The sequence below is a fragment of the Candidatus Kapaibacterium sp. genome (assembly GCA_023957315.1).
Classification (GTDB): Bacteria; Bacteroidota; Ignavibacteria; order Kapaibacteriales; family UBA2268; genus PGYU01.
The window spans coordinates 57,672-173,014 of sequence record JAMLHE010000001.1; the positions used below are offsets into that span (position 1 = coordinate 57,672).

83 protein-coding genes, 2 tRNA genes and 1 pseudogene (2 of these 86 cut by a window edge) are annotated in these 115,343 nt (G+C 38.4%); 47 read left to right on the forward strand and 39 right to left on the reverse strand.

All coding sequences use genetic code 11. From position 1 onward, the window contains the following. Positions 1 to 280, reverse strand: partial view of a hypothetical protein gene (locus M9949_00250; protein ID MCO5249836.1) — the 5' portion only. The gene continues 14 nt to the left of window position 1, outside the view; the window shows 280 of its 294 coding nt (coding positions 1–280); the start codon lies at positions 278 to 280; its stop codon lies beyond the left edge, outside the window. A gap of 121 nt (positions 281 to 401) precedes the next feature. Further along, the gene (locus M9949_00255) at positions 402 to 1,535 is read right to left on the reverse strand and encodes a glycoside hydrolase family 3 (protein MCO5249837.1); all 1,134 of its coding nucleotides are present in this window, start codon (positions 1,533 to 1,535) and stop codon (positions 402 to 404) included. Between the two features lie 76 nt (positions 1,536 to 1,611). Here M9949_00255 and M9949_00260 point away from each other — a divergent pair, with 76 nt between their 5' ends. Beyond that, entirely contained in the window at positions 1,612 to 4,485 is a 2,874-nt protein-coding gene (locus M9949_00260) for a S8 family serine peptidase (protein ID MCO5249838.1), read from the forward strand. Here M9949_00260 and M9949_00265 read toward each other — a convergent pair whose 3' ends face one another. Both M9949_00265 and topA read right to left on the reverse strand, forming a co-directional pair. Further along, positions 4,486 to 5,208 (reverse strand): class I SAM-dependent methyltransferase, encoded by a 723-nt coding sequence (locus M9949_00265; GenBank protein ID MCO5249839.1) that lies wholly within the window; start codon positions 5,206 to 5,208, stop codon positions 4,486 to 4,488. Between the two features lie 6 nt (positions 5,209 to 5,214). After that, complete coding sequence (topA, locus tag M9949_00270) at positions 5,215 to 7,554, reverse strand: type I DNA topoisomerase (protein MCO5249840.1); 2,340 nt, start codon at positions 7,552 to 7,554, stop codon at positions 5,215 to 5,217. Positions 7,555 to 7,725: 171 nt separating this feature from the next. Here topA and M9949_00275 point away from each other — a divergent pair, with 171 nt between their 5' ends. Next, positions 7,726 to 8,277, forward strand: a complete 552-nt coding sequence (locus M9949_00275; protein ID MCO5249841.1) for a peroxiredoxin — start codon at positions 7,726 to 7,728, stop codon at positions 8,275 to 8,277. Positions 8,278 to 8,305: 28 nt separating this feature from the next. Further along, positions 8,306 to 8,935, forward strand: coding sequence for a DUF3365 domain-containing protein (locus tag M9949_00280; protein ID MCO5249842.1), 630 nt, complete (start codon positions 8,306 to 8,308; stop codon positions 8,933 to 8,935). A gap of 8 nt (positions 8,936 to 8,943) precedes the next feature. On the opposite strand, the gene uvrC is transcribed toward M9949_00280, so the two are convergent. After that, positions 8,944 to 10,818 carry an excinuclease ABC subunit UvrC gene (gene uvrC / locus M9949_00285; GenBank protein ID MCO5249843.1) on the reverse strand — a complete coding sequence of 625 codons (1,875 nt, stop codon included), beginning with the start codon at positions 10,816 to 10,818 and terminating at the stop codon, positions 8,944 to 8,946. 73 nt (positions 10,819 to 10,891) lie between these two features. Here uvrC and M9949_00290 point away from each other — a divergent pair, with 73 nt between their 5' ends. Then, complete coding sequence (locus M9949_00290; GenBank protein MCO5249844.1) at positions 10,892 to 11,602, forward strand: hypothetical protein; 711 nt, start codon at positions 10,892 to 10,894, stop codon at positions 11,600 to 11,602. Positions 11,603 to 11,868: 266 nt separating this feature from the next. On the opposite strand, the pseudogene M9949_00295 reads toward M9949_00290, so the two are convergent. Together M9949_00295 and M9949_00300 are read right to left on the reverse strand one after the other, a co-directional pair. Then, a pseudogene (locus M9949_00295) lies at positions 11,869 to 13,388 on the reverse strand (IS1182 family transposase). 1,192 nt (positions 13,389 to 14,580) lie between these two features. Beyond that, positions 14,581 to 15,294 (reverse strand): LysE family transporter, encoded by a 714-nt coding sequence (locus tag M9949_00300; GenBank protein MCO5249845.1) that lies wholly within the window; start codon positions 15,292 to 15,294, stop codon positions 14,581 to 14,583. Between the two features lie 238 nt (positions 15,295 to 15,532). Here M9949_00300 and M9949_00305 point away from each other — a divergent pair, with 238 nt between their 5' ends. From M9949_00305 to M9949_00330, 6 genes are all read left to right on the forward strand, one after another. After that, positions 15,533 to 16,963: an amino acid permease gene (locus tag M9949_00305; protein MCO5249846.1), complete on the forward strand. Its 1,431-nt coding sequence runs from the start codon at positions 15,533 to 15,535 to the stop codon at positions 16,961 to 16,963. Then, positions 16,960 to 17,952 (forward strand): 4-hydroxythreonine-4-phosphate dehydrogenase PdxA, encoded by a 993-nt coding sequence (gene pdxA, locus M9949_00310; protein MCO5249847.1) that lies wholly within the window; start codon positions 16,960 to 16,962, stop codon positions 17,950 to 17,952. Before M9949_00305 ends, pdxA begins: the two co-directional genes overlap by 4 nt. A gap of 96 nt (positions 17,953 to 18,048) precedes the next feature. After that, a complete protein-coding gene (gene eno / locus M9949_00315; GenBank protein MCO5249848.1) occupies positions 18,049 to 19,329 on the forward strand; it encodes a phosphopyruvate hydratase in 1,281 nt (426 codons plus the stop codon). Positions 19,330 to 19,366: 37 nt separating this feature from the next. Next, positions 19,367 to 20,773: a phosphoglucomutase/phosphomannomutase family protein gene (locus M9949_00320; protein MCO5249849.1), complete on the forward strand. Its 1,407-nt coding sequence runs from the start codon at positions 19,367 to 19,369 to the stop codon at positions 20,771 to 20,773. A 215-nt stretch (positions 20,774 to 20,988) separates the two neighbouring features. Beyond that, positions 20,989 to 21,195, forward strand: coding sequence for a type II toxin-antitoxin system HicB family antitoxin (locus M9949_00325; protein ID MCO5249850.1), 207 nt, complete (start codon positions 20,989 to 20,991; stop codon positions 21,193 to 21,195). Continuing rightward, entirely contained in the window at positions 21,195 to 21,419 is a 225-nt protein-coding gene (locus M9949_00330; GenBank protein ID MCO5249851.1) for a type II toxin-antitoxin system HicA family toxin, read from the forward strand. Before M9949_00325 ends, M9949_00330 begins: the two co-directional genes overlap by 1 nt. Before the next feature lie 202 nt (positions 21,420 to 21,621). Here M9949_00330 and M9949_00335 read toward each other — a convergent pair whose 3' ends face one another. Both M9949_00335 and M9949_00340 read right to left on the reverse strand, forming a co-directional pair. Further along, positions 21,622 to 25,035, reverse strand: a complete 3,414-nt coding sequence (locus M9949_00335; protein ID MCO5249852.1) for a right-handed parallel beta-helix repeat-containing protein — start codon at positions 25,033 to 25,035, stop codon at positions 21,622 to 21,624. Between the two features lie 229 nt (positions 25,036 to 25,264). Continuing rightward, a complete protein-coding gene (locus M9949_00340) occupies positions 25,265 to 27,529 on the reverse strand; it encodes an aconitate hydratase (GenBank protein ID MCO5249853.1) in 2,265 nt (754 codons plus the stop codon). Between the two features lie 152 nt (positions 27,530 to 27,681). On the opposite strand from M9949_00340, the gene M9949_00345 reads away from it, so the two are divergent. The 5 genes from M9949_00345 to M9949_00365 all read left to right on the forward strand — a co-directional run bounded on the left by M9949_00345 (position 27,682) and on the right by M9949_00365 (position 31,738). Continuing rightward, a complete protein-coding gene (locus M9949_00345; GenBank protein ID MCO5249854.1) occupies positions 27,682 to 29,007 on the forward strand; it encodes a UDP-glucose/GDP-mannose dehydrogenase family protein in 1,326 nt (441 codons plus the stop codon). A 234-nt stretch (positions 29,008 to 29,241) separates the two neighbouring features. Next, complete coding sequence (locus M9949_00350) at positions 29,242 to 29,847, forward strand: hypothetical protein (GenBank protein MCO5249855.1); 606 nt, start codon at positions 29,242 to 29,244, stop codon at positions 29,845 to 29,847. A gap of 6 nt (positions 29,848 to 29,853) precedes the next feature. After that, positions 29,854 to 30,891: a flagellar motor switch protein FliM gene (fliM, locus tag M9949_00355; GenBank protein ID MCO5249856.1), complete on the forward strand. Its 1,038-nt coding sequence runs from the start codon at positions 29,854 to 29,856 to the stop codon at positions 30,889 to 30,891. A 4-nt stretch (positions 30,892 to 30,895) separates the two neighbouring features. Further along, positions 30,896 to 31,327, forward strand: coding sequence for a flagellar motor switch protein FliN (gene fliN, locus M9949_00360; protein ID MCO5249857.1), 432 nt, complete (start codon positions 30,896 to 30,898; stop codon positions 31,325 to 31,327). A gap of 21 nt (positions 31,328 to 31,348) precedes the next feature. Beyond that, the gene (locus tag M9949_00365; GenBank protein MCO5249858.1) at positions 31,349 to 31,738 is read left to right on the forward strand and encodes a flagellar biosynthetic protein FliO; all 390 of its coding nucleotides are present in this window, start codon (positions 31,349 to 31,351) and stop codon (positions 31,736 to 31,738) included. On the opposite strand, the gene M9949_00370 is transcribed toward M9949_00365, so the two are convergent. Next, positions 31,735 to 32,493, reverse strand: coding sequence for a hypothetical protein (locus tag M9949_00370; GenBank protein MCO5249859.1), 759 nt, complete (start codon positions 32,491 to 32,493; stop codon positions 31,735 to 31,737). The genes M9949_00365 and M9949_00370 overlap by 4 nt on opposite strands. Before the next feature lie 155 nt (positions 32,494 to 32,648). Between M9949_00370 and M9949_00375 the strand changes: the two genes are divergently transcribed. Beyond that, entirely contained in the window at positions 32,649 to 33,089 is a 441-nt protein-coding gene (locus M9949_00375) for a CBS domain-containing protein (GenBank protein MCO5249860.1), read from the forward strand. Between the two features lie 338 nt (positions 33,090 to 33,427). After that, positions 33,428 to 34,909, forward strand: a complete 1,482-nt coding sequence (locus M9949_00380) for a UDP-N-acetylmuramoyl-L-alanyl-D-glutamate--2,6-diaminopimelate ligase (GenBank protein MCO5249861.1) — start codon at positions 33,428 to 33,430, stop codon at positions 34,907 to 34,909. On the opposite strand, the gene M9949_00385 is transcribed toward M9949_00380, so the two are convergent. Continuing rightward, on the reverse strand, positions 34,904 to 35,329 hold the full coding sequence (locus tag M9949_00385) for a hypothetical protein (GenBank protein MCO5249862.1): 426 nt from the start codon (positions 35,327 to 35,329) through the stop codon (positions 34,904 to 34,906). The two genes, M9949_00380 and M9949_00385, sit on opposite strands and share 6 nt — an antisense overlap. Positions 35,330 to 35,498: 169 nt before the next feature. On the opposite strand from M9949_00385, the gene speA reads away from it, so the two are divergent. Continuing rightward, entirely contained in the window at positions 35,499 to 37,385 is a 1,887-nt protein-coding gene (gene speA, locus M9949_00390; GenBank protein ID MCO5249863.1) for a biosynthetic arginine decarboxylase, read from the forward strand. Between the two features lie 68 nt (positions 37,386 to 37,453). Here speA and M9949_00395 read toward each other — a convergent pair whose 3' ends face one another. Further along, positions 37,454 to 39,448: a cation acetate symporter gene (locus M9949_00395; protein ID MCO5249864.1), complete on the reverse strand. Its 1,995-nt coding sequence runs from the start codon at positions 39,446 to 39,448 to the stop codon at positions 37,454 to 37,456. Position 39,449: 1 nt separating this feature from the next. Next, the gene (locus M9949_00400; GenBank protein MCO5249865.1) at positions 39,450 to 39,734 is read right to left on the reverse strand and encodes a DUF485 domain-containing protein; all 285 of its coding nucleotides are present in this window, start codon (positions 39,732 to 39,734) and stop codon (positions 39,450 to 39,452) included. 293 nt (positions 39,735 to 40,027) lie between these two features. Between M9949_00400 and M9949_00405 the strand changes: the two genes are divergently transcribed. Together M9949_00405 and M9949_00410 are read left to right on the forward strand one after the other, a co-directional pair. Then, the gene (locus M9949_00405) at positions 40,028 to 41,242 is read left to right on the forward strand and encodes an adenylate kinase (GenBank protein MCO5249866.1); all 1,215 of its coding nucleotides are present in this window, start codon (positions 40,028 to 40,030) and stop codon (positions 41,240 to 41,242) included. Between the two features lie 97 nt (positions 41,243 to 41,339). Further along, a complete protein-coding gene (locus M9949_00410; GenBank protein ID MCO5249867.1) occupies positions 41,340 to 42,761 on the forward strand; it encodes a T9SS type A sorting domain-containing protein in 1,422 nt (473 codons plus the stop codon). Between the two features lie 4 nt (positions 42,762 to 42,765). On the opposite strand, the gene M9949_00415 is transcribed toward M9949_00410, so the two are convergent. The 6 genes from M9949_00415 to hflX are packed head-to-tail and all read right to left on the reverse strand — an operon-like array spanning position 42,766 to position 51,145. Further along, positions 42,766 to 43,476 carry an MgtC/SapB family protein gene (locus M9949_00415; GenBank protein ID MCO5249868.1) on the reverse strand — a complete coding sequence of 237 codons (711 nt, stop codon included), beginning with the start codon at positions 43,474 to 43,476 and terminating at the stop codon, positions 42,766 to 42,768. Positions 43,477 to 43,504: 28 nt separating this feature from the next. Beyond that, complete coding sequence (locus M9949_00420) at positions 43,505 to 44,536, reverse strand: zinc-binding dehydrogenase (protein ID MCO5249869.1); 1,032 nt, start codon at positions 44,534 to 44,536, stop codon at positions 43,505 to 43,507. A gap of 14 nt (positions 44,537 to 44,550) precedes the next feature. Next, positions 44,551 to 45,843, reverse strand: a complete 1,293-nt coding sequence (purB, locus tag M9949_00425; GenBank protein MCO5249870.1) for an adenylosuccinate lyase — start codon at positions 45,841 to 45,843, stop codon at positions 44,551 to 44,553. Between the two features lie 54 nt (positions 45,844 to 45,897). Further along, complete coding sequence (gene tsaB, locus M9949_00430) at positions 45,898 to 46,569, reverse strand: tRNA (adenosine(37)-N6)-threonylcarbamoyltransferase complex dimerization subunit type 1 TsaB (GenBank protein ID MCO5249871.1); 672 nt, start codon at positions 46,567 to 46,569, stop codon at positions 45,898 to 45,900. 5 nt (positions 46,570 to 46,574) lie between these two features. Further along, positions 46,575 to 49,868, reverse strand: a complete 3,294-nt coding sequence (mfd, locus tag M9949_00435; GenBank protein ID MCO5249872.1) for a transcription-repair coupling factor — start codon at positions 49,866 to 49,868, stop codon at positions 46,575 to 46,577. After that, complete coding sequence (hflX, locus tag M9949_00440; protein MCO5249873.1) at positions 49,865 to 51,145, reverse strand: GTPase HflX; 1,281 nt, start codon at positions 51,143 to 51,145, stop codon at positions 49,865 to 49,867. The genes mfd and hflX overlap by 4 nt, the downstream gene beginning before the upstream one ends. A gap of 68 nt (positions 51,146 to 51,213) precedes the next feature. Here hflX and M9949_00445 point away from each other — a divergent pair, with 68 nt between their 5' ends. From M9949_00445 to M9949_00455, 3 genes are all read left to right on the forward strand, one after another. Beyond that, entirely contained in the window at positions 51,214 to 51,900 is a 687-nt protein-coding gene (locus M9949_00445; GenBank protein ID MCO5249874.1) for a M48 family metallopeptidase, read from the forward strand. A 91-nt stretch (positions 51,901 to 51,991) separates the two neighbouring features. Beyond that, positions 51,992 to 52,558 (forward strand): RNA polymerase sigma factor, encoded by a 567-nt coding sequence (locus M9949_00450; protein ID MCO5249875.1) that lies wholly within the window; start codon positions 51,992 to 51,994, stop codon positions 52,556 to 52,558. A 27-nt stretch (positions 52,559 to 52,585) separates the two neighbouring features. Then, entirely contained in the window at positions 52,586 to 53,812 is a 1,227-nt protein-coding gene (locus tag M9949_00455) for a hypothetical protein (GenBank protein MCO5249876.1), read from the forward strand. A gap of 107 nt (positions 53,813 to 53,919) precedes the next feature. Here M9949_00455 and M9949_00460 read toward each other — a convergent pair whose 3' ends face one another. Then, on the reverse strand, positions 53,920 to 54,837 hold the full coding sequence (locus M9949_00460) for a leucine-rich repeat domain-containing protein (GenBank protein MCO5249877.1): 918 nt from the start codon (positions 54,835 to 54,837) through the stop codon (positions 53,920 to 53,922). 188 nt (positions 54,838 to 55,025) lie between these two features. Between M9949_00460 and M9949_00465 the strand changes: the two genes are divergently transcribed. The 5 genes from M9949_00465 to M9949_00485 all read left to right on the forward strand — a co-directional run bounded on the left by M9949_00465 (position 55,026) and on the right by M9949_00485 (position 61,306). Continuing rightward, positions 55,026 to 56,984, forward strand: a complete 1,959-nt coding sequence (locus tag M9949_00465; protein MCO5249878.1) for a hypothetical protein — start codon at positions 55,026 to 55,028, stop codon at positions 56,982 to 56,984. Positions 56,985 to 56,996: 12 nt separating this feature from the next. After that, positions 56,997 to 57,710 (forward strand): YggS family pyridoxal phosphate-dependent enzyme, encoded by a 714-nt coding sequence (locus M9949_00470; protein ID MCO5249879.1) that lies wholly within the window; start codon positions 56,997 to 56,999, stop codon positions 57,708 to 57,710. 17 nt (positions 57,711 to 57,727) lie between these two features. Then, the gene (locus M9949_00475) at positions 57,728 to 58,540 is read left to right on the forward strand and encodes a purine-nucleoside phosphorylase (protein ID MCO5249880.1); all 813 of its coding nucleotides are present in this window, start codon (positions 57,728 to 57,730) and stop codon (positions 58,538 to 58,540) included. A 61-nt stretch (positions 58,541 to 58,601) separates the two neighbouring features. Further along, complete coding sequence (locus M9949_00480) at positions 58,602 to 59,636, forward strand: hypothetical protein (protein ID MCO5249881.1); 1,035 nt, start codon at positions 58,602 to 58,604, stop codon at positions 59,634 to 59,636. Continuing rightward, on the forward strand, positions 59,636 to 61,306 hold the full coding sequence (locus M9949_00485; GenBank protein MCO5249882.1) for a SpoIIE family protein phosphatase: 1,671 nt from the start codon (positions 59,636 to 59,638) through the stop codon (positions 61,304 to 61,306). The genes M9949_00480 and M9949_00485 overlap by 1 nt, the downstream gene beginning before the upstream one ends. A gap of 6 nt (positions 61,307 to 61,312) precedes the next feature. On the opposite strand, the gene M9949_00490 is transcribed toward M9949_00485, so the two are convergent. After that, positions 61,313 to 62,326 (reverse strand): hypothetical protein, encoded by a 1,014-nt coding sequence (locus M9949_00490; GenBank protein ID MCO5249883.1) that lies wholly within the window; start codon positions 62,324 to 62,326, stop codon positions 61,313 to 61,315. 91 nt (positions 62,327 to 62,417) lie between these two features. Continuing rightward, complete coding sequence (locus tag M9949_00495; GenBank protein MCO5249884.1) at positions 62,418 to 64,322, reverse strand: alpha-amylase family glycosyl hydrolase; 1,905 nt, start codon at positions 64,320 to 64,322, stop codon at positions 62,418 to 62,420. Positions 64,323 to 64,406: 84 nt separating this feature from the next. Here M9949_00495 and M9949_00500 point away from each other — a divergent pair, with 84 nt between their 5' ends. The 3 genes from M9949_00500 to M9949_00510 all read left to right on the forward strand — a co-directional run bounded on the left by M9949_00500 (position 64,407) and on the right by M9949_00510 (position 67,768). After that, the gene (locus tag M9949_00500) at positions 64,407 to 65,255 is read left to right on the forward strand and encodes a hypothetical protein (protein MCO5249885.1); all 849 of its coding nucleotides are present in this window, start codon (positions 64,407 to 64,409) and stop codon (positions 65,253 to 65,255) included. 41 nt (positions 65,256 to 65,296) lie between these two features. Continuing rightward, entirely contained in the window at positions 65,297 to 65,911 is a 615-nt protein-coding gene (locus tag M9949_00505) for a thioredoxin family protein (protein ID MCO5249886.1), read from the forward strand. A 561-nt stretch (positions 65,912 to 66,472) separates the two neighbouring features. Continuing rightward, the gene (locus tag M9949_00510) at positions 66,473 to 67,768 is read left to right on the forward strand and encodes a T9SS type A sorting domain-containing protein (GenBank protein MCO5249887.1); all 1,296 of its coding nucleotides are present in this window, start codon (positions 66,473 to 66,475) and stop codon (positions 67,766 to 67,768) included. Between the two features lie 233 nt (positions 67,769 to 68,001). Here the strand turns inward: M9949_00510 and M9949_00515 are convergent, their stop codons facing one another. Both M9949_00515 and M9949_00520 read right to left on the reverse strand, forming a co-directional pair. After that, positions 68,002 to 68,274, reverse strand: a complete 273-nt coding sequence (locus M9949_00515) for a Txe/YoeB family addiction module toxin (protein MCO5249888.1) — start codon at positions 68,272 to 68,274, stop codon at positions 68,002 to 68,004. Next, a complete protein-coding gene (locus M9949_00520; protein ID MCO5249889.1) occupies positions 68,271 to 68,522 on the reverse strand; it encodes a prevent-host-death protein in 252 nt (83 codons plus the stop codon). Before M9949_00520 ends, M9949_00515 begins: the two co-directional genes overlap by 4 nt. Positions 68,523 to 68,718: 196 nt before the next feature. Here M9949_00520 and M9949_00525 point away from each other — a divergent pair, with 196 nt between their 5' ends. The 7 genes from M9949_00525 to M9949_00555 all read left to right on the forward strand — a co-directional run bounded on the left by M9949_00525 (position 68,719) and on the right by M9949_00555 (position 82,228). Further along, positions 68,719 to 73,752 (forward strand): choice-of-anchor D domain-containing protein, encoded by a 5,034-nt coding sequence (locus tag M9949_00525; protein ID MCO5249890.1) that lies wholly within the window; start codon positions 68,719 to 68,721, stop codon positions 73,750 to 73,752. A gap of 71 nt (positions 73,753 to 73,823) precedes the next feature. Next, entirely contained in the window at positions 73,824 to 77,081 is a 3,258-nt protein-coding gene (locus M9949_00530) for a glycosyl hydrolase (protein ID MCO5249891.1), read from the forward strand. Positions 77,082 to 77,140: 59 nt separating this feature from the next. Further along, a complete protein-coding gene (gene menA / locus M9949_00535) occupies positions 77,141 to 78,070 on the forward strand; it encodes a 1,4-dihydroxy-2-naphthoate octaprenyltransferase (GenBank protein ID MCO5249892.1) in 930 nt (309 codons plus the stop codon). Positions 78,071 to 78,248: 178 nt separating this feature from the next. Continuing rightward, positions 78,249 to 78,836 carry an RNA polymerase sigma factor gene (locus M9949_00540; protein ID MCO5249893.1) on the forward strand — a complete coding sequence of 196 codons (588 nt, stop codon included), beginning with the start codon at positions 78,249 to 78,251 and terminating at the stop codon, positions 78,834 to 78,836. Positions 78,837 to 78,850: 14 nt separating this feature from the next. Further along, positions 78,851 to 80,029, forward strand: coding sequence for a hypothetical protein (locus tag M9949_00545; protein ID MCO5249894.1), 1,179 nt, complete (start codon positions 78,851 to 78,853; stop codon positions 80,027 to 80,029). Positions 80,030 to 80,042: 13 nt separating this feature from the next. After that, positions 80,043 to 80,501, forward strand: a complete 459-nt coding sequence (locus M9949_00550) for a hypothetical protein (GenBank protein MCO5249895.1) — start codon at positions 80,043 to 80,045, stop codon at positions 80,499 to 80,501. A 44-nt stretch (positions 80,502 to 80,545) separates the two neighbouring features. Then, positions 80,546 to 82,228: a T9SS type A sorting domain-containing protein gene (locus M9949_00555; GenBank protein ID MCO5249896.1), complete on the forward strand. Its 1,683-nt coding sequence runs from the start codon at positions 80,546 to 80,548 to the stop codon at positions 82,226 to 82,228. A gap of 71 nt (positions 82,229 to 82,299) precedes the next feature. On the opposite strand, the gene M9949_00560 is transcribed toward M9949_00555, so the two are convergent. Further along, complete coding sequence (locus tag M9949_00560; GenBank protein ID MCO5249897.1) at positions 82,300 to 82,656, reverse strand: rhodanese-like domain-containing protein; 357 nt, start codon at positions 82,654 to 82,656, stop codon at positions 82,300 to 82,302. A gap of 163 nt (positions 82,657 to 82,819) precedes the next feature. On the opposite strand from M9949_00560, the gene M9949_00565 reads away from it, so the two are divergent. Then, on the forward strand, positions 82,820 to 83,896 hold the full coding sequence (locus M9949_00565) for an MBL fold metallo-hydrolase (GenBank protein ID MCO5249898.1): 1,077 nt from the start codon (positions 82,820 to 82,822) through the stop codon (positions 83,894 to 83,896). Between the two features lie 48 nt (positions 83,897 to 83,944). On the opposite strand, the gene M9949_00570 is transcribed toward M9949_00565, so the two are convergent. From M9949_00570 to M9949_00585, 4 genes are all read right to left on the reverse strand, one after another. Continuing rightward, the gene (locus tag M9949_00570) at positions 83,945 to 84,289 is read right to left on the reverse strand and encodes a histidine triad nucleotide-binding protein (GenBank protein ID MCO5249899.1); all 345 of its coding nucleotides are present in this window, start codon (positions 84,287 to 84,289) and stop codon (positions 83,945 to 83,947) included. A 75-nt stretch (positions 84,290 to 84,364) separates the two neighbouring features. Continuing rightward, positions 84,365 to 89,263: a T9SS type A sorting domain-containing protein gene (locus M9949_00575; protein MCO5249900.1), complete on the reverse strand. Its 4,899-nt coding sequence runs from the start codon at positions 89,261 to 89,263 to the stop codon at positions 84,365 to 84,367. A gap of 77 nt (positions 89,264 to 89,340) precedes the next feature. Beyond that, on the reverse strand, positions 89,341 to 91,032 hold the full coding sequence (locus M9949_00580) for a short-chain dehydrogenase (GenBank protein ID MCO5249901.1): 1,692 nt from the start codon (positions 91,030 to 91,032) through the stop codon (positions 89,341 to 89,343). Positions 91,033 to 91,326: 294 nt separating this feature from the next. Then, positions 91,327 to 92,676 carry an MATE family efflux transporter gene (locus M9949_00585; GenBank protein ID MCO5249902.1) on the reverse strand — a complete coding sequence of 450 codons (1,350 nt, stop codon included), beginning with the start codon at positions 92,674 to 92,676 and terminating at the stop codon, positions 91,327 to 91,329. A gap of 81 nt (positions 92,677 to 92,757) precedes the next feature. On the opposite strand from M9949_00585, the gene M9949_00590 reads away from it, so the two are divergent. Continuing rightward, positions 92,758 to 93,873: a glycosyltransferase gene (locus M9949_00590; GenBank protein MCO5249903.1), complete on the forward strand. Its 1,116-nt coding sequence runs from the start codon at positions 92,758 to 92,760 to the stop codon at positions 93,871 to 93,873. Positions 93,874 to 93,943: 70 nt separating this feature from the next. On the opposite strand, the gene M9949_00595 is transcribed toward M9949_00590, so the two are convergent. The 6 genes from M9949_00595 to M9949_00620 all read right to left on the reverse strand — a co-directional run bounded on the left by M9949_00595 (position 93,944) and on the right by M9949_00620 (position 99,787). Further along, a complete protein-coding gene (locus tag M9949_00595) occupies positions 93,944 to 94,744 on the reverse strand; it encodes a cytochrome b/b6 domain-containing protein (protein MCO5249904.1) in 801 nt (266 codons plus the stop codon). Further along, positions 94,741 to 96,201, reverse strand: coding sequence for a hypothetical protein (locus M9949_00600; GenBank protein ID MCO5249905.1), 1,461 nt, complete (start codon positions 96,199 to 96,201; stop codon positions 94,741 to 94,743). Before M9949_00600 ends, M9949_00595 begins: the two co-directional genes overlap by 4 nt. Positions 96,202 to 96,365: 164 nt before the next feature. Beyond that, positions 96,366 to 96,728 carry a cytochrome c gene (locus M9949_00605; protein MCO5249906.1) on the reverse strand — a complete coding sequence of 121 codons (363 nt, stop codon included), beginning with the start codon at positions 96,726 to 96,728 and terminating at the stop codon, positions 96,366 to 96,368. Between the two features lie 80 nt (positions 96,729 to 96,808). Next, a complete protein-coding gene (locus tag M9949_00610; protein MCO5249907.1) occupies positions 96,809 to 97,291 on the reverse strand; it encodes a Rieske 2Fe-2S domain-containing protein in 483 nt (160 codons plus the stop codon). 23 nt (positions 97,292 to 97,314) lie between these two features. Continuing rightward, the gene (locus tag M9949_00615) at positions 97,315 to 98,562 is read right to left on the reverse strand and encodes a hypothetical protein (protein ID MCO5249908.1); all 1,248 of its coding nucleotides are present in this window, start codon (positions 98,560 to 98,562) and stop codon (positions 97,315 to 97,317) included. A gap of 142 nt (positions 98,563 to 98,704) precedes the next feature. Continuing rightward, on the reverse strand, positions 98,705 to 99,787 hold the full coding sequence (locus M9949_00620; protein ID MCO5249909.1) for a hypothetical protein: 1,083 nt from the start codon (positions 99,785 to 99,787) through the stop codon (positions 98,705 to 98,707). Positions 99,788 to 100,197: 410 nt separating this feature from the next. Between M9949_00620 and M9949_00625 the strand changes: the two genes are divergently transcribed. The 6 genes from M9949_00625 (at position 100,198) to M9949_00650 (ending at position 105,595) form a co-directional block, all read left to right on the forward strand. After that, on the forward strand, positions 100,198 to 101,073 hold the full coding sequence (locus tag M9949_00625; protein ID MCO5249910.1) for a glycosyltransferase family 2 protein: 876 nt from the start codon (positions 100,198 to 100,200) through the stop codon (positions 101,071 to 101,073). After that, complete coding sequence (locus tag M9949_00630; protein MCO5249911.1) at positions 101,070 to 101,861, forward strand: class I SAM-dependent methyltransferase; 792 nt, start codon at positions 101,070 to 101,072, stop codon at positions 101,859 to 101,861. Before M9949_00625 ends, M9949_00630 begins: the two co-directional genes overlap by 4 nt. A gap of 68 nt (positions 101,862 to 101,929) precedes the next feature. Next, complete coding sequence (locus M9949_00635) at positions 101,930 to 102,388, forward strand: VOC family protein (protein ID MCO5249912.1); 459 nt, start codon at positions 101,930 to 101,932, stop codon at positions 102,386 to 102,388. A 61-nt stretch (positions 102,389 to 102,449) separates the two neighbouring features. Continuing rightward, positions 102,450 to 102,534, forward strand: a tRNA-Leu gene (locus M9949_00640). A 401-nt stretch (positions 102,535 to 102,935) separates the two neighbouring features. Further along, positions 102,936 to 104,204, forward strand: a complete 1,269-nt coding sequence (locus M9949_00645; protein MCO5249913.1) for a T9SS type A sorting domain-containing protein — start codon at positions 102,936 to 102,938, stop codon at positions 104,202 to 104,204. Positions 104,205 to 105,274: 1,070 nt separating this feature from the next. Beyond that, positions 105,275 to 105,595 (forward strand): transposase, encoded by a 321-nt coding sequence (locus tag M9949_00650; protein ID MCO5249914.1) that lies wholly within the window; start codon positions 105,275 to 105,277, stop codon positions 105,593 to 105,595. Positions 105,596 to 106,434: 839 nt separating this feature from the next. Here the strand turns inward: M9949_00650 and M9949_00655 are convergent. From M9949_00655 to M9949_00670, 4 genes are all read right to left on the reverse strand, one after another. Then, positions 106,435 to 106,509: transfer RNA gene (locus tag M9949_00655), tRNA-Val, on the reverse strand. Between the two features lie 49 nt (positions 106,510 to 106,558). Continuing rightward, positions 106,559 to 106,798, reverse strand: a complete 240-nt coding sequence (locus M9949_00660) for a NifU family protein (GenBank protein ID MCO5249915.1) — start codon at positions 106,796 to 106,798, stop codon at positions 106,559 to 106,561. Then, positions 106,798 to 107,883, reverse strand: a complete 1,086-nt coding sequence (locus M9949_00665; protein MCO5249916.1) for an Mrp/NBP35 family ATP-binding protein — start codon at positions 107,881 to 107,883, stop codon at positions 106,798 to 106,800. The genes M9949_00660 and M9949_00665 overlap by 1 nt, the downstream gene beginning before the upstream one ends. Before the next feature lie 68 nt (positions 107,884 to 107,951). After that, positions 107,952 to 114,467, reverse strand: coding sequence for a hypothetical protein (locus tag M9949_00670; protein ID MCO5249917.1), 6,516 nt, complete (start codon positions 114,465 to 114,467; stop codon positions 107,952 to 107,954). Positions 114,468 to 114,554: 87 nt separating this feature from the next. Here M9949_00670 and murI point away from each other — a divergent pair, with 87 nt between their 5' ends. Beyond that, positions 114,555 to 115,343: the 5' portion of a glutamate racemase gene (gene murI / locus M9949_00675; protein MCO5249918.1), read on the forward strand. It continues 42 nt past the right edge of the window; 789 of the gene's 831 nt are visible here — the first part of the coding sequence; its start codon is at positions 114,555 to 114,557; its stop codon lies off the right edge, out of view.

The following is a 115,343-nucleotide window of genomic DNA, read 5'->3' on the forward strand; positions in this document are numbered from 1 at the left end:
AATCCTTACCCATATAATCTAATGTATATGAAATTGTATTCATGCCAAATGGGTTGTGAGTTATAACCTTTTTTATAAAGTCTTTTTTCTCGAGCCATGATAAATTAAGACTGATTTCTTGGTCGCTATATTTAGCGAGTTTTTCATGAATCGAAATCACTTCACGCATTTCGTCTTTTAGGTAGTTAAGAATATCAACATCACATTGATTTAGTTTTACGGGCTTAATGGGTTGTTTTACAGGTTTTCCTGCATACCCTTTCTTTTTGGTAGCGAACATTATTTGTCTTTTTATTAGCTGAAAATAAACAAAGTATTAACTATTTTTGATTTGTACTAAGCGAAATTAATCAAAAACATCAATATTTCAAAATTATTTTGAAAAATATATTCGATTTATGTCAATTAATCAAATATTGAGACTTAAGTTTCATGACTCTATCATAGGAAATCTTGATACGTCCACGTGAAATCTTGCCGGATTTGACCAAATCAACTATTATTTTATGAGCTTTTTCGGCGATAAGTTCATCATAAACTAAATTATTTGCAAAAATGATAATATCCGAGCCGGCTAAGATTGTGAGCTCGATAGCATTTTCCAATCCATAATGGTCGGTGATAGACTTCATATTCATATCGTCAGTAATTACCACACCGTCAAAATTTAGTTGCTCTCGCAAAACTCCTGTTATGATTTTTTTCGAGAGTGTTGCCGGATATTGAGCATCAAGATTGGAATTAAAAACGTGTGCAGTCATGACCACATCCGCTTTGTTCATATTTATTAGCTGACGATATGGCTCGAGTTCGATGTTTTGCCAAGTGGTTGTAACATCTGTAAAGCCAAAATGAGAGTCAGTTTTGGCACTGCCGTGACCCGGAAAATGCTTCAAAGTTGTGATGAGATTTTTCTTACGGTGCTCATCAATAATAATTGCCGAATTACGAACTACTACATCGGGAGATGCCGAGAAACTTCGCTCAATTGCTCCAATTGCTGGACTTTCGGGATTGATATTCAAATCAACTACCGGAGCAAGATTTTGGTTGAATCCGGCTTCGCTAAGTGTTCTCGCCGTTAATTGCCCGGAAAGTGTTGTCATGAATTCATTATCTGCATCACCAAGGTATTGTTGCGAAACTGTTTCGGGGAAACCGAAAACATCATTGAGCCTTGCAACGTATCCGCCCTCTTGGTCAACTGCGATGAGCAAAGGTATTTTGGCATGTGATTGTAATTGCGAATTGAGCAATTTTACTTGCCAAGGTGATTGAATGTTTCTGATACCACTGCCAAGAGCCACATCACGACTAAAAAGCACAACACCGCCAATTCGCCCGAGTCTGATTTGTGTGGCAATTTGCGAATCATGTTCAATTTCCAATCCCCTGAAACCGACCATTAGCATCTGCCCAACCCATTCGTTAAGCACTTCGTCCGATGAATTGATTGAGTTGTCTTCGCTACAGCTTATGGCAAAGATTACCAGAAATATCAGCAGAAGTATTTTCTTGAGAATAAAATATTTCACAATATAAACCGAATTGTAACTTTTCTATGATTTATGTGTTTTATGTTTGATTTTGCAAAACCAACAATTTAAAAATATGAAAAAATTTACAATTTGCTTATTATTTCTCTTATATATGCCATCTTTAGCTGAAGAACAAATTTCTGAGTATTATGCCAACAAAATCGTAGTCAAAATCAAAAGCAATAGCGTCGAATCTTTGAGCAATGACACAAAGCAAGTGTTGAATTCACTTTTGGGGGAATATGAGCACCGAACTTTTGTCCATCCCGCTCTCATTGCACAACACAATATACGCAATAATAATAATAATTTGATGAGTTTTGGTGGAGGAAACAGAGCTGTCTCGTCTATTGAAAGAATACTAATCTTAGAATATACATCGCCTATAGACCCGATGATTGCAGCGAGAAAGATTTCAAACTTAGCTGAAATCGAATACGCCGAACCAATGTTCATCAGGAAAATTGTCGATTTGCCGAATGATTCCTTACTTTTCCAACAATATATGCTGCCATTGATTGGGGCAATACCGGCTTGGGAAATCATGGATTCGATAGATTCGGACACAATCATCGTGGCAGTCGTTGATACTGGTGTTGATTATCTGCACGAAGATTTGCTGGGTACATTGTACATTAATCCGGGAGAAGACGGCTTGGACGCTAATGGAAACGACAAGCGAACCAATGGAATTGACGACGACATGAACGGATTTATAGATGATTATATGGGTTGGGATTTTGCGAGCAATTCAGACTCTACTGGATTTGACAATGACGCAATGCCCGGACACCCACACGGCACTCACGTTGCCGGTATTATAGCTGCTACCCGCAATAATGAAATAGGTATAGCCGGAATCACGAACAAAGTGAAAATCATGCCCGTAAAGATAGGACATGACTCGCAATTCAGCCGAACAATAGTAAATGGTTATGATGGAGTTTTATATGCTGCAATGAACGGTGCGCAAGTCATCAATTGCAGTTGGGGCGGCGGTGGCTTATCCGAAGCCGAGCAAGAAATAATTGACATAGCAAACACCTACGGATGCGTAATTGTAGCCGCTGCGGGCAATAATGCCGTAGAATCAGCTTTTTACCCCGCTGCATATGATGGAATCATATCTGTTGCTTCTTCAACCGAATTAGACCAAAGGTCAGGATTCTCGAATTTCCATTCATCTGTGGACATTACGGCTCCCGGAACGCAAATCATGTCCACAATCCCGATTGATTTATATACAGCATGGGACGGCACTTCTATGGCATCGCCGGTAGTTGCAGCTTGTGCAGCCGTGATAATGAGCATGTTCCCCGAATATTCAAACAAAGAAGTCGGTGAAGTGCTGAAAGCGACATCTGATAATTTTTATAACAGAAATACATCATACATCGGCAAACTTGGTGCAGGCAGAGTAAATTTGCTAAAAGCCATCACAATAAAAGACCCAAAATGGGTTTCACTACATTCGATTGAAGTAATTGACGAAGATGGTGATGACATTGTATCTCCCGGAAATTATATTTCGGTCGAACTGACACTTAGCAATTACCTTGCAGATGTTGATTCGGTCTATATCAAAGCATATGCAGAAAGTTTTAATGCCGAGTTGCTTGTTGATAGCATTTGGGTGGGAACAATACTCAAAAATACTGTCGTAGATGCAGGTCAATCGCTACGATTGCGAATTCCTGATGATATTCCAATCGACCACAGATTCAATGTCCAAATCCATATTATTCGCGACGGCTATTTTACAAATGTAAATTCAATCGAACTTATGGCTCGTCCGTCATGGCGAACACTCACATCAAATACTTTGAAAGCATCAGTTGCAAGTCGGGGTAATATTGCATTTAATGATTTCCCGTATAATATGATGGGAGAAGGCTTTTCGTGGAATCAATCATCGGGCTTATTATTTGAAGGAGCTTTGATGATAGCTGCCGACAGTACTATTGTAGCAAACGTTGCCCGAGCTGCAAACGGAAATAATGCAAATCGCCACTTCGAAATTGTAAAATCAATCGAATTTGTTGAGCGAAATGAGCAAATTAATCATACATATAATGAATTCACGGAAAAATGGGATTCGCTGATGGTTGGCGTTTCGGTGCTCAACAATGCATATATTTTCAATTCGGACGGACTTCGAGATGCTCTCGTACTGAATTATGACGTTATCAATCAATCGGGGCTATATCGCGATTCATTGTTTGTAGCTATGTATTTCGATTGGGATATTGGTCCCGGCGGCTCGAATAATGTTGCGAAATGGGATTTCGAGCATGAATTCGGATATGTTCAAAATGTTGTGAATGAAAGCTATCCCCTTGCAGCAGTAAAAATGATGAACCAAGGCAATCACAACTTTTTTGCAATTGATAATGACGGCACAAGCGAGGAAAATCCGGGTGTTTATGACGGATTTACAATGAAAGAAAAATGGCTAATGATGAGCAATGGAATCGCACGTGCAGAATCGGGCGTAAAAGATGTAAGTATGGTGATGGGTTCAGGTCCGCTCAGAGTGCGACCTGATGACACAGTAAGGGTTACATTTGTTGTATTTGCAAATGCTGATTATGACGCACTCGTCAATACTTCAAAAAATATAAACACTTTGTTGCCGATTAGAATTAATCCTGACGGAGTATATAATTCACGTCCAAAAAATGCTTTCATTCATAGAATTTACCCTAATCCGACAAGCGGCGACCAAGTCAATATCGAATTCGCGGTGACTGAATCAGACATGATTAAAATTGACGTAATTGATATAAACGGCAAACAAGTCAAAGAGATAATCACAATTTCGGGGAATAAATTTTCGGAGTATTATCAATACAGCTTCAACGCAAACGAATTGGCTATCGGGAAATATTTCGTCAGATTGACGAGCGGTTCCACAAGCGACACATACCCATTTGTAATCGAAAGATGATTATTTGACTATAAAAGCTACTTGGAAATAATTGTTGACAGCTGCGATTATTTGGGTTTCAATGCGAAATGCTTTTGTAAATTCCATATATGCCTTGAATTCATGCATCGGTACGCCAAATTCGTCAAAAATGATAATGTCATCTTTGCGTAAAAGGTGCGCCATCGAAGTGAGAACAAATAAAGTCGAGGTGTATAAATCGGCATCAATATGAATCACTTTTCGTTTATCATTTTTGAATGTACGGAGAAAACCTGGCAAAGTGTCCTGGAATAATCCGACTAAAAATTCAGCCCTATTGTCGTTCATGTCGGGCAATTTTCCACCTGCGGACATATCGCCTTTTTTGAATAAATTCCAATCTTCAGGAAGCCCTTCGAAAGTATCGAAGCCGTAAAATTTCGATTCGGCATTAGAATTATTTTCTGCCCACCATTTGAAAGTTCGTCCGTAAGCTACGCCAAATTCGAGATAATCAATCGGACAATTCAATCCGTACTTATTTTTGATAAACTCGAAAAGTTCAAATCTTCTGCCTGTCCCAAAATTCGGGTTAAAAAAATCATCTAATTCGGGCTTAGTTATCGAAGCTCGCCACCGCGAGAATTCATTCAAATAAGACAAATTGAACATAAAACCATTCATTAAGCCGAATAATTTGTGCAATTTCAGCTTCAAATAGATTGCTTTCGTTTTACGAATGAAAAATAATTTTACTTTCATATTGTTCTATTTCTTTTTTCCACCACGACCTTTGGGTTTGGCAACAGCTTTATCAAGCAATTCTTGACATTCTTCGAGAGTCAAATCAGCCGGAATTTTATCTTTCGGGACACGTGCGTTTTTCTTGCCGTCAGTGATATAAGGACCAAATCTTCCGTTGAGCACTTTGATAGATTCGTTGGACGGAAATAATTTCAGAGTATTCGCTTTATTTGCGTCGGATTTAGCTTGGATTCTTATGATTGCTTCTTCAAGCGCAATTTCGTGAATCTCTTCCTCTTTGATAGATACAAAAGTTTTGTCGTGCTTCAGATAAGGTCCGAAACGCCCGATTTGAGCCGAAATCTCAACGCCGTTGGCATCAGTTCCAATAATACGCGGCAAATCAAATGCTTTCAAAGCCTCTTCGAGAGTTATTTGGTCAAGTCGAGAATTTTTAGGCATTTTTGCGAATTTCGGTTTCTCCTCATCATCAGATTCGCCAATTTGCAACATCGGTCCGTATCTGCCGATTCGGGCAATAATTGGCTTTCCTGTTTTCGGGTCATTCCCTAAGACACGATTCTCGACAGCATCAGTACGTTTAATATCTTGGGAAGCTTCGATTGTTTTGTGGAATTTGCCATAAAAGCCCTGAATCATCTTTTGCCAAGTTTTTTTCCCTTTGGCAATATCGTCAAATTCGCTTTCGACTTTTGCAGTAAAATTGAAATCTACAATATCGGTAAAAAATTTCATCAAAAAATCAGTTACAACCATTCCAACATCAGTCGGAAACAGCTTCGATTTTTCAGCACCTGTGATTTCAGTTTTTTGTTCGGATTTCAAAGCATCGCGAGTCAATTTGAAGAATGAATAAGCACGCTGTTTACCCTCTAAATCTTTCTTTTCTACGTATCCTCTGTCCTGAATTGTCGAAATAGTCGGTGCATAAGTCGAAGGGCGACCGATTCCGAGTTCCTCCAATTTTTTCACCAAACTCGCTTCTGTATATCGAGGTGGAGGATTTTTGAAAGTTTCGCGGGAGGTAATTGATGAATAATCTACTATTTGCCCTTTAGTGAGAGGTGGCAAAATTTTTGAATCGTCATCAACACCGTTTTCATCATCAGTGGATTCAAAATACAGCCTCAAAAAACCATCAAATTTGATGACTTCTCCCGTCGCAACAAAAACATTATTGTCGTTGGAAATTTCGATATTCGCAACAGTGCGTTCAAGCACAGCATCAGCCATTTGAGATGCTAAAGTACGTTTGTAAATCAAATCATACAGCCTCATCATATTTGAATCGCCTTTGATTTCCGATTTTGACAAATCTGTCGGGCGGATTGCTTCGTGAGCCTCTTGAGCCGAAGAAGATTTTGTCTTGTAATGACGAAGATGCGAGTATTTACTGCCATATTCGGCACTAATTACACTTTTTGCTTGTTCGAGAGCAGAGTCTGCCAAGTTGAGCGAATCAGTTCTCATATATGTAATGAATCCGTTTTCGTATAATTTCTGTGCAACCACCATAGTCTGCTTTACAGAAAAACTCAATTTTCGTGATGCTTCCTGTTGCAAAGTTGAAGTTGTGAAAGGTGCCGAAGGAGTTCGTTTTGAAGGTTTAACTACTACATCAGTTATTTTGAAACCGGAATTGCGAATTTTCTCTAAAAATGCTTTCGTTTTATCAAAATTTTCGAATCTTTGTTTGAGTTCAGCCCTGAAGTTTTTGCCTTCAGCAGAGATGAAATCTCCAACAACACGATAATTTGGTTCTGATTCGAATGCATCAATTTCGCGCTCACGCTCCACGATTACTCTAACAGTTACCGATTGGACACGCCCTGCTGAAAGCCCTTTTTGGACTTTTCGCCACAACACAGGCGAAAGTTCATACCCCACAAGTCGGTCGAGCACTCGACGCGCTTGCTGAGCATCAATCAAATTTTTGTCTAATGAACGGGGATTTTCGATTGAATTGAGGATGGCAGTTTTTGTGATTTCATGAAAAACGATTCGTTTCGTTTTTTTGTCGCTGAGCTTCAAAGTCTCGAAAAGATGCCATGCAATAGCCTCACCTTCACGGTCCTCGTCCGTCGCTAACCATACTGTTTCGGCATTTTTTGCCAATTTTTTCAATTCAGTAACAACTTTTTGTTTATCCTGACTTACTTCATAAGTAGGTTTGAAGCCGTTTTCGATGTCAATACCCATATCTTTCTTGGGCAAATCTCGGATATGCCCCACACTTGAAGTAACTAAGAAATCGGAACCAAGAATTTTTTCAATTGTCTTTGCTTTCGATGGTGATTCTACAATCACCAAGGATTTAACTTTATTTTCAGCTGTTTTTGCCATGTTTGAATTTTCGTTAATAAAAATACTAATTGTCAAAGTAAGAAATAAGTTTCACGTATTACTCACATTAGAATTGCAAATCGGAATAATAAGTAACACTAAAGGATTCGACATTACGTTCAAAATGCTATTACAAATTGGAAAAACATTTATAACATTTTAGGAGAATTTATGAGTTTACTTGTTGGTAAAAAAGCACCTGATTTCAGAGGTAAAGCAGTAATTGGCGGTAACGCAGATGCGCTTACACCTGACAATGCTTTTGTTGACATATCAATCGAAGATTATAAGGGCAAGTGGGTAGTATTTTTTTTCTACCCGGAAGATTTCACCTTTGTTTGTCCGACTGAAATAGAGGATTTTGGAATTCATTATGAAAAATTCAAAGAATTGAATTGCGAAGTAATAGCATGTTCGACTGACAGCCACCATTCGCACTTAGCTTGGCGTTCATCACATCCGAGCTTGAAGAATCTACCCTATCCGATGCTGGCTGATTTTACTCACAAAACTGCAACTAATTACGAAGTTTTGAAAGAAGAAACAGGCTATGCATTACGTGGCTTGTATATAATTTCCCCTGATGGCATGTTAGCTTATTCGGTCATCCAAACTGAGGATGTCGGACGTAACACGCTCGAAGTACTCAGAGTATTAGAAGCATTGCAAAGCGGTAAAAAGACACCTTGCAATTGGAATCCCGGCGAAAAAACATTAAACTAATCATCCGATAATTTTTCAGGAGCCTCATATGCGATTGTCAATTTTAAATATAGCCTTACTATCATTGATAGTTCTAACATCTTGTTCAAAAAAGGAGGAAGAACCAATCCCCGAACCTGTAATCAAGGCAGAACAGCGAACATATTCTGAATCTGAACAACGCTATCTGGCAATTGGCGACAGCATAACAAATTTAGTAGCGGAAAAATTGAAAGCCGAACTGATGAATGCTATCAGCGAAGGCGGATATGAGAATGCGATTCAATTTTGCAATATCAATGCTCTGCCGTTCACATCTAATGTTGTGGACGGCACGGGCATGACGATTAAACGTGTCTCGGCAGATTACCGAAACCCACTGAACAAGCCTGATGATTTGGAAGATGGCGTACTTTTCGATTATACTTACGACGTGCATGTCGGCGAAGCACCTCAGCCAATGCTAATAAAAGCAGAAGGTAAATTGCATTATTTCAAGCCGATAATAGTGCAGAGTTTTTGCTTGAGTTGCCACGGCACTCCCGGCAAAGAATTAAGTGCTGATTTGTATGCAAAGATTAAAGGCTTATATCCCGAAGACTTAGCCACCCGATATAAAGCAGGGCATTTGCGTGGTGCCTTTCATTTAGTTTTTGGGGATGAAGGGAAGAAGGAGTAAATTTAACCCTACTCCTCTCCCTTCCCTGCTTCCTGCTTAAAATGTTCCATAACTTTGAGTGCGATTTTTGAATTGACAATTCGTTCCAAATCTCGAATTCCGGCAATTTTGATAGCAGTTACGGAGCCGAAATGTTTGAGCAATTTTTCTGCAGTTGATTTGCCTATCCCCTTGATGTCTTGTAGCTCAGTATGTAGAGTGCGTTTTTTGCGTAATGAACGGTGATAAGTTATGGCAAATCTATGGGCTTCGTCGCGAAGTTGTTGGATTAGTCGTAGGCTGCTCGAAGTTCGGGGCAATATCATTGATTCACTTTTGCCGGGCATGAAAACCTCTTCGAGCCTTTTTGCCAAACCGATAATTTGAATTTTTTCGGTGAGTCCAAGTTCATACAAAATGCCATATGCTGATGAAAGCTGCCCTTTGCCACCATCAACGATTATCAAATCGGGCAGTTCGCTCTCTTCGCCGATTGCCCGTGTGTATCGCCTTCTTATGACTTCACGCATAGCTTCAAAGTCGTCATTTCGCAAAACAGTTACATTCTTATATTTGCGATATTCGGATTTTTTGGGCTTGCCGTCCACGAAAACAACCATCGAAGAGACTAAATCCGTTCCTTGAAGGTGTGAATTATCGAAGCATTCAATTCGGCGTGGTGCTACTTTGAGCCTTAAATCACGTTGTAAAGAAAGTACCGGGCGCGGCACAACTTGCTCGCGTTTTTCTTGAGCCATGATATATTCTTTCAGCATGAAATGTGCATTGGTATTCGCCATTTCGACATATTTTCGCCTGTCGCCGATTTTCGGCAGCAAAATGTCGAGAGATTTCCCTCGCAATTCTGTAAGCCAATCAGTCATATACTCAATATCATCAACATCGCAGGGCAAATACAATTCCCGCGGAATGAAATCGGATTCCATGTACCATTTTTCAATCGTGCGTTGCATGATTTGCTCGTCAGTTTGTTCGATTGCGTTTTTGATTATATAATGGCGTTTGCCGATTAATTTGCCGTCGCGAACCTTCAAAACTAATGTGCATGCCAAATCATCAGTCCGAGTCAGACCGAAAATGTCACGGTCCATCAAATCGGCTGAAACAATTTTTTGATTATTTGTGTAATCTTTCAAAATAGCCAATTTATTTCGCATCACAGCAGCTTGCTCGAATTTCATTTCTTCGGCAAATTTTTGCATTTCCGATACGAGAATTTTTTCAAGTTCGTTAGTTTTTCCTTGCAAAATTTTGGTCGCATTTCGGACATTATTGCGATATTCATCTACACTCACGAGCCCTTCGCAGGGTCCTTGGCATTTTTGGATATGAAAATCAAGGCAAATTCGGTGGCGTTTTTTTTCGATGCTTATTTCGTTGATATTCAAATCGCAACTACGAATGTAAAATAAAGTCCGGATGATTTTCATGAGTTGTTTGATGTTTCGGACTTCAGTGAATGGTCCGAAATATTTTGAGCCGTCTTTTTCGACTCTTCGCGTAGGGATTAGCCGCGGATATAGCTCATTTGTAACTTTTATATAAGGATAAGTTTTGTCATCACGCAAAAGCACATTGTATCTGGGTTTGTGCTTTTTGATGAGAGTGTCTTCCAGTATCAGAGCCTCAACTTCCGAGTCAACCAAAATTACCTCAACGTTGCGAATTTTACCCAACATTGCATTAGTTTTGGCATCGCCAATTTTGCCGAGATGGAAATATGAACGCACTCGACTCCGTAAATTTTTGGCTTTGCCGATATATATCAATTTCTCGTTTTCGTCAAAATATTGGTAAATACCCGGAGCAGTAGGTAGATTTGACACCTTGCTTTTGAATTCTTCACTCGGATATTTTTCAGTAATTTTCTTTTCGTCAGACATTTTTATTTTATTGTAACTAAAATTAAGAATTATTCGTAATACGATTTTAAACATTCTATAATAAGGAAAAGACGTGAAAAAAATAATATTAATACTATTTGCATTGACATTGGCTTTTGCAGGATGTCGGACTAATAATCTCGAAAATTATGATTTGAACCGCAAGAAAATCTACTTTGAAGAAGTTGTTTCGGCAAATGCTCGACAAGTAGATATTATGTATGATGAAGGACCACCGACAAAAGAGAAAAAGTCAACCGGCGAAACCATAGCCAATATTGCTGTATCTGTATCAAGCATATTTGTCGGCTCTGAATTGGAAAACAAATTAATGCGTGCCGTGAATCCAGATTCAATAGCTTATGCGGTATCTGACGGAGTCGGCTCTACTTTACGCAAATATCTGATGGTAGAGCCTGTATGGGATTTGGAGGATGATGCTGAATTTGTAGCCGTTACTACCATCGAGGAAATTCAACTACATTCTACGTCCGGTTCAATTTATATTAAAGTGCAAGCAAGAACGCAAATAACTTCTCGTAATGATGGTGGCGTGGTATGGGAAAACACTGAATCCGAATCCTACCCCTTGAGGAATTATTACGGTGCCGAAGAAACTGCGATGGGACGAACTTTAAAGAATGTGCTCCAAACTACTGAATTGGCTTCATTGAGCGAAGACCAGCTTCGTAATGCGATTAATGATGCTGCAACAAGAGTAGGAATAAATATGGCTGAAACATTGCGTAAGGATATTGCAAAGTCGAAAAAAGCGAAGACTTAAAATCGGTGCGGGGTGGGGATTAGAAACTGAAGAAGCTGTCCAATTGGGCAGCTTTTTTTTTTGGTGGTTCGGTGGTTACCAAGATGAGGCTGTCTCACAAGAGCAGCCTCTTCGACTTCAATAAAAAGAAAAAATGAGATTAATTGTTATAATTAACATTCTAAATTTGAAAAATCAATTAGAAATAGAGCATTATTCCATTTTTTGGTATGTTTTGATGCTAATTTGAGGCAATTTTGGATGGGAAAGTGAGATATTTTGCTATTTTAAGCTACAAATTTGCTCAGATTGTGGGCTAGAGCCAATAGTCCAACTTCGATTTCTACTTTTTCTTTGCCTCTCAGTAAAAATCTTCTAAATTGTTTGTTGTGTTTGATATTGCCAAAAACCGCTTCCGGTTCAATTGGTCGTCGTTTTCGTTTTTTCACACCTTCAGGACTCATCAGTCGGGATTTTGCTTGCTCTCTTAGTCGTTTTGCTTCTTTGTTTATTTCTATCGTTCGATTGTCAGCGCCTTCGTGGCAAGTGGCTCGCAGCTGGCAACCGACGCAGTTTTTGGCTCTATATCGGCTGACTATTTGTTTGTATCCGTTCAAAGTTATTTTTTCTTTCTCTCCGATATTTTCCATCGCTTGACCCATTGGGCAATAGTAACAGTCTTGTTCTTCGTTGTAATATAAATTGTCGGACTTGCTGATGTCTTTCTGCCACTTGCTTTTCTGCTCTTTATGAAAATAGTTGTATTTGATATAGGCTTCGATTTTATTGTCTTCTGCATATTTGTAATTCTCATGACCCCCATAACCTGCATCAGCTGTGATTGATTCAGGGTATTCACGATATTGGCGTTTATATGATTCTATATGTTCAATAAATGTGGAAGTGTCACCGGCTGTTTGATGAATACTGTAATTGACCACTATTTGATTGTTTGTACTTATTTGCCAGTTGTAAGCGGCTTTTAGTTGTCCGTTCTGCATACGGTCTTCTTTCATTCGCATAAATACTGCATCAGGGTCGGTTTTTGAACAACTGTTGCGACCGTTCATTTGCTTTTCGTATGCTTCATATTTCCTTAATTGTTCAGACCAAGTTTTTCTTCACTTTTGTAAGTTTGGCACGTACATTTTTATCAATCTTTTTTTACCAATACTTTATTTATTTCTTCTATTGTTTCAGTTATACTCTCGGGATTTATCTCTTCATAGCTCTGTGGTCGGACGTCTCGCATTTCTTCTGCGCTTACCTGAAGTGCGTATTTCCACAACTCATTGACTTGTTGTAATATTTTTTCTTTACGTGTTCGGATATTTTTACTCCAGACAAAGCTGTATTTATTTGCGTTTGCTTCTATTTTTGTGCCGTCTGTATATAGATCTTTAATATCCAAAATTCCGGCTTTATGAAATAGCATTACTACCTTAGTGAATACTTCTTTCAAGCCGCTTGCCAAGCGTTTACTGCGGAAGCGATTGATTGTATTGTGATCCGGCTTTTGCATACCGCTTAGCCACATATAATGAATATTTTCTTGCACTAAATTTTCTATTCGTCGGCTTGAATAGACATTATTCATATAAGCATATACGAGTATTTTCAAAAGCATTCTCGGGCTGTAGCTGGTCGCGCCACCACCGATGTAATTGCTTTCGATATCGCTTATATCAATTTCATCAATAATTTTATTTATTGTCCTAACAGGATGAGTTTCTTTAATCATTTCATCAAGAGATGGAGGTAGTAGAAACGCTTGTGATTGATTATAGTATTTAAACTTTGGTCTCATTGCATCGCTAACTTATTGTTGATTACAACCGTTATGACGCCGATTTGTACCTAGTATTTTCTCTTTTTTTTCCACAAAAATATAAAAAATGGCTGCCCTTATGAGACAGCCTCATCTGAAATGTAGGGACAGAGCAGCGTTCTGTCCAAAACATAGCCCACGAATTTATTCTAGGGTGCGAGGAAACGTTTATCCGTGTTAATCTCGAAGAGATTGAATGTAAATAGCCCCGTATGAAATGCGGGGAAAGAAATCGCGACATATTCAACAATCCTGAAGGGATTGAATAGCTATAACAAAAGTATACCGGAGATACTCGTCCCGTCAGTTGTTCCATAGTTAGTGTATCATCTTTGTTACAACTAACGACTATATTACAGATTTATCCCTATCCGTAAATTATAACAAAGACGGGACATGAAACTCCGAACTATGATTTTTTTGATTTGAATGATTTTTATGATTTTTTTTTTCCGTCAGGTGAAACAACTGATGGGATAAAAACATCTGTACTACTTGTGTTATAGATATGTAACCGCTTCGCGGTAAAATAATTAAAAAGAAACATTGTATTATAGATATGTAACCGCTTCGCGGTAAAAATACAACTTGATGTCTTTACCCCGAAGGGGTTGTATATCTATAACTATGCTACAAACGAGTTTGATTTTTACCCCGAAGGGGTTATATTCAACTTTTTATTCCATTTTTCATAATCATCTTAATCACAAAAATCACATAAATCATAGTTCAGACAATTTGCTTACTGTACCGTCAGTTGTTCCAAAGTTAGTGTATCATCTTTGTTACAACTAACGACTATATTACAGATTTATCCCTATCCGTAAATTATAACAAAGACGGGACATGAAATGTTTGTGAAAGTCTGACAGATGAAGACTTCGGAAGTCTAATTTTTGAAGTTTTCTGAGTTTTGTGTCCTAAGCGCTGGTCATTCTGAAGCCGAAGGCGAAGAATCAAGTATTCGATAAAGACATGGATTCTTCACATTCGTTCAGAATGACAAACAAAACTCTTTGGCGTTCTTTGCGGTTAAAATGTATTGGTTAATCCTAAAATTTTTCTTAACACCCCCTAACCGCCTCTTAATTGAGGGGGAAAGGCGTTTGGGGGATTTTTAAATTTCGCCCAAGCTTAAAACGTGGGTTATGTTTGTTTTTAAAGAGCTTGATTAGAAAGTGAAGGCTATCTTAAAAATTTGGGCCCAGTTTGTAAATGCGACTAATCTCCATCCCAAAAATCCGCCGAATCCAATAAAAGTTAGTCCGGCAAATTGCTTGATACGCACCATTGAAGTTTCGGAAAGTTTGTGTTTGTTTCGCATTACAAAATAAGCGAGAAGAAATAACCATGAAAAATTCCCGATTCCAAATCCAATCGAAAACAACATATTAGTCCCAAAAGAGGATACGAACAAGTCCAATTTGTTTACCCATGCTGTCATTACCATAAGTGTTGACATAAAGGTTGGGTTAGCGATATTAGTCAATGCCATTGCAACGCCCAACAAAAATGGTCCACGGCTTTTGAGTGTAGATATAAATGAAGGTGCTTTATTCAAGGTGGCTTCGTCAGTTTCGATTTTTTTCTTTTTGAATTGAGACAAGCCAAAATATACTAACAAGGCTACGATTACGATTTGGATAGTGAGGTATATCAGAGGATTTGAATCTAAAAAATTGCTTAAAGAGTCTAAAACGGCTGTGGCGGCAAATATGGCAATCACACAATATACTGTATCCATAAGTGCTGTGCCGATGGAGAGCTCAAAACATTCCCTACGTCCGTTTTGAAGTCCAACCTTGACACAAGCCATAGCTACAGGTCCCGGCGGCATTGCCAAGATAAATCCAATTACTGCACCTATGATTATTGCTGTTAGCATTTTATTCCCATATTTAATTCCAGCACTATAACAATTAAACGAAAGAAAATCAAAAAGTGTGTAGAAAACATGACACAAAGTATTAATTTTTTTCAAACTCACCAAATAAAAATATTTACATTAAGAAATTTTAACCATTTCTTCATTCATAAAAAATAGAAATTAACATTTTGTATAATTAAACTTTTTTGTAATATTTGAAAGTAGAGTTTTGATTTTTTCAATAATCTTATTTTGAATGAGCGACAAGAAAGAATTATTAAAAGCACTTGGTTTATATACAACGATTGCAATAGTTGTGGGAGCCGTAATTGGCTCGGGTATTTTCAAAAAGCCGTCAGTAATGGCAATGTACTTGGGCTCTCCGGAGCTTGTGATGCTAATATGGATTGTCGCAGGCTTGATTACCTTAGCAGGTGCATTGACTAATGCCGAAATCGCAGGAATGATTACCGAAACAGGCGGACAATATGTTTACTTTCGGAAAATGTACGGTGATTTGACTGCCTACTTGTACGGATGGGCGCTTTTGGCAGTCATTCAAACGGCTTCGATTGCATCTATCGCGTACGTTTTTGCTGAATATAGCGAATACTTTTTCCGACTTCCGCGATTTGCGGCTGATATTGAGAATAATTTCAAATTATATATGCCTTTCGTTGGTGCAATTTATCCACTGAAAAATGTTGGCGTGAAGATGCTGACTTCCGGGGTAATCATCTTTCTCACGATTGCGAATTATTTCGGCATCAAAAACGGCGGACGGATAGCCGTCACATTCACTGCAACTAAAGTGCTGGCAATTTTGTTGCTGATTTTTGCCGGTTTTGCTTTTGGGAACGGCTCAACAGACAATTTGACAAACGACATTCCGAATTTTTCATTTGCGGGGCTTGGGATACTGGGAGGCGTTGTAGCAGCATTGTCGGCAGCATTTTGGGCTTATGACGGTTGGAACAATGTCACCTACATTGCCGGTGAAGTGAAAAATCCGGCTCGAAACATTCCGTTGGCACTGACGATTGGGACTGTGATTGTAATCGTAGTGTATGTATTGACAAATCTATCGGTATTTTATGTATTGCCGATTGAAATCGCTGCCCAATCACATCTTGTTGCGGCTGATGCTGCGGAACGAGCTTTAGGGCCCATCGCCGCAGGAGTAGTTACGGCGCTTGTGATGATTTCGACATTTGGCACAGCCAACGGCACAATCATGGTAAGTGCACGAGTATATTTTGCAATGGCACGACGCAAAGTCTTCTTTTCGGGGCTTGGGCAAGTACACGAAAAGTACAGAACTCCGGCAAACGCTTTGATTTTGCAATGTATTTGGTCTTGCGCTTTTGTTTTTAGCGGTTCCTTTGATGATTTGACTGATATGCTCATTTTTGTCTCTTGGATATTCTATGGTATTGGTGCGTATGGAGTTATCGTACTTCGCAAGAAGATGCCCGATGTCCACCGACCATATAAAGTACCTTTTTATCCCATATTACCGATACTATTTGTCATTTTTTCCCTTATTTTTGTAATATTGACTTTATTTAATGATGTTAGTAATTACATTAATGGCGAAAGTGAAATGATAAATTCAGTTTGGGGCTTATTAATGGTTTTAATTGGGATTCCGATATTTTATTATTATAGAAAAAGAAACAAAGAATGAAAATTGTGGTAACTTGCGGAGATGTTAATGGCATTGGTTTGGAAACTTTACTGAAATCCGCCGATGTTATGTCATCAAATTTATTTTTTAGAGATACAGAGTTTTACCTTTCTTGCAATACTCAATCATTGCTGGAATATGCTCAAAAAATTGGTTATGATATTGAAATTTTGAACGAGCGCGTTATCGTGTCAGACCATTACATGAAGATACTCGAGTGTGATAACTACTCTCCTGTTCAATTTGGGAAAGTGACTCGGAATGCGGGCTCGCTTTCTGTCGAATCGCTCGAAAAAGCAATTGTACACACGCTCAATCACAAATTTGACGCATTGGTCACATTGCCAATCAGCAAAGAATCTGCTTATCTTGCAGGTTTCAAATATCCCGGGCAAACCGAGATGTTGGCTGAAAAATCGAAAGTAACGTCGCCTTTGATGATATTATTCAAAGATGATTTGAGAGTAGCATTGGCTACAATTCACGAACCATTGCGTACTGTACCCGATTTGATAACGAAAGAAAAGCTAACTGCACTGATTACTCAGTTCAATAATTCGTTGAGGATTGACTTTGGGATTGACAAACCAAAAATTGCAGTGCTTGGGCTGAATCCTCACGCCGGCGAAAATGGCAAAATTGGGATGGAAGAAAACACTATCATCAGCGTAGCTTTAGAGCAATTAAAAACGGGAGGGGTTCTGGTTCGTGGACCATATCCTGCAGACGGATTTTTCGCACATGGTGATTACAGAAATTTTGATGGTATTGTGGCGATGTATCATGACCAGGGCTTAGTGCCGTTGAAGTTGTTAGCACATGGCACAGGAGTTAATTTTACTGCAGGTTTGCCGGTCGTTCGGACTTCACCCGACCACGGCACAGCCTATGGAATTTCGGGCAAAGGTATTGCATCACCGAATTCATTGATTGCAGCACTTATATCAGCCGTCAAAATTGTTAAAGCTCGAAAAAATCACAAAAATTAATCTTTTTTTTTAGAAAATTAACAGAAAATCGCATTTTTTTTGATAACTTAGTAATCTATACTAATCAATTTTGAATATTTAATTTTGGAGTTTAAAATGAGTTCCCTGATACATGAAATTTACGGAAGACAAATCCTTGATTCTCGTGGCAATCCTACTATCGAATGTGAAGTAGTTCTCGAAGACGGTTCGTTTGGAACTGCTGCTGTTCCTTCAGGAGCAAGCACCGGAGAACACGAAGCACACGAATTACGCGACGGCGACGATAGCAATTACATGGGTTTAAGCGTTGGCAAAGCTGTCGAAAACATTAACGATACAATCGCAGAATCGCTCGAAGGAATGGACGCCACTGAGCAAAGACAAATTGACGACATGCTTTTAGAATTAGACGATACGGATAACAAGTCCAAACTTGGCGCCAATGCTATTCTTGCGGTTTCCTTAGCAACAGCAAAAGCTGCGGCAGAATATTACGGTATGCCACTATACAGATATTTGGGCGGTATCAGAGCTGAAATGTTGCCTGTGCCTATGATGAACATACTAAACGGCGGCAAACACGCTGATAACAACGTTGACATTCAGGAATTTATGATTATGCCCGTCGGTGCAGATAATTTTTCCGATGCACTCAGAATGGGTACTGAAATTTACCATCATCTGAAATCTGTTCTCAAATCGAAAGGTTACAGCACAACAGTCGGTGATGAAGGTGGATTTGCGCCATCACTCAAATCGAATGAAGAAGCCCTTGATGTCATTCTTGCGGCAATTGTAGCTGCAGGTTACAGACCAAATGATGACATTTTACTGGCTTTGGACGTTGCTGCAAGCGAAATGTACGTTGACGGCAAATACAAAATGTTCAAATCCTCAGGCAATATGCTTACATCGCAAGAAATGATTAAATGGTATGTTGATTTGTGCAACAATTACCCGATTATTTCGATTGAAGACGGGCTTGGCGAAAACGATTGGGAAGGCTGGGGAATGATGACTGAAGAATTAGGCGAAAAGATTCAAATCGTAGGCGATGATATTTTCGTTACTAATCCTGCATTCCTTTCACGCGGAATCGAAGAAGGCGTAGCAAATTCGATTTTGATTAAATTGAACCAAATCGGAACATTGACTGAAACGATTGATACAATTCATTTGGCTCAAAAATACGGCTATTCCACAATCATATCGCATCGTTCGGGCGAAACTGAAGATTCGACAATTGCCGATTTGGCAGTAGCTATGAATGCCGGACAAATCAAAACCGGTGCACCTTGCCGTAGCGATAGAGTCGCAAAATATAACCAACTGCTGAGAATCGAAGACGCTCTCGGAGCAGCAGGTATTTATGCAGGGCGCAGCATTATAAGCTAAGAAACATAATTTGTACAAAAAATAGACAGAATATATTATGATGATAAAATTCGGAACTGATGGCTGGCGCGGTCTGATAGCCAGAGATTTTACTTTTGAAAATGTCCAAAAAGTAGCATTGGCTACTGCACGACTGATTATAAAATCTAACCCGAACTCTAAAAATTATTCGGCAGTGATTGGCTATGACACGCGATTTTTGTCTAAGCAATTCGCTATCGAAACGGCTTGTGTGTTGGCATGGCAGGGCATTACGGTTTATTTGACCGATGATATTGCTTCGACGCCGCAAGTATCGTATCATACAAAGCAAAAAAATGTAGATTTGGGCATTGTGATTACGGCGAGCCATAATCCTCCGCTTTATAATGGGTATAAAATCAAAGCGAATTTTGGAGGTCCTGCCAAACCTGAGGACATTGCGAAATTGGAACTTGAATTGAAAAAGATTTGGAATAAGCCACCACTGATGAAATTCAGAACTTTGGAGGAATATACCAAACTGAAATTGATTCGCTTGTTTTCATCAGCAGATTCATATTTGAGGCTTTTGAAGCGAAAAATTGACCTTGAAGCAATCAATAAATCGAAGTTCAAAGTTTTGTTCGACCCTATGTATGGCGCCGGAATCAACACGATGAAGCACCTTTTGCCGAATGCAGATGAGATTCACAGTACATACAACCCTTCTTTCGGTGAAATTGACCATCCGGAGCCAATCGGCGAATGTCTGGGGATTTTGATGAGCAAAGTAGTCGAAGGCAAATACGACATAGGGATTGCAACTGATGGTGATGCCGACAGACTTGGGCTCGTTGACCATGAAGGCAGCTTCGTTGATTCGCACCGTATTTTTATGATTATGTTGAAATATCTGTACGAGCACAAAAAGAAACGCGGTGCAGTTGCCAAAACGGTCTCGCTGACCACAATGGTAAATATGTATTGCGAGAAGAATAACATTAAATTGCACGAAACTCCCGTCGGATTCAAACATATTGCAAAATTGATGAATGAGGAAAAAATCCTCATCGGTGGCGAAGAATCCGGTGGTTTGAGCTCAATTCTCCATATTCCGGAGCGTGATGGCTTGTTCAACGCGCTTTTGGTTCTGGAAATTATGGCAAAGCGAAAAATGTCCTTGAAAGCATTATGCGATGAACTTGACCAAGAATTTGGCATTCACAGATTTTCTCGCAGAGATGTTTACGTTACCGAAGAAGTGAAAACTGCCATTTTGAATGCGGCGAACAAAAAGCCCAAGAAATTGGGAAGATTCGAGGTTTTGAATATTCATGATACAGACGGTTACAAATTTTTTGTGGATGGTGGATGGCTTTTAATCCGTGCATCAGGCACTGAACCTTTGATTCGATTTTACGCAGAAGCAAATACTGTGACCAAGGTCAACCAACTCTTGGATGCAGGATTGAAGTTGAAGTGAGTGGATAGCTATTGTCCTGAAGAAAACAAAGAAACCTCACCCCGACCCTCTCCGAAGGAGATAAAGAAAGAAAATAATGCCTTGTCCTGAAATACGTTTACAAACATTGCCCATGAATTTATTCGTGGGAGATAGAGGTCAATGCAGATATGATTGTCTCGTATAATATCATACTATTCTAAACGTATTGAATTTAAAATATATGGAGATTGCAAATGAAAAATGAGTTTAACGTTATAATAGAACGAGACGCAGAAGGTTATTATGTTGCTGATGTTCCTGCTTTGCGGGGATGCCATACTCAAGCAAAATCTTTAGACGAATTGATGGTTAGAATTAAAGAGGTTATCGAATTATGCCTCGAAGCTGAACAAGACTTTGTGCAAAACGAATTTATCGGGTTTCAAAAAGTGTTTGTTTAATGAGTAATTTGAAAAGCTACACAGGTAAGGAGCTATTGACCATACATGAGAGTTTAGGGTTTAAGCTTGACCGCACCAAAGGAAGTCATCATTTTCTAAAGCATCCCGATGGACGGGTTACTGTTATACCAATTCATAGCGGTGAAACAATTGGCATTGGATTATTTATGAAAATCCTAAAAGATATTGAAATTTCAAAAGAAGAGTTTATGAAATTGAAGTAGAAAGGGACCTCAAACATAGCCCATGAATTTATTCGTGGGTGAATGACTTTTTCATTTTGACTCCGGATTGATTTATTTTTCACATCAATTAAATCAACGAGTACAGTAATTCGAAAAAAAACTATGATTTCCAAGAAAAAAAAACAGGGCAACGATACAATCATTGTGTATCATTGCCCTGAGAGACTATGTATAGGAACTGTTAATTATCAGGATAGCTCAAAGTTGTGTTTTGGTTCAAATATAATTGATAGCCCTGACCTGGCATCAAATTGCCAATCGTATTTATGCCAAATATTGGAAAGTAAACTTGCCCAAAATTGTCTTTAGCAATAATCAAATTGTCATTGATATTAAGTGTAGAAAAGGCTGCTTCAATATCCATTGAGCTATCACGTAGATATGAAATCATATTCCAGCCCGCAACTAAATTTATCGGACTACTTTGTGGCAAGATTTTGAATCCTGAAATCTCCAAAGTTTTTGCTTCGGACATGTATATTTGATAGCCTTCTAAGGCATTCCAAAATCCAATATCATTTATACCAAATGATGGGAAAAATATTTGTCCGAGATTATTCTTCAAAATAACAACAAAATTTTCTATTATTGCAAAGATATCTTCTAATTCGGCTTCTGTCGGTTCGACATATGAAGAAATCATATTCCAACCTTGATTTAATGATAAATTGTGTTTTACAGGATTGACATTGAAAGTTATTGTATCCGAATTATTCAGAGTGTCAGGTTCATTTTGCTCTGCGAAAGCTGATACGATTCGTGTATGTTCACCTACTCCCATCAATTTCCCTTTACTTACGAAAATTACCGAATCACCGGGTTGTAATTCAGAAACCAGACCTATAAATGCGCCATCAGTTACGTCTGCAATGCCGTTAGAAATAGAAGCTTCCTTCATTTGAAGATTAGAAACTGAATCTCGGATTACCACATCAAGTGCAGTAATTATACCAATATTTTTAACTTTTGTATATAATTCGACTATACCATATTCATCAACACCGGACATAACACTATCAATAATCACTTCAATATCTACAAATGGAATGATAGGGTTTATATAGCTTAAATGAGAAAAGGAGGATGTGCCGTTTTCACCATGTACAATCACAGTAGGGAAATCATATGAACTTATTAAAGCAGCATAAAGGGGGTTTTTGAAAGTTGTGTCAATGAAAGCATAACCATCTTCATCTGTTTCGAAATTGAGAATTTCAACCGGTATTAATCCTTGAGTTGTATGTTTCAGACTATCCGGAGGTGCGGTGGTAAGATAAATTTCCGACTTGTATAATTTGAATGCTGCTCCGTTAAAATGCCCTTTTATTACAATAGAATCACCTTCTGCATAAGCTTGCTCCACATCAATTGTATTCTGAAGTTGATTACTTCCTGAATCAAGGTCCATATAATCATTATATTTACCGTCATTGAAATAGCTTACTAAGTCATCAAGTTCAATTCCTCCTAATTCATTATTCTTGAACACATTAAAATACGAATATGCTCTTAAGGATTGCCCTCTGACCGATATTCCATTTTGGCAGTAAAAAATTTTATTAGCCAATTCTGTAGAATTTTGACTACCTACAAACACATCTTGACAATCATTCATTCTAATGCCATCTTTAACAATTTTCAATTGGTTTAGATTTGAATCAGGACCAATCGTATTTCTATTAATTTCGATAATGTCTGATGAGTCAATATGGATTCCATGATTTTTAATGGCAAAAATTGAATTGCTATCTATGTATATATACTCTGCTCTTAACATATTAATTCCGGAACCATCAGAGTTCGAAATCATATTACCTCGACCGGTACCCCCAATAAATATTTGTCCGGAATTTAAAACAGCAATTCCATCTCCGTCAATTTTATTATGCTGAGTCAAAGAAGAATCTCCAATCATATTACTGAAAATTCTCACTTTCAAAGTTGTATCAGCATTATACACAGGGTTTTGAATACCTATTGTTATTCCATTTTGGTTAGTACCAAATATTTGATTGTCTTCAATGAGTACAGAATCTGCTGCAAAAACACTAATTCCGGAGCCACCAATTCGAGATGAATCCCCTAAATCTATTCGAGGACCAATTGAATTGCCGCGTATCAATACAAAATTTGGTCTATGAAAAATCGGCGGAATGCCTTCAAAATTAAATTCAATTCTAACAACTTCAATACCATTTTTCTGGCAAGCTACCACTAAATTAGAATCAATTTTTACATTTTTCGCAGCATATGTGACTAAGATACCTGAACCGCCATTTTGAAATACGGCTGTAGGGAAAATCGAATTCGTGCCAATTATGTTCCTCACAATTCTAATATTATTTGTAGTTGAACCTGTAATGAAAATTCCATCGGATTTATTTCCGGCAATATAGTTGAAATCAATTCCATCGGGGTCGCCAAATATAATGTCTTGACCTGCAAGAAAAGCACCCCTGTTATTTGGAACAGCAAGAGTGAGACCTGAATCTAAGCCGATAATATTGCCCTTAATCTCCGTGATATTATTGGCGCCTGATGAAAATGCTATTCCATTGCCATTATTACCTGAAATTATATTGTTTTTAATAGTATTATGCGAACCTGACATTTGGATTCCGTGTGCATTGGGAAGTGCATTTTTTGTTGATTTGTCAGTGCCGATTATATTGTTTTCAACAGTAATATTTGAGCAGTTTGCCGTAGAAATGTGAACACCGTAAGAAAGGTTTCCGGAAATATGATTGTTCCTGATGGTATCACCTTTTGTACCATTTAGTAAAATCCCACTCATTTTGTTAGGTATGCTATCCTGTCCAAAAATTTCAAGTCCAATCATATTGTTCTCAATTATATTACTACAGTCATTCCCCTTGCAGTAAATTTGGATTCCATGCCAATCATTTCCACTAATTGTATTATTCTGAATGATATTTCTATAGCTACTATCTATATTAATTCCGGAACGTGAGTTCGCAAACTTTTGACTACCGGCATCCACTCCAATTCCACAATATTGGATAACATTATCATTACTGTTTAATAAAGAGACTCCATACCCTCCGGTACCGGTAGCCCCACTAAATACATTAGAAAAATAACCCGTTGATGAAGAACCAATTGTATTTCTATGTGCGTTATTCAAATTAAGCCCGGCACCATTGTTATCCCTGCTTGTGACATTTTCAATAATTCCATCACTGCCTTGCCAATGGATTCCCGCACCATTAAAACCCTGAACCTTGATATCACGCAATTCTGAACCATCCTTTGTTATCCATAAGCCATAAGTAGCAAACCCGATGCGTTCTAATGTCAGCCCGCTACCTTCGATTTTGATTGGTACATTAATTACTGGCAAAGGTGCAACAACTTGAATTGTTGCGTTATTATCTAAAAATTTTATAACAGCTGCCACACCATTTTTGTTTGCATTTTGAATTGCAGAGCGTAATGTTGGCGGGGCATATATACCATCATCTATATCGAAATCAGATTCATCTCCATAATCTGAAACCAAGAAATTCTGGCTATGTAGGTTTTGGAATGATAACAAAGCAATTATTATTATTCCGAAAATTAGGATTTTTTGCATTTGTACCTCGTGTTTAATGATATACAAATATAAAAAAATTATTTGTATTTACATAATGAATAAATATTCATAATATTGAAAAATAAGAAAATATATTTTTATACTCCTTATCTATTTAAAATTGAAAGCTAACTTAAAAGCTTGTTGGGGATATAAAAAATCGATAACAACTTGCATACTTTGTTATACAAGCTATTACCGACTATTGTTAATCCTTATTTATGCCCAATTACATAAACTTTTTCTTGATGATATTTAATGCCGAGCCGGCGCGGAACCATTCGATTTGTTGCTCATTATAGGAATGATAGACCTCGAATTCATCTCTTGTACCATCGGCATGATGCAGCACTACGGTAAGATGTTTGTCCGGGGCAAATTCGGTCAATCCGAGTATATCAATTGTGTCGTCTTCCTGGATTTTTGCGTAATCTTCCGGATTGGCAAAAGTCAGAGCCAACATACCTTGCTTCTTGAGATTAGTTTCATGAATGCGGGCAAATGAACGAACTAGAATAACCTTCATACCCAAATGTCGCGGTTGCATCGCTGCGTGTTCGCGTGATGAGCCTTCGCCATAGTTTTCGTCGCCCACTACGACTGTGCCGATTCCTGCGGCTTTGTACGCACGTTGAACGGTTGGCACTTCGCCATATTCGCCTGTGAGTTGGTTCTTCACGTAATTTGTTTTTTCGTTGAAAAAGTTCACAGCTCCTGTCAATGTGTTATTTGCAATATTGTCCAAATGCCCTCTGAATCGAAGCCATGGTCCAGCCATCGAAATATGGTCAGTCGTACACTTTCCTTTTGCTTTGATGATTAATTTCAAACCTGTATAATCGCGTCCGTTCCATTCCGCAAATGGGTCAAGAAGCTGCAGCCTGTCCGAATCCGGTTGGACTACCACTTGGATTGATGAACCGTCTTCAGCAGGTGATTGATAGCCCGCATCTTCAACGTCGAAGCCTCTTTCGGGCAATTCCAATCCTACGGGCGGTTCGAGCATGACTTGTTCGCCATTTTCATTGATTAATTTGTCGGTCATCGGATTAAATTTCAAAGTTCCGGCAATCGAAAGCGCTGTAACGATTTCCGGAGATGCTACGAATCCGTGAGTATTCGGATTGCCGTCATTTCTTTTCGCAAAATTGCGATTGAATGAGGTAATGATTGTATTTTTTTCCTTTTTATCGGCTCCGTGTCTTGCCCATTGACCGATGCAAGGTCCACAAGCATTTGCAAGCACCACGCCGCCAATTTTCTCGAAATCGTCCAACAAGCCGTCGCGCTCAATTGTGAATCGAATCATCTCCGAGCCCGGAGTAATCGTAAATTCTGATTTCGCCAACAAATTTTTCTCCGAAGCTTGTCTGGCGACTTCCGCTGCACGGGTCAAATCTTCGTATGACGAGTTTGTGCATGAGCCGATAAGTCCGACTTCAATTTTTTCGGGCCAAGCGTTTGCATCTACAGCTTCCTTCATTTTTGAAAGAGGAGTTGCCAAATCGGGGGTAAATGGTCCGTTTACGTGTGGCTCGAGTTCAGATAAATTTATTTCAATTACTTGGTCAAAATATTTTTCGGGATTTTGGTAAACTTCGGCATCACCGGTCAGATGGTGCGAAATTGATTTTGCCAATTCGCTGACTTCTTTTCTATCTGTAGCTTCCAAATATCTCACCATTGATTCATCGAATCCGAATAGTGATGTAGTAGCGCCAATTTCTGCACCCATATTGCAAATTGTGCCTTTGCCGGTACAAGAAATGGAATCTGCTCCTTCGCCAAAATATTCGAGAATGTGTCCTGTACCACCTTTAACAGTCAAAATATCGGCAACTTTAAGTATGACATCTTTTGCGGACGTCCAACCACTCATTTTACCGGTAAGTTTGACACCAATTAACTTAGGGAATTTCAACTCCCACGGAAATCCTGCCATTACGTCAACGGCATCAGCACCGCCGACACCAATCGCTACCATGCCCAATCCGCCTGCATTAACTGTGTGCGAATCCGTGCCAATCATCATCCCACCCGGGAAAGCATAATTTTCGAGTATAACTTGATGGATGATTCCCGCACCGGGTTTCCAGAATCCAATTCCATATTTGCTCGAAACAGAGGAAAGAAAATCGAATACTTCCTTGTTCACGTCTTTAGATTCGGCAAGGTCAGCGACTGCGCCATTTTTTGCTAATATCAAGTGGTCGCAATGTACTGTTGAGGGAACTGCCACCTGTGGCATTCCTGCTTGCATGAATTGCATAAGTGCCATCTGAGCAGTGGCGTCTTGCATGGCTACTCTATCTGGATTGAAATCGACATAGTCATTTCCACGACCGAAATCCTTGAGTTCTTGATTTTTGTCCAAGTGTGAGTATAGAATTTTTTCAGTAAGTGTCAGTGGTCGTCCCAAGGCGGCTTTTGCTTTGGAAATTTTTGAATCTAAATCGGCATAAACCGCTTTAATCATATTCAAATCGAAAATCATAATAAAACCCTTATTATTATTTGATTATGTAAATTTTTATAACTACTAATTTAAAACTATCTGAAATTGAAATCAAATTAAATTACCATTTGCTTACACTTTCGTAAATTTGTACTATATATTTTTGTATTTTCTTGAAAATAAGGTATAAAATGTCATACGAAATAGCAGTAATCGGAACCGGATATGTCGGATTAGTAACAGGTACATGTTTCGCCTCCACAGGAATTAAAGTAATTTGCATTGATATTGACGAAAAAAAGGTAGAAATGATGCAAAATGGGAAATGTCCAATTTTCGAACCCGGACTTGAACCTTTGCTCGTGAAAAATTTACGCGACGGAAGATTGCATTTTTCGACAAATTTGGAATATGCTGTCGAGAATGCCTCTGTCATTTTCTTATGTTTGCCCACTCCGCCCAACGAAGACGGTTCGGCAGATTTGCAACATGTCCAAAGAGTAGCATCGGATATTGCGATGATTATCAAAAAAAAGAATCTTACTGAAAACAAAATTATCGTGAACAAGAGCACAGTTCCCGTGGGAACTTCGGATGTTGTGAAAGCAATTTTTGATGAAATTTTGCCTGATAACAAGGTGACTGTTGCCTCGAACCCGGAATTTTTGAGAGAAGGATTCGCCGTCGAGGACGCAATGAAACCGGAAAGAATCGTAATTGGTACTTCCGACGAATACACTGCTAAGACGCTAAGCGACTTGTATCAACCGTTTGTTCGCTCAGGCAACCCGATTTATGTGATGGACGAGAAAAGCTCTGAATTGACAAAATACGCAGCAAATGCGTTCCTTGCTACTAAAATTTCATTCATGAATGACCTATCGGCATATTGCGAAGCAGTCGGCGCCGATATTGAAAAAATCAGAGTTGGAATTGGTTCGGATACTCGCATCGGCAAACGATTTTTGTTTGCCGGAATAGGCTATGGCGGCTCCTGTTTCCCGAAAGATGTTCGCGCTTTGATGTATTCAGCCCAAGCCAAAGGCATCGAGTTAGATATTGTCAAGGCTTCATACGAAGTTAATGACAAGCAAATTCGCCGATTTTTCGAAACAATTTCCAAAAGATTTGGCGGCAAACTCACAGGCTTACGATTCGCATTGTGGGGTTTGGCATTCAAACCCAATACAGATGACACTCGCGAAGCACCTGCTCACAGATTAATCGAATTATTGCTCGAAAAAGGGGCAGAAATCATTGCTTTCGACCCGGAAGCAATCGAAAATACTAAAGTTGTTTTTGGGAACAAAATTGCATATTCAGACAATATGTATGATGCTTTGAAAAATGCTGATGCTTTAGTAATAGCTACGGAATGGAACGAGTTTAGGAATCCGGATTTGGAAAAAATCAGTTTCTCGCTGAAGCAAAATATAATTTTTGACGGAAGAAATCTGTTTGAGCCGGCGGATATGAAAGAACAAGGTTTTGAGTATTTCTGCATCGGACGAAAGTAATTTGGGGCATGGTGATAAATGACCAAGTGAATTATGAATTCAGGTTTATTTTTCGCCATAATTTCAGATTATTCTGACCTTTATTGCAATGCTATATTGAGATAGCCGATAGAGTCAACAGCAAAGTAAATTCAAACATTGTTGGCATGATATTTCATAAAATTGATATAAATATTCAATAAATTTGATTTGATGCCGATATTTTATATAACATTAAATTTTAAATGGAAAAGTATGGCTGATGAAATAAACAAGCAAGAACCCGAAGAGCCTAAAAAGAAAGCCGGATTGTCTTTACCTGTTATTATCGGTATCGGTGCAGGTGTATTGATTATTTTAGTTGTTGTGATTCTGTTCGCAGTCAAAATGATGCTGAATTCCGTTGTTGGCACTCAACCGGGTGACACTCAGACTACGGAGCAAGAACACAAACAAGTCGAGGATAAGGATTTGTCCAATGTTGAGTATTACAAAAGGATGGCTGAAGAGGACAAAATTTCCGAAAACGATTCGAAATACATGGAAACGGGTAGAATTACTACCAATCCGCGTGCTTCGACTCAATTTGTAGTTGTTAATTTGGGATTAAGCTACCGAACCGGGCTTGGAGTTGACGACGAAGCCAAAAAGGAAGCCGAATCCGATGACCAAAAACGTAGATTTGAGGCATTGATTCGGAATGCTGTCAACAATCAAATAGGCGATATGAGCGTTGGCGAATTGCAACAAATTCGTCGCGATTCTCTGACTTCGATTTTCAAAGAAAGATTGGTTCCCGTGTTTATAAACAATCGAATTTTCTTGCGTGACGTAATTCTTGTAGAATATATAATTCAATAGTGGTGTATGGCTGAAGTTTTATCACAATTAGAAATAGACAACCTGCTCAATGAAATGAACAGCGGGCGAATAGACGTTAATGAAGTAATTTCCGGCAAATTGGCAAAAGGGGAGATTAGCAATTACGATTTTCGTCGCCCTAATCGTATTTCTAAAAATCAAGTTCGTACTCTCCAAACAATACATGAAAATTTTTCCGAAGTATTTGGATATTATTTAGTCTCAAAGTTGCAAACTGTCGTGTCATTCACAGTGACATCAGTTGACCAGCTCTTTTATTCCGAATTTATATTGTCAGTATCGAATCCGAGTTGCCTTTATATTTTTGATATGGAAGGCACAGATGGCTCGGGAATTATGGAAGTAAGCCCCGAATTAGCACTAACGATTGTGGAAATGTTGCTCGGCGGAGGTGGTGATGTCGTCCCCAAACCCAGAACAATTACACCGATTGAGCAAGCTGTAATCAAGGGTGTTATCGAGCACGCTTTATCAGATTTGCGAAATTCATGGCGAGCAATCGCCGATTTGAATTTCAAATATTCGAGATTAGAAGTAGAAGCAGACTTCGTCCAAGTGGCACCATCGTCGGAAATCGTGGTTGTAGTATCTTTTGACGTCAAAATCGGCAATACAAATAATACTTTCATGATGAACCTATGCTTCCCGACATTTGCTTTAGAAGAGGTTCTTTCAAAGCTCAACAAGCAACAAATCACGACGAATGCAGTCAAAGTTTCGCCCAAGAAAATCAGGGATAACATTGCAGTAGTCAATCAACAGATATCGACAACGCGGCTTCCGGTAATTGCCGAACTTGGCAAAACATCTCTCACAGTAGGTGAATTATTAGAACTCAAGCCCGGCGATGTGATAAAATTAGAAAATAGAATTAACGAAGAAATCGAAGTAATTATCGGTAGTAAACGCAAACTTGCAGCGCGTCCAGGAACTGTTGACGGCAAAAAAGCTATTAGGATTACACGTGCACTCAAGGAAGAGGACTTAGTAGAAATGGATTTATCGTTTAAAGAAATGGAGTAATATTATGTCAATGACCCAAGAAGAAATTGATGCTTTAATCAGCAGCGGAGTTGACGAAACTCAAAATGAAGAAAATCTTGATTCGGAGCAAAAGGCAAAATCGGCTGATACAATGCAGGGTGATTTCCCGAATTTAGGATTTTCGAGTGACTCGAATATATTGTCACCACTCGACCCAAAAATGGAATTGCTCTATGATTTGCAATTGCCTGTTTCTATCGAGCTTGGCAGGACTAATATGTTGATTCGGGACATTCTCCGCCTTGGTAGAGGCTCTGTCGTCGAATTCGACAAATTAGTCAGCGAGCCGGTTGACGTGTTGATAAATGGCAAAAAAGTAGCCGAAGGCGAAGTTGTAGTTGTGGATAAGCATTTCGGTATCAGAATCACTACTTTGATTGACCCGGCTGATAGATTGAAGGGAATCAAGAAATAATTTAATTAAGCGAGGCTTTCGATGGATGGTTCTATATTAAATACATTTATTACTTTGATAGTTGCTGTTGGAATCTTAGGCGTTCTTCTCATATTTGTGAAAAGATACGCTAGTAAATTCAAGAGCAATTTATCACCTATTGACCTGAAAGTTCTCTCGAAAGTTTCACTCCAACCCAAAAATCATCTTTTTGTAGTCCAAGCCGGAACGAGAGTTTTGTTGCTTGGAGTCACAGACAAAAGTATCACTCCAATTGCTGATTTGACCGGCAAAATTGATAAAAGTGCAGAAGATTCTGCCGTGACCGGAATTAAGAAACAAGTTAGGGATTCGCGAAATCAAACCGAAGCCGACGATGATTTATCGTTCAAAGCTTTTATACGGAACGTACTCAAAAAGCAAAGCAATTAGGCTTTGATTTCTTCTAACCATTTGAAAATCTTATTCGGATAATTTGTCGCTACTGCTCTGACTTTGTACTCCAAAGCTATTTCGAGATTTGCTTTTGTATCCACAGAATACACTCCGGTGAAAAGTTCTTCCCTAATTGCCGATTCCATCAACTCTTGTGTGAGTTCCTCAACCGAAAAAATGAACACTTCGCATTGAGTTAATTCTTTGATTTCTTTCGGAGTCTTATCGTCCCCGGGGATTTTGATTGCAGCAGTTTTGATATTCGGATTCAATTCTTTCAAATCCCTCAGAACTTTGTAATTGAAGGAGCCGAATATAGTGCGTTCAAGATTGTTATATTCTTCGATTAAATCAATCAAATTTTTCATATTTGCTTGGATTTTGTCACCGGTCCAAGTTTTGATTTCAATCATTAGCAGAGCCTTGTCGCGAACCAATTCCAATACTTCCTGCAAGAGCGGAATTTTTTCGCCTGCATAAATGCTGCCATAAGCAGAACCAATATCAATATCCTTAATTTCATCAAAATTCAATTCCGAGATACGTTTGATATGTCCCGGTGGCACAAAATCGTGATAAACGACAAATTTATTATCAGCGGTGATTTGAATATCAATTTCGACCATCTTGGCACCTGATTCCAATGCTTGACGGAATGCCGAAATCGTATTTTCGGGAGCTGTCCCTGACGAGCCTCTGTGTGCCACTACGAGCAGTTCGCCGGATTTTGATACATCTAATAAACTATTCATGTATTTTTGAAATTTGAACAAACTTAAATATATATAAATTAAAGCACATAACTAAGAAAAATATTTTTGTTTTTGAAAATATCTTTCTTGATTTATAAAGAAAATTGTGTTAAATTAACATTTAGAATTTGTGAATTTTTAAAAATGAGGTTATTATGCCATTGTTAAGAAGAGTCTCGGAAATCATGACCACTAACGTGTTCAACGTCAGTATCGAGGATACAATCCACGATGCAGACGAAATTATGAAGAGGGAGAAAATCAGACACATACCCGTACTTGAAGGACGTAAAATTGTCGGTGTAATAACGGATTTGAAAATTCGCGAATACAGTCTCAGAAATATCTATGACGCAAATCAGAATTTCGGAGAAAATGGCTTCAATAAGATTATTGATTATGCCAAAATCATGAATCCGATTACTCACGTCATTTACCCTGAAGATAGCGTAGCAAAGGCTGTGGCACTTATGGCAAAATATAAATTGGATTGCCTTCCGGTGGTAGATTGGGAAATGAATTTGCTCGGAATTTTGACTCATACCGATATTTTGCTATTTACACACTCGCTCCTTATGGATATGCAAAAGCAGTAATACTGCCTTCATTCTGAGCCGCAGGCGAAGAATGAAGTTTTCCAAAAAACATGGATTCCTCAATTCGTTCAGAATGACAAAACAACGTCATTCTGAGCCGCAGGCGAAGAATCAAGCTTTCAAAAAACATGGATTCCTCAATTCGTTCAGAATGACAAAACAACGTCATTCTGAGCCGCAGGCGAAGAATCAAGCTTTCAAAAAACATGGATTCTTCACTTCGTTCAGAATGACAAAACAAATAAATCTTATATTTTTTTTTGTATAGCTCTAATCTTATTTTCACATGTGGAAAAAAAGTGATAGTTTTATAAGTTAGATAAATACAAGAAAAAAAAATGAAGAATTTACTTTCTATTTGTGATTCACTGAGTTCCGAAAAAAACGTCATCGGACTTTTGGATAAATATGTTTCCGGTGTCGAATATGATTCCCGCAAATGCGAACCCGGCTCTTGCTTTGTAGCTATCAAAGGTTTGGTTTTTGACGGTCACGACTATATCAATCAAGCTATTAGATATGGTGCCAAAACGGTTATTTGCGAATCTTTCCCGAAGCAGGATTTGATTTCACCCGATGTTACATTCATAATTGTCAATGATACTCGGTTGGCTTTAGCAGAATTGTCTCATGCTTTTTTCGATTTTCCATCCACCAAGCTCAATATTATTGGCATAACCGGCACTAATGGCAAAACCACAATATCGTTTTTGCTAAATTCGATATTTAATGCTGCCAATTCCAAAGGTGGGATTATCGGGACAACGGGTGCATATTTCAATAATCATTTCATACCACTCGTTAATACTACGCCGGAATCACGTGATATAGCCGAAATATTGTATAAAATGCTGCAAGAAGGTGTAGAATGGGTTGCTATCGAAATTTCTTCGCATGCTTTGAAACAAAAACGTGCCGAATGTATAAATTTTCGTGGGGCAGTCTTTACAAACTTAACTCACGACCATTTGGATTATCATGATTCGCTTGAAGATTATGCTTTTTCCAAAAAAATATTGTTCGACATGCTGGACAAAAATGCCGTTGCAGTGGTTTTCGGCGATGATGAATATGCGGAACTAATTGTACGCGACACTGCGGCAAAGGTTTATACTGTTGGGCGAAAGAAGAAAAATTATTACAAAATTTTGAAAGAAACAGCTGGAATCATTTCTACTGACTTCGTGCTATATGGCGGAGAACGTATTATTGACGGCAAAACCGCTTTACTCGGCAAATTCAATATTGATAATGCTGCTCTGGCTGCTGCTGTATGCAATTCACTGAAAATTGATTACGGTGCTATCCAAAAAGGCTTATCAGTTGCAAAAGGTGCTCCGGGCAGAATGCAAAAAGTTGTTCTGTTTAACGAAGCTATTGCATTGGTTGACTATGCCCACACACCCGACGCTTTAGAGAAAGCCATTAATGCTTGTAAAGATGTAATAAAATCCGAAGCAAACAATTCTAAAATGATTTGTGTATTTGGTTGTGGTGGCGATAGAGACCGAAGCAAACGTCCCGTGATGGGAAAAATCGCATCCGAAAGTTGTGATATTGTTATCATAACAAGCGACAATCCACGAACCGAATCTCCCGATAATATTATTAAGCAAATTTTAGAAGGTGCAACTAAAGCTAATTCGCAAATAATTGTTGAACCAGACAGGAAAAAAGCAATCGAAAAAGCTGTCGAATTATCTTCAAAAGATGATATAATTCTGATTGCGGGCAAAGGACACGAGAAATATCAAATTATCGGCACTACGAAGCACGATTTTGATGATGTGGCTGAAATCGAAAAATTCGGCAAATTATAATTCCTGACGACGGCTGCGGCTTTGTATATCTTTGAATACGGAGAGGTCGTGCCCTAAATCTATCAGGTTTTTCAATGCTCCGCTTGTTTCGGGAAAGTAAATATCGTCGAATCTTTTTTTGACATCACTTTCGGCAAATTCTGAAATTTTCCGCATCAATCTTATCATTTCATCAATGTTGCGGAGCAATTCTTTTTCCAATAATTCAATTCCTTCAGTGCCCGGAACAACTTTCCTTAGCTTAGAAGCTATGTTCCATACTGATTTCCCGGCAAAAACGAGTCTGTTAAGCTCCTCGTTTCCGTCATAAGTTGCAGCAATCTCGAAAAGACATTCCAAATCATTAACTTTGCGGAGATTGCCCTTTGTGTATTCGTTCAGGAATTGAACTACAGCCTTGGTATCATCTGATATTTTCATTCTTCTCCAATTTAAATTTATCTTATAAACTTGATTTGGGTCAATTTATTTTAGCTGATAGTGAATTCAAATTTGCGAACTAAAATTGTAAAAATATCAAAAAAATTTATCAAATCTATTTCGTCATTACATTTTTGTTTTTTTCTTCATTCTAATATTTTTAATAAAAATGCGCAAATGGAAAATCGAAGACTCTACCGAGCTTTATAATATCCAAGGTTGGGGAGTCAATTATTTTAAAATCAACGACAAAGGTAATGCGTGCGTTGTGCCCAAAGATGGTGTAGAAGTTGACTTGAAAGCCGTTATTGATGAATTGCAGCTTCGCGACGTCTCCACACCGGTATTGCTCAGATTTCCGGATATTTTGCACCACAGAATAGCAACTATTAACAATTGCTTCAAAGTGGCGACAAATGAATATGATTACAAAGGCGAAAGCTTTGTGATTTATCCTATAAAAGTGAATCAGATGCGTCCGGTTGTAGAGGAAATCATCAAACATGGCGAAGAATTCAATATCGGTCTCGAAGCAGGGTCAAAACCCGAATTGCACGCTGTTTTGGCTATTCAGGACAACCCGAATGCACTTGTAATTTGCAATGGCTACAAAGATGAAGATTTCATCGAATTGGCTCTGTTAGCAAAGAAAATGGGCAAAAACGTTTATCTTGTTGTCGAAAAGTTGAATGAATTGAAATTGATTTTGAATATTGCGAAGAAATTGAATGTTTCTCCAAATATTGGAATAAGAATTAAACTTGCAACATCAGGTAGCGGCAAATGGGAAAGCTCCGGTGGCGATAGAAGCAAATTCGGACTTAACGCAAGTGAACTTGTCGAAGCAACTACTTTGCTCCAAGATGCCGGTATGACCCACGCTTTGAGATTGATTCATTTCCACCTTGGCAGCCAAATCACAAAAATCGGCAAAATCAAAGTAGCACTTCGCGAAGCAGCACAATTTTATGTACAATTACGCAATATGGGCTTCGCGGTGCAATTTGTTGATATCGGCGGCGGGCTCGGTGTGGATTACGATGGCTCTCGCTCTTCAAATTTGAGCAGTATCAACTATACAATCCAAGAATATGTAAATGATGCCGTTTTTAACATCGTTGATGTTTGCGAAAAAAACGAGCTTCCTCATCCGAATATCATTACGGAATCGGGACGCTCGATTACTGCACATCATTCGGTTCTCGTATTTGATGTGCTTGAAACGACTTCCTTGCCTGTTTGGGATGATTCCTACAAAATTTCCGAAGATGATGATGAATTGGTAAAAGAATTATACGATATTTATACAAATCTCACAAAAAATAGAATGCTCGAAGCTTGGCATGATGCTCTTCAAATTCGTGAAGAATCATTAGACCGCTTTTCGCTCGGGATGCTTGATTTGAGAACGCGCGCTTTGATTGAAATGCTTTATTGGTCTGTAGCTCGAGAAATTCATGACGTTGCTCAAAATATGAAACATTCGTATGAAGAGATTAAGCTATTATCCAGACAAATGGCGGACAAGTATTTCTGCAATTTCTCGCTTTTCCAGTCGCTGCCGGATTCATGGGCGATTGACCAAATATTTCCGATTATGCCGATTCACAGATTGAACGAGAAACCAACAAATTATGCCACTTTGCAAGATATAACTTGCGATAGCGATGGCAAAATTGACCATTTTATTGGCACCGGAGAGTATTCTTACAATTTGCAGGTTCATCCGCTTAAAAAGAACGAATCGTATTACATTGGAGTATTTCTCGTTGGAGCTTATCAAGAGATTCTCGGTGATTTGCATAATTTGTTCGGCGATACCAATGCAGTTCATATTGCTATCGAAAATAACAAATATGTAATCAAGCAAGTGATTGACGGAGAAACTGTAGAGGAAGTATTGGATTATGTTCAGTATAATTCCAAAAAATTAGTCCGTACTATGGAATCGTGGGTTACTACTGCAGTCAAAGAAGGGAAAATTACTGCTGCCGAAGGGAAGGAATTTTTGGCGATTTATCGCTCGGGATTGTACGGCTACACTTATTTGGAATAGAAAGTAAAAATGAAAAAAAAACACCCGTCGGCAATTGCTTTCGGGTGTTTTTTTTAACTTAGAAATGATTATTTGGAATTATAGGCAAATTTTTTGTTTTTACCATTGCCACCATCATTATTGTCATTATCATTTATTGCGTTAATGCCGTTCTTTCTGTTTTTTTGAGTCAGAAGAGAAACTACAACCAAGGATATGAAACTAAGAGGAACGGAGAAAATCGCCGGGTTATTAATTTGTACCGGAGCATGAACGCCGACCAATCCATATACGTTGTTGTAGGTTTCCTGCGAAAGTAATATGAGCCCCAATGCCGAAACTAAGCCAATTAGCACAGATGCAATTACGCCTTGTGCAGTAGTTTTCTTCCAGAATAAAACCATCAAGATTGCAGGAAGATTTGCAGATGCTGCAATGGCAAATGCCCAACCCACAAGATATGACACATTCATTTCCTTGAATAATATGCCAAAGCCTATTGCTATGGCTCCCACAACTATTGAAGCAAATTTACCGTAAATCACTTTCTTTTTATCTGTCAAATTTTTATTTCGGAATTTATCCATCAAATCGTGTGCTACTGCACCGGCAGAAGCAACAATCAGCCCGCTGACTGTTCCTAATATCGTCGCGAAAGCTAAAGCTGATATGATAGAGAAAATTAGTACCCCAAATGACTTAGCCAACAGTGGTGCCGACATATTGTCATTTGTCAAGTCAATTACGCCGTTGACCATGGCTCCCAATCCCATGTAAAGAGTCAGAACGTAGAACAAACCGATGACACTGATTGCAACAATCGTAGATTTTCTGGCTGCCGAAGGACTCGAAACAGTATAATACCTGATAAGAATATGTGGTAGAGCCGCTGTGCCGAAAAACAATGCAATCATAAGCGAAATGAAATCAATTTGGTTTGTCAAAGTAGCACCTTTTTCGGCATCAACTTTGAATTTTTGTCCGGGTTTGAGCACTTCGCTTCCGGGAGTAGGATTTTGGTAATAAATTGATAATTTATCGTTACCATCCATTAAAACGTGTTTGCTCCATCTGACTACAGTTCCTTTTTTGATTTTTTCGATAAATGAAAACACATCTAAAGTTCCTGTACGAGTTTCCTCTTCATCACCAAGGTCGCTCATATGTCCAACTTGATAGAACTTTTTCTCTTCTTTTGGAGCACCGTTGTAAAGAGTAGTACCGTCACTTTTGTTCAATACGTACAAAGTTTCATCAATCAAAGAATCCGCTTCGTTTACTCTCCAAATCGTAACTTCACCGTCTTTTTCTAACTTTAAGAACCTTAATTTAGTTTTTTCGTCAGTGTATTCCCTTATTAGTTTATATGTCGAATCTTCGAGCACTACACCATATGGCTCCAAAGAAAGAGTTTTGATAGTTGTAAATCCGCGGAAAGGCACATCACCACCTTGGTCCGGCTCCGTTGAAATACCTCGAGAAAAAATCAAAAATACAAGTGCAATCGAAAAGACTATCAACATACCACCTTTCATAAATTGGACGTATGTTGTAGAAGCCATACCTGCCGTTGCCACAATTATTGTTACAATTGTCCCAACTAAAACAACACCTACCCAGTGTGGCATACCCAGCAAAGGCGTAATTAGCGAACCTGCCCCGACCATTTGTGGAATCAAATAAAATATTGATACCATCAGCGTACTGATTGCTGCTACTAATTTAATCCCTTTTGAATCAAATTTTGCATCCAAAGCATCTGTAAAAGTATATTTACCGAGCTTTTTCATTGGTTCGGCAACAAGAAATAGCGCCACAATCCACCCTGCGAGATAGCCGATAGAATAAAGAAATCCGTCATAGCCGGATACTGCAATCATGCCACAAATACCAAGGAATGACGCTGCAGAGAGATAATCACCTGCAAATGCGATTCCATTTACAGACCAATGTATATTGCCACCTGCTGCATAATATCCGTCAGAAGTTTTGGTCTTTCTGCCAAAGTGATATGAAATCAACAGTACGACAAGAACAATACCAACAAATAAGATTACTGACCAACCCGATGCTTCGTAATACATACTATATTACCTCCTCTTCGTCTTCGGGTTGCATCATTTCTTCTGCACGCGTGCAAAAGTGATTATATGCAAATGCCAAAACGATAGCAATTATAATCAGTAAAAAACCATAAGCTATAGCCACATTTATACTACCAACATCAGTTGCCATCAAACTGGGGCTAACAACGCTGATTATAATAAAGCTTGCGTAAACTATGGAATATAATATAAAGAACCATTTGCCGAAAAGCTCTTTCAATGGCGAAGAGTAGTCCTTCTTCCAATCGGTAGAGGGTCCGTGCATAAAGCCTCCAAAAGGTGATTATTAAATAAGTCAATTTATACATATCTTGTTATGATTATGTTCGCTTTAAATAAAACTTCATTCAAATTTCATTATAAATCATCTAAGAGACTATTGCAAAAACATAAAATCTTTTTATGATTTTAAAATATCTCTGTTGGTAATTTAGTGATTTAATTTGATTTATCAAAGAAGATTGTTGTGAAAGAATGAATTTTAAATCAAAAAAGTATCATAAATTTTGCTTATTTATTCATGAAATTTGAAGTATCCTTTTTGCTCTTTCATGAAATATGTTTAATTTAGCTAAAAGTAGTTGGAATAATTATAGAAAGATTATGCTGAACGTCGCATTATTTGGTCCTCCCGGTGCCGGTAAAGGTACTCAATCTGAGTTTTTAATCAAAACGTACAATCTCTTTTACATTTCTACAGGCGATTTGCTCCGTAAGGAGATTGCTAAAAAGAGTAAATTCGGACTCGAAGCTCAAAGCACTATCGCTGCTGGTGGCTTGGTTTCGGACGAAATCATTGTTCAAATAATCGAAAAAACTATCACAGATAACCCTGATTCCAACGGCTTTCTGTTCGATGGATTCCCAAGAACCTATATTCAAGCCTATATTCTCGAAGGGTTGATGCTTAAATTGAATACTTCGCTTGATTGCTTGATTTGCTTAGATGTCCCCGAGGAAGAATCTGTCAAAAGGTTGCTTAATCGAGGAAAAAGCTCCGGTCGCTCTGACGATAACGAAACAGTTATTCGCAACCGTTTAAAAGAATATGAACAAAAAACTCTTCCGGTTCTGCAATTTTACAAGGAGAAAGAGATTTATATCGGTGTTGATGGTACTCAATCAATCGAGGATGTAAATACACAAATCACAGAGACCATCAAACAAATACTAAGTAAGAAATTGCTAAACATCGTTTTATTCGGCTATCCCGGTTGTGGGAGAGGTTCACAGGGTAAAGCATTGGCAGCTCACTTCGGATTGGAATACGTAGCCACAGGAGCTATGCTCGATGAAGAAATCAAAATCGGCAGCGATGTAGGTATCAAAATCAAGGAACTATATGATAGTGGTCAACTCGTGCCCGATGAAATCGTAGTGCCATTGATGGAGAAAAAATTATCCAATTCTAAAGATGCCAAGGGATTTATATTCAAAGGATTTCCGCGAACTTTGGTGCAATCATATATTCTCGATGGATTGCTCCGCAAACACGGCTCTTCGATTTCGAAAATTATCGAAATTGAAGTCCCCACTCTCGAGCTCATCAGCCGATTGGACGCACGGAGCAAAACCGATAAGAGTATGCCATATGATTCGAGTACGGCAAAAATCGTAAAGCGTTTGCAAGAACACGAAACCAAGACTGTTCCGGTAATCGAAAAGTATAATCAGTTGCACGGCGTAACCAAAATTAACGGCATGGGCGATTTCGATGAAGTTTTCCAACGCCTTGCTTTCGAAATCGAAAACGGCTTCAAAAATATTCGTTGATTCTTGTTGGTATTTGTGAAATTCATTCTATGGCACGATGATTGATGTTTAATTCGTGAAATAGAATGGAGAACATATAAAAATTTTAATATACATATTGGTATTTATTGCAACTGTGCAAGCACTATCGGCTCAAAGCATTGTAGTCAAGCGGACAGATGTGGATTCGAGTCGTTACGGTTTTGTGACGGCGAGCTATACTTTTGGTATGGACATCTATCTTAAAGATTTGCCAAAATCTAACGGTGTTGCATTACAGTTGAATTTTAACCAAAGTGATGTTGTAAAATTTTCACAATGGCTACCCGGAGATTTCGGCAAACCACAAGTGATTCCAATGCTAAATCAAGATGGTACTTCAAATTTGATTATCGCCGTGGGTTTGGGCAATACTACTATCCCTGACAGCATCGCAGAACCAAAGATAGTGCATCTCGAATTTGTTGTGCTCCAAAACGCAGCTAATGCTTCATCGCTGAATTTCACTTTTATTCAACCGGTTGCTACGACGATTGTAAATGACGTTCGCGAGATAATTTCAATAAACGCTGAGCCGATTGAATATACAATTCACGGTTTTATCAATGTTTGGCCCGGCGACACCGACAATAATGGTATTGTGAATCATTTAGATTATGCTAACGTTACAAAGTTTATTGGACTCGGCTCTGCAACAAAAAATATGAAAAGTTTCAAACGCAAGTCAGGCAGTGCTATTTGGGCTGCTCATAGAGTTTTGACTTGGGACAATGCCGAAGTTACTTACGCTGATTGCGACGGCAACGGCGATATCACCATCACCGACATGCTAATCGTCTCGTATAATATGGGCAAAGACACCTTAAATAGCTCAGTTAAGAAAGATGCTGATGATTTGCAAGAAGATTTCCCCTCGCCTGAAGTTTTCGATGCACCTGATTATGTAAAAGTTCCTTTACTTATAAATCCCGAATTAGACTTTATAACTGCAGTTTCAACTTTCAATTTATCAGAAATCTTGAAAACGCATGAATTCATCGGTGTAGAAGTAGGCAATACTTTCTCTGAAAAACCTTTTGTTTACTACGTTCTTGATGAAAATAGTAAATTGCATTTAGCGGCAGGCTCATATTTGAAGGAGCATTCGCAAGGCAATTCTTCTATTCTTTGCAATTTAGTTCTACGCAATAAAGCCGGAAACAATCTGAATGTACCGGGTGTAAATCCAAATATGCTCAGAGCAATCACAAATGATGGTTATATTTTCGATTTGAATTTTTCAGTATCGGATGTCAACGACGCAAATAATCCGGAGCTCCAACTATCAATCAACGGTGATTTGATGGAAATCAACGCTCCTTTTGATATTTTGTCTGTAGAAATCATTGATATTTTCGGGCAAATAGTCAGAACCGAATCTGTGACCGGAATGTCGTACACGATGCATTTATCAAATTTATCAAGTGGATTGTATTTGGCAAGAATCAACTACAATTTCGGGCACAATTCCGAGGTACACAAATTTTTAATCAGTCGCTGATTTTTCAATTAAAATTTGTTTTCAATAGCAACCACTCAATCTCCGATACATTCCTGTCAGAGCCAATTCGCTTGGCAAAATTTTCAATATGCTTATTGTTTCGCCCTTCAGAAATTATCTGAGCCTCAAATCTAACATTCCCCGATTGTTCATCACGCGTGCTTCTGAGCGATTGCAATTGCAAATCATTTTCGGAAATCGCCTCTATTATCATTGGTCTGATTTGCGATTCAGCTTCAATATGGCAACTGATTTTCATTGAATAATGCGAATCGAGATAATCTTCATTCGTATGTTTATCTTTTCGACGACTTAAATAGTTCGCCAAGGGACGCAAGATTATCAGCGTTAAAACCACAGCGAAAGCTGTAATAATTCCATATGTGTACAATCCTGCACCTACCAAAGCGCCAACTGCTGCCGAGCACCATATAGTCGCAGCGGTATTAAGCCCTTGAACGTTTGCACCTTCGCGAATAATTACACCTGCTCCCAGAAAGCCGATACCTGTTACGATTTGCCCTGCCACTCGAGAAGGGTCGCCGGTATCGCCTGTCAAAGCATGCGACAGCATTACAAAAGCTGCAGAACCAATCGCAACCAATGTGTTGGTTCTCAGTCCGGCACTTTTTTGCCTATACTGCCGCTCGAATCCAATCATTCCACCGAGGAAGAATGCAATCCCAATTCGCAAAGTATATTCCCACACTTCCATATCGAACACCAATCTATTGTAAAAAATTTTATGAAATTTTCAATACAATTTTTCCGACGTAATTCCCGCTTTCCAATAGGCGATGAGCATCGGCAGCATCTTTCAAATCAATGACTTGATGAATGTGCGATTTGATTTGACCTTGATTTTTCATCTCCACAAATTCTACGAATTCATTCATCGGTCCCAAGAAAATGCCTCTCAAGTTGAGATGACGGAAATAGAATTGTTGATAATGCAATTTAACTTCCATGCCTGTCAACATTCCACAAGCTACGATAGTTCCATTCTTGCGAACGAGCGAGAAACTTTTGTCAAAAGTTGCCGGACCGACGTAATCAATCAACAAATCAACTCCTTTGGGAGCGAATTTGCGTGTTTCGGCAACAACGTCGTCTTCGTGATGATTAAGCACTAAATCAGCACCCAAGCTCTCAAGGACACTTTTTTTCTCATTTTTGCCAACGGTTGCGATTACTTTTGCACCTTTTTGTTTAGCTAATTGAACCGCAAATGTGCCCAAGCCACCTGAACCGCCCCAAATGAAAAATACATCATCGGACTTGAGGTCAACAGTTCCGAAAATTGCATGATATGCTGTCAATCCCGCAATAGGCAATGCCGCAGCTTCTTCAAAAGATACATTGTCGGAAATTTTGACTAAATTTTCTTCAGGAACTGCGATATATTCGGCATAGGCGCCATGGCGTTGCATTCCGAAAAATTGCCAACCGTCATTCAAGAAGGTGTTTTCACCGTAGTGTGGGTCGCGTTCTTCGGGCAATTTAATAGGATAAACGACAACTCTATCCCCCACTTCAAATTTGTCCGAATTTTTTGCAGTTTGCTCCACAACGCCTGCCATATCACCTCCGAGAATGTGAGGCATCGGTATAGTTTGCCCGGGATATCCCTTCCGAACAACAGTGTCAACGCGATTTAACGAGACAGCGTGAACTTTGAGCAAAACTTCATTGTCCGCCGGAGTCGGTGTCGGGAAATCTTCCGTGTATTGCAGTACATCTGCTGAACCATGTTCATTTATTATAACAGCTTTCATATTTTATCCTTATTTTATAATCCACATCTTTTAAAAATATAATCTACGCTCTCGAAAACCTTGTCGTAGCTTAGTAATTTGCTTAATTCTTCAGCCGTAATATTTTGCATCAATTCGGCATCTTCAATGAGTGATTCGTAGAACGGTTTCTTCTCATCCCAAGTTCTCATGGCGCATCGCTGTACAATTTCATATGCCTTTTGGCGTGGAAATCCGCGTCGAGCAAGCTCAAGTAATACTTTTTGGGAATGAATCAATCCAAATGTCAAATTCAAATTATCCAACATCCTTTCCGGATATACGACGAGATTACCCAGCAGCTTTGATGTCCGTTGGATGATATAATCAAGTGTAACAGTTGCATCAGGGAAAATATTTCGTTCTACGCTACTGTGCGAAATGTCGCGTTCGTGCCAAAGTGCATTATTTTCCATCGCTGCTATTGCATATGACCTGATTAAACGAGCTTGCCCGCAAATATTTTCTGAGGCTATCGGGTTGCGTTTGTGCGGCATTGCGGAACTGCCTTTTTGCCCTTTCGAGAAAAATTCCTCAGCTTCACGCACTTCAGTTCTTTGCAAATGTCTGATTTCGACACCGATTTTTTCTAATGTTGTGGCAATTACAGCTAAAGTTGCGATGAAAAAGGCATGAGAATCGCGCTGAATCACTTGCGATGATGCATTGACAGGCTTCAGCCCGAGTTTTTCGCATACATATTCTTCCACTTCCGGTGATAAATGCTCGTATGTGCCGACTGCACCGCTAATCATACCGTAGCGGCAGTCTTCGAGTGCATGTTTAAGGCGCTCGATGTTGCGTTTATTCTCATCATACCAAATTGCAATTTTCATCCCGAAAGTCATAGCTTCGGCATGAATGCCATGGCTTCGACCAACGCAAACAGTATGCTTGTACTCGCGCGCTTTGATTGCCAGCACTTCGGAAAGCACGTTTAAATCTTCAAGCAAGATGTCTCCGGCGTCTTTTATCTGCACTGCAAGACAAGTATCCAATACGTCGCTGGAAGTCATCCCAACGTGCATATAAGCCGATTTATCGCCTATGTACTCTTCGACATTAGTAAGGAATGCAATTATATCGTGCTTGGTGGTTTCTTCGATTTTGTTAATCCGCTCAATGTCAATTTTTGCGTTTTCGCGAATAAATTTTGCAGCTTCTTTTGGAATTATTCCTAATTCTGCTTGGGCTTCGCAAGCTAAAATTTCGATTTCGAGCCAAATTGCATATTTCGTTTCGTCAGTCCAAATTTTGCCCATTTGGGGCAATGTATATCGTGCTATCATTTAATTTAATCCAATAATTTTTATTCTAATTCATTTTTCAAAAATACACAAATATCAAATATTCAATTTTTTAGTGGCTGTTTTGGGTATGAATTCGCTGACATAAATCGGTTCGAATGTTTCTATTTCGGCAAATTCTTCATTGGCAATCATTTGTAGTGCATAATTGCAGATTATTTTCGAATTTGGGAAAATGCTCGTTGCCGATAAATTCAATTCTTCGGGAATAATCCCACAGATGAAATCACCCTCAGAAATAATATTTTGGAAAATTTCGTAATTTTCGAACTCAATATCGCCCAAAGGGTTTGAATCTAAATCAAAAAGTTGAAAATATACCTGCTCTTTGTGCGAAGGAAGCACGCTGATTAAACGTTTGTGCTCGCTTTTTAAATGTGATTTAGCTTCGAGAGCAATGGCTTGCAAGGTTGGCACTGCGAGAATTTTAATCTCCGAGCCGAAACAAAGCCCTTTTGCAAATGCTGCCCCAATCCGCAATCCTGTGAATGAACCCGGACCCGCTGACAAAGCTACATAATTCAGCTTTGAAAAATCACCCCTTAGATGGTCGATTATTAGCCTTTGGGCATAGAGTGCGAGCAATTTGTCATGTGCATTCGATGAATAGCAGCTATACTCGGCAATTACATCATTTCCGAATGATAATGCCACGGAAAGCGTTCTCTGGGAGGTTTCGAGAGTCAATATTACTTCATTATTTTTCATATTCGTTACAAGGTTTCTAATGTTTTTTTAATTTTCCACAAAAATTCAATTGCATTGTCTCGCGAATCAATCATAACTTCAAGTGTCAGACGGTCTTTTGTTTGGTTCAATTTGCAATCATCTAAACTATTGATATAATCAATCACAACCGAGAAAGCATTTTCATAATAATAAGTGTCATCATTTGGAGGAAATTCGCAAATAAGTTTCTGCCCCTTTTGAATGATACGCGAAAAGCCCGAACCAATTGCAGCGATTCGCAATTTAACTGCGTAAATCAATTCATTTGCTTGTTTGGGCAATTTACCGTATCTATCGGTGATTTCACGGACTAAATCTTGCAATTCACCATTATTTTTCAAATTATATAATTTCTTGTAATATGAGAACCTATCGGTATCGCGTTTGATGTAATCTTCGGGGAAGAAGGCGTCTGAATCAATTTCGATAGCAATATCTTGCGTATAAAATTTGGGTTTCTCTGCCCTATCGCCAAAAATATCCGAAAATTCTTCATATTTCAATTCTGTGACTGCTTCGTCCAAAACTTTCTGGAAAAGCTCGAACCCGATGTCAATGATAAATCCTGATTGCTCGGCGCCCAAGAGATTTCCTGCTCCACGAATTTCAAGGTCGCGAAGAGCGAGTTTCAAGCCGCTCCCTAGTTCGGAAAATTCTTCGATCGCTTGAAGTCGCCTCAATGCGTTCAGAGGCAATTTGTACGAATTCGGTATGATTAAATAGCAATAAGCCTGTTTGTTGGTTCTGCCGACTCTACCGCGTAATTGGTAGAGCTCAGCCATCCCGAAATTTTGCGCCCTATTGATGATTATCGTATTCGCATTTGGAATGTCTATGCCTGATTCGATTATTTTGGTCGAAACAAGCACATCGTACTTGCCTTCGATGAAGGATTCCATAATATTTTCGAGGTCGGCGGGCTTCATTTGCCCATTTGCTGAAGCAAATCGGAGATTTGGCATCAACATATTCATGTGGATTTTGAGCTTATCGAGGTCTTCGATTCGGTCCGACACGAAAAAGACTTGTCCGCCTCTTTCGACTTCCTTCTTAATGTGCTGCGTCACGATTTCATCATTCCACTCAATAATTTCTGTACTTACCGGAACGCGGTTTCTGGGCGGAGTTTCGATTGTGCTCAAATCTCGAGCTCCCATCAAGGAAAAATTCAGTGTCCTCGGAATCGGCGTTGCAGTCAGTGTCAAAGTATCCACCGCCGAGCGAAACTGACGTAGCTTCTCTTTTGCCGAAACCCCGAAGCGATGCTCTTCGTCTATAATCAACAAACCCAAATCGCGAAATTGAATATCTTTGCTCAAAAGTCGGTGTGTACCAATCAATATGTCTATTTTTCCATCAGAATTTTTCGCTACGATGTCCTTTTGTTGAGATGCACTCCGAAAACGCGAAATAACCTCCACATTTACGGGATATTTGGCTAATCGGTCGCGGAATGACATAAAATGCTGTTGTGCAAGAATGGTTGTAGGCACTAAAACTGCCACTTGTTTGCCAGATTGCACAGCTTTGAATGCTGCTCGGATAGCGACTTCAGTCTTACCGAAGCCGACATCGCCGCAAATCAGCCTGTCCATCGGCGAATCATTTTCCATATCCACTTTTAATTCTGCAGTAGCGCGTGCTTGGTCGGGCGTATCTTCGTAGATGAATGATGCCTCGAATTCCTTCTGCCATAAACTGTCTTCGGGATATGCGTATCCTTTTTCGGATTTGCGTTTTGCATATAATTTTATCAAATCCCGAGCAATATCTTTGAGCCGCTTTTTGGTTTTGGCTTTTTTCCGGTTCCAATCGGCGGAGCCAAGTTTGGATAGCACGGGCATTACGCCTTCTCGGGCTGCATATTTGCTGATTTTGGCGATATAATTCAAATTGACATAGAGCACATCTTCATCTGCGAAAAGCAATTTGGCGCAATCTTGCATCGAACCGCCCATACTCACTTGGCGGAATCCGTCAAATACTGCGATGCCTTTGTCCTCATGGACAACGTAGTCGCCGATTTGTAAATCCTGCAACTCTTTCAAAGTAATGCTCGTCGAACCCGTAGCTTTACGAGTATCGCGGACTCTGTTTCGCTCAAAAACTTGATGCTCGGTGAAACACGCAATTTTCAAATCATCCCAAATGAAGCCTTCGGAAAATGTGCTGTCGAATAGTCTGATTGCCTTGAAAGTGATGTTTTTAATTATTTCCGGCGAATATTCGAAATCGGCAAAATCAATTTCACCAAGGGATTTCTCGATTATTTCTTTAAATCGGTTTAAGTGAATGTCGCCATCAGCACAAAATAATATCTTGTAATCATTCACGGCAAGCCTTGTCAGTTCCTTTATTAAGATGCTGACTGATGCTTTTACCGAAGGTTGCGAAGTGGATTTTACTTTGTAAACTGATTTTTCGAGCGGATTGACCTCAATTATTCTAAATTTTTCGAGCTTTTGTTTAGTGCTATCGTCAAATTCTAAAGAATCGGGATGATATAAAATGATAATAGTATCATTGGGTAAATAATCAAAAATATCGAACTCGAATTGCTCATCATCCGAATTGTACAATCCCGCAATGAATTCGATTTGCTCCAAATCGCGGATGCTGCGTTGCGAAAGTATATCGAATTCGCGAAGTGATTCGATTTCATCGCCCCAAAATTCAATTCTATATGGATTATTTGCCCCAACGGGGTACAAATCCACAATCCCACCACGAATCGAAATATCACCCGGAACAGCGACGTAATCGCGTCTTTCAAATCCGTTCAAAATCAACGATTTGACAAATTCATCAAAATCTAATTTCAAATCTTTAGTTAGAATTTTTTTATCGCTATGAAGTTTTTGCGGATTCGGCAAGGATGTCATCAAAGTTTCATCTGTGGCAACAAGTGCTCGCGGGTCGGAACTGAAATTTGTCAAACCCTCAATCATCCAATCTACTCGATTTTCCTTGTTGTCAATTTTTGTTCTCAAGGAGCGAGAAGGCTCTTTGAGTAGCGACACATTATTTTCGCCAAATAGGATTTGCAAATCGTGGTAACGGTCTTCCGGTTTGGATTTATCGGATTCGATAACCAAAATATCATTTCCCGAATGCTCGCTCAAAGCTTTCACAAAAAAGGAGACAGATGAGCCGGCGAGCATTTTGACCGATGTCCGCTTTTTTTTGCTTTTTTCGAATTCTTTGAGTAAGTCTTTAAGTATAGGCTCTAAAATTGAGTAGCTTCTGCCGACCAAATCCTTGTAAGAAATTTTTTTCAATTCTCTTTCCGCGTGATAAACTTTTCAAATCTGCTTGTGAAATATTCCGTGTCGTCAGCATGTACTTTCACTTTGTATTCAATTCCATGGTCTTTCTCTTCAGAATCAATCACATCCGCTACTTTATACAAGACTGAGAGCAAATTCATTTGGTCGTAGGGCAATACGAATTCGATTAATTTTGCCTTCAAAATATAGACTTCGAGCATTTTTTCCATCAAATTGCGAATGTTGATTCCACGCTCCGCTGAGATAAAAATCGAATCTTGGAATTCCTTTTCAATCGCTCTGAATCCGAGTGATTTATCAATCAAATCCAATTTGTTAAGCACGAGTATTGTCGGTTTGTCGGTGATTTTGAGAGATTCCAAAGTTTCTTCTACAACGGCAATATGGTCGCGGAAAAATGGATTCGATACATCTACAACGTGAATCAGCACGTCTGCCGATGAAGCTTCTGCCAAAGTACTCCGAAATGATGCAATCAGATGCGTTGGCAATTTGCGAATAAAGCCGACTGTATCTGATAGCAAGGCTTCTTGACCGGAAGTCATCGTGAAATGGCGGACTGTTGTATCTAAAGTTGCGAATAATTTGTCCTCGATATAAACATCAGCAGTCGTGATAACGCGCATCAAAGTTGATTTACCGGCGTTCGTATATCCAACGAGAGCGAATCTCGGCATACCTGAGCGGTGTTTGCTCTGAACTTCACGCTGCTTATCAATATCCAAAAGCCGCTCTTTGAGTTGTTGGATTTTAGTTTTGATTATCCGCCTATCGGTTTCAATTTGGGTTTCGCCCGGACCTTTTGTACCGATTCCACCGAATTGTTTAGATAAGTGGGTCCACATTCTGGTCAATCGCGGCATCAGATATTGCATCTGTGCAAGTTCTACCTGAGTTTTGGCTTCGTTGGACCTTGCTCGTCGAGCGAAAATATCCAAAATCAGGGCGCTTCGGTCAATTACTTTGACTTCAAGCTCTTTTTCGAGATTTCTGGTTTGTATAGGCGCCAAATCATCATCGAAAATTACAAGTTTGATTTCATTCTCTTTGATGTATTCTTTGATTTCTTCAACTTTTCCTTTGCCAAGATAGGTCCTGGCATTTGGATTCTGAAGCTCCTGTCTGAATGTTTCAGTTACTTCAGCACCCGCTGTGAGAGCCAAAAATGCCAATTCTTCGAGATGCTCGCGGGCTATTTCGCGGTCCGAACCTTTCAGTATCAATTGTACTGCTATTGCTTTTTCTGTAATTATATTTGCTTGTGTCAACAAATTCCTCAAATATATTCGTTAATGAATATGATAGATTGCAAAAGTATTAAGTAATAACGTATTTGATGAAAAATTCTTTACAGCCCGAATTTAAAGTTATACGTTCGAATCGTAAAAGCTTGGCTATTGAACTTGGTCATAACTCGATGAAAATCCGAGCACCTTACCAAATGAGCGATGCCGAAATTTCGTGTTTTATACTTGCGAAACAAGATTGGATTAGGGAAAAGCAACTTTTGCTAAGTAAGAAATCACCACCCAAACATCAGTTTGTGGAAGGTGAAAAGTTTTTGCTATATGGCGAAGAATACCCTCTAAAATTTGTTGAAAAACAGCCTTTTGCTCTCAAATTCGACGGAAAAGAATTTTTGCTCAACACTCGCGATATGCACCGCGCAATTTTGCTGTTCAAAGCTTGGTATATCAATCAAGCAAAATTTTCTTTCCCGAAAAGGGTAGAAGATTATGCGACTAAACATGGATTCAACTACAAAACTGTCCGTATTTCGGATGCAGCGCGTCGTTGGGGTTCATGCTCGTCATCAGGTTCGATTAATCTGAATTGGCGGCTTATGCGGGCAATGCCCGAAGTGATAGATTATGTTGTAATTCATGAATTAGCTCATACTAAACACATGGACCATTCCCGTCGCTTTTGGGCAGTAGTAGCCGATGTGATGCCAAATTATGCAAGCTATCGCAAATGGCTAAAAGAGCATGGTTACATGTTGGATTTTTTGGCGGAAAGTTAATTTTTTGAATTATTTTTGTTAAAATTTAATTTCTCGGTAACATTTTTGAAAATAATGTGTTTATATTATTGAAAGCGAAACAAGTAGGAAAATGTTAAAAAGCGTAGATGAATATAGTGATACAGAATTGTTCTATATGTTGTGTGATGACAAGAAGACCGCTGAGAAAGCTTTTTCTGAACTATTCACACGACACTCATCTAAAGTTTATGCTTTCTGTAGAAGGTTCCTTGGCAACAAAGAAGAAGCACAAGACTTATTTCAAGAAACTTTTATAAAGTTTCATCAAAGTGCTGATAAAGATAGAGTCATGACAAATGTGTCGGCTTTTCTGGTAACTATCGCCCGAAATTTGTGCGTTAATTATAGAAGAAAAGACAAACCGGCAATTTCCTATGAAGATTATATGGCTCATAGCGACGATATGACCGACGACAAAAATGAGTTACTTGAATTGGTGAAAAGTTCTTTGGAATTACTGCCTGATGAATATCGAGAGATTTTCATTCTTCGCGAATACGACGGAATGTCATATAACGAAATCGCTAAGATGATTAATCAACCTCTGAATACTGTAAAAGTACGAATTCATAGGGCAAAACAAAAAATGAGAGAAATTTTGCAGCCTTATTTGGCTGAAATGTCTAAATACGAATAAAATAAATATTATAAATTCTTGATTGATATGAAAGATTATATAAACAACACAAACTCGGAACTACTGACTCAGCTTCTCGATGGAGAGTTGAACGCAATGCACGAAGAGTCTTTGTACGCCGAACTCGGCAAAAGCAAAGAACTCCAAGAGGAATTGCGCCAACAACTCTTGATTAGAGAATCTATCAGAAAGGACACCGAAGCTTTTACACCTCCGGCAGCTGCCGTAACCGGACTTTTTGAAAAGTTAGGATACGCTACTCCGTATTCTGTGGTGTCAGGTACTGCTCTGAAAACAACTTTCTGGCATACAATGTTCAAGAGAGCTACTGTTTCGATAGCAGTTCTTGCCTTATTGACTTTTGGCGGATACAACTTAATCGGTGTATTCAATGGTGAAGCTAATTCGGCTATAGCTGATGGCAATTCGATTGTTTCCGAAAGCAAGCAATCCAATGATGCTTATCACTCGGTAAATGAAATCAAAAATGCTGATGAAGTTGTTGCTGTCAATAATGCAAAGCAGATTCCCACAGTTAGCTCATATGTTGTAGAAAAAGCTTCCGATACTAAAATCGTAGCAACTGAAAAAACTGAAACTGTAATCAGCCCGAAAACTGAATTACTCGCTACAAATAGTAGTACAAGCGAATTGCTTGCCACAAATTTTGCTGACAACAGAGCTTTGGTCAATCCGGTTTACGCATCTAATCCGAATAATTCAGCATTCAATATGAATTTGACGATGAATCATGGATTGAATAATGTCGAATTCACAAAATCTGAATTCACAAAACCGTCAAAAATTTCTGCATACATGAAAGCAATGCCTATGTCTTCACTTGATAATAATATACCTATAGTGGGTGGTTTTAGATTTGAAACAAGTGAAAACTTAAGTTTTGCTCTTGAAGTTGGTCAGCAATCTTATTCCGCAACTGTTACAAGTGATAACGATGATAATATACTAATCAATAAGGATATGTCAGTCATATTTGGGGCAATATCTGTTCGCTATGACTTAAATCAAATTGAAATTCTTAAGTTTCATCCTTATGTACAAGCTGGTGTTGGAGCAGGTAACTTTGGAAAGTATATGGCTCGTTACAACATTGGAGCAGAAATTAAACCTTTCGACAATGGGGTTTCATTCATGTTTGGTTTTGAAGGAAGCAATTTGTTTTATTCAACTCAGAACAATTCATTTAATACACAGAATAGTGGCTTGATATTCGGAATATCCTACAAATTTTAAGAAATAGCCGAAACAAGAGCAATGTAGAATGCTCTTAAAGGTAAAGGGTTGCTTTTGGCAACCCTTTACTTTTTGTATAAACGGGAAATATTAGAGTCAAAAAAATTTTAGTACCAATCTACTCTCGTATTTGAAAGCATAGAATTAATCTTTTGCTTTTCGTTTTCGTCAAATTCATTCCTTGTCAAACTGATGAAACGCAATTTAGGAAGTTCGCCGAGGGAAGCAGGTAGTTCGGTGAGATAATTGAATCCAAGCTCAAGTTCAACCAAATTGCTCAAATTGCCGATTGAAGCCGGCAAAGTCTTCAACTCATTTTCATAAAGCAATAATTTCTGAAGACCAGTTAAGTTGCCGAAACTTTCCGGCAATTCCACGATAAGGTTCTTATACAATCTTAACTTTTCCAATTTCGTCAAATTGCCGATGTCGCTTGGCAATTCAGTCAAAGTGTTTTCGTTAATCTCAAGTTTGGTCAGATTTGTCAGTTTACAAATTGAATCCGGCAACTTAGATAATGCGTTCCCGGGCGCTCTGAATTTTTCGAGCTTTGCCAAATTGCCGATTGAATCAGGCAATTCGTGTAATTCATTCTCGCTCAGCACTAATTCTTTCAATTGCGAAAGATTCCCAATCGTATCGGGCAAAGATTTGATTCTGTTGTTATTCAAACCTAGACGCTCGAGATTTGACAAATTGCCAATGCTTGAAGGCAATTCAGTAATACGATTCCAACTGACGACCAAAATGCGTAGTTCAGTCAATTCCGCAATCGACGCCGGCAAAGTGATGATTTGGTTACCACTAAGGTCGAGTTTGCGTAATTTCTTGAGGCTCGAAATTCGTTCAGGGATGTAGGTCAGTTGGTTGTTCCATATGATGAGTTCTTCGAGGTTGGGTAATTTGAATATATCATCGGGAAATTCGTCAAGGTCTTTGTAGTGTAGGTCGAGGGATTTAACATTGTTCGGCTCGAGAAGTGCTTTCTCGAGCGAATAAAAAGTCTTGATATCTGAGTCTTCCATAATTTTTTCCTCCCATTATATTGTTACTATTTAATCGTATTCGGATAATACCGATTTTAATTTTAAATATAATGAAATTATTTCAAATACAGCATCAAAAATTTTTGAAATTGTTATTTTTTTATGAATGCCGAAATTGATTTTTTTTTCTTAATTTTGAAATCTTACTAAACCAACTTAAGTTTGTTATGAAAAAAGTCACTTTGAAACTCGCTTTTTTGATATTTTTTGCACAAATATCGGCTGTATTCTGTGAATTTAATTTGCCGCCAAACCCTGTAAATTATTTTGAACAACCTTTCGATGTTGTCAGCTATGATTTTCATATCACATTTGACAATCCCGCAGACAAGTATATAGACGGAATATGCCAAATCACTTTTATCAGCAAAAGCCTATCGCCTGAGCAAAGATTTTATTTTCACCTATGGGGACCTGAAATAGACTCGGTTTTCCTCAATTCGGAGCGAGTGGAATTCTACGAAGCAGGAGATGTGGAATCCGGAACAGCTTGTTATTTCATCAATTACGTTACGACTGTTGCACCTGAAAGCTTTGTTGCCAAGATATATTATCAGGGAAACATGATTTCCGAAGGTGGCAATATGGATTTCGGAGGTGTGCATTACGATGATGAAATATTATATTCGATGGGAGTCGGATTTAATATTAATTATGTTTCTACTACTCGTGCATGGCTTCCTTGCTTCGACCATCCTTCCGACAAAGCTGAAGTCGTTGCTCGATTTGACGTCCCTGCAAAATATACAGTTGCTTCGATTGGTGCATTTGCTTCCAAAACTGAAACTGATAATGGCAGAACCGTATATACATACAAAAGTTTTGACGACATTGCCACTTATCTGATGACATTTGCCGTTGGGGAATTTGACACAGTCCGCTTTCATCACTCAAGCAAAAATTTGCCGATGACTGTTTATGCAAAAGCTAATCAAATCGAAGCCGTAAGATATGCTTTTGAGACTTTGCCCGAAATTCTCGATGCCTACGAAAGCTATTTCGGTGAATATCCTTTCGATAAATTGGATTATGTTCTTACAGAAAAAGGTTCGATGGAGCATCAAACTTTGGTAAATATTGCAAGTTCGGTGGTGATGAGTGCCTATAATTCTCAGAACAAATACAATTCGACAATCATTCATGAACTCGCTCACATGTGGTTCGGCAATTCCGTTACGCCCTTAGATTTCAGAGACGCTTGGTTGAATGAATCTTTTGCATCATTTTGCGAAGCTTATATTTACGAGAAAATTTTCGACAAAGCACGATACATCAAGCACCTTCGCGACCAAGGCATAACATACTTCAATTATGGTATTCCGCGAGAAGGAGCCCAAGCAATCTATGATTTCGACAGAGCAAAGGCGGGTAACTATCCGATTACGATTTACTACAAAGGCTCCAACGTGCTCAGTATTTTGAGGTATTTGGTTGGTGACGAAAAGTTCTTGGGTGCTCTCAATCACTATCTCACCAAATATGCCTATGGCAATGTAAATACTGAACAATTTATCAGCACTTTTGAAGAATTCACCCAAACTGATTTGACTGAATTTTTTGACAAATGGGTCTATGAAGCAGGATGGATAGAGTTGCATGTTGACGTAAACTCGGTCATTGACAAAGGTGACGGCTCGTTTGAATCGAATGTAACACTCAGCCAAACACAAACAAATCAGGGCTTGCCAATTATTGAAACGCCTATTGAGTTTTCGTATAGCCAATTTGAAATGACACCGATTCACAAGCTGATTATGCTTGATGCAAATGAGCAAGCGGTTCAATTCACTAGTAGTGAGCATTCTTTCTCGTCAATTTCATCTTATAGAGTGAATTGGGGCAATGATTTTGTTGTTCCGGCAAGAATTGCAAGATATACTTCCGTCGAAAGTCCTGAAATTGCGAAACCTTACGAAATCAGCGATAGTCAATTTACTTTTGAAATTAAAAGCGATTCATATGCAGAAGGAATCGCTTTGATTACAGATGTCAACGGCAAAATTATCGAAAGTGTGAATTTTGACAAGCAAAGCATTTCCTTCGATAAAAATATTTTCGCAAATGGACTTTACTTCGTCATAATCAATTTGAATAATCACATTTACATCGAAAAATTTATAAAATAAAGTACCGGAAAAATGAACGAAAGAGTTGAATTGCTCAGACAAAGATTTGATATAATTACCCAAAATGCCGAAAAGGCTGCATTGGAAGCCAATAGGGACATCGAAGACATAAAAATCATAGCTGTTTCTAAGATTCAAAAATTCGACCATGTGGCTGATGCAGTCGAAGCCGGATTGAAATATTTCGGCGAAAATTATGTTGCAGAGTTGCGTGAAAAGCACGAGCAATTGACTGAAATCGGCGTCTCAGTGCCGGAATGGCATTTTATTGGTCACTTGCAGTCAAATAAAGTCAAATACATTGCCGAATTTATCACAATGATTCATTCGGTGGATTCGCTCAAATTGGCTGAGGAAATAGACAAACGCGCTCTGCAACACGAGCGAGTTATTGATGTTTTAATCCAAATCAACACAAGCGGCGAAGATTCCAAATCGGGGATTGAACCTGAGGATGCTGCCGCACTTGCCCAACAAATTTTGAAACTTAAAAATGTGAAATTGAAAGGATTGATGACTATTGGCACTTTCACTGATGACGAAAGTCTGCAACGTGCAGAGTTTACGCTCCTGAGAAATAGTTTGAAATCAATCAACGAAAAATTGGGCACTAATTTGGATGAGCTTTCTATGGGAATGACAGGTGATTATGCCGTTGCAATCAGCGAAGGAGCCACAATGGTGCGTATTGGAACTGCGATTTTTGGTGAACGAATTTACGATTAATATTTTTTAGAGGAAAAATGCTTACTAAAATAAAAGAGTCTTTACAATCAATCAGAAAAGTCACGGATTTCACTCCCGAAGTGGGTATCATTCTTGGTACGGGATTGGGGAATTTGGGTTCGGAAATTATCATAGAAAACGAATTATCTTATCATCATATTCAACATTTCCCGATTTCGACAGTCGAATCTCACGCAGGGAATCTCATATTCGGCAAATTAAGCGGTAAAAATGTCGTAGCAATGAGTGGCAGATTCCATCTTTACGAAGGCTATTCAATGTCTGATATTACTCTGCCCGTCAGAGTGATGAAAGAAATGGGCGTAAAGACTTTGCTCGTATCGAATGCTTGCGGCTCGGTCAATACATATTTCCGCAGATGCGACTTAATGATAATTGACGACCATATCAATTTGATGGGTTCAAGCCCGCTTATTGGCAAACATTATGATGAATTCGGTCCTCGTTTTGTTGATTTGAGCCAACCATATTCGCAAAGATTAATCCACTTTGCAGAAGAAATCGCCTTAGAGCATCAAATTCCCGTCAAAAAAGGCGTCTATGCAGCTATGAGCGGTCCAAATCTGGAAACTCGTGCAGAATATAGAATGTTGCGAGTTATCGGAGCAGATGTTATTGGCATGAGTACAATTCCCGAAGTCATTGTTGCCAATCAAATCGGACTCGAAGTCTTTGCTGCATCTATTATCACAGACGAGTGTTATCCCGATGCTTTGACGACAATTAGTATCGAAGAAATGGTTGAAGCTGCAAACTTGACTGTACCAAAATTAACGGTGATTTTCCGCGAACTAATAAAACGACTTTAATTGCAACTTTTTTCAATTCGATGTGTCTTTATAATATTGAAAGATAATCAACAATAAAAAAATGAAAATATTTACTCTTTTAATATTAATTGCACTAATTGTCTCCTGCAGTGCGAAGGAAAAAGTCATCAATCCCATTGATGAGAACCGTTCTTTTATGATTTCTACCGATGTCGGAGGATTTACACTCAAAGGTATTAGTTTGCCATCCGGAAATATTCACGAGCAAGATTATTATCGTAAATTTTTCGCTGAAGATGCAAAAAACAAAGTAACTGCAATCGCCGACAATGGCATGGATATTTTTTTCTTTGTACCGGAGGATATGAAAATACTTGTGGTTGGGAAGACAGACATGTTGATGAAAGCAGTTATTGATTTTGCCCCATACGGATTGAAACCCGTCTCTATCACATTTGCAAATGCAACAGACGCATACGTACTCAACCAAGAAAGCAATGATGTATCTATAGTTGACCTTACGGTTTACGAAGTGGCGAGAAATATTAAATGCGGCATTCATCCTGTTGGCATAAGCTCTTACGGCAATCAAGTTCATATTGCGGATAAAGTTGCCAATCTTGTCCATGTAATTGATACTCGCACGAGAGCAGTTGAAGAGTCAATCAAAGTTCATTCCGGACCCACATTTATTAGATTCACCGATGATGGCAAAACTTCGATTGTGATTTCATCCGGTGTTAGTGGTAACGAAGCAAATCCTACCAAAAGCAATGCTATGGTGACATATATTGATGTGGAGTCGAGAACTGTGTCGTCAACGGTTGATTTGGGTTTTGGACAATTACCTGCTCTTGAGCAGTATCCTCGCGGATTTGAAGTTACTCAAACAGATTGGGGATTTGTTCAGACGCAAATGGGTTTATTCAGATTGGATTTGCGAAATCCCGATAAAATCGCTCTAATGTTTCGAACCGCTTACGACGGTATTGCATATAATCGTGAAAAATCTGAACTGATACTATACACCTCAGGCGATAATTCCGAAATTTCCTTAGCTGATGATAGTACGGCAGAGATTTTTCAAAAGGGTAAGTTCGCCGGTAAAATTTTCGCAATTTATCCTAATAATTGATGGCTAATTCGAATTTTATAAATCTGAGTTCATTGCTCGAACTTAGCGCCAAACTCTACGAAAGTAGCGACAAATCTTCAATCTTGAATATTTCCCTTTTAAGTTTGATGGGCAAATTGCTCATTACAAGCGGCGTAATTTTATCGAATGAATCAGGCAGATTAGTTCCGATTATCCAAAAAGGTCACACGGCGCTCGATTTTTATAAGCTGATGAATAAGTTCAATCCCGATAAATATGTTTCAATCGTCGAATCCACCGAATTAGACAGCATCAGATACATAATCCCAATTCGTAAGCAGGATAAACTCTATGCTTTGATTTGCTTGAGCAACCCGCTGATACCTCATGATTTGAGCGAAGATGAGAAAAAGTACATCGAGCTTTTGTCCTCGATTACTGCTAATGCTATCAATAATTCATTTATGCTCGAATCTTACAAACGCGAAAAAAGCGTCGCAGAACGGCGTAGCCAGCTTCTTTCGGCATTGTACGAAGTTAGCCGCGATTTCGGGAGTTTGCTATCTCATGATGAAATTATCAAAACTCTCTCACTCACCGTAATGGGTCAATTAACCGTTTCAAAATTTGCTGTTTTTATCGAAAATGACAAGAAGCAATTCCACAAAATTATTGACAGAATCGGGCTGGAAGTTTCCGAATCTTTGCTACGAGAACTGCTTGTATGCGAGACTGCGACGCCTATCGAAAAATCTGATTTGAGTCACGAAGCCTATCAATTCTGTGTCAAAAAGCAAATCGCTGTGATTTCGCCGATGAAAGTGCAGGGGAATAAAATCGGGGTTTTGTTGATTGGAAATCGGATGAACGAGCAGCCTTTTAATTCCGATAATCTGATTTTCATCGAAGCTATTGGCAATACTGCCATGGCAGCGCTCGAAAACGAGAGACTTTTTACTGAAGAAATCGAGAAAAAACGGCTTGAAAGCGAGATTTCGATTGCCCTCGAAATTCAGAAAAATCTATTGCCCAAAAGCCCGCCTGTCACAAAGAATTTCGATATTTTCGGCTTTTCATTGCCCACTTATCAGGTTGGGGGAGACTATTTCGATTATATCAAAATTGACGAAAATCGTCTCTTGCTCGCTATTGCTGATGTTTCGGGCAAAGGAATCCCTGCATCATTGATTATGGCAAACACTCAGGCAGCTTTGAGAGTGCTCGCACGCAACCAAATTGACCCCGTTTCAATTGCAAATCAAATTAATTCATTACTCTACGAAAACACAAGCCCCGACAAGTTTGTTACTTGCTTTTTCGGTGTGCTCGACCAAACTAATAATCAATTCACATATCTTAATGCAGGGCATAATCCGCCATATTTGTTCAAATCCGACAATACGATGCATGAATTGCACGAAGGCGGGCTGATACTGGGTTTTATGGAGCATGATTTTGGCTATAACACGGGAAATATTGTTTTGGAAAGTGGCGATTTAATCATTATGTTCACTGATGGTGTGACCGAGTCGCACAATGAAAAAAAAGAGGAATATGGCGAAGTAAGGCTGATTAATCTCATCAAGGAAGTAAAGCACCTCAATTCTTTCGATATCGCTCAAGCTATTTCAGCCGACGTTAAGAAATTTGCCGGTAATGCACCCCAATTCGATGATATAACAACTATCGTGTTGAAATGCTTGGGGTAGCTCCCATTAATCGCCGTAACTTACAATTTCATTTATTCGCTGATTTAATAAATTTTTAAATAAATTTACTTCAACTCTTTCGCCAAAACCAAGTTCGTTAACGGGGTCAATAACATATCCATTTTCAATTGGGTAAACATTGCACGTTGCGGATGACCTCACGCGTGGAGTTAAAGTTAAGTATGAATAGCTTGAATCATCGCAAATTGAATATAAGTCCAGAAATACGATATACTCTTTACCTTTTTTTACCCAGCCGCTTCCTGTTGAATCCATCATCATTGGAGGGTATAATACTTTTCCATCTTCATCAACTAGTGTATGTACTACATCATAGGCAATGACTTCATTTTCAGGCAATCTTCCCCATTCAAGTCTATATGTGAATTGCAAATAATTACTTGGTAAATTTTCTAATTTATTTGTGTTATTTGCGAGTGTAAGAGGATTAAGATTATTTACTTTAGCCTCCGGCAATACCTTCCCTTTAATATTATCAAGTATGGAACAAGTTACAATTGAAGATGTATTTTCGGAACCATGTTCAATAAAATTCAAAGTGTCCTCAACAAATACATGAGCAATTATCGAGGATTCTAATAGTAATTTTTCAAGATAGGGTTTGGGCGAATGTTCAGTCGCAGTGTTGTGAATTTGGTCAATAATTGTATTTGCTGAAATATAATTAGATGTTAATTTAAAAAGTATAGGATTATAATCAACTACTTTGTATAAATATTTCATTATATAGCGAAGTGTATCGTATTCGTGTTGACGAACATTATGAGCAAAAAACCTTATATCCGGAAAATCTTTCTCTACCGAATCAAGCAAAATATATCCGACACGAACATCTTCAGGCATATCATCAGTTATATAAGGTTTATAAGGTAGATGTTCAAATCTGAAATATAAATCATTATAATCGGACCAACACGGTGGTTTTTGCCCAAAACTCCTTGACTGAAATGCTGCTACTAATATAACGAACGCAATGAAATACTTAAGGGAATCCATCATTGTAGCCCCACCAACATGATTTAAAACAAATGTGTTACAATTGTATGTTAAATGTAATCAAATTGATTTTCATAACAAAATATTTTAGTTATTATTCTTTGACAGCTTGCTCCAAAAAGCCAAACACAAACTCAAATGAATTCAAATTGAAATTCAATCTGCCGTCTTCAACTTCATATGATTGACCGGAATTGCTCTCGAAACGAATATTTCCTTCCATGCTGGAAATTTGCACTGATTGCGGCGATTCAGGGTTGAAATTTGCCACGAATAACAATTCCGAGTTACAACTTTTTGCACGTCTCAAAAATGCTACAACATCCTGTGAGCTTTCCAATAACATGAATTCATATTCTTGCGAGAATATTTCCGGATATTTTGCATAAAATTCGTTAACGGATTTAATCGCATTTATAATATTTTGCCTATTTAGCCAATTCATCTCAATATTGGAAAATAAGGGCAGCGTTTCGGCAGGGAATTTTTCGATTTGCTCAATAGTGAATCCCAATCCCGTATTTACCGGATTTTGTTCGCCTAACTCGAATCCTGAATGAATGAATTGTGGCACCGGAAGCACCATGCATAGTGCATAAATCATTGCCGAGAAGTTTGAATCATCGAATCGGCTTGCCGCTCTTGGAGTATTATGATTTTCAGGCGTCGCAAAAAAATCAACCGCAAAATCATTGTGCTGGAATCGTCTAATCAAATCTTTGATTCGTTCGGGATTATGTGCGTCAAAGGGCAAATATCCCACAACACAATCATAGCCTTCATCGGCAGATTGCTTCGATGGTACAAAATTTTCCTCCCAAATAATGAAGTCGGGTTTGTCTTTTCGGGCTTCGCTGATAATTCGTTTGCGAAGTTTTTCGGGGAGTGCATGCCCCATATCTATCATCATTCCGTCCAATCCGAAATTTTGCTGCCAATAGGGGATGATATCGGCAATGAAATCCCATAGCTCTTTCACCTCGTAATTTTCCTTAGCCAATGCCAAATCGTACATCCGCACAGTATTATATGCGATATAATTGAAATTGCTATGCTCATACATTCGTGTGTAAGTTACGTCGCTCCAGACAGGCTGCACATCGTCGGGGGGCCAATCCGCAAATGCACAGGGAATCCGCACTTCAACCTTTTTGTTGAGTAAGCCGCGAATCTTTGTTTCTACGCGCGCAACTTTCTTGGGTGTTTCGGTGAACATATCTTTGAAAACTTGGTGCGGTGGCGGCAAGTGCTTTAAGTCGCCGGATTTTATTTTATTTTTAATCGTCGAAAGTTCATGATTATTGAAAATCGGCGGACCATATTGCTTTTCATTTTTCGCATCCTTTGCTCTGTTGTTGATTTTATCGCTTATCCAATAGAACCAATCGGGATGCTCGAGCGATAGGTCGCTATCCACAGACGCAGTCCTGAATACAAATTCAGTGACCAACTTAATTCCCGCCATATGAACTGCCTCGACAAATGCTTTAAATTGCACTTCGATATCAATGTCCAAAATTGGCTCGCCGAGTGTTTCTTCAATTTTCAGGGGATTGCGTATTGCGTATGGCGAACCAAGCGTTCCTTTCTTTTCGTCAATTCCGATTGAAGTCACCGGGAGTAAATATATGATTGTAGTGCCGAGCGATTTGATATATGGGAGTAATGCGATGCCTTTCAGGAAAGTGCCCGTCTCTCTGAAACCCGTTTCAAGTGGCTCTATACCGATTGTACCGTCGGCATTGTGGTCAAATGTTGCTGTATATCTCAAGAACATATTATAAATAATCGGCTTGTGAGGATTTGTCACGCTTTGATTTTCGGAATTGCGAATGGCTTCAATTTTATTCAAATAAAAATCGAATGGATTCACGTTTTCTGAGCCGATTTCATCCGTATCATGCCATAATTTTGGTATATGATAAGCAAATTCCTTGCGTTTCTTTTTTTTCAGTTCTTTTAGTCTTTTCTCAACAATGCTCAAATAGCCCTGCAACATATAAATTACCCCTGTCTAACAAAATATGAATGTCAAAAATACGTATTATTATGTAAAGAATGTTATATTTAAAAATCACCCTCAATGAAAATTATAAAATTAGCGATATTAGTTTTTGTATTTGCTGCGACTCTTCCTATTTTACTGCTATCCAAAGACCCAAAGCCCAAAGCTGAGGATTTGGTGAAAATCGAATTGTTCACCGACCATGTGAAAGCATTGCCGGGCAGTACATTTTTGCTTGCAGTCAAATTCACAATTCAAAAAGATTGGCATACATACTGGGAAAATCCCGGTGATGCAGGCTTGCCGACAGTAGTCGAACTAAAATTGCCCCAAGGATGGCATTCCTCCGATATGATTTTCCCGATACCACAAAAAATCAAGTTCGACGAATTTGCAAATTATGGCTACGAAAAGGAAGTTTTACATCTGATTCCCATTACTATTGCCCCAAATGCTGTTCACGGAAATGTGAAAATTGATGCACTCATCAAATTCTTAGTTTGCAAGGAAGAATGTTTGACCGGAAGTAAAAAGCAGAGCTTTACGATAAATGTAACGCATATGCACGAGTTAAATATTGAAAAACTGCCACTTTTCGGGCAATTTACCTCAGAATTACCACTTAGAGAGCATCCTGTAAGTGCTGCGGCTTCGATAGTAGGAGACAGGTTAACACTTAATTTGTCAGGTGAATTACATCATTCCAAAAATTTGACATTCTTTCCAATAGAGGAAGGTTATATGGTAAATGGTGCAGAGCAAAAATTGACAAAAGCAGGAATTTCGACTACATTTGGATTGGAATTAGACCAATACAGGGAAGCAAATCCCGAGAGAATTAAAGGGCTGATTGTCTCCGATACGGCAATAATCGCGGATAAGGCAAATAGGGCTATTTATATTGATATTCCGATAATAAATAAGTAAAAATAAATAAATAATTTTTTTAAAATTTTTAAGGACATTTTATGTATAAATTAATGATTTCGGTAATAGTTTTGCTTTTGATGAGCGTTTCGCTTTCAACGGCAGCAGAAAAAGCGGAGTTGGGTAAAGCAGCTCCAAAATTCACACTCGTGGACTCCAAAGGTGGAACTCATTCATTGGACAATTTTGCGGGTAAATGGGTTGTTTTGGAATGGATTAACTTCGATTGTCCCTTTGTAGTCAAGCACTACAAGGAAAAAAACATGCAAAATATTCAAAAACAATATACCGATAAAGGCGTGATTTGGTTGGGAATTTGCTCCTCTGCTCCCGGCAAACAAGGTAATTTCGACAAGAATGAAATAAACAAACGCTTGAGCGAAATGGGCGTAAATATGACAGCATATTTAATTGATGAAGATGGGACGGTCGGCAAAAAGTACGAAGCTAAAACAACGCCACACATGTTTATAATCAATCCCGAGGGCGAGCTTGTTTACCAAGGTGCGATAGACAGCATCCGCTCCACAGATATTGCGGACAACGCCAAAGCCGAAAATTATGTCAAAAAAGCACTTGACGAAGGAATGTCCGGCAAAGCTATTTCCACCAAAACAAGCACTCCATACGGTTGTTCAGTCAAATACGCAAATTGATTTTCTAATTATTAAAACGAAGCTGTCCAAATGGGCAGCTTTTTTTTTGGCTGCTGTAGATGTCTTGTCATTCTGAACGAAGTGAAGAATCCATGTGTCTTGTCATTCTGAACGAAGTGAAGAATCCATGTGTCTTGTCATTCTGAACGAAGTGAAGAATCCATGTGTCTTGTCATTCTGAACGAAGTGAGGAATCCATGTGTCTTGTCATTCTGAACGAAGTGAGGAATCCATGTGTCTTGTCATTCTGAACGAAGTGAAGAATCCATGTGTCTTGTCATTCTGAACGAAGTGAAGAATCCATGAATTTTATGAAAACTTGATTCTTCGCCTTCGGCTCAGAATGACCATTAATTGGACAGAACGCTGTTCTGTCCCTACAACTCGGGTCTTTCTCCCTCTTCTTCGGAGAGGGTCGGGGTGAGGTGATTTAGTTTTTTTTGCCCCTAAACACATTTTTTTTCAAATAATTTGTAACTTTATTGCTTTTTAATGTGTATTTTAAATATTGGAAAATGGGAAAATTTTCCTATATTTAAAAAAAATATATTGGAAGCTGTTATGAAAAAGAAATCATTCCTTGTAGCCGCTATCACGACATTATTACTATGCCAATTCACTCCTTTATGGACGCAAGGCGAACCCAAATTGCTTGAAGAGATTTGGAGACGAGATGATATTGACCTGACATATTTTACTGTTTGCAAACAAGGCAGGATGATTGTTATGTCAAAGTATAATTCAAAGCCTAAATTAACGACTCTTTATCTTATTGATTTGAAAACCGGAGAAAATGTGTATGTGACAGACTCAGAAACTGAGATGTACTTATTTACAAATTATTTAGGTGACAAATTTTACGTTTATAATCAAGTTGATGAAATATTAAGAGAATATGACACAAAATCTAAATCACTCTCGAGGGAATTATTAAACATTCCAATTGATGGTGTCGGCACATATTTTATATCTCCCGATAATGAATTTATCAGTTACAGCTCTCCAAGACAGATGATTTACTTTAGTGACTTGAATACAGGAATAGTGAAGGATAGCTTACATATCGGAAGTCAGCAAAGTATGATAAGCTTTGGTAAAGAATTTACTAATGATAGCAGGTATTTCAATTTTACTTCTTTCTGGATTATAAAAAATGGTCCGGGTTTATTTCAAATATACGATAGGCAGACAAAGGAAATAATATTCAGAGCCAGTACTCCGCAAGGTAGCCACTTCCCTTATCAATATTTCAACACATCAAACAAAATGGCATTTCCTGAAGAGGTGAAACTTCCGGGTGACGACAAAGTTTATAGTTATATCCGTATATTCGACCCTGACACAAGAACTATAGTGAAGAATATTAGAATCAGCGAGTATCCAAACTTATCCTTTACGATTAGTATGGACGATACTAAGATAATATACCGAGTAAACGATCCCCAACTAAAATATGTAAACCAAATATATAATTTGAAAGAAGATAGATTTGAATCTTTAAAATTTCGAGCTTCAGGACCTTTCTTAGCAGATTCAAATGCTTGGTATTCAAGGACCGGTCTTGCATTGATAGCATATAAATTTGACGGGACTGTGGGAGTAGAAGATGCAATGTCTCAAGAATCTAACAAGGTCTATCCCAACCCATCAAATGGTATTGTTTCATTAAATATAACTCCTGAATTTGTGATGGGTAAATGGAATGTTAGCGATATGCAAGGCAGAATCTTGAGAAAGGGATTAATAGGTCATGCAAGTGTTCTTGAAATCAACATAGCGGATTTAGTACCCGGGACATATTTCATCACCGTCATCGGCACCGATAACAAGCAAAGCCATAAGATTATAAAATTTTGAGAGAGTAGTCCGTAGGTTTCAGGTGTGGCACATCAAAGGAAAATGTCATTCTGAACGAAGTGAAGAATCCATGAATTTTATGAAAACTTGATTCTTCGCCTTCGGCTCAGAATGACCAATATTTGGACAGAACGCTGTTGCAGTCCCTACAATTTTGGGTCGGGTGAGGTGCATTTTATTTCAATTTCCCACGAATGAATTCGTGGGCTATGTTTATTAAATCCAAAATTCAACTAAACATAATGCCCGAAACAACTCAAAACAATCACAACAACGGTATCATCATAAACTCTATAAACTAATCTGTGTTCCCTGTTGATTCTCCGAGAAAATGTAGGCTCTTTAAAAAATTTGAGTTGTTCTATTTGGCCACTTCCCGTATAAGGATGCTCCCTAAGTTCATCAAAAAGTAAATTCAATTTCTTAAGTAATGCTTTATCACCTGACTTTCTAAGTTTTCGGATATCATTCTCAGCAACTTCTGTAATTTCAATATTATATATCATAAACCGAGCAATTCATTTTGGTGCTCTTTCGAAATTAGTTTCAATTTGCCATCTTTAGCTTGTTGGATTGACTTTTTAATTTTCTCAATGAATTCCGCCTCAGACATTAAGCGTTCATCTGCATCTACCGCAGAAATTTTATACGATTTGTCCTTTCCGCGCTGGATAATTACATGTTCGTTCTTGTCAATCAAATCAAGATAATATTTTTGATTTTGCCTGAACTCGCGACTGCTAATTATAATCATATTTACCTCCTTTTGTTACCATATTGGTACACACGTTGTTCGAGCTTAATTATTTGCTAAAACTCAAGTTTTTCCAATATCCACCTCATAACAATTTAGAATAGTTGAATGAGTCTAAATATTATGTTAGGCAATAAGTAAAGAATTTGTTAATTTTGTTAGATTTGATAATGTGAATTTTTGATATGGGTTTAAAGTGAATGCAAAATTGTCAGTCCGGGCAATACTCATCGCTGCTCTTGTTGCGATACTGCATTCTTTTGCCTTTTCCCAAGTTGACAAAATTGTTTCATTCGGCACTTCGAATGAGAACTATCCTAAGATTTCGAGCCAATTTTACGTGTTGGAGGGAAATACCCCAATAGATGTGCTTTCATCGGAGCTATCTCTTCGAAATTCATTCGGAAATGCGGATTTTGAGTTCATCGCCGGTAATGCCAGTGTTGAACCGGTGGCTAACGATTTTGTCTTTTGCATGTCATTGTCAGAATCAATGCAATCGAAACAGCAGCTAATCCGAGATTCGTGGCAGCATTACCTGACATTGTTAGATGATAACGGCAGCCAAAGTGCAGTTGTAGGCTACTCCGAATCTCTTATACTTCTGAGCGATTTTAGCGATGACAAGACAAAGCTCACAACTGCTCTGAATGATTTGCCATTTTCAAATACGGAAGATATTTCAAATTTAATTTTAAAAGGAAATTCGTACCCTTTATTGGGCAATTTAATTGCAAATCGGGAGAGAAAAGCCTCAGTTATCTTAGTTTTTGATGAATTTTACGACGATTTGCCCAATTTCGAGCTTGATGATTTAATCGCTGCCGATGTTGCATATTATGTAATTGTGCTAAACGGCTTTGCGTCGGATAATTATAAGAAATTATGCCAATTAACAGGCGGAACTTACTTTGAAAAAATCTCCGATGCTGAAAATTTTCAAAATGCTTTAAGCGGAATATCTCTTCATGCAGCAGGGTTTGAGCCAAACGAGATTTCATTTTACGACAAGTCTTGCACTAAAATAGCTTCAGTCATGCTATCTCATTCGGGAATTAATAGCGAGATTAATTATCTTACGCTCAATAAACATAAAGCCGGGTTTGCATTTGCTAAAGGGACGAGCATCAATTTTGGAATTGTCAAATCACCCCAAATCCGTAGAGATTCGCTATTTTTAACGGCTAAAAATGCGGATTTGAAAGTATTTAATATGGCTATAGACTTGCCCTTTAGGATAGTTAATAAACCCGCTACGCCATTTACAATATTGAAAGATTCTACATTGAAGCTGGAAATCGAATATGCGCCGACTGATACAGCGTATAAATATGGTCAAGTGCGTATTCAAAGCGATTTATGCGATGAAACGATTCTTCATCTGGCAGGTGGTTCGGTATTTTCGCCCAATTTTGTCAAAACTCTCAAGATTTTGCAGCCAAACGGTGGCGAAAGTCTATTTGCAGGAAGCAATTACGACATAAAGTGGGAAGGAATTTTGCCCACAGATGAAGTTACGATTGACCACACTTTCGATAACGGAAATTTCTGGAATACAATCGGTATCGGCGACCAAATGAGCTTCAATTGGAATCCTGTCCCAAGCAGAATTAATGACCAGAATAAAATTCGCTTGCGACATCTCTCCAAAGAGGGTTCTACAAAAAAAATCGTTAGGCTAAATGGATTAAACAACCGCGTAGTATCTTTGCAATGGAATCAACAATCAACTCAGTTATTCACAGCCGGTCAAGACGGATTTATCCGAATTTGGGACCCTGCAAAGGCTGACCCACTCGCCACAATTGCAAGTGGTTTATTCAGCATAATTGATATGGATTTGAGTTTTGATGACCAATATGTTGCACATATTTCAAGAAATGATAGCGTAATTCATATTATTAGACTTGATATAGAGACTAAGACTACTTTGTCATATAATAATGAAATAATAAGCAAAATTGATTGGCATCCGACAAAACTGCAATTATTGGCAGCTACTGAATCCGGACAATTAATAATATTTGATGCGATAAGTCGCTCGGTTATAAAGGTTTATACTCCTGATAATTCCCGAGCAAATGACGCAAAATGGTCTCCAAAGGGCGATTTAATTGTTGCAGGATATTCCTCCGGCAATATTGCAATTTGCTATTTAGCGGATGATTCCGTGGCAGTGCTCAAAAATTCCGATGCAAAAGTCAATTCCGTGTCGATTAATGCTTCGGGGATGACTCTTTCCGTTGCATCTGATTTGGAAACAATATCGATTTGGAATTTGTCAACGCAAAGCATAGTTTTAAATATGCAAAATACAAGCAAAAATGTGATGATTACTTCGTGGGACCCAAAACTCAAATACGTGGCTACGACAAGTTTGGACAGCACTATTTCACTTTGGGAACCTGCTACCGGAATGGTAAAGCACAGATTCAATTATCATAGCAATATTGTGAGTACATTTGAATGGAGCTATGACGGGAATAAAATTGCAAGTGGGACTATTGATGGCGAAGTATTGATTTGGTCGCCGGACGATTTACCGTTTGAAAATCAATTTACACAAATTGATATTTCGGACAACACATTTTCGATTATTTTGCCAAATGTCGAAACAGCGATTTTAGATTTTGGAGCATTGTACTACAAAGACAGAGTTGATGGTAATTTTATTAAAAATATTGTTTTTGAAAATGCACTCATTAATCGAAATTCCGCGACGATAAAAATTGATTCGATTGCCGTTAAGTATAATGTAAACCCGATAGATAATTTCAAAGCAATTTACAGATTTTCTAATTATTTCCCGATTGAATTAGCAAAAGATGAAAATTTGGAATTATTTGCACAATTAAAAACCAATTCTAAAGATGTGAATCGAAAGGCTGATACCTTGCTTTATTACACAAGTGCAGGGGTTTTCAAATCAGTCTTGCGGTATGGAATCGGCAAGCAAATATTACTCAGCACTTCCGATATTATTGATTTTGGTAAAGTGCCATTGGGCGATTCGACCTCTTTATCAATAAGAATACGGAATCTGTCCGACGAATTTGATTACACTATAAATTCAATTGCAGATTTTATCCCCGAAACTAATGATTTTGATTTCTCGGAACTGATTGGTACTACGATACTTAAGAATAATTTTAGAGATATTAATTTGAAATTCCTTCCTAAGGTAAGTGGGAAAACGTCAAAACTCTTAGTTACCGAAGTGAGTGAAAACAATAATGTAATTGAAAATTTGACATACGACTTTGAATTACATGGGGAAGGAATTGCCCCTGCATTAGCTTTCTCGGGAGGATATATGGATGAAATCAAAGTGCTTTGCGACGACAGTATCGGGCGGAAAGAAATCTTTATTTACAATATTGGCAATCACGAATTACAAATAAAAAATATTACAATTGAAAATAATCCGAATAATAAATTTCAATTAGAACTTTCGGCGACTAATTTTTTGGTTCCGATTGGTGACTCGACCAGCTTTATAGTGATTTATGAAAGCATGGAAATAAAATTTGACCAGGCGCAAATCCTTGTAGAAACAAACATTACAAATGAATGGAAAACAATTCACACGAAAAATATTCTTGGAAGACGCGAATTATCCGAATTTGAATTTTCGCAAAATAAGCTAAGATTTTTAGTTGATGATGTAAATATCAGCCAAACTCGCACATTCCAATTACGCAATACGGGCACAATTCCAATATTTTGGACTTTACCCGAATCAAATGGTTTGTTTGTTGTGGAAAGTATTTTCCCGATGAATACGCTACCCAATGATAGTTCGGAAGTGACAGTTACATTTTTAGGCAGCCAAACATTAGGATATTTTGATACCAAATTTGATTTCCGCGATACTTGCCATAATATCCAATCTCTCATCGTTGATGCTTATGTTGGACCAAATTCGGCACAAATCCAAATACTTGATTTCTTGAATTTGCCTGATTTAATTTGCGATGCTCAAAGCCCTGAATATGCAATTGAAATCACAAATACAGGTGGCACGCCGCTATTTATTGATAATATTTATTTTTCAAATGGCGATATTGCTGATTTTACAATTGTTAGTTTGCCCGCAAGCGACAGGATTGATGCAGGAAACGAAGGAATTGTAAGAATAATATTTGCACCGCAAACGCCCGGCATTAAAAAAACTTATTTGGCAATTGAATCAAATGCTACAAATTCGGTAGAAGGTATAAATCTGATTGAAATCAATGCTTTTGCCGGACATATTGAAATTGAATTGACACCTTCACCATTATTTTTCGAATCATTGATTCAAAACAAAGAATATCACGAAACTACGACTATAAATAATAAAAGTAATATCCCTATTTTTTGGGAATACCCGATTGAAAGCACACACTTTTCAATTGATTCGATAATTCCCCAAATGTCAGCACCCGGTGGCTCCTCTACCCTATTTGTCACTTTCAAAGGTGGAACGACGGGGAATAATTATACCCAAAAATTCAACTTCGATTTACCGTGCGATTATGAATTATCACTCGAACTATTCGCCGATGTTCGTAGATTGGCTTCTACGGGAATCAAAGCCGGAAATATTTCGGCAAAACCCGGCGATACAGTGATGTTGCCACTATATTTATATTCACCGAGCGATGTTGGATTGCCACAAACTCAAGGCTATAAAACACAATTGAGATTCAATTCCAAAATTATGTATCCTCTGACTGAAGACAAAGGAACTTTGGACGGCAATTATAGAATTTTAGAAATAGTTTTGCCAGCAAATCCAATTGACGGTGAGACTGCAATTGAAATTCCCTTTCTCGCCACTTTGGGTGATACTACAGATACGGAAATCAGAATTCAGAACTCGGTGGCAATCTCCTCAGAAGAAATTTCCATTGAGGAAGTTTCGGGCTATTTTAGTTTGGATTCACTTTGTTTGGAAGGCGGCGTCCGTTTGGTTGCAAATACGGGCGTATTCAATTTGTTGCAAAATTATCCCAATCCGGCTGCTGAAATTACTACATTCAAATTCTCGGCAATTGAGCGCGGCATTCACAAATTGGTGATTGTTGATATTACCGGTGCCTTTGTGGCATTAGTCTTTGAAGCGGAGTTAGAACCAGGTTTATTTGAAGTTAGTTTCAACGTCTCCAGATTTGCTATGGGTAATTATATCTACAGACTCATAGGACCAAATCTCGAACTAAATAAAAAAATGACAATTTTAAGATAATTATTTCATAAAATGCTTGAAAAGTGTTAATTTTAAAATTATCATTTTTTCAAGTTATTGGAATTATTTTCATGAAAGTTTTTATCCTTCTATTTATCGTTTTCATAGCCCTACCAAGCAATTATTTGATGTCCCAAAAAAAAGAAAAGACTGATGAAGATAAAATGTCTTCGGGTACTTTTTCAGGATTACAACTCAGGCTAATCGGTCCGGCACTTACTTCGGGCAGAATTTCGGATATTGCAGTCAATCCAAACAACAAAAGCGAATTTTATGTAGCTGTTGCTTCGGGCAATGTGTTTAAGACCACAAACAATGGCATCACATTCACACCAATTTTTGAAAATTATGGCTCATACTCAATGGGATGCATTGCGATTGACCCGAGCAATACGAACATCGTATGGTTAGGCACAGGCGAAAATAACAGCCAACGAAGCGTCGGATGGGGTGACGGAATTTACAAGTCCACTGACGGCGGTAAATCTTGGGAAAACATGGGGCTAAAAAAATCGGAGCATATAGGGAAAATTATTATTGACCCCGACAACTCCGACATTGTTTACGTAGCTGCACAAGGACCTTTGTGGGGACCGGGTGGTGACAGAGGATTGTACAAAACGATTGACGGCGGCAAAACATGGACTGCCTCTTTGACTATAAGCGAAAACACTGGCGTTTCGGATATTGTTGTTGACCCGATGGATAAAAACACGCTGTATTGCTCGGCATACCAAAGAAGGCGCCACGTTTGGACATTAATCAACGGCGGTCCCGAAAGTGCAATTTATAAAAGTACCGATGCCGGAGCAAATTGGGTAAAAATCAATAAGGGTTTGCCTTCCGTTGATTTAGGGCGTATCGGTCTTGCAATTTCTCCAATGAATCGCGATGTTATATATGCAATTGTCGAAGCAGCCCAAGAGCAAGGTGGCTTCTATAAATCAACCGACAGAGGAGCTACGTGGTCTAAACAAAGCAGCTACGTTTCCACGAGCCCGCAATATTATCAGGAAATCGTTTGCGACCCTGTTCAATTTGATTTAATTTACTCACTTGATACATATACACAAGTAACCGAAGATGGCGGAAAAACTTGGAAAAGGCTGAGTTTGAAAGAAAGACATGTCGATGACCACGCACTTTTTATCGACCCGACAAATAATAAATATATGATAATTGGCGGTGACGGCGGTTTATACGAAACATATGACAAGGGAGAAACTTGGCGATTTTTCGAAAATTTGCCCGTAACTCAGTATTATCGCGTTCAAGCGGATAATTCCGAACCTTTTTATTATGTTTACGGTGGCACACAAGATAATAATTCGCTTGCCGGACCATCGAGAACAACACATCAATATGGAATTTTGAACCAAGATTGGTTCTTCGTGGTTGGCGGAGACGGTTATGAACCGCAAATTGACCCAACAGACCCAAATTTGGTTTATGGACAATGGCAATATGGTAATTTGATACGATTCGACCGCAAAAGCGGCGAAATCACCGGAATTCAACCACAACCCGAAAAAGATGAGGAATTGAGATTTAACTGGGATACTCCGCTAATAATAAGCCCACATTTGCATACTCGGCTTTACTTTGCGGCGAATAAGGTTTACCGTAGTGATGACAGAGGCAATTCGTGGACTAAAATTAGCGAAGATATTACTCGACAAATTCCACGCGACGAGTTATCAGTAATGGGCAAAGTTTGGATGCCCGAAGCTGTTGCAAAGAATCAATCAACTTCATTGTTCGGCAATACAATATCGCTTGTCGAATCGCCTATCCGTGAAGGTATGTTAATAGTTGGGACGGACGACGGACTGATTCAATTGACTGAGGACGGCGGTGCTAATTGGACTAAATTCGATAAATTCCCGGGTGTGCCGGAAACAACCTATGTAAGCGATTTGTTGGCATCTGCACATAATGAAAATGTGGTTTATGCAACATTTAATAATCATAAAAATGCTGATTTCAAGCCATACATTTTAAAATCAAACGATAAAGGAAAATCGTGGGCCTCAATCTCGAGTAATTTGCCCGAGCACGGTCCCGTTTGGACAATCGAAGAAGACCATGTTAATCCCGATTTGTTGTTTGCAGGTACAGAGTTTGGTTTGTTCTTCACAATTGACGGCGGTAAGAATTGGGTCAGCTTGAAGGGCAAATTCCCAACAATTGCTGTTCGCGATTTAGATATTCAAGAGCGTGAATCAGACTTAGTCGTGGGCACATTCGGGCGTGGGATTTATATACTTGATGATTACACACCGCTCCGCCAAATTAACAAAGATTTCCTTGAAAAAGAAGCAGCAATTTTTCCTGTAAAAGATGCTTTGATGTATATTCCCGAATCCGCAAAAAGCAGACGCAACGAAGGCGAAACATTTTACAGAGCCGAAAATCCACCCTATGGAGCTATTTTCACTTACTATATGAAGGAAGCGCCAAAAACAAAGAAGCAAATTCGATTGGATAGTGCCAAAAAATTAACAGAAGAAAAGAAAGCTCTTCCCTATCCAACATGGGCTGAGCTTAGAGCAGAAGATGAAGAAGAAGCACCATATTTGATATTTACTATAATGAATTCAAACAAGGAAGTTGTCCGCCAATTAAAAGAGACCCCAAAAGCCGGATTGAATCGCATTAGTTGGGATTTACGCTATCCAAGCCCCTATCCGGTAAGCGCAACGACAAATCCGAACACTCACTCAGGAATGCCCGTATTGCCCGGCAAATACTATGTTTCGATGTCGAAAGTTATTGACGGAAAAATTATACCTATTACCGAAGCAGTCGAATTCATTTGCAAACCACTCAATCACGTCACTTTACCCGCTGAAAATAGAGAACAATTGGTGGAATTCCAAAATCGAGTAGTTAGATTGCAAGCAGCAGTCGAAGCCAGCAACCGTACAATGAAAGACATGAATGAGCGAATTAAATTAATGAAAATTTCGTATAAAAACACTCCGGGAGCAAGTTCAGATTTACTTGGACGATTGAACTCGCTCGAAAGCAAAATGTCGGATATAAATTTAAAATTGAATGGCAACAGCACAATCAGCAAGAGAGCCGGAAATCAAAAACTCGATATAGCAAGTCGAATTGGATATATCGTATTTACAACGTGGTACACAAGCTCCACCCCTACTGTAACAAACGAGCAAAGTTATAGTATCGCAGCAGAAGGTTTGACCGGTGTAATCAATGAGCTTAAACTAATCAAAGAAGGTGAGTTGCAATCATTAGAAAATGAATTAGACCGATTGAATGCGCCGTGGACTCCGGGTAGATTCCCTATTTTTAGGAATAACTAATAAAATAAAGATTAATTCGTTGACAATTTTTTATTCAAGAATATTTTTGAGAGGTATAAATGGCATCAGTATCAATGGCTCCTGATAGAACACAAGTCAGCTTATGGGTGCAAGCGATTCGCCCATTTGCATTTCCCGCTACAATCGTCCCGATAATAGTAGCGATAGCTTGGGCTTTGTTCAATAATGTCGGTGTAATATATTGGGAACTTATTCCGGTTATTTTGATTGCCGGCATTCTTTTTCACACAGGTACAAATTTAGTCGGAGAATATTTCGACTACAAAAAAGGTGTTGACCGTCCCGAAACATTTGGTTCGAGCCGTATTTTAGTTGACGGTTTGATGAAACCAAAAACAGTGCTTTATGGCGGATACGCTTCATTTGCCTTAGGATTTGCCCTTGGATTAATTTTAGTTGCATATCATGGCTACCCAATGTTAATTCTCGGGATTATCGGTCTAATCGGCGGAATGTTTTATACAGGAACTCCATTCGGCTACAAATACGTGGCACTCGGTGACTTATTCGTTTATTTGATGTTCGGACCACTTATGGTTATCGGTGCAAACTTCGCATTGACCGGCATCATTGACTACAACCTATTTTTGATAAGCATACCCGTTGGATGCCTTGTAGCATCAATTTTGATAGCAAATAATTTACGAGACATCAGACATGACAAAGTTGCCGGAATCACAACTACAGCAGTTTTGCTCGGTGCAAAAGCTACAAAAATCGAATATATTGCCATCGTTGCATTAGCCTATGTTTCGGTTGTCGTAATGGCTGCGACCGGTTTCATTCCATTATGGACATTGCTCGTATTAATCAGTCTCAAACCGGCAATAGATAATATCAAAATGATAGCAACAGCCGACCAATCAAACCCACAAGCAATTATGATGGGTGACGTGAAAAGTGCCCAATTGCACCTCCTTTTCGGTGTACTATACACAATAGGGCTCGTTCTGGGGTATTATTTTTGAGAATCAATTTTTTACTTTTAAAAAGCAACCTGCTTAAATGCCGGTTGCTTTTTTTTTTGGTTAAAATAGCATTTATAATTCTTCAAATAATTCAACTCCAAAGCACATATTTTAATTTGTGACCGTTTGATTTGTAGTTACGTTTGTATAAGTAGAAGGGTACAAAAAATAAAATCAAATGACCAATTTTACAATACATACTGATGCAGAATTAATCGCAAAACTCAAGACCAACAACGGGTTTGACAGTAGAATATTTGATATCATTTATAATAGATATGCTGCAAAATTGAATGTTTACTGCACCTATAAATCAAAAAATATTCATGAATCCGAAGAATTATTTGAAGAAACTTGGTTGAAGTTTATAACGGCAATAAAACAAGGTAAACAGCTTGATTCGATACTCCCATTTTTATATACAATAGCCAGAAACTTAGCAATAGACAAATATCGTAATCACAAATCTTCCAAAAATATAACAATAGAATATCGTGACATTCAAGATATTGACGAATTAATGAACCCTTTTAATCTTCAAGAAAAAATCGAGAATGACGAAATCATTGGTATCATCAAAGGGGTATTGGCTACAATAGACGACGCATACAGCGAAACATTCATCATGCAATGGTTTGGCGGGATGAGCCAAAGCCAAATAGCTCAAGAATTGGGCATAGGGCTTTCGGCAGTGAAAATGAGAAACCACAGAGTTATGAAAGAAATAATGAAATATGTAAAACCACTTTTCAGCAACGCTGATTAAGATGGAGGTATAAAATGGAATACTTAGATGATTTTTTAGAATTTGCCAATGGCAATTTGAGTGATTCGCAAGAATCGGAACTATTTGCAAGTCTGGCTTCCAATCAGGAGTTCAGGTCAGAATTTAGAGCTTTTAATTCAATTGGAAGTTCAATCAATCAGGATTTGGCAAATTGGTCGCCACGTCCGGAAATCAAAAGCAGTATCTTTGCCAAAGCAGGACTTGCTTTACCTATTGATACCCCTCAGGTTTCAACGAGCAAAACTGCTCTCTATGGAACAAAATTTAAAAGTACGCTTTTACCTGTACTATTTTCATCTGCATTAACAGCTCTGATAATGTTTTTACTTTTCAAACCCGACGGGCAAGGAGATTTACTTGAAAAATCAGCTATAACTGAATCTACAGTTATAAATAATAATTTTGATGATAAAGAAGATATTCTTACGAAGTCTGAAATTTCGTCAAGTCCTATCGAAGCCCATAATGAAACAATCAAATATGTTTATATATATTTAAATGAAAATGGTCAAGAAACTATTTCGGAAAAAGCTGAAGATGATTTGCAAAGCAAAAGCGAAATATATAGTTCAAATTTATCCGTAGAGAAAGATTTCAATTTAGCTTCGCAGACTAAAGCTGCAATGCGTTTGCAATCTACTCCTTTCCAAAATCATCAATTCGATAATATTTTGTCCGATGAAATTAGTAATCCCGATTGGTCGTTCAATTTGGAACAATCAATCCCATGGCATATGCCACAAGAAACAATCAATCCTGAATCCTTCAATAAATTTAATAATGTTGCATTCAGAGTGTTCTACAAATTGTCGGAAGTAATTAAGTTCGGCATCGGGATTGACCAAAGCACATACTTCACTATTTACGAAGGCACTGATGAAATTGGTTCTGTTTACAGATACACTCAACAACCTAATTTGGCTACTTTTAGTGCTTTAAGTCACATATCACCTTACGAATCAGATTTGTTCAAGACATACTTTCAACTCGGATTAGGCGCCAATATCTCGGGTTATGTAATAAAACCAGCAGTAGGATTAGAATTCAAAGCATATCCTAACTTGTCAATTGTTTTTTCAGCGGGATTGGATTATTTTAGATTTGTACAACAAGACAAATGGTTCGATACCCGTAAATTTTTAATTAACTATGGAATATCATACAAACTTTAAAGGAGTTTAGATTATGATTAAGCTAACAATGGCTTTCACAATGGTAATTGTGCTTGGTTTGTCCTCCTGCAAGGACATTATCACTACAGAACCAAATTTCAGACAGGAATTAATATTCAAAATGTTTAACGCTGCTGATAGTTTGTCCTTTCTCAATATTTCGGAGCATGATTTGGGCTCGATGAAAGTGCGTTCGGTAATCAACGATTTCATTAACATAACAAACCAATCAGAAACGATGACTATAACAATTTACTCAGTAGAAAACACAAACAAAACAGGACTATTTTCTTACAGATTCAATGAGCCGCTACCTATAGATGTAGCACCGAAAGAGAATATTGCAGATAAGGGCAAAATCGAAGTTGTATTCATTGCAGATTCTTTCGTTCCCGGCTTATACTATGACACACTTATCATTAACAACAATGTTGATTTCACGATTCCTATCAAAGTCCAAACAAGATACTAATATCATTAAATAATATTTGAATAATTAACTCAAGGAGAATTACAATGAAATTTTTACTATGCCTTTTCGCAACAATTATTATTTGCTCAGCAAGTGTCAATGCCCAATCAAAGTTTTCTGAAGATTTTCAAAGACAATCCGTAGGTGAATTTGATTTACAGAAAAACACAAAAAGCAATTTCGAGTTTTACCATTCAAACCGTGGTATTTTTGGATTTGACTTAAAAACTTCCCAAGCAGGTGGTTTTTGGCCCCGTGGCTCAAGCAATCAATACTTATTTGCAAGCGGGTTTTGGCTTGGTGCTAAGAAAACTGACCCACTTACCGGAGAATTAAACAAAATGGTTCTAATTGGTTATAACCCAAATTCAGGACGAAGCTGGATGTCCCCCGGTAGAATTGAAGAGAGTGACACACTTTTGAAAGATGCAAATAGGTATAGAATATATTTTTCTACTGATATGTATGCGGAAAACGGAGTTCCAAAAATCGAAAGTGATGGACCTAATTGGCCTCTTTGGGTAACAGACCCCTTAAGAAAGTATCATTATGGAGTACCGCTTTATGACTATGTATTTGACGAAAATAAGAGAAATTTGCAAAATTATCCCGAAGGACCGTTATTTATCTCTGATGAAGATTTGATAACAGTTTTCAAAGATACAGATTTACGTTTATATGAAGGTGGAACTGCCCAAAGAGCAAATATGGGTTATCCTTTACGGATGCAATTCGAATCGCATATTTATTCTTGGGGACCGGGTAACATGCACGATGTAGTTATCCAATATTATGTAATTGAAAACAAATCAACAGAAACTTATAAGGATTGTTGGTTTGCGGGTGTTTACGACCCTGACATAACTCTTTCATCTAATGCACTAAATGGTGCAAGTAATGACAGGGTAAGATATTTTGAAGAGGAAGACTTGAATCTTGTTGTAGCTTGGACTGATACTAGCGCCGGTGAAGGCGGTCATGGATTTGGCTATATGGGAATTACAGTAATGCAATCCCCTGCAGTTGATGCTAATGGATATTTGAGAACTGATAAACTTATTTTTGAACCAAATGAACAATTGGGCTTAGTAACTTTCAAATCTTGGGGAATACAAGATGACATTTTATCGGACAATGAAAGATATGATTATATTTCAAATAGGGATATTGATATTCAAGAAAAGCCCGGTGATATAAGAACGATACTCGCGACAGGTCCATTCCATTTACGTCCAAATGACAAGGCTCGGATAGCATTTGCACTTAACTTTGCACTACCTGCCAAAGGTGGTGAAGCTGACGGTACTTTTGAAGATATTGCAGGATTTGTAGATAAAACAAAGGGTGGCGATGACGAACAATTGCAAGACGCGGAAAACAACAGCCTTGTTGGCCAAATTAAGCAAGTATATAAAGAGTATTACGAAAACATTGCGTCCAAAGTAATTCAATCGGAATCCTATCAAAATTTCGGCAAAGTATATCCAAATCCGGCAAGCGAGTATATTGTCTTTGATTATGCTCTAAGTACAGATACTCAATTAAAAATAGTGTTGGTAGATGAATTAGGCAGAGATATAGCCGTGTTGTTCAATAATCACAGAATTTCAGGCAACTATCATCATTTCTTCGATTTGAACAAGTTGAATCTTCCAAATGGAGCATATTTTTTAAGGACAGAATCAAATAAGGGCTCAAATATGACTAAGTTCATTCTCGCAAAATAACGAACCTTAGCATTTATTACCATCTCAAAAGGGGCTCCACGCCCCTTTTGGATTTTATTATATTAAACTCGTTACTTCTTTCGCTCTAACATGCTTTTGGCATTACTCAAAGAACCGTAGTTTTCGACATTAACATATCCCATTGACTCTAAAGCTTTTTGGGCTATGCCTGAACGGCGACCAGTGCGACAGTAAACAGCTATCGGTGCTTTTTTGTCTTTAGTTACTTTAGCAATTTCGCGCTCGATTTCATTATAAGGAATGAGTTTTGCCCCTTCGACATGACCGGCATTAAATTCCGCTAGGGTTCTGACATCAATCACAATGATATCTTTCGTTTCAAAATTTTCGTGTTTTGCCGGTTTATCTTTTGCACAAGCAGTCAATCCGAAAAAACTTAGTATAAATCCCAATAATGCTATTTTCAAGTAATCCCCAAACTATATGAATAATAAGCAATATGACGATTCATTCATATATTTATTCTATGAATAATTTCAAATGAAAGAATCATATGAATAATTCGTTTTAAAAAGGATTAAAAGTTTGATAATTATAAAACAAATTAAATCACAATAGTGAAAATCAAATATGAAGTATATAAAATGGTCAATCATACTAATTTTACCAATAGGATTGATTTTATATTTTACAATGAAAGGTGAACCTAAAGCCGAACGCTACGAATTCAATCCGCAGTTAAAATTCATTAAGGAAGGCTGGAAAGGTAACCCGATTGATAGTGAATGCAAATTTGTAAATCACGAATTCCCTTTCAAGAATGATTTTAATAAAGTGATTAAATGGAAACTTGCTCGCAATCCACAACGCGAGGAAAAGGAAAATGACACTTTCAGACTTAAAGTCCGACATGCCAAGGAATTTTTGGAAAGCAATGATGACGGTATGCTATGGGTAGGTCACGCATCATATCTTTTCCGCATCAATGGCAAATTGATGATAAGTGACCCGATTTTCACTACTCCTGTTTCGTTTATGAAACGCTATTCAAAGCTCCCATTTGACCCAAATGAAATTAAAAATTTGGATTATATACTTATTACACATGACCATCATGACCATTTGAGCAAAGAAAGTATTAAATTGTTAGTTAAAAACAATCCCAAAGTAAAGGTACTAACAGGGCTACGCTTAGGGAAATATATCGAAGATTGGCTTGATGGGGCTGAATACCAGGAAGCCGGTTGGTACCAACAGTATAATATCTTATCAGATGATATTAAAATCACATTTATGCCTACACGGCATTGGAGCTACAGCGGTTTTTTGCAATTTAACAAAAAGCTTTGGGGCGCTTTTCATATCCAAAGCGATGATGTATCAATCTATTATTGTTCGGATTCCGGCTTTGGGAGCCATTTCAAAGAAGTTGGGGAATTATTTTCAAACATAGATTATGCAATTATTGGAGTTGGTGCATATAAGCCTGAATGGTTTATGGGTCCTGTACACACATCTCCGGCTGATGCTCTGAAAGCTACTGAGCAAATGAAAGCTCGTAATCTGATTCCTACGCATTTTGGCACATTTGATTTATCGGATGAGCCTATCGGAGACCCATATCGCGAGGTAAATCGCTTACATGCAAATTACAAAGATAAATTTGAGTTGATAAATCTGTATATTGGTGAATTTCTGAGATTTTAGAAAAATAAAAATGGGGTTGAATATCAACCCCATTTTTTTCTTTCAGACTTAGTCAGGATTCCAACTTAATTTTTTCCCACCTATAAGATGGCAATGAATATGAAAAACGGACTGACCGCCTTCTTCGTTGCAATTAATAACTAATCTGTAGCCTCTTTCGGCGATACCCTTCTTCTTAGCGATTTCAGCCGCAGCTAATAATACTTTTCCAAGCAATTCAGCATCTTCAGCACTCGCATCATTGATTGTAGCAATGGGCTTTTTGGGCACAACGAGTATATGAACGGGAGCTTTAGGGCTAATATCCTCGAAAGCAATTACATCATCGTTTTCGAAAACTATATTTGCAGGGATTTCGCGATTGATAATTTTAGTGAATATTGATTCTGACATAATGATTTTTCCTAATTTAAACAAAAAAGCCCCTTGCAAATGCAAAGGGCTATAATTAATAAATCAATAGTATGATTAACGAATAATTGTCATCTTACCGGATAAGATTTCATTTTCAGCAGTCAAGCGATAAATGTAGCTACCATTTGATAATGGAGTGCCATTGCCGTCAATTGCATCGAATGTGTAAGTCTTCAGACCGGCGCTCAAAACACCATTTTCAAGAGTGCGAACGACGTTACCGAATATATCGACAACTTCAAGTTTCACATTTTGAGTTGATGGTAAGTTGAACTTAAGAAGAGTTTGGCTAGCAAACGGGTTCGGTGAGTTTTGTTCAAGAACCAATGCACCAATTCTGTCGTAAGTTAATGTTACGATTTGTGAATAAGTACAAGCTTGCGAACCATCTCTGTCCATTTGACGTAAGCGATATTGGTAAGTTGAACCAACATTTACGTTATTGTCATGATAGTTATAACGGTTTATAATAGTAGAGTTTCCAACGCCTTCAACGAAACCGATTTGGTCGAATTCGTCATTGTCATTGATTCTTCTTTCTACGTAGAAACCATAGTTGTTTTCTTCAGAAGCAGTTTCCCAGAATAGGTCAATACCTGTTTCGCGAATTTTACCATCAAATGATAAGAGTTCGACAGGAATATCATCCATACACCATTGGAAAACATCAGCATTATAACCATGTGATTTTGGTCCAAAGTAAGGACGTAACATCGGTATCCATGAGCCATTTGTCAATGTTTGTGTTTGAGGATCATATGGTGTATTACCCCAGTGATTTAGATGAGCGAATGCGGGGTTACCTGATGCCGGAGTAAATTCAATCCATGATAAGCTACCTGCAACGTTTTGGAATGCGAAATAGTTATCATTTTGTAATTTACCTTGAATAACCTTTCTGAAGTTTTTGTCAATACTCAAAGTTATACCTGATTCACCCCAAATACCTTGAAGTGAGACAAATGTAGCCATAGTTCTCATACCCATACGTGAAGCAGAAGCTCCAAGTTCCATACCGGTTTGACCATCTTGAGAAATGCCTATCCAATAAGTACCTTTTTCAAGAACCATTGGTTGGGAGAAGAAGTAATCAACATATCTTTCGTAGATATTTTGGAAACCTGGACCACCGCGAGTAGTAATAATTCTAGCTCTTTCATTATTAGTGTTAGGTAATCTTTCGCCACCTTCGTACAATGAGAAAGTTACTTGGTCAGCGGCACGATTCAATCCTGCCCAGTAAATGGAGAAACCTCTCAATGTATCTGAGTTAAGCAAATTGAATTTCATAGCAATTGCACCTGAACCACTACCACCAACAGCACCTGTACCATCAAAAATTCTATCATAAGCAGGACCTGTTCTTGCAGTTCCGGCAGGGTTCAAAGGAACTAAGAAATTCAAACCTTTGCCACCAATTGTAGGTACAGTACCCGGCACAGAGTTAGTTGCTTGTGCAACCGGAGGATCATATGCAAAGTATCTACCGAATCTTAATGTGAAGTTAGAGTAAGTTGAGTCATTTTCTTTTACCAAATCACGTTCTGCCATCACGACCATAGCTTCTAAAACATAGAATCCTATAGTATCAACTTGGCTTTGACGAGCATTCCATCCAGGCATGTTAACGTCAGAAGTTCCGCGTCTAACAAGGTTTGAAATAACTTGTGTACGGCAATAAATTGGGTCATCTTCAATTTTCTCACCTAATTGATTGGCTCTGAATATCTTGACTTTAACGGAGAAGCCCGGAGCATCAATATCGGTATTATTAGATACGCGAACTGAAATCGGAACATTTGTAGCCTGACTTGCAGGAACAAGAGTATAAGGCCAATTAACCTTAACCGAGTTCACCTCGAGGTCTGTTACTTCAGCACGATAAAGAATTTTTATGTTATCCACATAGAAATCATCTGTATCATCTTCGATACAAAGAAGACATTTCTTGTCATTAGTGGCATAAACTTTAATTCTGAAACGGAAGTACTTAGCGCCATCATTTTCCCAAAGTACGAATGTATCCGGGATTGCGATAGCAAATTTCTTATATTCCCAATCAAAACCATCGTCATATGGGTCATGTCTCAAAGAGTTAAATAAACCACTAGCAGCAGCCCCCGGGAGAGCTAATGTAGAATCTTTGAAACTTTCTAAGAAACCAATTAAATGTCCACCACCACCAAATACAGTCAAAGCTGCCATATTGGTAAGAGCTGCATCTTTAGTTCCGCGTCTGAATGGGTGATGTCTCCAATCTTCTAACTTAATATTAGTAATACGGTTGATACCATCACTTGTAGGTTTTGCAAATTCAACTACTAATTCATCAGGCACAGCACTAACAGCGTTACCATTAACATATGGATTCAATGGATTTGGATTTTGATAAACTCTTGGTTCCGGACCTTTCAATATTTGGTCACTGAAACCTCTTGGTTGGTCTTCTTCATATGTAGCTCTTTGTACAGATAAAGTCAATACAGGATTCGGTTTTCCACGTAAATCAATCGGGAAAGAACGAATTTCGTCACCACCGCGATTAGGCGATCTTTTATCCATATAAGCCGGCAATGGTTCACTAAAGCCGTCCATTTGAACACGATTCATTTTGATTACAGGTGATTTCAAAGTCCTTGGGGATGAAATTCCTATTGGATAGTTTGCTGCAACGTATTCACCTCTTGGTGGAAGTGGATATTTTGAAACGATATCACCGGAAACCATTTCGGCATTGATGTTGACCCATTTCCAAGCTGAAGGAATAACATCGCCGGTTTCAGTATCTACATGGAATACAGTACCATCATCTTCGAAGTTACGATATAATGGATTTGGATGGTCATCATAATATCTTCTCATTACAAATAGATTTACTTTCGATGAGTCATCAAAGGGCCAGTTATCACGAAGTTTTTCACCTGATTTAGGGTCAATTGCTTCTGCAATAATATATGCACGAAGTTTACCAATATGATTATCAATAAATTCGTTAGCTTCGAATGGAGGGAATTGAACTTGAACGAAATAGTAAGGAGGTACACCATTGAAACCGGTAGCTTTGAAGTTAGCTACAGGAGTAAAGTTGTAGTTTCCATTAGAAACAGTGACAGATTGACCTAAACGAACTCGAACTGAAGGATCGCCCATACATTCTTGTGGGTTTTCGTCAGTCAAACCTAAGCAAAGTTCATCAATAGGAACTAATCTATTGTAGATTACTCTATTTGTGATAACGTTACGTAGTTGGAATCTGGCACGGAATTTAAGGTCTTGCTTAACAAAGTTAACGCCACCGGGTCCTTGAATTTCATTTGTAAGGTTTTGGATCAATGCAACCGGTTGAATTGCACCCAATCTTTCATGACCTGCTAACATTTCATAATCGTTAACAAGTGTTGTAGGAATTGTTTGAGTAAATTTCAACTTTTCAGATTCATCAATTTTCGGATCCAAGCTTCTAATACGATATTGAATATCGGCAACACGAATAGTGTTTTGCCATTGTTTAAACTTAACTGTTGATTTCCCATCCGGATATTGAACTACCGAATTGTTTAAACGATAACTTTGGAACCATGTTGTTCCTTGAATATATTCACCAGCCCATGGTGAGCCATCAAGAATACCACCCTTGCCAAAATTGACGTGACGTGCAAAACCACGTACACCGCAAGTTGTGTTGTATCTAATTACTTCACGAGCAGGAGTTTTACGGCTTGTTGTGTTCCAACCGTCAGACAATCTTGTAAAGTGGATAGTAATGCTACTATCAACAGCAGATAAAACAACATGTGCATCAACTGTAACATAATTTTCAGTAGTAGTAGGTCTAATATCGGGTGGCATAGTTACGTTACCGAAAGGACCTGCTAAACCGCCTTTAGGTTGAGCATTATAGAATGCAATAATCAATGAGTCGTTAGTATAGGTTCGTTTATAGAACGCCATACCATGCTCATCTCGAACTTTACTTTCAGGTTCGTATTGCGACAGCATCATATCACCCCAAAAAACCGCAATTAGGGCTGTTTTTGAGTTGGCATTGATAGCAGTCATGACGTCACCACCTCGAGTTCTTATACCTCCGAGAGTGTTTGATGGATTGAAAGCTTGAGGATTAGTTGGGTCCATACCTAATACAGAGAATTGATAACCAAAGTTATCAGGAGCAGGGTCATTCAAACCATTCTTATATTGAATGTTGCCTAAACCATCTCTATCAGGAACTCTCGCTCCGGTATTAGGGTTGATTGAGTCTTGAGTATTATTCCAGTTGCGAACCCAAAGTGTATCACGACCACGAACACCACCGGCAAACCAGTCCATACTCATTGGGTCGTAAGCACTTGTAGCGCCTGGAGGAATTACACGGTTTCCATTAGGATCATAGAAATATCTACGATTAGTTAACGCGATTACACCGTTTGTTGACACATAAAATGAGTCATAGCGTAATCCGTTAAAGAAGAAACCACCTTTGATACCTAAGGGAATAGGACCGGCAATGGCTTCGTCTGTCGAATCTGTAGGGCTCTCCCAAAAGTCAGCATCAGCAGGTTGACGGAAGAAAGGTAGTCCTTCTTGCTTATTGTTTTGCCAATATTCTTTTGGAAACATACGTGGACCGGCAACAATTTTACGCCACAATTCTGGTTGATAGTTGGTATCGACAACTGTAGGATTGGGACGCACCCCGGGGAATAATACCGGGTCTAATGATTCTGCATCATCAATCCAGTAATAACCGGTTGATACTGCTGCCTGAGTTGGGTTATTTTGCTGCCCTGTTTCCGAGAAATTACGAGGAAACGATGTCATACCCGAGTTAAAAGGTATGGGCTCACCAAGCTTGCTCTTCCTGAGCAACTCATCCTCATCTTTGTCCTGTGCATGGACATAGTCGAGGGGTAGTGCTATCAAGAGCGCGAGTAGTAGTAAATACTTTTTCATGAGAAAAACCTCAAATTATTAAAACAAAAAATATTAATTAAATCAGTTAAAGCTATTGTTACTTTTTAATGTCAATGTTATCGTTTGAATCTCCAGCCTTTATCTTCAAATTCGAAGACCCAGCCTACTATTTTACCTTCGTCAATGTTATCGAAATTATCCCAATATTCATTAGTATAATTATATCGTGAACTAGTATCATCTTTCGGTAACGTATTAGAATGTTCCATTATATTATTAATGCGTTGCTTCCATTCTTCAAAGCTACTCGGACGTAAATCTATCCATCCTTCGTTGCACCAAGCATTGATATTGGCTTCTGTCAGCTCGAGTTTAGTTTCTCCTCGTCTAACCGGAATTTTAATATCAGCGCCGCGTACATAACTTTTCCCGTCGGGAAGCAATACTGCTATACCAATTGATAAAATCTGCGAACGTAATTGTGTATCATTATTCAATAAATCATATGCTTGTTGTGATAAATTTTCGGCTGAAAAATCATTGATGTTGCGCATTGTGCCGACAATACGCTTCAATAAATATGCTTCATAAAGCAATTTTGATAATCTTGGAGGTCCGAGTAGCTCGAAAGCAACACTATTTACGCCGTGTTCTTGCTCCAATTTATCTAACTTATTCATGGCAATATTTCTCATGATGCCGCCTCTGTAAGTCGGTCCCATCGTGAAAGCATCGAGTCCTTGAATAACATCTTTGCCGGTATTTCCGCCACGAATTTCGTGAACTAAATAATCGGCGATTTCCTCGGGAGTAATAATTTCCATTTGTCCAAGAGCGCTGATAGCTTGAAACTCGCCACGTGAAAAAATTCCGTTTTCGCCGGTATCAATAAATACAGATTTGAATTTTTCACCTGTATCCACCACACCTTCGCTATCGTCAAATACTAACCAGCCATCGGATTTCTTAGCATTATCGAAAGGCATATCTACCAACTGAATGGTTTTACCTTTACGTTTAACTTCGCCATAAGCGATTTTTTTCCAAGCAATAGCTGCCGTTGGTTTGATTTCTTTAACTAATGGTCCGTTTGGAGTTCTTGCTAAAATATAAAGCAATAAAGTCTGGGCACCGGCAACCGCATTTTTAGATAAAAGCACTCTGGACGGGCGCTCCTCGCTATGTGTGTAAGGAATATTGAATCCCATTCCACCTGTACCGCTTGTACCAATCTTAAAATACATTTTCGACCCGGCATCTTGTAAACCTTTGTAAAGTAACTGTACGTGTCTAATAAGTTGAGGGATATAAGCACTTGCAATGATTTGTTCGACCAAAGCTTCGTCGAGCTTGTCCTCTTCGATTCTTTTTATTGCATTGATTGTAGTATTATAAATATCCAAATATGCAATAGCAGTAGCTGTGTTGATGCAATCTATCACAATATCGGGCTTTGTTTCAGCAATCAACTGATAAAGTGCAGAGTTTTCGACTACATCGGGAGTCAGTTCATAGAAAATATCTTTAATATGAATTTTCCGTCTGTCGGATTCACCGAGAACATCACGGAAATCTATATCTTTCCAATCAGTTCTTGTGAAAATATTTCCCCATTTACCATCGAACATATCCGGATTTTTGTTCGGATATTCATTTCTTAACATTTGAACAGCATCTTCAGCTTCACTTTGTTTAAGTGAAGATACTATTAATTGAGCCGGATTGTGTTCCATCAGCTTGTGGCAAATTGCCGCTCCTACCAGTCCCCAACCGCCTAAAACGAGAATTTTTGATCCTTCGATATTCATTTTCAAATCCAAAAAAATAGTTTAGAAAAAAGGCTAACATTATCTTGTAAATTAATAAATTTCAGCTTTATAGCCAAATCTTTTTGAAAAATAATCTTTTAGGCTACGTTTCGCAGATTCCAATTTTCAAAGAACAAATATTTTTTAAAAAAATTTCTCTCTCATTTATATATGACACAACAAAGTCGTTTTTATCTCAGGAAAAGTAAAAAAAGTTGAAAAAAGTGAAAAAAAAGTGAAAAAAAGTGAAAATAGTTGGGAAATCATTAAATAATTTCAGAGAGTTAGGCTTGGCTAAACATTTTTCCCTAACCATTTGCCATTTTTAACTTCTCTAAAACCGATGAAAGCGAAAAATATTATTGCTATCAGCATACTAAACCAAATTCCGATTTGGTCGTTTATTGAACTTGAAATAATATATGCGGCAGGCAGTTGAACACAAATCAATGATAATGTAACTATCACAAGGCTTCGGAAATAATCGCCTGCTCCACTAATTACCCTGATAGAAGCTATTCCGATTGAGAATGGAATATAACTGAATGCTGCAAATTTGAGATATTTGTCCAGTTCAGAGATTATAAGTTCATCATTTACAAAAATATAACCAATATTTTTGCCAAAAAAGAACACGAGTACACCAAGAATGCCAAGTAAAACTGTCAACTGCTTTATGGCGGACTTATGGTATAGAAATACTCTTTCGGGCTTACCTGCTCCGATGTTCTGCCCTGTAATTACTTCGAGCGAAGCTCCCATTGCAAAAATCACCATCGAAACGAGAAGGTCTATCTTTAGCCCAATTATATATGTACTCAAAATTTCGGTTCCGAATATATTTGCATTGGCTGCCAACCCCATACTCGTAATACTAACTGCGATTAATTGTAATGATGCCGGCATACCAAGTTTGGTTATCCTTTTGAAAATATCAAAACGAAGCCGGAAATATTTCAGTTTAAGTTCGATTCTTTCAAATTTGTAGTGCAGAACAGCAAGGGCTATTATTGCACCGAATATTTGGGCAATACTTGTGCCTATACCTGCTCCATAAATTTCTAATCGTGGAAATGGTCCTATGCCGAAAACCAATAAAGGTGTGAAGATAAAATTCAGCACGTTTGCGGTTATCAGAATTAACATTGGGTAAAAAGTATTTCCTGAAGCTCTAATCAGAGCATTGATTTGAAAAATCAAAAAATTGAATGGAATCCCCCACAATAATGCTTCGAAATATCGTTTTGACAGTACCTTCACTTCGCCATGAATTCCCAGAAGGCTCAGAATCGGGTCTAAATTGACAAAAAGCAGTATAGCGAGCACGACTCCGAATGTGAACATGTAAAGCAAGCCCTGAACAGATGTTTCACCGGCTTTGTCGAAGTTGCCCTCTCCCACTCGACGTGCGACAATAATCGATGTGCCGATGGCAAATCCGCTACCAATTGCAAATGTAAAAAACCAGATTCGTTCGCTAATACCTAATGCTGCTACCGCAGACGCACCGAGCCTGCTAACAAAAAACAAATCCACCCATGAATAGACCATATGGATTATAAAACTAAAGACAAGTGGCAGAGCATATTCGCGTAATGAGGACTCAATGTTGCCGTTAATTAAATCAACGTTTCGGTTTTTCACTTGAAATTATATTTTGGTAAAAACGACTTAGAATTTGAAAATAAACGTTTTTTCAACCAATTTGTTGAATATAGGTGTTAGATGCTTTTTTATGTAGTCATTTCTGCCATTGTCGTCTATTTCCTTCGTTCTGCAATAATGTTTGCAGGTTCGGTTAAATCCAAACAGGCTCAGATAATCAAAGCTGATTCAGGCTACCTTCCCTTTGTTTCAGTTATTGTTCCTTCGCGTAATGAAGAAAACAACATCGAAACATGCATTCATTCATTAATGCAATCAAGTTACCCTCATGATAGATTTGAAGTTGTTGCTGTAAACGACCGCTCAACTGATGCAACCGGCGAAATTTTAAAAAGTCTGTCGCAAGTTTACACTAATCTCAAAATTGTAGAAATCAGCGAATCAACTGCAATCCCGAATCTAAAGGGAAAAGCAGGTGCTTTGCATAGGGGCATTAATGAATCGATGGGTGAAATAGTTATGATGACTGATGCAGATTGCGTTGTTCCCAAAACATGGATTCAATCTATTTCAGAATATTATTCTGATATCAGAGTAGGACTTGTGGCTGGATTCACTATGGTTAAGCATAATAGTGAATTCGATAAAATTCAAGCGGTCGAATGGATTTATATGCATACAATGGCAAGTGCAGGAGTTGCGTTGGGCAAACCTTTAGGCTGTTTTGGCAATAATTTGAGTATCAGACGAAGCGTTTATGATAAAATCGGTGGTTACGAAAATATCAAATTCTCAGTGACTGAAGATTTGGCTTTGATTCAGGCAGTTCACAAAACAGGAGCCAAAGTTCATTATCCTTGTAGCTGGGAGTCAAGTGTGTCAACTTTGCCTTGCGCAACATTTGCCGAATACATTTCGCAGCACCGAAGATGGGCAATCGGTGGTTTGAACTTGGGTTGGGTAGCCCCTGTTTTTGTTCTGAGCAATGTATTGATTTGGGCTGCTATTATAATCGCAATATTTTCGGGAAATTTGATTTGGTTGTTAGCAGTGCTTTTTGTCCGAGTTTTTGGCGATTTCTCACTCATTATGACCTCAATCGGCAAACTAAATCACGAACATCTTCAGAGCAGAATACTATCTTCGATACTATATTTTATGATTATCGAATTGATTATACCACCGATGTTGATAGATAAAAAAATTGTATGGAAAGGTCAGGTCTTCGGTAAATAGCAACCGAATAAAAAAAATGAATCAATAATGAGTGTGCCTCTTATTGATTCATTTCGATAAATTTCAATTTTTAACTTTTTGTTGTGCTGTCTTCATCAGTCACATCTGTTTCCGATACAGATTCAGATTCAATTTCTTGATTGGTAATTTCTTCTTTTTCAGGTAAATGATTAGTATCATCGATAATATCTTCATATGCAATATCGTCTGATAGTAACTCATAATTGGTGGGTGTGCCGTTTTCTTCTTCATGTTCTTCATGCACGTGATGGTAGCCGTCAATCATAGACTTGAAATTCGCACCTATTGTATCGCCATGAGTAGCTAAATAAATATGTCCGAACATGAAAATGCTCAATAAATATCCTGCTACACTATGCAAAACTGCCATGGGCCATACTCCACCCATTCCCATGATTTCTCCGGGAGCTAATTCCGGAAACAGCAACAACCAGCCGCTGATTATAATGGTAGGCATCATGAAAAATATGATTCCGTAGTAAGACACTTGTTGGAGCGGGTTGAATTTATCTTTTTCAGAAATATGATAAGGGTGCGGTTCGCCTCTGAAAATTCCATAAATATAATATCTTCCTTGCTTCACCAATCGTTCATATATTCCTTTCATCACAGGAATGTAGTACTTGTAATTGCCGGATTTTATATTCAAAATTGTAAATACCAGAAACAGTAAACTCAATATTATCCCGGCTACATTATGTGTTACAATTGCATATTCAAACGGCATGAGCAAATCGTTGGAAGCTGAATAATGAATGCTAATTCCGGTTAATATTAATAATATAAACAATGCTGCATTTAACCAATGCCAAAATCTAAGCCATAAAGGATATAAAAACAATTTTTTCATGCTTGCTCCACATTGCGTGTTTTACGTGAACGAAATCTTAAATATGCGTGTATCGAAATGCCAATTACCGTAAATACAAATATAATTCCGCTCGTAACATCGAGATATACATTTCGTGTAGTTCCTATTACATAGGCATTACTTAGCAATGTACCATTGATAAAACCAAATTGATTACGGGATTTTTCTTTCTCATGTACATATAATTTGGACATAAGTACAGAATTTTGTGAGTGGCATTCCTCACATTTTTTGATAGTTTCTTCGTGATTTAGAATATTATGAGATAGGTTTGGCGGGTCGTAAGATGAGTGGCAATCTATACAACGAACGGTATTATAATGTGTAGCCGCTGCAGGTAGCCACTTATGCGCCTCCTCGATAGTCAGCAAACCACGTCTTGTCATCATAGCTTGGTCACTATGGCAACTAATACACCAGACCATTTGATTATCAACCATTTTATCAAACTTCATTCCTGTTGCAGTAAATACATCCTTTTCAATATGCGGAACAGCCGTAATATTGTGTTCGCCATGACAAAATGTGCAAGACGGCGATTCGCCTACTCCGAACTTCATAGCACGACCATGGACACTACTAAGATATTCTTTTGTAATATCCCCATGACACTTGCCACATAATTCTGCAATATTGCTTTTATGAACAGATGAAGTCGGGACGCTTGCTTTTTGTAATTTATGAGCACCATGACAATCCACACACACGGCTGCATCATGATTGCCACTCAATATTGCCAAACCATGAACACTCTTTTCATAATCAACCAAAGTTTTCGCAAATATACTCGGATTGTGTGGGTCGTTCAGATGACAATCCAAACAGAGTTTTTCTTGGTTGATTTTAAGTTGTGCTTTGTCAATTAAATTGCCTTTGGTTATTGGTTTTGAATGGCAATAAATGCAAGTTGGTGCGTTGGGATTATTGTGCTCGACCTCGACGTGATGCTCGGATTGCAGATGGTCTGACATAATATCGGCATGACATTTACCGCAATACTGAGTTGAATTTACAAAATGCTTCGGTGATTTTGGATCTTTGGGTGATGATACATCATGAGTGCCGTGACACCCCTTACAATTCACATTCGGGCTGCCTTCTGTGCCTTTTGCACCTATCATTTGAGGATGAAATCTATGAACTTGGACTGTATTTTTGTGACAATCCAAACAATTGATTAATGTCATCGGTTCTTTGTGGGGAATATCGTAAGGGTCGAATCCTACGTGGCAATCAACGCAGTTCAACTTGGCATGTACAGAGCGTGCAAGTACAAACTTTTTGACAGTTAAGGGGCGAAGTACACCCCTTTTTTCCATCGAAATATCGGGGTCGGAATGGCATTCCATGCAATCTTCATCGCTTTGGCAATGCAAGTTTAGCGAATGTGCAAAGAAGCAAAAAATGCAAAAAACGATTTTGTATATAATTTTCATATTATCTCCCTTCATGTGCTAACAAGTTTTAGTTGTTAAAAGTAACGTAATAAGCAAAAATGTTGCCAAAAAACTTCTTTGCTCTTTACGTTTTAAATCAAAAAAGGGCGGAGCAATTATCATATTAATCACAAAGCCGCCCTATTTATTCGTCTAAAGTCTATTTATTCGGCTGCCGGAGCTTCTGCAGAAATTGATATCAACCAATTAACCATAATTTCAAGGTCGGCATCATCACCTTTGAATGCAATCGGATGCTTCTTATCATTTAAGTTTTCGTCTTTCTTCAAATATCCCATCCAGAAAGCAGCATCATGGTCGCCCTCTAATTTTGACAAATCAACCGTTTTAGGGGTTTTCTTGCGAGTTTCGACGCCTTGTGAGTCAATTGAATGGCATGTAGTACATTTTGCATCAACAAAAATTGTTTTGCCGTCTTTAGCTTCTGTAGAATTAGCAGTATTAGTATTCATAAAGCTGATGCTCAAACCGAGCAATAGTGCGAAAGTCAAAAATTTACCTAACATTTTATACTCCTATGTATAATTTTTAATTAATATATTACCGTATATTTATATAACGAAATTACGCAAAATTTGTAACATAATCAAACTTCGATGCGTAAAATATTTGTTTGTTTGTTAAATTCAAATACTCTAAACTTAATCAAATCGGGAACAGTGTCCGAAGTCGGGTTAGTCACTAATTCCCCGTTATCAGTATTAAAAGTAGCACTATGAATGATACATCTTAATGTTCCGCCGGGTTCGCTTGGTAATTCAAGCGGACCTGTTTGGTGGCGGCAAAGAGCTTCGAGTACGATGAAATGGTCTTCGGAAGCTCGTTTCAAAAATAATTTCAATGGTGAACCATCCAAGCGCGAAATTTGTATGATTGCCATTGAGCCAACAGCAGAAACTTGAGGATATTTTGACATATCAAGGTCAATAGTTTCGGGGTCGGGAGCAGAAACGATTTCGTCACGCTCGCATGATGTAATTACTGAGCCAAAGGCGCTTGCAAAAATACCCACACCAAATACGGTTCCGGCTTTCTTCAGAAAATCTCTTCTTTCAGTTTGATTTTTCATTATTATTCTCCTTGCTTGTTCTATTAATAAAATATATGTACTTGGAATGCCCATTGAGCACTTGTGCCCGGAACGTCTGCTCTGTCGTAAATTCTATATTCTGGTATTAAATCAATAAACGGAAGCGGATAAATGTGTGCTCCCAAGACGTATTGCTTGGCTTCCCAAATTTGTCCTGACCTCATTATGTCCGTCTTACCGCTTTCGTAGCGTCCGAATACATGTATTGGTTCCATGAATTGATAGGTAAGTTCGAGCGAATAATTATTAACTTCTTGCAAAGTTTGTTTAGTCGAATTAATGTATTCAGCCATAAGAGCTACTCTATCGGCAAGCCCTATACCCAAATAAACAGATGAAATAGTCAGATAGTTGTTGCCGAAATAAATTCCGTCGTCAGTTTTTAATGAACTATTAAAGAAGTGACTCAAACCCATAAAGCCTTGCAATCCGTAAGGTAGTTGTGGGTGAACAGATAGATTTAAAACGGACGACATAGTGTTTTCATTAACAAGTGGAACGCCTTCAGTTATAATTTTAGCCATATTTTTGGATTCGTACATCCCAAAAGAGGCATTCAGCCATTCTAAACCGTCATAATTAATCTCGAAGCCCAACTCTGCGTAATCCGCAGGAATAAGCGGCATACTTCTGCCCAAACCGGAAACTTGGCGGACGAGCATAGTATGGTCGTCGAAGTCGAGGCTTATCGGCGGATTCAAATATCCGACCCGAATAGATGGCAAATGTTGCCAAGGTTGGATAGTAACTCCGGCATAAAAAGCTTGTTGCCCGGGATAGCGCATATCGTCATGTATATCATAAGCAAAATTGTACATAGCTTCGATTCTGAGCCAACTTGCAGCTTGAATTTGTACATATGGAGCAATTTGCATCAGCATTGTCTTGCGTTCAATCGTTGGTCTGACTACCATAGTATCAACTCGAACTTCTTCTTTGCGAGAAGTTTGAGCCCAACGTGCATTTTGGAGTCTCATATCGAGCCCCCAATTAACTGTACCGTCAAACAATTCGGTACCTTCGCCAAGGAAATCATATAGTCCTTGCAAACCGATGTCATCGGGTTGGATTAATCCAATGTCTTTTCGGGCTAAAAAGCCACCGAAGTTCCTTGCTCCGCCATAATTTGCATTTATATGACAGTTAGTACATTTTGTGCCATATGTTTGCAAAATCGAATATTGCGGGCGGGAAATAGCGTACTCGCTCACAAGGAAAAAAGCGAGTAGAATCAGGATTGTTTTTTTCATATCAGTCTCTCGTAAATGTTTAATCTCAATTAGCAATATATGTGTTTTTCTTGTAAAAATAAAATTAAAAATAAAAAAAAAGACATGGAGGATATATTACCCTCCATATCTTTCATAATAATTTCTTCATTACGATAAACTCTTAGTTCAAAGCTTCTAAAGAATTTTGCAATACAGCCTTAGTGTATCTTGGGTTGTGAATACCCCAGCTCTTATCGCGCATAATGAAAATATAATTGTATAATGCTGCAGCACGTTTAGATGAATATGTCCCGACTTTTGCATAATCGTGATTATAGTTAACAGGGTCAGTATCAACACCATCGGTAGGAGTAATCATGTCTAACTCAAGTAATCTGTTTCTTACTAATGTTGCCAAATCTTTCATACTAGTTTGGACTTCACCTATGTTAAAGTCTTTTGCACTTGAATGACAAGGAGTACATACAGCAACGTTGTCAGTCATTTTGCCGTTATAGAAATACTTCATTTTCATTGTATGACCGCCTGCTTGATTTCCGTAAGCGGGTCCCATATGGCAAGAAACGCAAGAATTTTGAATATTTTGATGGGCAGCAGTATTTTCATAAGGCAAACTTCCTGCTATTTGATAAGCTCCCGAACCTGCAATTACATTTGCAGCAGCACCATAATGTGGTCCAAAACGATGATTTGCTAAAGTATAAGTTTCAGCGTTTAAGTCAAGTGCTGGTGAAATTGTGCGAGCTTGGTGGCATTGGGCACAAAGAGAACCACTACCAAAATCAAATTCTACACCGGTTGTTCTTATTTTTGCATTCTTTTCGTATGTAAGCCCGTAGTCATCCATCGTGTATGTCTCGTGTATCGGATGGCAAGTACGGCAATTTTGCCCCGTCGGGTCGCTAATTGCAGCAGCAGTATTAGGCTCGCCCGAAATAGCTACTTCACGGAAACCGTCACTTGTATGACAAGCGGCGCAAGATGCACCTGCACGCTCGAATGAAGTATTTGTGGCGTGGTCAGATGCCGCCCATTGCAATTGTTTTGCGAAAAGTTCAGTTGAAGCGTCATGGCATTGACCGCAATTTTGAGTACCATCTGCGCCATCTTTACCGTCAATTCCGTCTTTACCGGCGAGTCCATCTTTACCTGCTGGACCTTCGCAACCGACAAATAGCATAGTCGCGAAAATAATAACTCCCCATATAGAGAGCCACACTGTTTTAGAGTGTATCGATTTCATATAAAATCTCCCATTTATTAAACATTAATTTTAAAGAACAAGTAAAATCTTGTTACGATTTAATCAAATTTATAGAAATACAAATAAATCACAAACCAAATTAATACATTTTATATAAATAAAAAAATTTTTTTTTAACAAAAATCATTAATTGTTGTCATTTTTCTGACGTATTGCTATTGTATGAATTATTTTTCATTATTATATTTATGACAATTGTGTTTACATCTGTCATTTGGCTTCATAATAGGAATTGAATTAATATTCTTATCAGTTTTATAAAAACAGTACTGTCACATAAAATTTTCAAAACAATACAGCATGATTTATAATTTTCACATAATCTTTACAAAATTGTTCAAATCAACAATGGTATGTACTTTTGTACTTAATATAAAAATGGAATGTCTATGAAAGTTGCAGGATTTACAATTGCCAGAAATGCTATCAAGTACGATTACCCCGTTGTAGAGGCGATTAAATCTATATTACCCGTGTGTGATGCAGTGTTCGTGGCTGTCGGGCAATCTGAAGACGACACAGAGAATCTGATTCGCTCCATCGGCGATGATAAGATTCACATCATAAACACAGTTTGGGACGACAGTTTGAGGCAAGGTGGCAAAGTTTTAGCTGTCGAAACAAATAAGGCTTTCGGAGCAATTCCCGATAATTATGATTGGGCTTTTTATATTCAAGCTGATGAAGTTTTGCATGAAAAATACATAGAAACGATTAATTTTGAGTTGCAAAATCAGCTACACAATAAAGCTATTGAGGGGCTTTTGTTCAACTATAAGCATTTTTACGGCTCCTATGATTATGTCGGTGAATCATATAAATGGTACCGCCGCGAAATTAGAATAGTCCGCAACGATAAGAGCATTTATTCGCATGGCGATGCCCAAGGATTCAGAAAGAATAATGATGAGAAGCTAAATGTGAAGCTGATTGATGCTTATATCTATCATTACGGATGGGTCAAAGACCCACGAAAGCAACAAGCAAAACAATTAGATTTCAACCGACTTTGGCACGATGACAAATGGATTGAAAGCAATATTGCCCATGATGCAGAGTTTGACTATTCTGAGATTGATTCCTTGAGTCTATTTGATAGCACTCACCCAAAAGTAATGTTAGAACGAATTGAAAAAATGAATTGGAAATTTTCCCACGATATTTCCAAAAAGAACTATTCGCCAAAAGAAAAAATTAAACGCTTCATTGAAAGTCTTACAGGTTACAGAATTGGTGAATATAAGAATTATAAAATTGTAAAATGAGAAATTTCTTACTGAAGATATTGCCTTATGGATTGAGAATTGAAGTTGGCAAAATCAAACGATATATAAAGTATGCCTATCATCTGAACATTAATAAGCGCGGAAAGCTCAAACAATGCCCGATTTGCACTAAGGAACTTGCATTCTTCTTGCCTGCAGGGGAAAAGCGGAAAGCTATCCATTGTCCATTTTGCAGTTCATTTCCGCGTCACCGAGCAATGTGGCTCTATCTCCAAAACAATGATTTACTCAAAGCCGGAATCAATATTTTGCACGTCTCCCCCGAACCTTCGATGTTCAACATAATGTCTAAGATGGAAAATTATACTGCAATTGACAAATTCGCTTCAGGATATGCCTATCCGAAATCAGTTTTGCAAATGGATGTCGAGCACCTCAAATTCGACGATGAAAGTTTCGATTTGATAATATGCAGCCACGTACTCGAACATGTTGATGATGATATTGCGGCAATTCGGGAAATGGGGCGCGTACTTAAAAAAGACGGCAAAATTTTAATCATGATTCCGATTGAAAAAGATTTGGAGACAACACATGAAGATAAAAGCATAATATCGCCCAAGGAAAGGCTTAAACATTTCGGGCAAAGCGACCACGTACGTTTGTACGGAATGGATTTTGCAAATCGTGTTGAGCAAACGGAGCTGAATTGCGAGATGATTTCTACTCGAGAATTGACAAAGGAAAGCGACTATATTAAATATGGTATAGATGATGACTTCATTTTTGTACTAACCCGAAATAAAAACGTCACAATCGTACCATAATATATTGCAAATGCAGCTTTTTATTATTATTTTTGTAATGTATTTATCATTTAAAAATTGAAAACATTATGCGACCATTTAAAGTATTAGGAATCCAACAAATTGCAATCGGCGGATTGGACAAAGGTAAATTAGCGAACTTTTGGGTAGATATTATGGGATTGGAAAAAGTCCATACATTTGCCAGCGAAAGAGAAAACGTTGATGAGGATATTTTGCGTATGGGCAAAGGTCCATTTGCTGTAGAAATTGATTTGATGCAACCGATAGACCCCGAAAAAAAACCCAAAGTGCACGAACCTCAGCTAAATCACATTGGTTTGTGGATAGACGATTTGGAAAAATGTGTCGAATGGCTTACTGAGCAAGGAGTGCGATTCACTCCCGGTGGAATCCGCAAAGGCGCCGCAGGCTTTGATGTATGCTTCATTCACCCCAAAGGAAACGAAGAATTTCCGCTTTGTTCCGAAGGTGTTTTGGTAGAACTTGTACAAGCTCCAAAAGATGTAATCGAAGCATTAAGTTAATTTTGAAAAATTTTTGGCTTTAGATTTAACAAAATTTGCTATATTTGTACTCTGAATTTGAGCAGAAGTGGCGGAACTGGCAGACGCGCTGGACTCAAAATCCAGTGGGCTTAACACCCGTGCGGGTTCGACTCCCGCCTTCTGTACGAAAGAATCGTACAAATGCGATCTACAAAAAACGGCTATCCAACAGGGTAGCCGTTTTTTTTTGTGATAATTCATGTCCCGTCTTTGTTATAATTGACGGATAGGGATGAATCTGAATTATAGCCGTCTTTGTAATTATTGACGATACACTAAATTAGAACAAAGACGGGACGGGAAGGAGGTGGAGTCCATCTGGGGTACTTAATTCATCCGATGACTCCCAGTTCAAAGTGCGACACATCTTAGATAAATAATTAATTCGAGAACAGTCATCGGATGAATATTGCGTGTGATGATTTTTTTCCCCATTACCCAACTTTTTTCCCTAATTTTGAGATAAATTACAATTTCATGTGTCATAGTATATATATACGAAACATGTATTTCAGGGAGAATTTGTATGAAAAAAGTATTTTTATTTCTCGCTGTTGCAATGCTGTATTGCAACTTTACACTGGCTCAAGAGCCTGAACCAGATCCAAACCTATTATGGAAGACGGAGAATTCATATCTTCGATTCCTTGTACATCCGAATGGCAATATTATTGCAGGCAAAGGAGAAATCGTTGAATTAGGAAGTACAGAATTTGAAATCGACGGAAACACGGGAATGGTTATAAGGGAGTTTGACTCGCCTATGCTTTTTTTTGACATAAGCCCTGATGGAAGGTACATTTCTGCAAATGATGCAAATAATTGGAAATGTGTTGTAGATTACAATACAAAAGAAGTCATAGCACGTTTCACAAATGAACGAACTAAGCCAAAATTTATGCCCGATAGCAAAACATTAGTGTACTATTTGATTGAACCGATTAGTGAACTTAACGGAAATACCAGATTGCAATCTTATAATATTGAAACCGGGGAATATAAGACTAGTGAAACCTTTATTCGATACACAAGAACCGGCGCAATATCAGTTTCGCCTGATGGAAAATATGTTGCAACAGGTGGTACATTTTATGGTCCTGATGGAATAGAATATAATCGATTAATATTATGGGACGCTGAAACACTTGATACAATTAGGATATTGAATGATTTTCAAAATGGACATGTAACCTCAATTAAATTCTCACCCGATTCAAAATTGGTGGGGTTTCAGGTGTACTGGAGTGATTTGTATCTTTATAAAACAGATGATTATAGTCTGTATAAGCATTACAGTGGTGATAACATATTGAATGGTGTTATGGGTTTTGGTTTTATTACTAATGATTTTATCGCTGTTGGGAGTGATGAAAACAATCAACAAAATTTTGAAATTATCAACTTAAACAATAATTCAACTATTTATAAGAGGAATGATTTTACAGGACTTGCAGAATATAATGCATTTAATACCTCACTTATTGTGTTGAGAGTTTATATCCATTGTTTTGACTTTGAAAAAATACTCTCAGGAGCAAGTATAGAGCCTGAAATTCCCAATCCATTTTCGGTAGAATATATAAACAATACTCTAAGTATTCGTAATTTCACATTTGCAGCAAATTTAATCAATTGCAGTATAACAGATATTAATGGTAGGGTGCTTCGCAATATGAATTTGAATCCATCAATAGGTGAGTTACGAATTCCCATCAAGCTCCTCAGCGGTACTTACTTTTTACATATAAAGGATGGAAGTAAGGAATATGTAAGTAAATTTTTGGTGGTGAATTAATAAGAAATCCCCCTTAATCCCCCTTTGAAAGGGGGAAAGCGAGCTTGCGAGCAGGGGGATTTGTATTGTTTTAGTCCTAAAATAAGTTTACTACACACCCCCTAAGAGGCTGTCTCACAAGGGCAGCCATTTTTTATATTTTTGTGGAAAAAAAAGAGAAATACTAGGTACAAATCGGCGTCATAACGGTTGTAATCAACAATAAGTTAGCGATGCAATGAGACCAAAGTTTAAATACTATAATCACAAGCGTTTCTACTACCTCCATCTCTTGATGAAATGATTAAAGAAACTCATCCTGTTAGACAATAAATAAAATTATACGATGAAATTGATATAAGCGATATCGAAAACAATTACATCGGTGGCGGAGCTACCAGCTACAGCCTGAGAATGCTTCTGAAAATACTCGTATATGCTTATATGAATAATGTCTATTCAAGCCGAAGAATAGAAAATTTAGTGCAAGAAAAATATTCATTATATGTGGCTAAGCGGTATGCAAAAGCCGGATCACAATACAATCAATCGTTTCGCAGTAAACGCTTGGCAAGCGGCTTGAAAGAAGTATTCTAAAGTAGTAATGCTATTTCATGAAGCCGAATTTTGGATATTAAAGATATATATACAGACGGCACGAAAATAGAAGCAATGCCAATAAATACAGTTTTGTTTGGGTAAAATATCCGGAACCCGTAAAGAAAAATATTACAACAAGTCAATGAATTGTGGAAATACGCACTCAGGTAAGCGCAGAAGAAATGCGAGACGTCCGACCACAGAGCTATGAAGAGATAAATCCTGAGAGTATAACTGAAACAATAGAAGAAATAAATAAAGTATTGGTAAAAAAAAGATTGATAAAAATGTACGCGCTAAACTGACAAGAGTGAAGAAAACTTGGTCTGAACAATTAAGGAAATATGAAGCATACGAAAAGCAAATGAACGGTCGCAACAGTTGTTCAAAAACCGACCCTGATGCAGTATTTATGCGAATGAAAGAAGACCGCATGCAAAACGGACAACTAAAGCTGCTACAACTGGCAAATAAGTACAAACAATCAAATAGTGGTCAATTACAGCATTCATCAAACACCCGGAGACACTTCAACATTTGTTGAACATATAGAATCATATAAACGCCAATATCGTGAATATCCTAATTCAATCACAGCTGATGCAGGTTATGGGAGTCATGAGAATTACAAATATGCAGAAGACAATAATATCGAAGCCTATATCAAATACAATTATTTTCATAAAGAGCAGAAAAGCAAGTGGCAGAAAGACATCAGCAAGTCCGACAATCTATATTACAACGAAGAACAGGACTGTTACTATTGCCCAATGGGTCAAGCGATGGAAAATATCGGAGAGAAAGAAAAATAACTTTGAACGGATACAAACAAATAGTTAGCCGATATAGAGCCAAAAACTGCGTCGGTTGCTCGCTGCGAGCGGCTTGTCACGAAGGAGCTGACAATCGAACGATAGAAATAAACAAAAGAAGCAAAACGACTAAGAGAAGCAAGCAAAAACCGACTGATGAGTCGCGAAGGTGTGAAAACGAAAACGACGACCAATTGAACCGAAGCGGTTTTTGCAATATCAAACACAACAAACAATTTAGAAGATTTTTACTGGAGAGGCAAAGAAAAAGTAGAAATCGAAGTTGGACTATTGGCTCTAGCCCACAATCTGAGCAAATTTGTAGCTTAAAATAGCAAAATATCTCACTTTCCCATCCAAAATTGCCTCAAATTAGCATCAAACATACCAAAAAATGGAATAATACCATTTCTAGTCAATTATTAAATTTAGAATACTTATTATAACAATTAGTCCCATTTTATCACCTTATTGAAAGCCAAAGAGGCTGCCCTTGTGAGACAGCCTCAATAAGACATTATTTTTCTTACTCCCTCTCATTCGGAGAGGGTCGGGGTGAGGTTCTTCAAGCATTTTTGTCCAATTCAACTCTTGCGTCTTCTTTGCGAACTTTGCGGTTAAATGTTTTAGTTTTGAATTTTAATCCTGTCCATCCTGTAATCTTGATAATCCTGTTCAAGTTTCCCACTAGTAAATTCGTGGGCTATGTATTGGACAGAACGCTGTTCTGTCCCTACATTTCAGATGTGCCACACCTGGCAGGTGTTGCACATCTACAGGACGCAAAAAAAAAGGCTGCCCATATGGACAGCCTTCAAATCTAAGAAATTATTTTTCTGTGGGCGATGAGGGAGTCGAACCCCCGACCCCCTGCTTGTAAGGCAGGTGCTCTAGACCAGCTGAGCTAATCGCCCGTAAAACAGATTACAAAAGTACGAAATATTTTTAATATACAAAACTATTTTATTGAACTTTTTCAACTCTTCGTATTTCGGGAATCGAAATCAACAAAAATCGTTCGATACCACCGCGTAATGTCATCAATGCTAAGGGGCAAATGCCACAATTTCCTGTCATCCGAAGCTCTAAGGTGCCGGTTTCTTCTTCAAAGCGGACATATTCAACTCCGCCCTTGTCCTTTGCAAGATAAGGGCGAATTTTATCTAATTCGACTTCGACCCTATGACGTAAGTCATCAAACATTAGAGTGAAATCTCGGGCATTGCTGTTGATGATTTGTCGTAATTTACTTGTCGCACTCGAGACACTAAATTTGCAGTTACATCTTTCAAAATTTGTGCTTGCAAACCATTATTAGTGTCAAGAATTACCGGTCTGCCCCCGTCATTGCCTTCTCGCATATCAATGTTCAGTGGCACTTTGCCTAATACATTGACGCCAAATTCTTGCGCAATTTCTTCGCCGCCGCCTTGACCAAAGATGAAGTACTTTTTGTCGGGCATATCGGGCGGAATGAAATAACTCATATTCTCGACAATGCCGAGTATATCAACTTTTACCCGATTAAACATAGTAATCGAGCGTCGAACATCGGCAAGCGAAATTTCCTGTGGTGTAGTCACAATTGCTGCACCTGTCAGAGGGATTTTTTGCGTCAACGTAAGTTGGATGTCACCTGTTCCGGGAGGCAAATCGAAAATCAAGAAATCTAACTCTCCCCAACTGACTTGCTCAAAAAGCATGGAAAAATAACCCGCAAGCATCGGACCGCGAACAATCGCAGCTTCGTCACGATTTATAATGAAACCCATTGATGCAATTTTGACACCATATTTTTCTAATGGTTCGGCTGAAACAGTTCCGTCCTCATTTTGCATAGCGTTCAATTTGCCATCCGAAATCCCAAACATAGTCGGTTGGCTTGGACCGTAAACGTCACCGTCAATAATGCCGACCTTAGCACCGCTCAGACTTAATCCCACAGCAAGATTTGAAGCTATCGAAGATTTGCCTACTCCACCTTTGCCCGAAGCAACGGCAATAATATTTTTGACCTTCTTCAAAGTTGGGCGATTAGTGAGTTGGTAGGGTCTTTCAGTTATGAAGATTTCATGTGTGTAATCGGGTGCAATTTCTTGCAATGCAGTCTTAATTTGACTCTTGATGTCGGCATATACCCAATGAAAAGGACCAACTAATTCAACATAAACTTGAATTGCATTATCTTTGACAACGACTTTTTTTATCGAATCTAATTCATTCAGACTTTTAGCTAAATCGGGGTCTTTGATAGAGCCGATTTTTTCTCTGATTGTTGTTTCGTTCAAAATAAAATTCCAATTTAATGATTAAAACATATTCAAAAATACAGTTTTATTGACGATACTTTGACGATTTATTTCTTGATAATCATTCGTTCGGTATCAATTTCGCTGCCCTGCTCCATCATGATAATGTATTCGCCCGAGCCGATAATCCCTGTCGAATAGGTCTCAATGTAAATCCCGGATTGCATTGGCAAATCTTTCAAAACGGCTACTTCTTGACCGCTGATGCTGAAGAGTTTAATTCTGACATTGCTATTTTCGGCAACAGCATATTCAATCGAAAATTCCGAACCCGCAGGAATCGGCATAATATTTTGAATCATTCTAATTCCGGTTGGCAATAAGGCTTTGCCGTAATTCACGGCATTTTTACCATATTTCGAAATATCGTTAGGTTGCTTGGTGAGCAAATCAGTTTGCCGTGTGATGACAAATCCGGAAATTTCAAGATTCGTGCTTTGGTCAATCACACTGTATTGAATTGTTGAATTTGCAGAATAATTGCTATTCCGCTCATCGTCCTGCCAGATTACTATTGGGCAAATGCCATTTTCGATAATCGCCGAACCGACGAGACGCCCTTTATCATCATTTGCAATGAATAAATGCCCGTTGTACCGTTCATCGAATTCGACAATCGTTGTCATACTGTTTCCGGTTCCGGAAATTTGGGGTAGAACAGGGATTGCTCTTTTTGCGTAACGATAATTCGGAGCACTGTACTTCCCTGCTGAATTTGGTGGATAAGTCAAAGCATCCGCCGATGACAGATAAGTTTGGTATCCTTGCCCGGGGAGCATATCTCCGATAGTATTGATACCGAATTCAGGCAAAAACACATTCCCTAAATTATCTTTGGCAATTATCAAATTATCTTCAATGCTTTCCATAGCGATTGAAATATCCATAGCTGATTTTCTGAGGTACGATACCAAATGCCAGCCCGTACTCAAGTTGATTGTCTCATTTTCAGGTTCGGCTGCTGTACCGCTCAAGATAAGAGTTTCAGCTTGATTCATATAAACCTGATAGCCATCGTATTTGTTCCAATCGCCAATATCATTAATTTCAAATTCGGGCAAATAAACATTGCCGCTGCCATTTTTGCATATTACGAGTTCGTTATCAATATCACCAAAAATATCTTCCATCGAAGGTAAATCGGCAGCAATGAATGATGAAATCATATTCCATCCCTGACTTAAACTGATGACCTGAATATCGGTCAAAGAATTTAGCGATGCGAGAATTGAAGTTGCGTTGTTTTGAAAATTATTCGGTCCACTCGAAAATGTGGCTTCGGCAGTATAGACCAAATCTGTCTGCGAATCCCATAATTTGAAATTGTAGAGTTCGTTTGTAGAGAATCCGTCTTTTTCGAGAGTCAGAGGGTCATCTCCCCAAACAGTAATTTGGAGTATAACACCTGTCCAATATGCATATCCGGCACATTTCTGGGTTCCGGCATCATCGAAAAATATTCCTATTGCATCACCTGTTGCAATATTTCTGCCACCGATTTGAGGATTGATAGAAGTCGGGACTACGATTTTAGATTTTGTTGGAGTATCCTCAACAAAAGACCATGAATCGGGGACTTTGTTCTCGGTTGTAAATTTAAAAGTTGTTGAGAATTCGCTTTCAAGGTCACCGTTCAAAGCTTTCACTCGCCAATAATATGTTACATTGCCTTTCAGTGAGCCGTTTGGCACCTGATATTCGGAATCGTTTGAAACAATCAGATTAATTTTTGGATTTGTGAAATTGATATTATCGGCTAATTGAACTCTGTATTCATCAGCATTCTGAACATCACTCCAATTTAAAAGCACAATTTTTGATATGTTGTTGGCATTATTAGTAGGGTAAATCAATTCCGGAGCATTCAATTCCATTATTGTAGTGAAATTAAAGACGCTCGACCAATCACTTGTTTGGGTGGCACTCTTTGAGCGTAATCTCCAATAGTATTGGGTTTCATCCGCCGCAGGAATATTAGAGATTGAATACATTGTTGCAGCAAGGTTATTCATGCTTTTGACGATATTATTGAAATCGGCATCTGTGGCTATTTCCAAGTCATAACTTGATGCACCGGTTGCTGAATTCCAAAGTAAATTTGCATCAATTGCGATGTCTATGGCATTATTAACCGGTGTTGTCAAAACAGGTGGCAGTAATAAAGGTTCTGTCGTGAAGTTGAAGCCACCCGACCAATCGCTTGTTTGTGTCGCACTCTTTGAGCGCAATCTCCAATAATATTGGCTGCCGTAATCAGCCGGGATATTTATCAATGAATAGCTTGTTGCTACAAGATTATTTTCATTTTTGATTATATTGTTGAAATTAGCATCTGTGGCAATTTCCAAATCATAACTGGATGCTCCTGTTGCCGAATTCCATTGCATATTTGCATTAATAGCAATGCCTGTAGCATTATTGCTCGGCGAACTTAGAACAGGTGGCAATAATCGTGGCTCTGTCGTGAAATTGAAGCCACCCGACCAATCGCTTGTTTGTGTGGCACTCTTTGAGCGTAATCTCCAAAAATATTGGCTGCTGTAATCAGCCGGAATATTTGTCATAGAATAGCTTGTTGCTGCAAGGCTATTCTCGTTTTTGATGATATTATTGAAATTCACATCAGTAGCAATTTCCAAATCATAACTGGATGCTCCAGTTGCCGAATTCCATTCCAAATCTGCATCAATTGCTATGCCCGTTGCATTATTGCTCGGCGAAGTCATCACAGGTGGCAATAGTCGCGGCTCTGTCGTGAAATTGAAGCCACCCGACCAATCGCTTGTTTGTGTCGCACTCTTTGAGCGTAATCTCCAAAAATATTGAATAGCGTAATCAGCAGGAATATTTGTCAAGGCATATTCTGTGGAGAAAATGCTATAAGCTAACTTGACAATATTATTGAAGTCGGCATCGGACGCTACTTGCAAATCATAGGCAGTGGCTCCGGTTGCCGAATTCCATTCCAAATCTGCATCAATTGCTATGCCCGTTGCATTATTGTCGGGCGAGGTCATCACAGGTGGCAATAGTCGCGGCTCTGTCGTGAAATTGAAGCCACCCGACCAATCACTTATTTGTTTGGCGCTTTTGGAGCGTAATCGCCAATAATATTGATTTGCGTAATCAGCCGGAATATTTGTCAAGGCATATTCTGTGGAGAAAATGCTATAAGCTAACTTGACAATATTATTGAAGTCGGCATCGGACGCTACTTGCAAATCGTACGCAATAGCTCCTGTTGCCGAATTCCATTCCAAATCAGCATCAATTGCTATGCCCGTTGCATTATTTATTGGCGATGTCATGACAGGTGGCAGTAATCGAGGCTCAGTGGTGAAATTGAAGCCACCCGACCAATCGCTTGTTTGGGTGGAACTCTTTGAGCGCAATCGCCAATAATATTGATTTGCATAGTCTGCGGGAATATTTGTCAAATCATAAGAAGTTGCTACGAGGCTGTTCACATTTTTGATGATATTATTAAAACCGGCATCGCTTGCTATTTCCAAATCATAACTTGATGCACCTGTTGCCGAATTCCATTCCAAATCTGCATCAATTGCTAAGTCCGTTGCATTATTGCTCGGCGAACTTAGAACAGGTGGCAATAGTCGAGGTTCAGTTGTGAAATTGAAAATGCTTGACCAATCGCTTGTTTGGGTGGCACTCTTTGAGCGCAATCGCCAATAATATTGATTTGCGTAATCAGCCGGAATATTTGTCATAGAATAGCTTGTTGCTGCGAGGCTGTTCTCGGTTTTGACAATATTGTTGAAATTAGCATCGGTAGCAATTTCGACGTCATAGCTTGATGCACCTGTTGCGGAATTCCATTGCAAATCTGCATCAATTGCTATTCCCGTTGCATTATTGCTCGGAGAAGTCAAGACCGGTGGCAGTAATCGGGGTTCTGTCGTAAAATTGAATGTGCTTGACCAAGCACTGGTGTTAGAACCTTTCTTAGCCCTTACTCGCCAATAATATTGTGTGTCATATTGGGAATTGTAATTTGCAAATGAGAAAGTTGTATCAACAATACCGGTCGAATCTTTAACAATGCTTGAAAATGCCGAGTTTGTAGAAATTTGGATTTGATAATTATCAGCATTGGCGACCGATGACCATTTCAAAATTTGTGCTAATGGCACATTGCTTGTATTATTCTGAGGCAGCAAAAGTGTTGGTGTGCCAATCACTTCAATCGGGAGAGAAGTTCTCCAGACTCCGCGACCATAAGTTGCAGCGTAAATAAGCTCATAATCGTAGTTGATTTCGATTTCATTCACAATGACATTTGGCAAATCGTCGTTGAATTCTTCCCAATCAGTCATTGTATCATCAATATAAAAAATACCTATGTCTGTGCCAATATAAACCCGATTGCTGTAATCTTTCTGGTAAGTAATGCAGTTAATAGGTACATTTGGCAAATTTTTCGAAATATTTGTCCATCCTGCTCCACCGTTCGACGAGTAGTAAACCTTTTTACCGGATGAAAATCCCGAAAAAACAGCCCAAATTTTATCAGGGTTTTCGGGATGAATTGCCATGTATGTCAGCGTATTTGAAATAGGCAGACCAATAGAAGACCATGAAGAACCTTCATTTGTGGTTCGCCTCAATGTACTTGAATACCCTGCATAGATGTATGAAGGGTTTGATTCGGAAATATGAAGAACTGTGTGTCGGCTGTTATGTCCAAAATTTGAAATCTTGCTCCAAGAAGTGCCGTGGTTAGTCGATTTCCAAATTTCTTTATAACCGGCATATAGAATTTCAGGATTAGTAGGGTGAAGTATATAAGGTGTAACCCATGCACCATTGTCATCTCCAGTTTTTTTAGGGGTATTAAGTTCCGGAAAACTATTGCCTTTATTGGTAGAACGGAATATTCTGCCATAATAGAGGGAGCCGTACATATAATTACTATTGTTGTAGTTTACAATACACTCCATGCCGTCACCACCAATAACATCTCTCCAACTCGTACCATTCATTTGCTTTGTGCCATTATCTTGAGCTCCGGCAATTAGCATATTTGGTTCAGTTTGAGAAATTCCGAATCGGTAAAACTGTGTAATTTTTAATCCGGAGCCAATCCAAGTCCACGAATTCCCACCATTTGTAGTCCTATCAATACCTCCATCGTGTCCGCTATACATTCTGTTTGAACCACCAAAATAAAGTTGGTGATGGTCTGCATGAACCTCCGGATTGCCTCCGCCGCCATACCAATGAGCAACACAATCCCAGTCTGTACCTCGATTAGTTGTCCGCCAAACGTTCACTCCTCCAACAAAGAATGTAGAAGTAGAATTTTTGTCTGCTAATATATCCAAATCGTAGAAAGCCTGGCCTCCCTTGTCAGATGCTTCATAACTCCAACCAAGCAAATTAAGACTGTCATTATCCCATCGAGTAATTTCATCCCAACCTGTACCACCATTTGTAGTTCCGTAAATGCCGTACAAGCCATAATTATTTGAACTATTGCCACCGCTCCAATTATAGTAGCCGTAAACAGCAAACACATGGTTGTTATTTGCCGGTGACAGCGACATTTCTACACGATAAATATTAGCTGCAGTACTTGGCAATCCACTTGTCAGAATTGACCAATTTGTCCCACCGTTTGTGGTGCGGGCAATTTCGTAATTAGTGGACACATAAACAATATTCGGGTCACTCGGATTGATTTCAATGTCCCAATAACCTGAGTTTACATTTAAGGGGATTGATTGCTGAGACCAATTCGTGCCTCCGTTTGTAGTTTTGAAAACACCGATTGACGTAGCAGCATATAGGATACTACTGTTTGTTGGGTGCATTTTCATTTCACGAATAGAACGCGTTTGGGTAATAGTCCAATTCAAACCTGTAGTGTTCCAGGTTGCGCCTCCGTCTGTAGATTTCAGCACCCCGACAGAATAAGTATCACCGTAGTCACCATCACCCGTTGCGATATACATTATATTAGTATTTCCCGGGTCAATTGCTATTGCAGATACTCCAAGAGTCGAAAGTTGGTCGGTGTTTGTTGACCAACTTGTGCCGGCATCAGTAGTCTTCCAAAGCCCACCACTTGCGGAGCCTACCCAAATTGTTTGGTTGGAAGTACCATTATAATTGGGGTCTTCCAAAACTGCATTGAGCCTTCCCAATCCTGCATATCCACCCTCAGAAGTTGATGGACCGACTTGTTCCCAACTAAAGCTGTGTAATTTATCTTCATCTTTGCCACGATTGGCTTTAAGTTTTTGAATCTCTTTCCATAAAATATCAGGCTCGGGGAATATTCCTGTCGGAAATACACGTTGTTCCCAAAACCATTCCCATCTTTTATATTGTTTCCAGCCGCCTCTTTCGTTTCTCGGCGTTTCGGGAGTAATCTCTTTATCTCCCCAATAATCATTGAAATCTTTCTGGAATTCGTAAAAATTACGGTTTTCGTTGATGGGTTCATTTGGCGATTTCGGGTAAGCACCAAACCAATATTGTGCATTAGCATTAAAAGCAGTAAATAATAAAATCGTTAAGATTAAGATTATTTGTTTATTCATTTTTATCATATACTTTTGTAAATAATATTTTTTAGAACACTTAAATTACGGAAACGTTTCGTAAAAAACAAGTAAAAGCGAAAAATAATGGAAAAAAATCAAAATAATTTACTTCCAATTGGAGTTTTTGATTCAGGAATCGGAGGTTTGAGTGTACTCAAGCAGTTAGTCCGATTTTTACCTCAGGAAAACTACATTTACTTGGGCGATACTGCAAGAGTTCCGTATGGAAATAAGTCACCTGAGATTGTAAAGCAATATGCAGCCGAATGTACTGATTTCTTGGTATCGAAAGGCGTCAAATTGATAATTGCAGCTTGCAATACTGTCTCGTCAGTTGCATTAGACGTCGTTAGCAAACATGCGGGGAATCTGCCCGTTATAAGTATGATTGAGCCTGCGTCATCGGCAGCATTGAGGGAGACCACAAATAATCGCATCGGGATAATCGGAACGAGAGCAACCATTTCGAGCAAAGCATATGAAAATGAAATCGTTAAATTGAGCGGCAATAAAAATCTGAAAGTTTTTTCAAAACCTTGCCCACTTTTTGTTCCAATCGTTGAAGAAGGTATGATGAAACATCCTTCTGCTAAATTGATTGCCATTGATTACTTACGGGATATGATTGATGCTCACGTTGATACGCTTGTTTTGGGATGTACGCACTATCCTTTGCTTTCGCAATTATTGATGGAAATTATGCCTGAAGTGACTTTGATTGATTCGGGTGAGCATGCTTCTGTGACTGCGTTAAGGATATTGGCTGAGGCAAGACAATTGCAAGAGCAACGCAAAGAATTTATCGAAAAACCCAATGTTAAATTTTATGTGACTGATTTGCCGGCAAATTTTGCCGAGCAAGCAAACATGTTT

Coding starts and splice junctions, on each gene's coding strand:
- M9949_00260 (MCO5249838.1), top strand. CDS start 1,612: ATGAAAAAATTTACAATTTGCTTATTATTTCTCTTATATATGCCATCT.
- M9949_00265 (MCO5249839.1), bottom strand. CDS start 5,208: ATGAAAGTAAAATTATTTTTCATTCGTAAAACGAAAGCAATCTATTTG.
- topA (MCO5249840.1), bottom strand. CDS start 7,554: ATGGCAAAAACAGCTGAAAATAAAGTTAAATCCTTGGTGATTGTAGAA.
- M9949_00275 (MCO5249841.1), top strand. CDS start 7,726: ATGAGTTTACTTGTTGGTAAAAAAGCACCTGATTTCAGAGGTAAAGCA.
- M9949_00280 (MCO5249842.1), top strand. CDS start 8,306: ATGCGATTGTCAATTTTAAATATAGCCTTACTATCATTGATAGTTCTA.
- uvrC (MCO5249843.1), bottom strand. CDS start 10,818: ATGTCTGACGAAAAGAAAATTACTGAAAAATATCCGAGTGAAGAATTC.
- M9949_00300 (MCO5249845.1), bottom strand. CDS start 15,294: ATGCTAACAGCAATAATCATAGGTGCAGTAATTGGATTTATCTTGGCA.
- M9949_00305 (MCO5249846.1), top strand. CDS start 15,533: ATGAGCGACAAGAAAGAATTATTAAAAGCACTTGGTTTATATACAACG.
- pdxA (MCO5249847.1), top strand. CDS start 16,960: ATGAAAATTGTGGTAACTTGCGGAGATGTTAATGGCATTGGTTTGGAA.
- eno (MCO5249848.1), top strand. CDS start 18,049: ATGAGTTCCCTGATACATGAAATTTACGGAAGACAAATCCTTGATTCT.
- M9949_00320 (MCO5249849.1), top strand. CDS start 19,367: ATGATGATAAAATTCGGAACTGATGGCTGGCGCGGTCTGATAGCCAGA.
- M9949_00325 (MCO5249850.1), top strand. CDS start 20,989: ATGAAAAATGAGTTTAACGTTATAATAGAACGAGACGCAGAAGGTTAT.
- M9949_00330 (MCO5249851.1), top strand. CDS start 21,195: ATGAGTAATTTGAAAAGCTACACAGGTAAGGAGCTATTGACCATACAT.
- M9949_00335 (MCO5249852.1), bottom strand. CDS start 25,035: ATGCAAAAAATCCTAATTTTCGGAATAATAATAATTGCTTTGTTATCA.
- M9949_00340 (MCO5249853.1), bottom strand. CDS start 27,529: ATGATTTTCGATTTGAATATGATTAAAGCGGTTTATGCCGATTTAGAT.
- M9949_00345 (MCO5249854.1), top strand. CDS start 27,682: ATGTCATACGAAATAGCAGTAATCGGAACCGGATATGTCGGATTAGTA.
- M9949_00350 (MCO5249855.1), top strand. CDS start 29,242: ATGGCTGATGAAATAAACAAGCAAGAACCCGAAGAGCCTAAAAAGAAA.
- fliM (MCO5249856.1), top strand. CDS start 29,854: ATGGCTGAAGTTTTATCACAATTAGAAATAGACAACCTGCTCAATGAA.
- fliN (MCO5249857.1), top strand. CDS start 30,896: ATGTCAATGACCCAAGAAGAAATTGATGCTTTAATCAGCAGCGGAGTT.
- M9949_00365 (MCO5249858.1), top strand. CDS start 31,349: ATGGATGGTTCTATATTAAATACATTTATTACTTTGATAGTTGCTGTT.
- M9949_00370 (MCO5249859.1), bottom strand. CDS start 32,493: ATGAATAGTTTATTAGATGTATCAAAATCCGGCGAACTGCTCGTAGTG.
- M9949_00375 (MCO5249860.1), top strand. CDS start 32,649: ATGCCATTGTTAAGAAGAGTCTCGGAAATCATGACCACTAACGTGTTC.
- M9949_00380 (MCO5249861.1), top strand. CDS start 33,428: ATGAAGAATTTACTTTCTATTTGTGATTCACTGAGTTCCGAAAAAAAC.
- M9949_00385 (MCO5249862.1), bottom strand. CDS start 35,329: ATGAAAATATCAGATGATACCAAGGCTGTAGTTCAATTCCTGAACGAA.
- speA (MCO5249863.1), top strand. CDS start 35,499: ATGCGCAAATGGAAAATCGAAGACTCTACCGAGCTTTATAATATCCAA.
- M9949_00395 (MCO5249864.1), bottom strand. CDS start 39,448: ATGTATTACGAAGCATCGGGTTGGTCAGTAATCTTATTTGTTGGTATT.
- M9949_00400 (MCO5249865.1), bottom strand. CDS start 39,734: ATGCACGGACCCTCTACCGATTGGAAGAAGGACTACTCTTCGCCATTG.
- M9949_00405 (MCO5249866.1), top strand. CDS start 40,028: ATGTTTAATTTAGCTAAAAGTAGTTGGAATAATTATAGAAAGATTATG.
- M9949_00415 (MCO5249868.1), bottom strand. CDS start 43,476: ATGGAAGTGTGGGAATATACTTTGCGAATTGGGATTGCATTCTTCCTC.
- M9949_00420 (MCO5249869.1), bottom strand. CDS start 44,536: ATGAAAGCTGTTATAATAAATGAACATGGTTCAGCAGATGTACTGCAA.
- purB (MCO5249870.1), bottom strand. CDS start 45,843: ATGATAGCACGATATACATTGCCCCAAATGGGCAAAATTTGGACTGAC.
- tsaB (MCO5249871.1), bottom strand. CDS start 46,569: ATGAAAAATAATGAAGTAATATTGACTCTCGAAACCTCCCAGAGAACG.
- M9949_00445 (MCO5249874.1), top strand. CDS start 51,214: ATGAAAAATTCTTTACAGCCCGAATTTAAAGTTATACGTTCGAATCGT.
- M9949_00450 (MCO5249875.1), top strand. CDS start 51,992: ATGTTAAAAAGCGTAGATGAATATAGTGATACAGAATTGTTCTATATG.
- M9949_00455 (MCO5249876.1), top strand. CDS start 52,586: ATGAAAGATTATATAAACAACACAAACTCGGAACTACTGACTCAGCTT.
- M9949_00460 (MCO5249877.1), bottom strand. CDS start 54,837: ATGGAAGACTCAGATATCAAGACTTTTTATTCGCTCGAGAAAGCACTT.
- M9949_00465 (MCO5249878.1), top strand. CDS start 55,026: ATGAAAAAAGTCACTTTGAAACTCGCTTTTTTGATATTTTTTGCACAA.
- M9949_00470 (MCO5249879.1), top strand. CDS start 56,997: ATGAACGAAAGAGTTGAATTGCTCAGACAAAGATTTGATATAATTACC.
- M9949_00475 (MCO5249880.1), top strand. CDS start 57,728: ATGCTTACTAAAATAAAAGAGTCTTTACAATCAATCAGAAAAGTCACG.
- M9949_00480 (MCO5249881.1), top strand. CDS start 58,602: ATGAAAATATTTACTCTTTTAATATTAATTGCACTAATTGTCTCCTGC.
- M9949_00485 (MCO5249882.1), top strand. CDS start 59,636: ATGGCTAATTCGAATTTTATAAATCTGAGTTCATTGCTCGAACTTAGC.
- M9949_00490 (MCO5249883.1), bottom strand. CDS start 62,326: ATGATGGATTCCCTTAAGTATTTCATTGCGTTCGTTATATTAGTAGCA.
- M9949_00495 (MCO5249884.1), bottom strand. CDS start 64,322: ATGTTGCAGGGCTATTTGAGCATTGTTGAGAAAAGACTAAAAGAACTG.
- M9949_00500 (MCO5249885.1), top strand. CDS start 64,407: ATGAAAATTATAAAATTAGCGATATTAGTTTTTGTATTTGCTGCGACT.
- M9949_00505 (MCO5249886.1), top strand. CDS start 65,297: ATGTATAAATTAATGATTTCGGTAATAGTTTTGCTTTTGATGAGCGTT.
- M9949_00510 (MCO5249887.1), top strand. CDS start 66,473: ATGAAAAAGAAATCATTCCTTGTAGCCGCTATCACGACATTATTACTA.
- M9949_00515 (MCO5249888.1), bottom strand. CDS start 68,274: ATGATATATAATATTGAAATTACAGAAGTTGCTGAGAATGATATCCGA.
- M9949_00520 (MCO5249889.1), bottom strand. CDS start 68,522: ATGATTATAATTAGCAGTCGCGAGTTCAGGCAAAATCAAAAATATTAT.
- M9949_00530 (MCO5249891.1), top strand. CDS start 73,824: ATGAAAGTTTTTATCCTTCTATTTATCGTTTTCATAGCCCTACCAAGC.
- menA (MCO5249892.1), top strand. CDS start 77,141: ATGGCATCAGTATCAATGGCTCCTGATAGAACACAAGTCAGCTTATGG.
- M9949_00540 (MCO5249893.1), top strand. CDS start 78,249: ATGACCAATTTTACAATACATACTGATGCAGAATTAATCGCAAAACTC.
- M9949_00545 (MCO5249894.1), top strand. CDS start 78,851: ATGGAATACTTAGATGATTTTTTAGAATTTGCCAATGGCAATTTGAGT.
- M9949_00550 (MCO5249895.1), top strand. CDS start 80,043: ATGATTAAGCTAACAATGGCTTTCACAATGGTAATTGTGCTTGGTTTG.
- M9949_00555 (MCO5249896.1), top strand. CDS start 80,546: ATGAAATTTTTACTATGCCTTTTCGCAACAATTATTATTTGCTCAGCA.
- M9949_00565 (MCO5249898.1), top strand. CDS start 82,820: ATGAAGTATATAAAATGGTCAATCATACTAATTTTACCAATAGGATTG.
- M9949_00570 (MCO5249899.1), bottom strand. CDS start 84,289: ATGTCAGAATCAATATTCACTAAAATTATCAATCGCGAAATCCCTGCA.
- M9949_00575 (MCO5249900.1), bottom strand. CDS start 89,263: ATGAAAAAGTATTTACTACTACTCGCGCTCTTGATAGCACTACCCCTC.
- M9949_00580 (MCO5249901.1), bottom strand. CDS start 91,032: ATGAATATCGAAGGATCAAAAATTCTCGTTTTAGGCGGTTGGGGACTG.
- M9949_00590 (MCO5249903.1), top strand. CDS start 92,758: ATGCTTTTTTATGTAGTCATTTCTGCCATTGTCGTCTATTTCCTTCGT.
- M9949_00595 (MCO5249904.1), bottom strand. CDS start 94,744: ATGAAAAAATTGTTTTTATATCCTTTATGGCTTAGATTTTGGCATTGG.
- M9949_00600 (MCO5249905.1), bottom strand. CDS start 96,201: ATGAAAATTATATACAAAATCGTTTTTTGCATTTTTTGCTTCTTTGCA.
- M9949_00605 (MCO5249906.1), bottom strand. CDS start 96,728: ATGTTAGGTAAATTTTTGACTTTCGCACTATTGCTCGGTTTGAGCATC.
- M9949_00610 (MCO5249907.1), bottom strand. CDS start 97,291: ATGAAAAATCAAACTGAAAGAAGAGATTTTCTGAAGAAAGCCGGAACC.
- M9949_00615 (MCO5249908.1), bottom strand. CDS start 98,562: ATGAAAAAAACAATCCTGATTCTACTCGCTTTTTTCCTTGTGAGCGAG.
- M9949_00620 (MCO5249909.1), bottom strand. CDS start 99,787: ATGAAATCGATACACTCTAAAACAGTGTGGCTCTCTATATGGGGAGTT.
- M9949_00625 (MCO5249910.1), top strand. CDS start 100,198: ATGAAAGTTGCAGGATTTACAATTGCCAGAAATGCTATCAAGTACGAT.
- M9949_00630 (MCO5249911.1), top strand. CDS start 101,070: ATGAGAAATTTCTTACTGAAGATATTGCCTTATGGATTGAGAATTGAA.
- M9949_00635 (MCO5249912.1), top strand. CDS start 101,930: ATGCGACCATTTAAAGTATTAGGAATCCAACAAATTGCAATCGGCGGA.
- M9949_00645 (MCO5249913.1), top strand. CDS start 102,936: ATGAAAAAAGTATTTTTATTTCTCGCTGTTGCAATGCTGTATTGCAAC.
- M9949_00660 (MCO5249915.1), bottom strand. CDS start 106,798: ATGTTTGATGACTTACGTCATAGGGTCGAAGTCGAATTAGATAAAATT.
- M9949_00670 (MCO5249917.1), bottom strand. CDS start 114,467: ATGAATAAACAAATAATCTTAATCTTAACGATTTTATTATTTACTGCT.